The organism is Paenibacillus oryziterrae (genome assembly GCF_042610485.1).
Taxonomy (GTDB): domain Bacteria; phylum Bacillota; class Bacilli; order Paenibacillales; family Paenibacillaceae; genus Paenibacillus_AQ.
This window is the reverse complement of sequence record NZ_JBGJZO010000016.1, coordinates 1-100,814: the sequence shown is the minus strand read 5'-3', so window position 1 is coordinate 100,814 and position 100,814 is coordinate 1. Positions and strand designations below refer to the sequence as shown.

At 49.4% G+C, this 100,814-nt stretch carries 85 protein-coding genes, 1 pseudogene and 1 other annotated feature; of the genes and pseudogenes, 13 read left to right on the top strand and 73 right to left on the bottom strand.

The window, feature by feature from the left end:
• The 5 genes from ACAN55_RS16730 to ACAN55_RS16710 all read right to left on the bottom strand — a co-directional run.
• On the bottom strand, positions 1 to 1,267 hold a 1,267-nt coding region (locus ACAN55_RS16730), incomplete at its 3' end, for an AAA family ATPase (protein WP_379135161.1).
• The gene (locus ACAN55_RS16725) at positions 1,268 to 2,449 is read right to left on the bottom strand and encodes an exonuclease SbcCD subunit D (RefSeq protein WP_379135157.1); all 1,182 of its coding nucleotides are present in this window, start codon (positions 2,447 to 2,449) and stop codon (positions 1,268 to 1,270) included.
• 96 nt (positions 2,450 to 2,545) lie between these two features.
• Positions 2,546 to 6,763, bottom strand: coding sequence for a UvrD-helicase domain-containing protein (locus ACAN55_RS16720; protein ID WP_379135155.1), 4,218 nt, complete (start codon positions 6,761 to 6,763; stop codon positions 2,546 to 2,548).
• Entirely contained in the window at positions 6,760 to 10,257 is a 3,498-nt protein-coding gene (gene addB / locus ACAN55_RS16715; RefSeq protein WP_379135152.1) for a helicase-exonuclease AddAB subunit AddB, read from the bottom strand. The genes ACAN55_RS16720 and addB overlap by 4 nt, the downstream gene beginning before the upstream one ends.
• Before the next feature lie 190 nt (positions 10,258 to 10,447).
• Complete coding sequence (locus tag ACAN55_RS16710; protein WP_379135149.1) at positions 10,448 to 11,845, bottom strand: class I SAM-dependent rRNA methyltransferase; 1,398 nt, start codon at positions 11,843 to 11,845, stop codon at positions 10,448 to 10,450.
• A 100-nt stretch (positions 11,846 to 11,945) separates the two neighbouring features.
• On the opposite strand from ACAN55_RS16710, the gene ACAN55_RS16705 reads away from it, so the two are divergent.
• Entirely contained in the window at positions 11,946 to 12,929 is a 984-nt protein-coding gene (locus tag ACAN55_RS16705) for a Na/Pi cotransporter family protein (RefSeq protein WP_379135145.1), read from the top strand.
• Between the two features lie 147 nt (positions 12,930 to 13,076).
• On the opposite strand, the gene ACAN55_RS16700 is transcribed toward ACAN55_RS16705, so the two are convergent.
• The 15 genes from ACAN55_RS16700 to ACAN55_RS16630 form a co-directional block, all read right to left on the bottom strand.
• Positions 13,077 to 15,299: an Ig-like domain-containing protein gene (locus tag ACAN55_RS16700; protein WP_379135142.1), complete on the bottom strand. Its 2,223-nt coding sequence runs from the start codon at positions 15,297 to 15,299 to the stop codon at positions 13,077 to 13,079.
• 146 nt (positions 15,300 to 15,445) lie between these two features.
• On the bottom strand, positions 15,446 to 15,880 hold the full coding sequence (locus ACAN55_RS16695) for an NUDIX hydrolase (protein ID WP_379135139.1): 435 nt from the start codon (positions 15,878 to 15,880) through the stop codon (positions 15,446 to 15,448).
• Positions 15,881 to 15,970: 90 nt separating this feature from the next.
• The gene (gene mtaB, locus ACAN55_RS16690; protein WP_379135136.1) at positions 15,971 to 17,320 is read right to left on the bottom strand and encodes a tRNA (N(6)-L-threonylcarbamoyladenosine(37)-C(2))-methylthiotransferase MtaB; all 1,350 of its coding nucleotides are present in this window, start codon (positions 17,318 to 17,320) and stop codon (positions 15,971 to 15,973) included.
• 3 nt (positions 17,321 to 17,323) lie between these two features.
• On the bottom strand, positions 17,324 to 18,088 hold the full coding sequence (locus ACAN55_RS16685; protein WP_379135132.1) for an RsmE family RNA methyltransferase: 765 nt from the start codon (positions 18,086 to 18,088) through the stop codon (positions 17,324 to 17,326).
• A gap of 123 nt (positions 18,089 to 18,211) precedes the next feature.
• The gene (locus ACAN55_RS16680; protein WP_379135129.1) at positions 18,212 to 18,892 is read right to left on the bottom strand and encodes a site-2 protease family protein; all 681 of its coding nucleotides are present in this window, start codon (positions 18,890 to 18,892) and stop codon (positions 18,212 to 18,214) included.
• Between the two features lie 2 nt (positions 18,893 to 18,894).
• Positions 18,895 to 19,953 carry a 50S ribosomal protein L11 methyltransferase gene (gene prmA, locus ACAN55_RS16675; protein ID WP_379135126.1) on the bottom strand — a complete coding sequence of 353 codons (1,059 nt, stop codon included), beginning with the start codon at positions 19,951 to 19,953 and terminating at the stop codon, positions 18,895 to 18,897.
• A gap of 36 nt (positions 19,954 to 19,989) precedes the next feature.
• Positions 19,990 to 20,559, bottom strand: a complete 570-nt coding sequence (locus tag ACAN55_RS16670; protein ID WP_379135123.1) for a DNA-3-methyladenine glycosylase I — start codon at positions 20,557 to 20,559, stop codon at positions 19,990 to 19,992.
• 582 nt (positions 20,560 to 21,141) lie between these two features.
• Positions 21,142 to 22,302, bottom strand: coding sequence for a sn-glycerol-1-phosphate dehydrogenase (locus tag ACAN55_RS16665; protein WP_379135120.1), 1,161 nt, complete (start codon positions 22,300 to 22,302; stop codon positions 21,142 to 21,144).
• 96 nt (positions 22,303 to 22,398) lie between these two features.
• A complete protein-coding gene (gene araA / locus ACAN55_RS16660) occupies positions 22,399 to 23,889 on the bottom strand; it encodes an L-arabinose isomerase (RefSeq protein WP_379135118.1) in 1,491 nt (496 codons plus the stop codon).
• Positions 23,890 to 23,940: 51 nt separating this feature from the next.
• Positions 23,941 to 25,614: a ribulokinase gene (locus ACAN55_RS16655; RefSeq protein WP_379135115.1), complete on the bottom strand. Its 1,674-nt coding sequence runs from the start codon at positions 25,612 to 25,614 to the stop codon at positions 23,941 to 23,943.
• Positions 25,615 to 25,641: 27 nt separating this feature from the next.
• Complete coding sequence (araD, locus tag ACAN55_RS16650) at positions 25,642 to 26,331, bottom strand: L-ribulose-5-phosphate 4-epimerase (RefSeq protein ID WP_379135113.1); 690 nt, start codon at positions 26,329 to 26,331, stop codon at positions 25,642 to 25,644.
• A 251-nt stretch (positions 26,332 to 26,582) separates the two neighbouring features.
• The gene (locus ACAN55_RS16645; protein ID WP_379135111.1) at positions 26,583 to 27,680 is read right to left on the bottom strand and encodes a GntR family transcriptional regulator; all 1,098 of its coding nucleotides are present in this window, start codon (positions 27,678 to 27,680) and stop codon (positions 26,583 to 26,585) included.
• A gap of 139 nt (positions 27,681 to 27,819) precedes the next feature.
• Positions 27,820 to 28,200, bottom strand: coding sequence for a hypothetical protein (locus tag ACAN55_RS16640; RefSeq protein WP_379135108.1), 381 nt, complete (start codon positions 28,198 to 28,200; stop codon positions 27,820 to 27,822).
• A 182-nt stretch (positions 28,201 to 28,382) separates the two neighbouring features.
• The gene (locus tag ACAN55_RS16635; RefSeq protein WP_379135106.1) at positions 28,383 to 28,574 is read right to left on the bottom strand and encodes a YfhD family protein; all 192 of its coding nucleotides are present in this window, start codon (positions 28,572 to 28,574) and stop codon (positions 28,383 to 28,385) included.
• A 38-nt stretch (positions 28,575 to 28,612) separates the two neighbouring features.
• On the bottom strand, positions 28,613 to 28,984 hold the full coding sequence (locus tag ACAN55_RS16630; RefSeq protein WP_379135104.1) for a hypothetical protein: 372 nt from the start codon (positions 28,982 to 28,984) through the stop codon (positions 28,613 to 28,615).
• 90 nt (positions 28,985 to 29,074) lie between these two features.
• Here ACAN55_RS16630 and ACAN55_RS16625 point away from each other — a divergent pair, with 90 nt between their 5' ends.
• Entirely contained in the window at positions 29,075 to 29,260 is a 186-nt protein-coding gene (locus ACAN55_RS16625) for a hypothetical protein (RefSeq protein ID WP_379135101.1), read from the top strand.
• A gap of 35 nt (positions 29,261 to 29,295) precedes the next feature.
• Here ACAN55_RS16625 and ACAN55_RS16620 read toward each other — a convergent pair whose 3' ends face one another.
• The 12 genes from ACAN55_RS16620 to gpr form a co-directional block, all read right to left on the bottom strand.
• On the bottom strand, positions 29,296 to 29,589 hold the full coding sequence (locus ACAN55_RS16620; RefSeq protein WP_379135099.1) for a hypothetical protein: 294 nt from the start codon (positions 29,587 to 29,589) through the stop codon (positions 29,296 to 29,298).
• Positions 29,590 to 29,719: 130 nt separating this feature from the next.
• A complete protein-coding gene (dnaJ, locus tag ACAN55_RS16615; protein WP_379135096.1) occupies positions 29,720 to 30,841 on the bottom strand; it encodes a molecular chaperone DnaJ in 1,122 nt (373 codons plus the stop codon).
• A gap of 210 nt (positions 30,842 to 31,051) precedes the next feature.
• Positions 31,052 to 32,896, bottom strand: coding sequence for a molecular chaperone DnaK (dnaK, locus tag ACAN55_RS16610; protein ID WP_379135093.1), 1,845 nt, complete (start codon positions 32,894 to 32,896; stop codon positions 31,052 to 31,054).
• Positions 32,897 to 33,069: 173 nt separating this feature from the next.
• On the bottom strand, positions 33,070 to 33,660 hold the full coding sequence (gene grpE / locus ACAN55_RS16605) for a nucleotide exchange factor GrpE (RefSeq protein ID WP_379135089.1): 591 nt from the start codon (positions 33,658 to 33,660) through the stop codon (positions 33,070 to 33,072).
• 39 nt (positions 33,661 to 33,699) lie between these two features.
• Complete coding sequence (hrcA, locus tag ACAN55_RS16600) at positions 33,700 to 34,731, bottom strand: heat-inducible transcriptional repressor HrcA (RefSeq protein ID WP_379135086.1); 1,032 nt, start codon at positions 34,729 to 34,731, stop codon at positions 33,700 to 33,702.
• A 170-nt stretch (positions 34,732 to 34,901) separates the two neighbouring features.
• Complete coding sequence (locus ACAN55_RS16595) at positions 34,902 to 36,077, bottom strand: acyltransferase family protein (protein ID WP_379135083.1); 1,176 nt, start codon at positions 36,075 to 36,077, stop codon at positions 34,902 to 34,904.
• A 148-nt stretch (positions 36,078 to 36,225) separates the two neighbouring features.
• The gene (locus tag ACAN55_RS16590; protein WP_379135171.1) at positions 36,226 to 36,717 is read right to left on the bottom strand and encodes an N-acetyltransferase; all 492 of its coding nucleotides are present in this window, start codon (positions 36,715 to 36,717) and stop codon (positions 36,226 to 36,228) included.
• A gap of 92 nt (positions 36,718 to 36,809) precedes the next feature.
• Complete coding sequence (gene hemW, locus ACAN55_RS16585) at positions 36,810 to 37,985, bottom strand: radical SAM family heme chaperone HemW (RefSeq protein ID WP_379135080.1); 1,176 nt, start codon at positions 37,983 to 37,985, stop codon at positions 36,810 to 36,812.
• Positions 37,986 to 38,080: 95 nt separating this feature from the next.
• Positions 38,081 to 39,895, bottom strand: coding sequence for a translation elongation factor 4 (lepA, locus tag ACAN55_RS16580; protein ID WP_379135076.1), 1,815 nt, complete (start codon positions 39,893 to 39,895; stop codon positions 38,081 to 38,083).
• Between the two features lie 166 nt (positions 39,896 to 40,061).
• Positions 40,062 to 40,580: a hypothetical protein gene (locus ACAN55_RS16575; protein WP_379135073.1), complete on the bottom strand. Its 519-nt coding sequence runs from the start codon at positions 40,578 to 40,580 to the stop codon at positions 40,062 to 40,064.
• A 29-nt stretch (positions 40,581 to 40,609) separates the two neighbouring features.
• Positions 40,610 to 41,953 carry a stage II sporulation protein P gene (locus tag ACAN55_RS16570; protein ID WP_379135071.1) on the bottom strand — a complete coding sequence of 448 codons (1,344 nt, stop codon included), beginning with the start codon at positions 41,951 to 41,953 and terminating at the stop codon, positions 40,610 to 40,612.
• A 224-nt stretch (positions 41,954 to 42,177) separates the two neighbouring features.
• On the bottom strand, positions 42,178 to 43,179 hold the full coding sequence (gpr, locus tag ACAN55_RS16565; protein WP_379135069.1) for a GPR endopeptidase: 1,002 nt from the start codon (positions 43,177 to 43,179) through the stop codon (positions 42,178 to 42,180).
• 184 nt (positions 43,180 to 43,363) lie between these two features.
• Between gpr and rpsT the strand changes: the two genes are divergently transcribed.
• A complete protein-coding gene (gene rpsT / locus ACAN55_RS16560; RefSeq protein WP_379135067.1) occupies positions 43,364 to 43,636 on the top strand; it encodes a 30S ribosomal protein S20 in 273 nt (90 codons plus the stop codon).
• Positions 43,637 to 44,089: 453 nt separating this feature from the next.
• On the opposite strand, the gene holA is transcribed toward rpsT, so the two are convergent.
• The 4 genes from holA to ACAN55_RS16540 all read right to left on the bottom strand — a co-directional run bounded on the left by holA (position 44,090) and on the right by ACAN55_RS16540 (position 48,087).
• On the bottom strand, positions 44,090 to 45,109 hold the full coding sequence (holA, locus tag ACAN55_RS16555; RefSeq protein WP_379135064.1) for a DNA polymerase III subunit delta: 1,020 nt from the start codon (positions 45,107 to 45,109) through the stop codon (positions 44,090 to 44,092).
• A 271-nt stretch (positions 45,110 to 45,380) separates the two neighbouring features.
• A complete protein-coding gene (locus tag ACAN55_RS16550; RefSeq protein WP_379135061.1) occupies positions 45,381 to 46,547 on the bottom strand; it encodes an anti-sigma factor family protein in 1,167 nt (388 codons plus the stop codon).
• A complete protein-coding gene (locus ACAN55_RS16545) occupies positions 46,544 to 47,092 on the bottom strand; it encodes an RNA polymerase sigma factor (protein ID WP_379135058.1) in 549 nt (182 codons plus the stop codon). Before ACAN55_RS16545 ends, ACAN55_RS16550 begins: the two co-directional genes overlap by 4 nt.
• A 350-nt stretch (positions 47,093 to 47,442) precedes the next feature.
• Complete coding sequence (locus ACAN55_RS16540; RefSeq protein WP_379135056.1) at positions 47,443 to 48,087, bottom strand: bifunctional 2-keto-4-hydroxyglutarate aldolase/2-keto-3-deoxy-6-phosphogluconate aldolase; 645 nt, start codon at positions 48,085 to 48,087, stop codon at positions 47,443 to 47,445.
• Positions 48,088 to 48,483: 396 nt separating this feature from the next.
• Here ACAN55_RS16540 and ACAN55_RS16535 point away from each other — a divergent pair, with 396 nt between their 5' ends.
• Positions 48,484 to 49,434, top strand: coding sequence for a sugar kinase (locus ACAN55_RS16535; RefSeq protein WP_379135053.1), 951 nt, complete (start codon positions 48,484 to 48,486; stop codon positions 49,432 to 49,434).
• A gap of 386 nt (positions 49,435 to 49,820) precedes the next feature.
• Here ACAN55_RS16535 and ACAN55_RS16530 read toward each other — a convergent pair whose 3' ends face one another.
• The 4 genes from ACAN55_RS16530 to ACAN55_RS16515 all read right to left on the bottom strand — a co-directional run bounded on the left by ACAN55_RS16530 (position 49,821) and on the right by ACAN55_RS16515 (position 55,179).
• Positions 49,821 to 50,837 carry a LacI family DNA-binding transcriptional regulator gene (locus ACAN55_RS16530; protein WP_379135050.1) on the bottom strand — a complete coding sequence of 339 codons (1,017 nt, stop codon included), beginning with the start codon at positions 50,835 to 50,837 and terminating at the stop codon, positions 49,821 to 49,823.
• Between the two features lie 197 nt (positions 50,838 to 51,034).
• Positions 51,035 to 53,830 (bottom strand): DNA internalization-related competence protein ComEC/Rec2, encoded by a 2,796-nt coding sequence (locus tag ACAN55_RS16525; RefSeq protein WP_379135047.1) that lies wholly within the window; start codon positions 53,828 to 53,830, stop codon positions 51,035 to 51,037.
• Between the two features lie 152 nt (positions 53,831 to 53,982).
• Positions 53,983 to 54,513 carry a deoxycytidylate deaminase gene (locus ACAN55_RS16520; RefSeq protein WP_379135169.1) on the bottom strand — a complete coding sequence of 177 codons (531 nt, stop codon included), beginning with the start codon at positions 54,511 to 54,513 and terminating at the stop codon, positions 53,983 to 53,985.
• Positions 54,514 to 54,552: 39 nt separating this feature from the next.
• A complete protein-coding gene (locus ACAN55_RS16515) occupies positions 54,553 to 55,179 on the bottom strand; it encodes a ComEA family DNA-binding protein (protein ID WP_379135045.1) in 627 nt (208 codons plus the stop codon).
• 132 nt (positions 55,180 to 55,311) lie between these two features.
• Here ACAN55_RS16515 and comER point away from each other — a divergent pair, with 132 nt between their 5' ends.
• Positions 55,312 to 56,163 (top strand): late competence protein ComER, encoded by an 852-nt coding sequence (comER, locus tag ACAN55_RS16510; protein WP_379135041.1) that lies wholly within the window; start codon positions 55,312 to 55,314, stop codon positions 56,161 to 56,163.
• Between the two features lie 114 nt (positions 56,164 to 56,277).
• Here comER and leuS read toward each other — a convergent pair whose 3' ends face one another.
• The 7 genes from leuS to ACAN55_RS16475 form a co-directional block, all read right to left on the bottom strand.
• The gene (gene leuS, locus ACAN55_RS16505; protein WP_379135038.1) at positions 56,278 to 58,725 is read right to left on the bottom strand and encodes a leucine--tRNA ligase; all 2,448 of its coding nucleotides are present in this window, start codon (positions 58,723 to 58,725) and stop codon (positions 56,278 to 56,280) included.
• A gap of 201 nt (positions 58,726 to 58,926) precedes the next feature.
• Positions 58,927 to 59,191, bottom strand: a binding site (T-box leader).
• A 71-nt stretch (positions 59,192 to 59,262) separates the two neighbouring features.
• The gene (locus ACAN55_RS16500; protein WP_379135035.1) at positions 59,263 to 60,330 is read right to left on the bottom strand and encodes an AI-2E family transporter; all 1,068 of its coding nucleotides are present in this window, start codon (positions 60,328 to 60,330) and stop codon (positions 59,263 to 59,265) included.
• A 175-nt stretch (positions 60,331 to 60,505) separates the two neighbouring features.
• The gene (locus tag ACAN55_RS16495; RefSeq protein WP_379135033.1) at positions 60,506 to 60,715 is read right to left on the bottom strand and encodes a hypothetical protein; all 210 of its coding nucleotides are present in this window, start codon (positions 60,713 to 60,715) and stop codon (positions 60,506 to 60,508) included.
• A gap of 14 nt (positions 60,716 to 60,729) precedes the next feature.
• Positions 60,730 to 61,251 (bottom strand): PRC-barrel domain-containing protein, encoded by a 522-nt coding sequence (locus ACAN55_RS16490; RefSeq protein ID WP_379135031.1) that lies wholly within the window; start codon positions 61,249 to 61,251, stop codon positions 60,730 to 60,732.
• A gap of 31 nt (positions 61,252 to 61,282) precedes the next feature.
• Positions 61,283 to 62,434 carry a cysteine desulfurase family protein gene (locus ACAN55_RS16485; protein ID WP_379135027.1) on the bottom strand — a complete coding sequence of 384 codons (1,152 nt, stop codon included), beginning with the start codon at positions 62,432 to 62,434 and terminating at the stop codon, positions 61,283 to 61,285.
• A gap of 167 nt (positions 62,435 to 62,601) precedes the next feature.
• Positions 62,602 to 62,793 carry a hypothetical protein gene (locus ACAN55_RS16480; RefSeq protein ID WP_379135166.1) on the bottom strand — a complete coding sequence of 64 codons (192 nt, stop codon included), beginning with the start codon at positions 62,791 to 62,793 and terminating at the stop codon, positions 62,602 to 62,604.
• A 72-nt stretch (positions 62,794 to 62,865) separates the two neighbouring features.
• Positions 62,866 to 63,438: a histidine phosphatase family protein gene (locus ACAN55_RS16475; RefSeq protein ID WP_379135024.1), complete on the bottom strand. Its 573-nt coding sequence runs from the start codon at positions 63,436 to 63,438 to the stop codon at positions 62,866 to 62,868.
• A 234-nt stretch (positions 63,439 to 63,672) separates the two neighbouring features.
• Here ACAN55_RS16475 and ACAN55_RS16470 point away from each other — a divergent pair, with 234 nt between their 5' ends.
• Complete coding sequence (locus ACAN55_RS16470) at positions 63,673 to 63,828, top strand: glycine zipper domain-containing protein (protein WP_379135021.1); 156 nt, start codon at positions 63,673 to 63,675, stop codon at positions 63,826 to 63,828.
• Between the two features lie 388 nt (positions 63,829 to 64,216).
• Here the strand turns inward: ACAN55_RS16470 and ACAN55_RS16465 are convergent, their stop codons facing one another.
• A complete protein-coding gene (locus tag ACAN55_RS16465; protein ID WP_379135018.1) occupies positions 64,217 to 64,591 on the bottom strand; it encodes a hypothetical protein in 375 nt (124 codons plus the stop codon).
• Between the two features lie 227 nt (positions 64,592 to 64,818).
• Here ACAN55_RS16465 and ACAN55_RS16460 point away from each other — a divergent pair, with 227 nt between their 5' ends.
• Complete coding sequence (locus ACAN55_RS16460) at positions 64,819 to 65,004, top strand: hypothetical protein (protein ID WP_379135015.1); 186 nt, start codon at positions 64,819 to 64,821, stop codon at positions 65,002 to 65,004.
• 699 nt (positions 65,005 to 65,703) lie between these two features.
• A pseudogene (locus ACAN55_RS16455) lies at positions 65,704 to 66,237 on the top strand (tyrosine-type recombinase/integrase); the annotation flags it as partial.
• Here ACAN55_RS16455 and cymR read toward each other — a convergent pair.
• Entirely contained in the window at positions 66,188 to 66,607 is a 420-nt protein-coding gene (gene cymR, locus ACAN55_RS16450) for a cysteine metabolism transcriptional regulator CymR (protein ID WP_379135012.1), read from the bottom strand. The pseudogene ACAN55_RS16455 and the gene cymR overlap by 50 nt on opposite strands.
• 291 nt (positions 66,608 to 66,898) lie before the next feature.
• Between cymR and mnmA the strand changes: the two genes are divergently transcribed.
• Positions 66,899 to 68,017 (top strand): tRNA 2-thiouridine(34) synthase MnmA, encoded by a 1,119-nt coding sequence (gene mnmA, locus ACAN55_RS16445; RefSeq protein WP_379135010.1) that lies wholly within the window; start codon positions 66,899 to 66,901, stop codon positions 68,015 to 68,017.
• Between the two features lie 85 nt (positions 68,018 to 68,102).
• Here the strand turns inward: mnmA and ACAN55_RS16440 are convergent, their stop codons facing one another.
• The 17 genes from ACAN55_RS16440 to ACAN55_RS16360 form a co-directional block, all read right to left on the bottom strand.
• Positions 68,103 to 69,947, bottom strand: a complete 1,845-nt coding sequence (locus ACAN55_RS16440) for an oligopeptide ABC transporter substrate-binding protein (protein ID WP_379135008.1) — start codon at positions 69,945 to 69,947, stop codon at positions 68,103 to 68,105.
• 19 nt (positions 69,948 to 69,966) lie between these two features.
• Positions 69,967 to 70,869 (bottom strand): ABC transporter permease, encoded by a 903-nt coding sequence (locus ACAN55_RS16435; RefSeq protein WP_379135006.1) that lies wholly within the window; start codon positions 70,867 to 70,869, stop codon positions 69,967 to 69,969.
• 23 nt (positions 70,870 to 70,892) lie between these two features.
• The gene (gene opp4B / locus ACAN55_RS16430) at positions 70,893 to 71,855 is read right to left on the bottom strand and encodes an oligopeptide ABC transporter permease (RefSeq protein ID WP_379135004.1); all 963 of its coding nucleotides are present in this window, start codon (positions 71,853 to 71,855) and stop codon (positions 70,893 to 70,895) included.
• A gap of 4 nt (positions 71,856 to 71,859) precedes the next feature.
• Entirely contained in the window at positions 71,860 to 72,795 is a 936-nt protein-coding gene (locus tag ACAN55_RS16425; RefSeq protein WP_379135001.1) for an ABC transporter ATP-binding protein, read from the bottom strand.
• Positions 72,782 to 73,798 carry an ABC transporter ATP-binding protein gene (locus tag ACAN55_RS16420; protein WP_379135164.1) on the bottom strand — a complete coding sequence of 339 codons (1,017 nt, stop codon included), beginning with the start codon at positions 73,796 to 73,798 and terminating at the stop codon, positions 72,782 to 72,784. Before ACAN55_RS16420 ends, ACAN55_RS16425 begins: the two co-directional genes overlap by 14 nt.
• Positions 73,799 to 74,154: 356 nt before the next feature.
• Positions 74,155 to 75,459 carry a replication-associated recombination protein A gene (locus tag ACAN55_RS16415; RefSeq protein ID WP_379134998.1) on the bottom strand — a complete coding sequence of 435 codons (1,305 nt, stop codon included), beginning with the start codon at positions 75,457 to 75,459 and terminating at the stop codon, positions 74,155 to 74,157.
• 155 nt (positions 75,460 to 75,614) lie between these two features.
• Entirely contained in the window at positions 75,615 to 75,896 is a 282-nt protein-coding gene (locus tag ACAN55_RS16410; protein ID WP_379134995.1) for a CD3324 family protein, read from the bottom strand.
• 380 nt (positions 75,897 to 76,276) lie between these two features.
• A complete protein-coding gene (locus tag ACAN55_RS16405; protein WP_379134992.1) occupies positions 76,277 to 78,448 on the bottom strand; it encodes a HelD family protein in 2,172 nt (723 codons plus the stop codon).
• A 119-nt stretch (positions 78,449 to 78,567) separates the two neighbouring features.
• The gene (locus ACAN55_RS16400; protein WP_379134989.1) at positions 78,568 to 79,869 is read right to left on the bottom strand and encodes an NCS2 family permease; all 1,302 of its coding nucleotides are present in this window, start codon (positions 79,867 to 79,869) and stop codon (positions 78,568 to 78,570) included.
• Positions 79,870 to 80,092: 223 nt separating this feature from the next.
• Positions 80,093 to 80,848, bottom strand: coding sequence for a tRNA threonylcarbamoyladenosine dehydratase (locus tag ACAN55_RS16395; RefSeq protein ID WP_379134986.1), 756 nt, complete (start codon positions 80,846 to 80,848; stop codon positions 80,093 to 80,095).
• A 61-nt stretch (positions 80,849 to 80,909) separates the two neighbouring features.
• Positions 80,910 to 82,688, bottom strand: a complete 1,779-nt coding sequence (gene aspS / locus ACAN55_RS16390; RefSeq protein WP_379134983.1) for an aspartate--tRNA ligase — start codon at positions 82,686 to 82,688, stop codon at positions 80,910 to 80,912.
• Between the two features lie 54 nt (positions 82,689 to 82,742).
• Positions 82,743 to 83,996 (bottom strand): histidine--tRNA ligase, encoded by a 1,254-nt coding sequence (gene hisS, locus ACAN55_RS16385; RefSeq protein WP_379134980.1) that lies wholly within the window; start codon positions 83,994 to 83,996, stop codon positions 82,743 to 82,745.
• 146 nt (positions 83,997 to 84,142) lie between these two features.
• Positions 84,143 to 84,274 carry a hypothetical protein gene (locus ACAN55_RS16380; protein WP_379134977.1) on the bottom strand — a complete coding sequence of 44 codons (132 nt, stop codon included), beginning with the start codon at positions 84,272 to 84,274 and terminating at the stop codon, positions 84,143 to 84,145.
• A gap of 335 nt (positions 84,275 to 84,609) precedes the next feature.
• A complete protein-coding gene (locus ACAN55_RS16375) occupies positions 84,610 to 85,017 on the bottom strand; it encodes a hypothetical protein (protein ID WP_379134974.1) in 408 nt (135 codons plus the stop codon).
• 102 nt (positions 85,018 to 85,119) lie between these two features.
• Complete coding sequence (locus ACAN55_RS16370) at positions 85,120 to 85,275, bottom strand: hypothetical protein (RefSeq protein ID WP_379134971.1); 156 nt, start codon at positions 85,273 to 85,275, stop codon at positions 85,120 to 85,122.
• Between the two features lie 175 nt (positions 85,276 to 85,450).
• Positions 85,451 to 85,894: a D-aminoacyl-tRNA deacylase gene (gene dtd, locus ACAN55_RS16365; RefSeq protein WP_379134969.1), complete on the bottom strand. Its 444-nt coding sequence runs from the start codon at positions 85,892 to 85,894 to the stop codon at positions 85,451 to 85,453.
• A gap of 24 nt (positions 85,895 to 85,918) precedes the next feature.
• Complete coding sequence (locus ACAN55_RS16360; protein WP_379134966.1) at positions 85,919 to 88,099, bottom strand: RelA/SpoT family protein; 2,181 nt, start codon at positions 88,097 to 88,099, stop codon at positions 85,919 to 85,921.
• 307 nt (positions 88,100 to 88,406) lie between these two features.
• On the opposite strand from ACAN55_RS16360, the gene uraA reads away from it, so the two are divergent.
• Complete coding sequence (gene uraA / locus ACAN55_RS16355) at positions 88,407 to 89,711, top strand: uracil permease (protein ID WP_379134963.1); 1,305 nt, start codon at positions 88,407 to 88,409, stop codon at positions 89,709 to 89,711.
• A 101-nt stretch (positions 89,712 to 89,812) separates the two neighbouring features.
• Here uraA and ACAN55_RS16350 read toward each other — a convergent pair whose 3' ends face one another.
• From ACAN55_RS16350 to ACAN55_RS16325, 6 genes are all read right to left on the bottom strand, one after another.
• A complete protein-coding gene (locus ACAN55_RS16350; protein ID WP_379134960.1) occupies positions 89,813 to 90,331 on the bottom strand; it encodes an adenine phosphoribosyltransferase in 519 nt (172 codons plus the stop codon).
• Between the two features lie 40 nt (positions 90,332 to 90,371).
• Entirely contained in the window at positions 90,372 to 92,774 is a 2,403-nt protein-coding gene (gene recJ, locus ACAN55_RS16345; RefSeq protein WP_379134957.1) for a single-stranded-DNA-specific exonuclease RecJ, read from the bottom strand.
• A 29-nt stretch (positions 92,775 to 92,803) separates the two neighbouring features.
• Complete coding sequence (locus tag ACAN55_RS16340; RefSeq protein WP_379134954.1) at positions 92,804 to 93,766, bottom strand: cation diffusion facilitator family transporter; 963 nt, start codon at positions 93,764 to 93,766, stop codon at positions 92,804 to 92,806.
• A gap of 197 nt (positions 93,767 to 93,963) precedes the next feature.
• Positions 93,964 to 94,863, bottom strand: coding sequence for a protein translocase subunit SecF (secF, locus tag ACAN55_RS16335; RefSeq protein WP_379134951.1), 900 nt, complete (start codon positions 94,861 to 94,863; stop codon positions 93,964 to 93,966).
• Positions 94,853 to 96,103: a protein translocase subunit SecD gene (gene secD / locus ACAN55_RS16330; protein ID WP_379134948.1), complete on the bottom strand. Its 1,251-nt coding sequence runs from the start codon at positions 96,101 to 96,103 to the stop codon at positions 94,853 to 94,855. The genes secF and secD overlap by 11 nt, the downstream gene beginning before the upstream one ends.
• Positions 96,104 to 96,344: 241 nt before the next feature.
• Positions 96,345 to 96,596 (bottom strand): post-transcriptional regulator, encoded by a 252-nt coding sequence (locus ACAN55_RS16325; protein ID WP_379134945.1) that lies wholly within the window; start codon positions 96,594 to 96,596, stop codon positions 96,345 to 96,347.
• Between the two features lie 194 nt (positions 96,597 to 96,790).
• Here ACAN55_RS16325 and spoVB point away from each other — a divergent pair, with 194 nt between their 5' ends.
• Positions 96,791 to 98,383, top strand: coding sequence for a stage V sporulation protein B (spoVB, locus tag ACAN55_RS16320; protein WP_379134942.1), 1,593 nt, complete (start codon positions 96,791 to 96,793; stop codon positions 98,381 to 98,383).
• 2 nt (positions 98,384 to 98,385) lie between these two features.
• On the opposite strand, the gene ACAN55_RS16315 is transcribed toward spoVB, so the two are convergent.
• Positions 98,386 to 99,150 carry a YetF domain-containing protein gene (locus tag ACAN55_RS16315; protein ID WP_379134939.1) on the bottom strand — a complete coding sequence of 255 codons (765 nt, stop codon included), beginning with the start codon at positions 99,148 to 99,150 and terminating at the stop codon, positions 98,386 to 98,388.
• Between the two features lie 207 nt (positions 99,151 to 99,357).
• Here ACAN55_RS16315 and ACAN55_RS16310 point away from each other — a divergent pair, with 207 nt between their 5' ends.
• Together ACAN55_RS16310 and ACAN55_RS16305 are read left to right on the top strand one after the other, a co-directional pair.
• Positions 99,358 to 99,750, top strand: a complete 393-nt coding sequence (locus tag ACAN55_RS16310) for a TIGR04086 family membrane protein (protein ID WP_379134936.1) — start codon at positions 99,358 to 99,360, stop codon at positions 99,748 to 99,750.
• 110 nt (positions 99,751 to 99,860) lie between these two features.
• The gene (locus tag ACAN55_RS16305; RefSeq protein ID WP_379134933.1) at positions 99,861 to 100,685 is read left to right on the top strand and encodes a phosphatase PAP2 family protein; all 825 of its coding nucleotides are present in this window, start codon (positions 99,861 to 99,863) and stop codon (positions 100,683 to 100,685) included.
• Positions 100,686 to 100,814: the final 129 nt, after the last annotated feature.

Genomic DNA, 100,814 nt, shown 5'->3' with positions numbered 1-100,814 from the left:
GGTCCTGGGAGCGGACGGCCAGCGGCAGGAGCTGCGCCTGCAGCTCCTGCTGCCGCTTTTGGCCCTTGGCCAAAAGCTCCCGCTCCCGGGCCATGCCCTCCCGCAGGGCTTCCAGCCTGCGGGTGGCCCCGCCGCGGCGCTCGCTAAGCGAAGCCAGCTCGCGCCGGAGCAGGGCGAGCTCGGCTTCCAGCTCGAGCGCGCGGCGGTAGCTGTCGGCCCCCTCGCGGAGGGCCGGTTCTTCCGCCGCAAGGGCAGACAGCGCCGCGGTTTCAGCGGCAGCTGCCCGCGCGGCCTCGCCGGCAGAAGCGGCTGCCTGCGACTCAAGCGCCTCGGCGCGGGCCAAGCAGCCGCGCCAAGCGTTCTCAGCTTCCCGCCAGGCCTTCAGCGCGGGAAGGAGCTTCTCGGCCTCGTCGGCTTGGCCGAGCCTGTTCTCCAGCAGGAGAATGTCATTCTCCTGCAATAGCAGACTCTGACGCTGCAGCTCACGGCGTTCCCGCTCCTCCTGCAGCTCACGGATTCTGGCGTGCTTCTCGTACGCCTTGACCGCAAGCTCAAGTCTGCGGCGGCATTCCGCTGCATGCCGCACCGCTTCCTCCAGGCGTTCTTCCGCCGCCTTCACATCCTGTTCGCCCGCATTTCCCAGCCCTTGTTGTTCAGCTTCAAGTGCGCGGAGAGCCGCTTCGTTCTCCTTCACTCTGCGGCTAAGCTTAATGGCCAGATGGTCGCCGTACTGCTCCAGATGGAACAGCCGCTGAAGCATTTGCCGCCGGTCAACGCCGCGCAGCGAAAGGAACTCGGCGAATTTCCCCTGCGGGAGCACGACCGCCCGGGTGAAGTCATCCATTTTCAGTCCGATCTTATCCTCTACACAGCGGGTTACATCCGCCAGCTTATCTGCGAGGACCTGTTCGCCGCCGGCTGTCACTTCCACAAATCGGCTGATTGTATTGCTGACGGATTGTTCTCCGGTACGTTTGAACCTCCGCTCGACACGGTAACGGTGGGCACCTTCGGAAGAGGTTAACTCAAAGGTGAAGGATACGCTGAGCGAATCCTCGGAGTGGTTCATAATGCCTTGTGTTCCGTTAACCGCACGTTCCACCTTGCCGTACATGGCCAGCGTAATCGCATCCAGCAGACTTGATTTCCCGCTTCCTGTCGGCCCGAATATACCGAATAGCCCGGTTTCGCACAGACTCTCAAAATCAATCTCCTGCTGCTCCCGGTAGCTCTGCAGTCCGGCTACTTTCAATAGTATCGGCTTCACCTAATTCTCCTCCCCTTCGCCCAGCTCACGCGGATCTTCCTCTGCAAGCTGAAGAAACAGTTCTACCAGACTATCATCCGGCTCTGCTCCGCCACTTTGCCTCTGATAGAATTTACGGAATAATTCCTGAATCGGCATCCTTGATCGCTGGGAACTCTCCAATTCCCCTTCCATTTGGGGATACACCGGCCGGATATGTATTATCCCTTCCCGCGACTTACGCAGCCGCTGGATATCGTTCATTGACATGGCTTCCGTCAGGCGGATCTCCAGATCGATAAAAGCCGCTTCATCCCTTCCTTCATCCAGCCAGCGGTAGACCTCCTCTAGCCCGCCTGCCGCATTCCATCTGACGAGCGGACGCCCGCAGCGAAGATAGATTTCCTCAAATACCGGTTCGCCGCCAGGCACAATCTCAACCATAGTCACTGATTTAGCCTGACCCGCTTCAGAGAAGCTGTAGGCAAGCGGCGATCCACTATAGCGGATCATGCCGTCTCCTTTGACCCGCTGAGCGCGGTGCAGATGCCCAAGCGCCGTATATTGCGCGCCTGAATAAAGGGCCGAAGGATCTACCGTGTAGGCGCCCCCTACCTGAATCGGCCGCTCGGAATCGCTCTCGACGCCGCCGAGCACATAGATATGGCTCATCGCCAGATTTACCGTCTGCGGAGTAAACTCCCTGCCCAGCAGCTGCATCAACCTGCCGACACGCGCGCTATAAGCCAGCCTAAGCTGAGTTTCATCACCGTCACCGGCCAGCAGCTCACCTAGACGGGCTTCCGAAGGATAGGGAAGTGCGGCAATTTTGGCAATCTCTCCAGTACGCACGGCCTGCACCGTTACCGGCTCTGTCGTAGGTAATCCTACCAACGTAATTCCCTGTCTTGATACCAGCGGGGATACCGAAGAGACCCGCTCCGGCTGGTCATGATTGCCCGCGATGACTACAAGCGGCCTGCCGCCTGTGGTCAATCTCGCAGCAGCCTCGTAGAACAGCTGCTCTGCCGCTGCCGGAGGATTGACAGAATCATAGACATCACCGGCCATCAGGATTACATCCGCCTGTTCTTCATCCGCTATCCGGACGAGCTCATCGATGAACTCCTCCTGTTCTTTCATCCGGCTTCTTCCTTCGAGCGTCCGGCCCAAATGCCAATCGCCCGTATGCAGTATCCGCATTCTGTTCCTCTTTCCCCGCTGATCAAGCGATCTAGTTAATCTTTCTTTAATTCTCTTTTTGCTCAAAGCAACGAATCTGGTCATTCAAATCCTATACTATACACGCACAGCATGACCGCCGTCCAAAAAGTACAGCCAGGTCTCACTAATCTCTTCACCTAAAATATCATGCAACGCCTTGCCGTACAGCTCCAGCTGGAAGCTGTACTTTTGTGTTAGGGCTTCCAGCCCCCCTCTGTGCTCCAGTACCGTATCCGTCTTGTAATCCAGCAAAATCAGCCGTTCTCCTTCACGGAACAGACAATCGATGACACCCTGAATCAACACGCCCTGCGGTTTATTGCCCGAGTGATCCTGCGGAGACAGTCCCTGAACAGCCTCATCCAGGAAATCAAGCCCGCGGTATGCTTCTACCGCCGGAACCATATAGCTGAAAGGCAGCTCTCTTCTCTTCCATGTGGAGGCGATCAGCCTCGTACCTAGCTCACTTTGGCAAAAATCCAATATCGCAGAAGAGTTCACCGCATTCGCCTGCTCGTCCGTTAGTATGCCGGTACGGACAAGCCGTGCCAGCGTTTCCTCCACGGTTACGCCATCTACACTACCATCCAACGGAATATGCTGCATCAACGTGTGATGAACAGTCCCCCGCTCTGCCGGCGTCATGCTCCGTTTCTCCATGAATTTCGGACGTCTCAGATGTAAATGGTCTGCACCTGACTTTGGCCTCATCTCAGCAGTATTTCTATTACGGTATTCCTCCTCGGCTTCGAGCCGGTCAAAGGATGGCTGTTCCTGCATTGACAGCAGCGCCTTCAACTCCGTAACCGAGGTTTTGGCAGGAATCACCGCACCTGCCGCGAAGGAATACGCCCACTCCAGTCTTCCGGCAGCTTCGGCTGCGAACTGTTTGGACTGCGATGGAAGAGATGTACCCTTACGGAGCGCTTCAAGGGCCGCATTGCGTTTCTCTTGATCACTCTCTTCTCCATCAGTTGCGACTAGGGAGCCGGCGCTCAGACTCGCCGCATCGGTTACGCTGATGCTCCAGTTGGAGACATCGCCATGCAGTACTGTCGATACCGCACCTTCCCTCGCGGCAAGCTTACGGAGGATCGCCGCTCCGGGATGCCTGATCAGCGCCGGACCGACCCAGTCCAGATAACTGCGCCCCCGGGCAAGCAGATGATCCGCCAGCATTAACTCCTCTCGGTCCTGCAAAGAAGCCCAATTGGCCAACTTGCGCGGAAGGTCGCGGAGTGTACCTACCAGAATCATTTTGTCTCTCGGCCGGGTCAGCCCGACATAAAGTACCCGCATTTCTTCCGCGAGCAGCTCCAGCCGTGAACGACGGGTAATGGCCAGATAAGGGAGCGTCGGATAGCTGACACGGGTCTCCCGGTCGACAAACCGGGGGCCGAAGCCAAGTTCTTTATGCATCAGGAAAGCAGCGTGCAAGTCCTGCCGGTTAAACGCCTTGGCCATTCCAGCCAAAAAAACGACGGGGAATTCAAGCCCCTTGCTTTTATGGATGGTCATGATCTGAACACCGCTGCCTTCTTCGCCGCTTCCCCCGGCAATGCCAAGATCGCCCCCGTTCTCACGAAGACGGTTAATAAAGACGAGAAAGCGGAATAATCCTCTCGCCGAAGTGTCCTTCTCGAACTGGACCGCCCGTTCATATAAAGCCTTCAGGTTATTCTGGCGCTGCGCTCCTCCGGGCAGACCGCCAACCCATTCCAAATAACCGCTTTCGGCATAAATACGCCAAATCAGGTTACTCAGACTGCCCTGACGCGCTTCGTCCCTCCAGCTTTCGAGCTGCTTCACAAAACCTTTCAGCCGGGAACGCAGCCGACCTGTTAACTGCGGAATCTCCCTGTCCGCTGAAGAAGGATCAGCAACTGTTATTACAGTTGGCACACTGTCCGTTATCCCAGCAAGAGTACCAATCCTATCGGTGTGATCAATTTCCAATGTTTCGATAGCTGTACTGTCCGTTCCACTAGAATCCTCGATCGCAGTCCCGTCAGTAGCACCCCCAATTTCAGGTGAATCAGGCCCCTGTTCCCCGGCAGATATTTCCTGACCAGAATGATCACCCTTCGCCGCTTGAAGTGCTTCATAGAACGAACCTCCGCTTTGTAGCCGGACGATGGCCAGATCTTCTTCGCTCAGACCGACAACCGGAGAACGAAGCACTCCGGCCAGCGGGATGTCCTGCCGTGGATTATCCACGATTTTAAGCAGGGACAGCGCGATCTCGACTTCCGTCGCCTGGAAATAACCCTTGTTCTGATCGCCGAAAGCCGGAATCCCTTGCAGCCGGAGCTCCTCTATCATCAGCGGAGTCCACATCCGGGCAGACCGGAGCAGAATGACCATATCGCCGTATACGACCGGACGCATCACCTTCTGACTCTTGTCATACACAAGCAGTGGAGAGCTGCCGGTCATCCCGGTCATCTGCATGATGCGGCGGGCAATAGCCCTCGCTTCGAGCTGGGCAGTTTCACTTTCGGCAGCTTCATTATCGCCCTGCGGCGCTTCATCGTCTTCCGCGGTTTCTTCCGGTTTCCCTGCTCCCGTAGCCCCTCGGTCAATCAGCAGAAGTTCCGGCGCAAAAGATACATCCGGCCCATTCTCGGCAGCACCCGGAAAATTCGCACCATATACCAGCTCCGCCCGCTTGTCATAGCCGATTTCCGCTACTGTTTCATTCATAATCTGCCGGAACAGCATATTAACAGCGTTCACTACCTCAAGACGACTGCGGAAATTCTTAGCCAGATCAATAACCTTTCCGCCAGGAAGGCTATTCTTAAGCTGTAGCTTGACTTCTTCTGAAGGAAGTTCTGCAGTATTCGCCTCCGGGGACCGGGCAGCCGCAATCTCATTCAATGCTTCGCCGTTCTGGCCAAAGCTGCGGTATTTCTCCAGGAACAGCCCCGGCTCCGCGAGCCGGAACCTGTAAATGCTCTGCTTCATGTCGCCAACCATAAAACGGTTACCCGGGTCTTCTCTGGAGATCAGCCTCACGATCTCTTCCTGCACACTATTGGTATCCTGATATTCGTCCAGCAATACCTCGTCAAATTGGGCACGGTATTCCATGGCCGCATCAGACGGCTGCGGATGGCCGGGGAGTGAATCGGGATGCCGCAGAATTTGCAGGCAGTAATGCTCCAAGTCACTGAAATCCACCATCCCTTTGCCAGCCTTCTCCTTCTGATAACGCTCGCCAAATTCGATTACGGTGGCAGAGAGCTCCTCCATAAGCGGAGCAGCCTGATGCATTTCAGCCAGGAAATTCTCAGCTGTACGTCCGAAGAGGGCGTTCTGCAGCTCATCAATCGCTTTCTTGACTCCGTCCCGGAGTTCCTTGACATTCGATTGCAGTACCGGATCTGTAGCATCCTTTTTGCAAGGCTTCAGCTTTCCGAATGATGCTCCGCGGAAGATCTCATAGAGCTCTGACCAGGGCTGATGAATTACGGCATCACGCAGGCCAAGTACCATTTCCAGATCTGCAGCCAGATTCTCGGCATATGGCGCCGGACCTCCCGGCTGGAGCGCAATATCATGTCCTTGGCGCAGCTGGCTGACCGCCCCATCCAGCGTAAGCATGGCTTCTTCCAGAATACTCTGTACCCAACGGGTGCGCCCCAATTGCTCCGTATCATGTACCGAGAACGCAGCAGCCATATCCTTCAGCCAGTTTGCCGGCCAGGGATGGCTGCGGGCAAAGTCATGCAGCCGTTGTACCAGTGCATGCATGGCATCATCGGTACGTTCTCCGCTGAACCAGTCGACCAGCGTTACAAACACGCCGTCCTCTCCGGCTTCACCATACTTTTCTTCGAACAGCTCCTCCAGCAGCTCCTGGCGCATCATCTCTGCTTCATGCTCGTTCAAGATGCGGAATCCCGGATCAATCGGAATCTGCTGATAATATCTCCTGATCACCTCAAGGCAGAATGAATGCAGCGTCGTAATGGACGCTTTGCCCAGCAGGGCAAGCTGACGCCGCAGATGGTCATTCCCGGAATCCTTCTCTAGCTCCCGGTCCAGCGCTTCACGGATACGCTGGCGCATCTCGGAGGCGGCTGCCTTCGTAAAGGTGGCTACCAGCAGCTTGTCTACACTGAAACCGCTGTTCTCATCGCTTATTTTGCGGATAATTCGTTCTACCAGAACCGCAGTTTTACCTGAGCCTGCTGCCGCCGCAACCAGAATATCATCGCCGCTCTCCGCAATGGCCCTCCATTGGTCGTCACTCCATATGCTTCCTTCCGGCTTTGCTGCTATGTTCACGGCTTGATTCCTCCTTCATTACGGGACAACATATCCCAGATCGCTTCTTTCCCCGGCTTACCGAGATTGTGATACCTGTTGCCCTCCACCGCCTCATCGAACTGGCACACCGGCCGGAATGAACAGAAGGTGCAGGCGGTCTCCTGCTGGATGCGGTAAGGCTCGATGGCAACATCTCCCTCCGTAATCCTTGTACCGATCTCCGTGATTGTTCCTCTGACCGAGGTCAGAAGCTGGTTCCATTGTTCTGGTGTAGCGACGGAGGCGCTGCTGTAGAACGTCCCGTCGCTCTTCAGTGCCACCGGAACAATGGAGGAATGGCCTTTGTCGAGGGTCGTGTCCATCAAGGAAACAACTTCCCGGTCCGCAGTCAGCAGACCTTTCATTTTGAACCGCTTCAGAAGCTCCATTTCCGCCTGCTCCCTGTTCATTCCGTTCGAGGCTGAGAGCAGCGGATCATGTACATGGAAATATAGTGTTCCCGCCGGTAGCGCAGGACGCCCCAGCCACTGCTCCGCGTAGGTAAGCAGCACTTCAAGGTAAGTCAGCATCTGCAGCGACAATCCATAATACACCTCATGCAGCTTCAGATCCTTTTGACTCGATTTATAGTCAATGACCCGCAGCAGCACACCACCTTCTCCTTCAGCCATATCCACACGGTCTATGCGGCCGACAATCTCCATTACACAGCCGTTCGGAAGTGTAATACGCAGTGGCGGAAGCGGCTTGCCCGGTCCGAAATCAAGCTCCAGCCCGACCGGCTCGAAGCTCCCGCGGCGGGCATGCTCGCCCAGAATGACTGAAGCCCGACCGACTATGCTCTTCAGCTTGCGGGAGATGTATCCGTAACGCTTGGAACTGAGCAGAATTTCACCTTGCAGGAGCGGGGACAGACGGTCTACGGTCTCGCCAGCCTCACGGCGGCATTCCTCAGGCGACATGCTGCCCCAGCCGCGTCCTTCCTGCTGCAGTTTCGACGCCATTTCACTGAGCGCCGAATGGAACAGCTGACCGATATCCGGCGCCTGCAGCTTATACAGCTGACGCTCCTTCAGCTTCAACCCGTACGAAGCATAGTGGGCGAACGAACAGGATACGAACTTCTCCATTCGTGAAACACTCCCGCGCAATGTGGAACCCCCATAAAGATGCAGACTTGTTCCGCGTTTCAGCGGAATGCCGTCATTCCGGTAAAATAAAGATTTCAGCAGCTTGTGCAGTTGCGGACCCCATTCTTTGCTCTGTACGAACCAGTTGTACACATCCCACCATAGCTCCGGGATCTCCTCGCCCTGGCGCCATAACCTAAGCTGCAGAATAAGCATGCGGAGCGTCGCTTTCGGCTCACCGACATACTCCATATGTTCTTCCGGAGGACGGCCGGACAGCGGCGTGCCTGGAAGCGGATGTGTAGAGGTCTTGAACATGATCTGCAAATGACGAATCACTTCCGAAGGCAAAAGCGCCTTCCCCTCATCGTCGGCGGCAGCATAGCTGATCCAAAGCTTGCTCCCGGCAGTTGTCAGTGCGTTATAGATCAGGAATCTTTCATCCAGCAGCTTACGTGAAGACCCGGGAGCTAACTCCATCCCGGAACCTTCCAGATAGAAACGTTCACCCTCGGAGAGAACCCCGTCTTCCTGAAATTGTGCCGGTACGATTCCCTCATTAAATCCGAGCAAAAAGGCAAATTTCACACCAGAGGGACGGGTACGGTCCATATTCCCGACCAGTACCTGATCGAGGGCAGGGGGAACAAGCCCCATCCGAAGCTCAGCCAGTCCTGTCTCAAGCACCCCCGCAAAGATGTCAAAAGACATTTTCTCTTCACCCATCATCTCAACGATCTGATCCAGCAGATCAAGTACGGCCCCCCACAGCTGGTGATGTTCACGCGCATCTTCGGGACGGGAGGCAGAAAGCGCCTTAGTAGCCATCCGCTCCAGCATGCCTGCCGCCTCCGTATCCACCAGCAGCTCATATACAGCAGTACAGAATTCCCGTGCAGATATATTACGTTTCACCCGCTTCTCAAAAGCAGACAGCGGCAGCGTCACCGCTGCACGGCATTTCTCCATAAGTGCAAGATGATCCTGATCAATCGCTCTGTCGCCTTCAAGAGTGAGGCTTGGAATCCCTCTCCATGATTTCCCGTCAGTCCAGCGGTACCCCTGGATGCCGCAGGCCAGCACATAATTCTCCAGACTGTCCATGTCAGTTCTGGTCACGCTTTGATCGGCAGGCAGCAGGAAATCGGTCTTCACACAGCGGAACACATCTTCATATCGCCAATTGCGGCGCACCACATCCATTGAAGCACGGATAAATTCCACGAGCGGGTGATGCTGCTCGCTTGCCTTTTGATCGAGAAAAAACGGTATGCCGTAATCACGGAACAGAGGGGTCACCAAGGATTCGTAATCTCCAAGATTGCGCATAAATACAGCCATTTCGCTGTACTGTGCTCCTTCCTCCCGGGCCAGTCTCCGAATTTCACGCAGCACACCTTCCACTTCCACACTGCGTGATGGAGCGGAGAATAAGCACAGACCCTCCTCCGCCAACTCTTGTCCATCCCAGTGCTTGCGCCGGTCAAAACCTTTCTCTAGATGAGCAAGTACGGGTTGGTCCGCAAAACGAGGCAGTACCGGGGGAGATAATACTTCATCCCAAATCTCTGTCCCTGTCTCCTCGGCAATTCCGCGCAGCTTAATATAGGTCACCGCTGTAGGATGGAACATCTCCAATTCATGCGGGACCATCCCGTTCAAGTATGGCTTATCCAGGGTCAGCGAAATGGTCACACTCGACGCATACAGCATCAACTGGCGCATTACCATAAACTCCTGTGGAGTAAATCCGTGAAACCCGTCTACCCATATATCTGCTCCGCGCACAAAAGTGGAATCCTGAATATGCTCCGCCAGTTCGGCCAGACTGTCTTCCTGGTCGAAATACAGCTGCGACATTTCCTTCTCTAAATCTCCGAACACCAGCCGTAAATCATGCAGCTTACTCTGTAGAATAGGGTTCTTTCCCGTAGACTCCGCAAGCTTAGACAACTGCTGTTCCAGCTCGGCCGATCCCACACAGCAGCGTTTCATCTCGGTATGCAAAGTGTTCAGGCGCTCAACAAATCCTGGCCGGTCTGCCGAAGCTCCGAACAACTCAAGCTCCTCCTTATGCCGGCTGAGAATCTTGTAGATCAGCATCTTTTTGCCCTCTTCACTGATCGGAACACGTCCATTGCCTCCAGTCTCCTGCTTAACACGATAGGCGAGACGGGAAAAACTAAGTGTATGGGCCCGAATGCTTCCCTGAGTATTCGCTGTAGTCAGCAGCCCGCGCTCAGCACTGAATGACCCTTGTTCCGGAACAAGCAGAATCATCGGTGCACCCAACGGCTCCTGCTCCATGGCGGTAGACATGTCTTTCCATATTTTCGTAGTCTTTCCGCTCCCTGAGCGTCCTATTAAAAAGGTTACCGACATCCTGACAGACTCCTCCCACGAAAAAATATATAGTAGTGATTATACCATACTGCTCTCAAACAAGACAGAACGTACGTTCCGAAATCATTGGAATACACTTAGAAAAATTTGCAAAAAAACAGGAGTACTCTGCGATTGGAACTTTTGTCCCCCCACAGAGTAACCCCTGTCCGGCTTAAATTTGATGTTATTAATTCTTGCTGCGTACTTCGAAAATAGCAAATTTCAGATAGTGTCCTTCGTCCACCCCGAGAATTTGCGGATGGTCCTTACCTGCGGCCCGCCATTCCACAAGTCTTAGAATCTTGCCGGCATCTCTGGCTGCTTCACCGATCGTGGAGAGAAACAGATCCGGCTGCATATGATAAGAACAGCTCGCGGTTACCAGATAACCGCCCTCATTCACCAGCTTCATCCCATGGAGATTAATATCTTTGTACCCACGGCATGCGCCAGCCACTGCGCTTTTGGTTTTAGCGAAGGCTGGGGGATCCAGAATAACAACATCCCAGGTGCGTCCGCCGCCTGCGGTCATCGGCTTCGAGGTATCTGTTTTGGCTGACGGTTTGGCACCATGAGCGGTTCCAGCAGCGGTTGCCCGCTCGGAGCGTTCCTCCAGACCTTTGACCTGATTGCGGAGATATTGGAACGCATCATCAACCACAAATTCCACTCTGTCGCTGAAGCCGTTCAGCTCCACGTTCGCCTTGGCGCTCTCTATCGCATGCGCGGACACATCTAGGCAAGTTACCTTCTTGGCGCCATATTTGCAGGCATGCAGGGTAAAGCTACCTGTGTGGGAGAAGCATTCCAGTACAGTCGCACCATCCCAGTAAGGGAAGGTTACGACCTTACCGTTATTATTGACCGGTAAAATCTGCAGCGTACCATCCTCACCTTCGGTTTCCTTGAGTGCGATGCCGCTGCGGCCTCCCCAGCCCTTCATAAGCGGAGCAATGGAAGCTCTGTTCTCCCGCTGGTCAAAGAAATATCCCGTCTTCTGCCCTTGTTCGATATCAACAATGAGCTTCAGTTCATTCTCAGATACGGTAACATGGCGAGGGCATTCCCCGTACAATACGCCAGTCGTCTGCTCCAGTCCTTCCAGCTCACGTACGCTGACATCACTCCGCTCATAAATTCCGCGAGGTGCCATAACTTCTACCAGCGCTGCCACGATCTCCGAGCGGTGCTTGTCCATACCTAGTGTCAAAATCTGCACGACTAAAATATCCCCGAAACGGTCAACGATCAGGCCCGGCAGGAAATCCGCTTCACCATACACCAGCCGGTAAGCATCCGCTCCCGGCAGGAAACGGTTTCTGTGCTGAAGACAGCTTGTGAACCGCTCCTTGAAGAAAGCCTGATCCATACGGGCAAGCGGCGTCTGCGATACTATCCGTACTCGGATTTGTGAAGCCGGATTATAATATCCGACGGCCAGAAACCGCCCTTGATGGTTAAGTACATCAACCAGACCGCCGTTCTCCGGTTCTCCTTCTACCGAAGCTACTTCTCCTGCATATACCCATGGGTGTGCAAGCTCCAGTCTTTTTTTGCGATTGCGTTCCAAACGAACTGATGCCAATCCCTTCAACTCCCTGTTCATAAAAATATATTTTTATTCATGTCCACTTCGAGGCATTCATATATTGGTGTACAACCTCCGTCCAAAGGAGCATGTCCCTATGATCCGTGATCTGCTGTTCCCTGTTATATATGGTCTGGTCATTTTTCTGGCCGGCATGAAACTGATGGAGGCGGCAATGTCCAAGCTTGCCGGTCCTATGCTGACCCGTGCTTTACATCAGGCAACGTCTACGCCTTTCAAAGGCATGATTGCCAGTAGCCTGCTCTCCGCCCTGCTGCAGAGCAGCACCGCTGTTACAGTAATTACAATAGGCATGGTTAACGCCGGATTACTCACCTATGCCCGCACACTCGGTATCATCCTTGGCAGCAACATCGGCACGTGCCTGACCACGGAGCTTATCGGCCTGCAGATCAGTGCCTATGCCGGATACCTGCTTGCCGGTTCACTTGTCCTCTGGGGAGCCACTGTCATCGCCTTAGAGCTTAATCCCAACCGGATACGTGCATCCTTCCAGAGTGCGGCACTTCATCTCCAATTTATCAGTCTGGCCACCGCCGGGTTCGCACTAGTGTTATGGGGTATTTCGGTTATGCAGTCGATCGGCCCTGCGCTTCAGACCAGCGGGTTGTTCACCTGGTTCCTGAACCATGCGGCAACAAGCGCGTTATGGGGTCTTGCAGCTGGCGCAGTCTTAACCGCAATGCTACACAGCAGCGCGGCGGTCATCGCCATGGCCATGGGCGTCGCAGCATCAGGAGCCCTGCCCCCTGAACTGGGAATCGCTATTGTGCTAGGCGCCAACATCGGAACCTGCGTCACCGCAGTTATCGCTTCGATCGGCGGAACACCCTCGGGCGTGTTTGTTGCCTGGTCGCATGTTGCGCTCAATGTCGGCGGTTCTCTGCTGTTCTTCCCCTTTATCGGCCAGCTCCAAAGCTTATCTGCCTGGATTGGCGGCGGACCGGCATCACAAATCGCCCATTCACAGACGATATTCAATGTGGTCTGCTCGCTTCTGGCACTGCCGCTGTGCTACCTGCCCGTCTGGTCCAGACTGGAAAAGAAACTGGAGACATAACCCGCTGTCTTGTACAGTATACCCTGAGGCTTTCGCTGTACCATTATACTTCAATTGGTTCACCAGTTCTAACTAAAAAAGATCTGCAAAGCCCCGAAAAGAAGGCTTGGCAGATCTTTTATACTTCTGCATACCGGGATTATTGTATTATTTCACCGTTACAGAGACCGTTACGGTTTTGGAGCCCAGTTTTCCTTTGATAGAAGCCGTACCTTTAGCAACCGCTGTAATGACACCAGTCGGAGATACTGTCGCTACGGAAGGCTTCGAGCTTGTCCAAATCGTGCTGCCCGTAACCACGGAGGTATTACCGGTATCATACGATGCTTTTACAACAACAGCCTGTGCTGCACCAGGAGCCAAAGTGAGACGGGTTTCATCCACTGTCAGCTTCATCAGCTTAGGCACTACGGTAATTTTGACACTGACAGCAATTCCTTGGTAGGAGCCTTTCAGAGTCACAGTTCCCTCTGCCAAAGCCTTAACGGTACTGCCTTTAACGGAAACAATAGCATTATCAGAGGATTCCCAGTTCATCGAAGTAGAGAATACTGCTGATTTACCAGTAGAGAAGAACCCAGTTACTTTAATCGATTTAGAGCCTTTGATATTAAGCTCAAGGGTATTCGGTTCAACTACCAGTTTAACTACCTTCTGCTCGATCTTCACCGGAACCGAAAGTGTCTTGTTGCCGTAGGTTCCTTTAAGCGTCGCACTGCCCTTCACAAGCCCTTTGATTACTTTGCCTTTTGCGGTCTGTTTGATGACTGCATTAGATCCGCTTAGGGTCCATTCAATCTCGTCTGTTACGTCCTTTTCTTCACCGCTCTCCATCACGGCATTCACTTCAGGGAGCGATTGTTCCTCACCAATCACCAGGCCAAAAGCATCCTCTGGTCCAACCAGCACCAGAACTTTATCCTTAACCGTAACCTTCACTGCAACTGTTTCTTTACGGATAGGGGATTCGGAAGAAACATTATCTATTCCCTTAAACTTGCCGGTGATCGTAACCGTACCCGGGGATCCGGCGACGATTTTACCGTCTTTCACTTTAGCTACCTCTTCATCACCAGAAGTCCACTCTATTTCGCCGCTCATGTCAACAGTAGTTTCATCCAGCTTAGTTCCATTAACCTTTGGCAGCGCTACGGAATCCGATGTGTATAACACCAGTTCAGTTTTATCTGCGGCAATCTTGGTCAAAGTAGGGTAAACCGTAAGCTTAATGGACTTACTTAGGCCCAGGTATTCCACTTTTAGAGTTGTGGTGCCCACAGCTTTTGCAGTAACCGATTTATAGTTCTCGGCATCAACTGCTGCTGCGATCGTTGCCGTGAGTGGATTACTGGAAGTCCAGGTCGCAGACTGCGTAACCGGTTCCGGTTCTGGTTCATTAGCTGTACTTCTGACGGTGGCCTTTACTTTAAGGCTCTCATTCATAAACAACGCCTGGTCAGAAGTCGGCGCAAGAATTAGTGCCTCATGAGGCGAGCGGACATACACATCAACAGCTGAGGTTACACCCATATAAGTTGCTGTAATCGTTGTTTTTCCCGTGGACAGTACTTTCAGAGCACCCTTATCCACTGTGGCTACCGCAGTATTGGACGATGACCACGATGCCTGTGTAGTAGCTTCGCCTTTAGCCCCACTGGAGATTTCCTTGGTTTCAGCCAATAACTTTGGTGTATCACCAACAATGAGCTCCAGGTCCTGTACCGCTATTCCTTTAGCATCTGTAATGGTTATCGATGAATAAGGGAGTGTAACCGTTGCTTTAAAAGAAGCCGTCAACCCTTTGAACTTAGCGGTAACGGTAGCTGTACCATCCCCGACAAGTGTCATTTTACCTTTGGAGACGGTCAATACACCGCTGTCAGAGCTAATCCATTCTGCCGATTCAGTTACATCTGTTTCCGTTGTTACGGACTTCCCGCCCGTAGCCGTTGCAGTAATCATAAGATTAGCGGCACTCTCATTCAGCTTATATTTAACATCAGCTGATGGGTCAAGTGTTAGTTTCGTATAAGGCTGACTAACCCCAACCTCAATCGTTGTTACTGCACCGTTATATGTAGCTGTAATACTTGCAGAACCATAGTTCAATGGAGTGAGCAGACCACTCGAAACCTTAACTACACTTGTATCCGAGTTGCTCCAAACTACCGAAGCTGTAACATCTCTTTTGGTCGATGAACCTTCAATGGTGGCAAGCACCTTCAACTGTTTAGGGGTCTGGCCCACAGTAAGTTCTACCTTAGTTGAGCTGTCAAAATCAATGGAGACGGTATCGCCTGTAGCCGCGAACGCTCCAGCCGGGAAAATAGCAGTTGTCAATAATACGAAAATGAGGAGCAATTTCATCATGTTCCTGTTCACAGTCTCAGTCATCATTTCTCTCCTTAGCTGTATTTGTAGGCCGTAAATGTTTCCACACTCTTCCACTTATATCGACAATTCCGGTCCAAGTGTTTACCTTATTTCTGGGATTGTCAGATTTCAGGACTTTCTGCCTATTCAACAGTGATCCCAAGAGCAGTCATCGCCTTGCGTAGAATCGCTACATTATTGGCATATGCTTTATGAGCAGCCCTATCCCAGGCCGCAGCCGGTTCATGCCACTCCACCGCCGTAATCTCTTCGATCTGCGCCTTCGTCACACCACCTACCGCTTCGACCAGATAATAATGGACCTCCTTGTCCACCTTGCCATGAAGATGATGCTGATACGTATATTTGATGATATCAAGCAGCGCTCTTGTCTCGCCGATAATACCCGTTTCTTCTCTGATTTCACGCAGTGCTGTCTGTTCGACCGTCTCCCCGGCTTCCATCTTGCCTTTAGGCAGCGATATCTTGCCATACCGGTCCACGATCAATTGAATTTCTAGACCCCGGCTTCCCGGACGGTACACTACGCCTCCCGCCGAAATTTCTTTGCGAGTCATAGGTATGCTCCTTTCAAAAAAATACGGGCAAGGACTTCATCCTTGAATACTGGGATGAAGTCCTTGTCCGCAGACATTCTGTAAATTTTTTTAGCGGATGACTTCCGCCTGTCTCATTTCGGAGTTCTCCGTACTCACTAGCTCACCGCGGCATTCATTGACTCCGGCCTCAGTGATCTTCACTTGGCATAATTGTCCCTGCAGCTCATCACTGCCTGCAAAAAACACCTGCAGGTAGTTGTCAGTGAATCCATGCTGTGTATCCCGGGCAGGTGCATCCTTGGCTGATCTTTCAGGAATGACAGTCAGCGTCTGACCGACAAAGCTGGACGCATAAGCCAGCTGCATCTCCTCGGACAAGTCAATAAGCTCCTGTACACGGGCATTTTTGACGTCCTCGTCCACCTGGTTATCCATACGTGCAGCAGGGGTACCGGTACGTTTAGAATACGGGAATACATGCATCTCGGAGAAATTGATTGCTTTCATGAACTCATAACCAGCCCGGAACATTTCGTCCGTTTCACCCGGGAAGCCAACAATTACATCCGTTGTGATGCCCACATCCGGCATAGCCTGGCGGATCAGCTGAATCTTGGCGAAATATTCCTCAGTCGTATATTTCCGGCGCATCCCTTTAAGTACATCATTATGACCAGCCTGCAGCGGAATATGCAGATGACGGCACATTTTGGAGGAGCGGTTCAGCACATCAAGCAGCTTCTCATCGATTTGGCTGGCTTCAATGGAGCTGATGCGGACCCGTTCCAGGCCTTCTACTTTATCCAGCTCCCATAGAAGATCAGACAAACGGTAATTCTCCAGATCATCGCCGTATCCGCCGGTATGAATACCGGTCAGAACAAATTCTTTATAGCCCGCTTCCACCAGTTGGTGAGCCTGGGCCACGATGGATTTAGGATCACGGCTACGGGACAGTCCGCGCGACCAAGGGATAATGCAGAAGGTGCAGAAGTTATTGCAGCCATCCTGAATTTTCAGGAATGCCCGCGTCTTGTCCGCAAAGCCGGGTACATCCAGCTCTTCGAATTCGCGGGTCTTCATAATATTGCGGACAGCATTGACTGGCTGGCGCGATTCCTGAATGTTCTTCACATGCATCATGATCTGATCCCGATCCTGGTTACCGATGACAAGGTCGACGCCGGGGATATCCAGGATCTCGCCCGGTGACGTCTGAGCATAGCAGCCGGTTACCGCTACAATGGCTTCCGGATTGCGCCGGACAGCGCGGCGGATCATTTGACGGCTTTTTTTATCGCCGGTATTGGTTACCGTACACGTATTGATCAAATACACATCGGCGGGTCCCTCGAAATCTACCTGCTCGTAACCTTCATTTTTGAACAGCTGCCAGATGGCTTCGGTATCGTAAAAGTTCACTTTACATCCCAAAGTATAAAATGCTACGGATGACATCTCTTAGGCTCCTCCCATTTCTCCAGATTCATATAAAATACAGGCGGCAGCAACCATGCCTGCCGTCTCGCAGCGCAAAATGCGCCGCCCCAGTCCAACGGAAACTGCTCCAGCTTCTTCCGCTTCACGGCATTCGCCCTCGCTAAATCCGCCTTCAGGTCCAACAACGACAAGAACGGAGTGCTCAGACTCTGTGGTCAACGCCGCTGTCCACGGGGCAACCGCACTTCTCAGCTGCAATCCTTCTTCCTTCTCATAGCAAAAATAGACGGCACCGTAATCCTTGAACGATTGCAGCAGCTTCTTCCAGGATAACGGTGAATGGACAGCCGGAACCCTGTTCCGGTGGGCCTGCTCCGCTGCTTCCTTGGATATTTTGCGCCACCGTTCCAGACGTTTGCTCTCCTTGCGTTCGTCGTACTGCACAATGGTGCGTTCCGACAGAAAAGGGACAAAGGCAACCGCACCGATCTCCGTGCATTTCTGAATGACCGTCTCCATTTTATCGCCCTTCGGCAAACTCTGAGCCACGGTAACTTTTACAGTTGCCTCGTGGGTCATCTCCAAAGGCTCCAGTACGGTAGCCGTGATCTCACCTATTTCAATACGGGCAATCTCTACTAACGCCTCACGGGCAACCCCGTCGCTGACGATGAGCTTGTCCCCTTCCTTACCGCGCATAACCTTGGCTATATGACGGGCATCCTCGCCGTCGATTCTTACTGTATCACCGCTAAACTGCTCGGGGGCAACGAAATACCGCTGCATAATTATCAACACCTTGTTGTTTATTCAGTCAAATAGGCGGCATTCCAGACCCTCAGGTCCACTGCCGCCATGTTTATTTTATTTTACAACGATTATCCTTAACTGGGTAGTACCGCTTCAGGCTCAGGTAAACAGCTGGTAGAAAAAATTCACCGAATCAATATACATATGGAAAGCCCAATTATACAGAGGGGCAATTGTATTCGCCTGCAGCACCGGAATAAACAGAATCAGCAGAAAGAGGAATATAGACCATTGCTCAAACTGCTGCAGCCGGGCTCTAATCGGCCGGGGCGCGATATCCTCAACAATCCGGTAACCGTCCAAAGGCGGCAGCGGAATCAAATTAAAGAAGAACAGGAAGTAATTCAGAGAAATGAACGTGTAGAAGAAGATCTGCCCGGCCTCCTGAATACGGCTTTCAGCAATCGGACTCAGGACTCCAGATGCAATCAGCGCCGCATAGATCAGGGAACCCAGAATACCTAGGAGCAGATTGCTAATCGGACCCACTGCAGAGACAATAACCCCCATTAGACGCGGGCGGCTGAAATTCTCACGGTTAACAGGAACAGGCCGCGCCCAGCCGAAGCCGGCAATAATCAGCAGGATAATCCCGAAAAAATCGAAATGTACAGCAGGATTGAGGGTCATTCTTCCCAACAGTCTTGCTGTCGGATCCCCGAATTTATTGGCAAAATAAGCATGCGCAAATTCGTGAACGGTAAAAGCTATCAATATACTAAGCAGCAGAAACGGCAGCTGATCCAACGGTACTCTAATAAATCTATCCAAAGAATCCATCTTTACCTCTTTCCGGCTGTGAACGCCACCCAGTCATCTTCACGTGTTACTTCAATGATCTCAAAGCCCGATTTCGTTAAAGCCTGTTCGACCAAACCTTCCTTATCCTTGTAAATACCGGAGGTAATGTACAGGCCACCCGACTGCAGCGCACGATAGACATCATCGGTGAACAGTACAATAATCTCTGCTAAAATGTTGGCTACTACAATCTTCACAGGCAGTGTAACTCCTAGATTGTCGCTTTTTGCTGCCACGATTCCATCTGCAGATTCAGACAGTGTATGGCCAGGCCTGGCCGAAGGCCACATGTCCCCAGCCGCCGAGTCCGACGCGCCTTCACCGCCGAGCAGCGACAGAAGGTCGCTTTCTTTTACGATAATACGCTCCTGCATACGGTTGAGCTCCACATTCTCACGAGCGCTCTCCACTGCAACAGGATCCAGATCCAGAGCGAGTAAGGATTTGGCACCAAGCAGCATTGCACCAACTGCCAGAATTCCCGAGCCTGTGCCGACGTCAATGACTTCCTCGCCTCCGGCGATATTTTTCTCTAATGCACGCAGGCACAAAGCGGTAGTTGGATGTGTGCCCGTACCAAACGCCATGCCGGGATCGATCTCAATAATCTTTTCATCGGGGCTTGCCGGAGTATATTCCTCCCAAGTCGGCTTGATGGTCAGACGTTCCGAGACACGCAGCGGCTTGAAATACTGCTTCCACGCATGTGCCCACTCATCCTCATCCACCGTCTTCCAGGAGATCAGTGCTTTGCCGGGATCAATCCCGAACTCTCGCAGCTCTTCAACCCGTGGAGCCACCTCAGCGATGACTTCCTCCATGGATACAGATTCGGAATAGTAGCCTTTAATTACTGCCTCCCCTGCGGGGATATCGTTGAGCGGCTCATCATATAGTTCTCCGTAGCGCGTATTCCTTACTTTATCCAGCGTACCGGATTCCTCAATGGAAACACCGCCAGCGCCAGCCTCATAAAAGAAATTGGAGATCATCTCCTGCGCTTCTTCAGTTGTATGTATCGTCAATTCATGCCATAACATCGTTTTTATGATCCTCCTTAAAATTGTGACCGTTAACTAGTATAACATTTTGTTCCGGCAAAAGCAGTCCTCGGTATGGTCATTCACCATGCCCGATGCTTGCATATAGGCATAGCAGATCGTCGATCCCACGAATTTCATGCCTTTCTTCTTCAGCGCCTTGCTCATCGCATCAGACTGCGGGGTAACTGCCGGGACATCGGCTTTGTTCTTCCAGTGGTTCGTCACGGGGGCGCCACCTGCAAAGCTCCAGACGTAGTCCGCAAAGCTGCCCTCTTCCTCGCAGATGCGCCGATATACACCAGCATTATGAATTATCGCGTTAATCTTCAGACGGTTGCGGATAATTCCCGGATCATTCATCAGCGCTGCAATCTTATTTTCATCATATAGGACAATTTTCTCCGGATCAAATCCGTCAAAGACGGTTCGGTAATGTTCTCTTTTCTGCAAAACCGTATACCAGCTCAACCCGGCCTGCATTCCTTCCAGCATCAGCAGCTCAAACAGCTTCCGGTCATCATACAGGGGCTGGCCCCATTCCTCATCATGGTAGGAAATATAAAGCGGGTCATCGTTGACCCAGGCGCATCGGGTTATAGTCATGGGGTTGTTCCTTTCTGGAATCTCAGGTGGACTTTAATCTAACAGAAGCCTATGTGTTATTACGGTACTTACAGCCGAAATGTTTCTGCTTTAATAGAGCCTAATCAATCCTATCTTTCAAAAAGGCCCGGAAGATTGCGCATCACACGCGTTCTTCTAGGCAGGCTGACGTATCTCTACATATTCATTAATTTACAGAATTCTCTCTTCTTTACCAGAAAATCATCGTACGTGACCTGCGTAGCACACTTCTTCCTGAATTCAACGGTATTTATACCGTTAATCTCACTGGAATGGTTCGTCTACGCCGATTTAACGGTACTTTTATCTTTAATTTCTCTAGCTCTCTCCCTTCCTTCTTATGCACAGTAAAAAACCACTCCATCTCGGTAATTTCCCCGTTGAGATGAAGTGTCTATACGTGTAAGCTGGCATCGTCTTATCATCTATCTTGGAGTTTTCCGATCCATCATAGAGTTTATCCTGGAGTCTATCTTACATAGAGTCTTATTTATCCCCGACCACTGTCAATCGCCGAGTTCAATTGATCTTGATCTGATTAGAATTTACATGAACGCCCTACTACAGCTTCCCCTCATTCCGCGCCCGCAGCAGCGTATGGCGGTTCATCCGGATGAAATGTGCTTCTGCCAGACTTCGGCTGAGCAACTCCTGATCCACTCCCAGTTCTTCAATCGTGGATGGCCCGTGAACGGTGCGCAGCAAGCCGCGAATGGCATCCGGCCCCGGGAGCTTTCCGATTTCCTGAACCACTTGATCCCGGATATCGCCTCCATGCAGCACCAGCGCTTCCGCCAGCTCATGGTACAAGGTAGCGATTTCTGCGCAAGCCACACCTACCTTAGCCCCGTGCAGCAATTGTCTTCTGCCAGTGCGGATATACTCCATCTCCCAGTAATGCGACAGATGATGCTCTGCCCCCGATGCGGAATGGGATTGCCCGAACAGCAGTATGGCAAGTCCGGATTCGATCAGCGCTTCGGTCAACACGGCTATTCCCTGCTCTGTGCGACCACCAATGGCTTCCGCATGTTCCACACAGGCCAGCAGTGCCCGTTCAGTAATCCCCGCTACGACTTCAGAATACGGTTCATCCGCGGTCAGACGTCCAAATTTCCAATCGAACAAAGAAGTGTATTTGCCCAGCATGTCCCCAAACCCGGCGGCAACCATGGCAGCAGGCGCTTCTCGCAAAATATCCGTATCCGCATAGATCGCCACGGGACCCGCCGCAGGGATCGTAACTTTATTTCCGCGGATGATTAGGGGGGAGCCATTTGAAGTGAAGCCGTCCACGGATGGTGCGGTAGGTACGGATACAAACGGAATACCTGCGCTATACGACGCATATCTGGCGATATCATGGAGTGTGCCAGAACCGACCACGATCATAGAGTCGCACTGGTGCTTCTGCACTTCCAATAGTACCTGGACTACCGATGCCTCATCCGCGATAACATCCCCTGCATCGTTTGGCAGAACCAACACCCGCTGAAGTCCAATTCCTGCATTCTCACATTCCAGCGATATGTTCTTCCCTGCCACCTGAAACGTTATATCATCCGCTACGAGCAGTGGTGCTCTCCATCCGTTCTCCACGATGAATGGGGCTACCTTCTCCAGCGCACCCGGCGCCACAATGATAACTTGCGGCAGAGCTGAAGCTATTCCTCCCTCAAGACCTGCCGCTGTTGCCCGTATTCTCTCTAATAATTCCGCCATCCCCAATCCCTTCTTTCCCCAAGATTTGCGCAAAAAACGGCTGACCGTCCCTAGAATCAAGGACAGCCACCGTTTCTTCCGAAGAAATATATACTGCTATTGCAGCTTCCAGGCGATATCGTTCAGACGCAGCTCATTGCGGAAGCTTCGCGTATTCGTGTCATTATCGATAACCACACATTCAATACCAACCATTTCGGCAAAATCCAGTAACTGCTCTGTGGTCACAACATACGAGAATCCGGTATGATGGGCGCCGCCGGCCAGAATCCAGGCTTCCACGCCTGCTTTCAGGCTTGGCTGCACTTTCCAAAGCACGCGGGCTACCGGTAGGTTCGGCATAGCTTCCTGCGGTTCTACACCTTCCACTTCGTTCACCAGCAGGCGGAACCGGTTGCCCATGTCGATAATCGAAGCATTGAGTGCTGGACCGGAGCGTCCGTTGAACACCATGCGGGCAGGGTCTTCTTTGCCGCCGATACCGAGCGGATGCACTTCGAGTCTTGGACGGTCAACAGCAATCGTCGGGCAGATCTCCAGCATATGCGAGCCGAGCACCAGTTCATTTTCCGGGTCCAGATGATAAGTGTAATCTTCCATAAAGGAAGTTCCCTTATTTCCTGCGATGATCTTCATCAGGCGCACGAGTGCTGCAGTCTTCCAGTCACCCTCACCCGCGAAGCCGTAGCCTTGCTCCATCAGACGCTGTACCGCAAGACCCGGGAGCTGCTTCAGCCCGTGCAGATCTTCAAACGTTGTAATGAAGGCTGTGTAGCCTCCTTCTTCCAGGAAGGATTTCAATCCTAGTTCGATGCGGGCCTGATAGCGGATGGAATCCCGGACAGAACCTTCATTTTCTCCACCTTGAGCAAAATCATAGCTTTCTGCATACTCCACCATCAGTGCATCAATCTGTTCTTCCGTCACAGCATCCACACGCTCCACGAGGTCGCCGACGCCATAGCCGTCCACGGTCCAGCCGAGCTTGATCTGCGCTTCCACTTTATCGCCTTCGGTTACGGCCACGGAACGCATGTTATCGCCGAATCTCGCTACTTTCAGGGTGTGGCTTTCATTAAAAGCTGCCGCTACATTCATCCAGCTGCCGACACGCCCTCTAACCTCAGGATCTTCCCAGTAGCCAACGACTACCTTACGAGCGATTCCCATACGGGCGCCGATGAAACCGTACTCGCGGTCACCGTGAGCGGATTGGTTCGTATTCATAAAATCCATATCAATGGTATCCCATGGGATGTCGCGGTTGAACTGGGTAGCCAAGTGAAGAAGCGGTTTGCGCAGCTGCGACAGGCCGGCGATCCACATTTTTGCCGGAGAGAAGGTATGCATCCAGGTGATGATCCCCGCACAAGCTTCATCGGTGTTGGCGGCAATCGCCATTTTACGGATTTCATCTGCAGTCGTCAGAACAGGCTTGAAAATAATCTCAAACGGGATCGATTCATCGGCATTCAATCCTGCTGTAATCACTTTGGAATGCTCATTCACTTCCTCAATCGTCTCCGGGCCATACAAGTGCTGACTTCCTGTCACAAACCAGAATTGATACGGTTTAATCGTTAACATATATGAATTCCTCCTAAATAGTTAGATAGAATAGATGCTGCACTTCGCTGATTAATGGGATGCTTCTTCTTTGATCGCCTTCAGATGTTTCATAACATCGTTCTCACCGCGGCCAAAATAATCATGCAGCCGTGAATATTCCTGGAACAGCTTCTCGTATACCGCAACATTTTCCGGAATCGGCAGATATGATTCTTCCCGGACCCGGGCCATTTTAGCCGCAGCATCCATGATGGAGTCATATCCGCCTTTCTCTGCGCCTGCAGCCACCGCACCGAACATCGCCGCACCAAGCGCCGGAGTTTGTTTAGAAGCAGCTACCTTGATCTCACGGTTCGTAACGTCAGCGTAGATCTGCATGAGCAGACGGTTCTTTTGCGGAAGTCCGCCGCAGGCGTACAGTACATCGACAGCCACACCGTTCGAATGGAACGCATCCACGATTTTACGGGTGCCGAATGCCGTAGCTTCCAGCAGGGTACGATAGATTTCCTCAGGCTTAGTCAAAAGTGTACAGCCGAGCAGCAGACCCGTGAGGTTCGTGTCCACCAGTGTAGAACGGTTGCCGTTCCACCAATCCAGTGCCAGTAGTCCGGTTTGCCCTGGCTTATAAGCAGCAGCCCGTTTCTCCAGCAACTCATGCACATTCACGCCTTCTTCAGCCGCAGCCTTAGTCACGTACGAAGGTACCGCTTCCTCTACATACCATTCAAAAATATCACCAACCGCCGATTGCCCCGCCTCATAACCGAACAATCCCGGAATGATGCCGTCCTCGACCACGCCGCACATGCCTTCCACTTCGCGCTCAGTCTCGCCAAGCAGCATATGGCAGATCGAAGTGCCCATCGCCATTACCAGCTTGCCTGGTGTAACAACGCCTACCGCAGGCACTGCCGCATGCGCATCCACGTTACCGACAGCTACTGCCGTACCCGCTGCAAGCCCCATCATTTCGGCCATCTCCGGCGTAAGCTCACCCGCTTTGGTTCCTAGAGGAACAATGTCACCGCGCAGCTTCGTCTCCGTTAAATTCTCCAGCCTTGGATCAAGCGCCTTGAAAAATTCCTTATCCGGATATCCGTCCACTTTATGCCAAATGGCTTTATAGCCTGCCGTGCAGCTATTTCGGGTAATATTGCCCGTCATTTGCGAGATCACCCAGTCCGTAGCTTCAAGGAACTGATCAGTTGCCTCATAAATCTCCGGGGATTCATCAAGAATCTGCCATACTTTAGCCATCATCCACTCCGAGGAAATTTTACCACCGTAACGCGGCAGCCATTTCTCCCCGCGCTCAGCGGCGATCCGGTTGATTTCATTCGCCTCATCCTGTGCCGCGTGATGCTTCCACAGCTTCGTCCAACTATGCGGATTCTCCTGATATTCCGGCAGCAGGCACAGCGGAACTCCTTTGTCGTTCACCGGAAGCATCGTACAAGCCGTAAAATCAATGCCGAGTCCCACAACATCCGCAGGATCGATACCAGACACCCGCAGCACCTCTGGCACCGAACGCTTCAATACCTCGATGTAGTCAGCCGGATGCTGCAGCGCCCAGTCATACTCCAGTTTTTTGCCGGTACCAGGCAGAGTCTCGTCGATCACATGATGCGGATAAGGGGTTACGTGATCAGCGACTTCTGTCCCATCTGCCAGATCAACCAGCACAGCGCGTCCCGATTGCGTTCCATAGTCGACACCGATAGCATATTTTTTACTCATCTGAGATTTCTCCTTTATATAAAAGATTCAGCTTTGTCCGTAGTAGGCATTTGCTCCATGCTTGCGCAGGAAATGGCGGTCCAGCAGCTGCTGGCTCATCGGCTTCAGATCAGGGTTCAACTGGTAGCTCTGCGATGCCATCTTGGCGACCTCTTCCAGAACAACTGCGTTGTGCACAGCATTATGTGCATCCTTACCCCAGTTAAACGGAGCATGACAGTGAACAAGCACGCCTGGAATCATATCCGGATTGAGTTCTGCAAAAGTCTCAACAATCACATTCCCCGTCTCCAGCTCGTACGCTCCCTGAATCTCATCTTCAGTCATCGGTCTGGTACATGGCACCTCTCCGTAGTAATAATCGGCATGTGTCGTACCCAGTGCGGGAATGCCCCGTCCGGCTTGCGCCCAGCCCGTCGCCCAAGGCGAATGAGTGTGCACGATTCCCCCGATATTCGGAAAAGCCTTGTACAGCACCAGGTGGGTGGCCGTATCTGATGAAGGCTTGTAACGGCCCTCGATAATGTTCCCTTCCAAATCCACTACGACCATATCGTCACGGGTCAGCTTGTCGTACTCCACACCGCTCGGCTTAATGACAACCAGTCCCGACTCCCGGTCAATACCGCTGACATTCCCCCATGTAAACGTTACCAAATTATAGCGGGGCAGGTCCAAATTCGCTTCCAGTACTTCCTGTTTCAACTGCTCTAACATCCTTGAATCCTCCTTATGGCTAAGGTATGATTGCTGATTCCTTCTCATCTGCATTATACACTTGTACGTACAATTAATCTACATTTTTTTATTTTCCTTGAGTATTGTACATACAATAAGCATTATCCGCATAAAAAAAGCCCGCAGAATCGTTCTGCGGACTTTTTACCTTCTCTATTCGCCTGACTCGGCTGTATCATCTACTATTGCTTTTGCTGCTCTCATTGATTTAGGAGGGTGAGGTAAGACCTCTACATCTGCATCAATGCTTTGGTTGAGCCCCGCACTACAATCTCCGGTTTGTAAATAACATCTTTTGGCGTATCGGATGAACGGTTCTCCATCATCTCAATTAGTAAATTGGCTGCTTGTACACCCATCTCCTGTTTAGGATGGCTGATCGAGGTCAGCTTAACCTCCGTTGCCGTTGCCAGCGAGGAATCATCAAAGCCGATTATAGACAGATCATCCGGCACGCTGAGTCCCGTCTGCCTTGCCGCTTCGAGCAGCAGTACCGCCAGCTCATCATTGTAGCAGACAAAAGCCGTTGGCCGCTTAGGCTGCCGGAGCATCGCGAGTGCTGCCATATAAGGCAGCGTCTGCTTCTGCTCGGTGGTGTAATGCGTAATCGTCTCAGGCCCGAGGGGCAGGCGGTGTTTATGAAAAGCACGGATAAAGCCCTTCAGCCGATTGGCTCCCTGCAGATCATCCGTTTTAAAGAAGCCCGCAATCTCCCGGTGGCCCAGCTCAATCAGGTGCTCAGCTGCCATGAACCCTCCCGCCTCATCGTCCAACTTAAGACAGGGGCAATGTAGCTCCGGATACCGTTCGTTAATCATAATAAAAGGAATACGGTGTATCTCAAGCGACAGGTAGAGCGGCAGATTCGGGTTGCCCTGTGCGCTTTTGGTTGGCTCGATAATCAAGCCTTTGAACGGCTGGCCCAGCAGCAGCTCCAAATTCTCACGTTCCTTATCCTTGTCATTATCCGTGCTGGACAGCATCATGCTGTAACCGCCGCTGCGCAGCCGGGCTTCCGCTCCCCGTACAATATGGGGAAAGATATAATCCGAGATATGTGTCGTCATCATCCCGACCATGCTACTCTGCTGCAAGGGGCGTGTATCCTGACGGGCAACAAAAGTGCCTTTACCCTGCAATCGGTACAGCCAGCCTTCCTTCTCCAGCTCACCCAACGCCTGGCGAACCGTTTGTCTGCTCATTCCGAACTGAGCGGCAATCTCATGCTCCGAAGGCGTCTGATCGTCCGGCTTCAGCACGCCATTTTGAATCCAGGACAGCAATTCCAGCTTCAACTGCATATATTTAGGTTTCTTTTTCTCTGTCATACTGCACCCCAGGCTATGTAATAAAATAATACAAGTTATTATAACATAAGCAACTTGTATGTACATGTTATTCTTTTTACCAAAACAAAGAGCCCACTCACAGCTGACAAGCCAGAATGAGGGACTCCCGAAAAGGTTATTACTTTTGCTTTCTGGGACCATAATCGCCTATTTTCATTCCCCAAACACTATCCTTGATATGTGCAGCCGCCTCCTGCAGATCAGGCAGTCTGGGATCCTGCGGATAATGCCGCTCTAAATACATCACAAAAGCGCTCCGTAAGCTGATTTCATAGTCAAGTTTGTTAAACTCATTCGGATGCTTCTCAAGCTCAGTAAGACCCGCCTCCCACTCGGTCAGTTGTTCCGGTGTAGACTGGTCGCTTCGGACGCTCTCCGATAGCGTTCTCAGCGAACGGTAAGCCTGCTTCACCTTAGAGGAATACAATTGCTTCTGATTCAAAAATGTAAGCGCGATAATGACTACCGCGAGACCAATCCATAATATCATCGTTTCCATAATGTCACCCCCGCTTGGCATATCAGCTTAATTATACATGCGCATGGATAAAAAAGCCCACAAAAAAACTCCTATCCGGAGTCTGATCGAAGATGTAGTTCATTCTAATGATACCTATAAAAAACTGAACCCTGCCTTCATCCTGAAGTGCGCGGGTTCAGTTTCTTTTTTCAATCATGTTGTTATGGTATTTCCTCCTCTTCGTCCTGCAACAGCTCCTGAAGCTGCCGCTTGTCCGCTTTCAGTCCGCGTTCCTGAGCTTCAATATCATCCAGATCCGCTTCCGCTGCCGAGAACTCAACATCCTCCGCCTTAGCTCCGTACAGCAGCTTCATTTTCTCCGTTTGGGTGTGTACCTTTGAGGACCTAACCATTTCATCTTCTCCTTTCGTCTACTGGTAAAAATAAACTTTCAGATCATCCCTCCGGCTTCTTCAACAATTCGGAGCGCCTGATCAAATGACTCCGAATCGACAACTACCGTGAGCAGGATATTTCTTCCCGTTGGGCCTCCATCTCCTCCATGACTCATTCCGCTTGCACTGGTATCGGTAGAAGCCAGAATACCCGCAGAGCGGCTTTCAATGGAAGCATTCAGTGTCATTGTAGCGAGACTCTGAATGTCTCCCGTAAGCGGATTATTGCCCGAATACGAGCTGTTTCCCGGGTATTTCCCGAAAGTATCGATAGACATATCGATCACTCTCAGTGCCTGCAGCTTGCGGGAAACGGCCTCGGCCTCCTCCGGGCTTTTAAAATACGCCAATATATTTTTTTCAGACAAGTGTATCCCTGCTCTCTTTGTAAATCGGCACCGCCTTGAGCGCACCTGCAGTTAGTATGCCGGCTGGATTCCATCTTTATGCAAGGGACAATGATGGCGAAGGATCCAGAAATCTTTGTTTCTGAGGAAGAAAGAGCATCTATTGTATTTTGTGCAACAGAATCAGGTCAAATCCGCCTATATTTAAATTCTGTTGCATTTAGTGCAGCAGAATTAATTAAATATCGTTTCTTACAGAAATCAGATGCACAAAATGCAACAGATCACCAAAATTAGCCTCTAATGAGCAAATCAATTGCACTAAATGCAACCTACTGTTTCGGAGGGGAGGAATGTCTTCCGGCGGCAGCATCATGCAGCAGGAATGCCATTCCGGCGGCAGCATCATGTAGCAGGAATGCCATTCCGGCGGCAGCATCATGCAGCAGGAATGCCATTCCGGCGGCAGCATCATGCAGCAGGAATGCCATTCCGGCGAAAGCACCATGCAGGCAGGAATCCCACTCCGGCGGCAGCACCATGCAGGCAGGAATGCCACTCCGGCGAAAGCACCATGCAGGCAGGAATGCCACTCCGGCGGCAGCACCATTCCCGCGAATCGCCATTACAGCTTGCCTGCTTATGCGCAGTATAGAGAGTACTCATGCCCACGCAGCAAAAAAGCAGGCCGGGAATAGGTCCCAGCCTGCTCTAACAACTATCTTTCAATGCATGCTAATCAACGTGCCTTAGCTTTTAGTCTCCGCGAAACGCCCGTTTCATGCGGTCAAAGAACGATTGCTCCTGCTCATGCGTATGTTCTCCGTCAAAGGAAGAGAATTGACGCAGCAGTTCCTTTTGTTCTTCGCTCAGCTTGCTTGGCGTAACCACGATAACTCTGACGTGCTGGTCACCCTGGCCGGAGCCGCGGAGCCGAGGAACCCCTTTACCCTTCAAGCGGAAGAATGTGCCGGTCTGTGTTCCCGCAGGCACCTTCAGCTTCACCTTTTCGGTCAGGGTCGGGATTTCGATCTCATCCCCGAGAGCAGCCTGCGCAAAAGTAATCGGCACTTCACAGATAATATCATCATTCTCACGGACGAAGAAATCATGCGACTTCACCCGGATAATAATATACAGGTCACCGGATGGTCCGCCGCGATGGCCGCCTTCCCCTTCGCCTGTCATACGCATTTGTGCGCCATCATCTACGCCTGCAGGTATCCGAACATGGAGTTTGCGCTGTTTCTTCACCTTGCCATTGCCGCTGCAAGTATGGCATTTCTCCTTGATGATCTTCCCTGCGCCATTACAATGAGAGCATGTCCGGCGATTCCGCATTTGGCCAAGCGGCGTATTCTGGACGAACTCCTGCTGTCCACTGCCCTTACATACGGAACAGGTATCCGGCTTCGTTCCCGGTTTGGCCCCTGACCCGAAGCACGTGTCACAAGTTTCTGTCCGAGGAATTGTAATATCGGTTTCTTTACCGAATACAGCTTCCTTAAATTCGATGGTCATGTTGTACTGCAGGTCAGCTCCACGCTGCGGTGCATTCGGATCACGACGTCCGCCGCCCCCGAAGAACATGTCAAAGATATCACCAAGTCCTCCACCGAAATCACCGCCGCCGCCAAAGCCGCCCATACCCTGGTTAGGGTCAATATGTCCATATTGGTCATAACGTGCACGCTGCTGCCCGTCGCTAAGGACGTCATAAGCTTCTTTTACTTCCTTAAATTTCGCTTCCGCGTCACTGGCTTTATTCACGTCCGGATGGTATTGGCGCGCCAGCTTACGGTACGCTTTTTTAACCTCATCCTCCGACGCGTCTTTACCTACGCCGAGCACTTCATAATAATCCCGTTTCTCTGCCAACGCGTTCACCTCCGCACATCTAAACCTTCTGCTCTATACGTAACAAGAAACGGCTTCTCCGTCCTTCTGGGGACGGAATCCGTTTCCCGATAAAATATAAGGATATTCTATGGCAAGTAACCTATAGATGCTTATATTTTCATAAAGAAAGTCAAAACACGGGATGCTCCGGTTTTGACCTTCCCCTAATAGCATTGGTATCTGTTTAGGTTACCCTTGATTCTTCTCGTCGTCAACAACCTCGTAATCGGCGTCAACCACATTGTCCTTCTTGAAGTTGCCATCTGCAGCGCCTTGACCGCCTTCGGCACCTTGCTCTGCCGCAGCCTGCTCATAGAGCTTCACAGACAACGCCTGAACGATCTCAGTCAGCGCTTCGGTTGCAGCATTAATTTCTTCCAGGTTCTCGGTTTGCAGTGCAGCTTTAACTTTGTCCATAGCTGCATTGGCTTTCTCTACATCTGCTGCGTCTGCTTTATCGCCAAGATCTTTGATGACCTTCTCAGTGGAATATACCAGCTGATCAGCACCATTCTTCGCTTCTACCAGTTCCTTACGTTTGCGGTCTTCTTCGGCATGAAGCTCGGCATCCTTCATCATTTGCTCAACTTCGGCATCGCTCAGGCCGCTGGAAGAGGTAATGGTGATCTTTTGACTCTTGTTCGTACCTTTATCTGTTGCAGACACGTTAACGATACCGTTCGCATCAATATCGAAGGTAACTTCGATTTGTGGAACACCGCGTGGTGCCGGCGGGATCTCATTCAACATAAAGCGTCCCAGTGTTTTGTTGCCGTTCGCCATTTGGCGTTCGCCTTGCAATACGTGAATTTCCACGCTTGGCTGGTTGTCGGCAAAAGTGGAGAACACTTGGGATTTGCTTGTAGGGATCGTTGTATTACGCTCAATCATCTTAGTGAACACGCCGCCTGCAGTTTCAATACCAAGGGACAGCGGGGTTACGTCGAGCAATACAACATCTTTAACGTCACCTGTCAGTACGCCGGCTTGAACAGCAGCGCCCAGGGCAACAACTTCATCCGGGTTAACGCCTTTATGAGGCTCTTTGCCGGTTAGTTTCTTGATCGCTTCCTGAACCGCAGGAATACGGGTGGAACCGCCTACGAGTACGATTTTGTGCAGGTCCGCAGGAGTCATGCCAGCATCGCTAAGCGCTTGGCGGGTTGGTCCCAAAGTACGTTCTACCAGGCTAGCTGTAAGTTCATCGAACTTAGCACGTGTCAGGTTGATCTCCAAATGCTGAGGTACGCCGTCAGCAACAGTAATAAACGGCAGGGATACTGTAGTAGTCAGGACGCCGGAGAGTTCTTTCTTGGCTTTCTCTGCTGCGTCTTTCAGACGTTGCACAGCTGCTTTATCCTTGCTGAGGTCGATGCCTTGCTCTTTTTTGAATTCGGCTACCAGGTAATCCATAACTACTTGGTCAAAATCATCACCGCCAAGACGGTTGTCGCCGCTTGTCGCTTTAACTTCGAAGAATCCGTCGCCCAGTTCAAGAATGGATACGTCAAACGTACCGCCGCCGAGGTCATAGACCAGGATGGTTTGGTCTTCGGATTTCTCCAGACCGTAAGCCAAAGCAGCAGCAGTTGGCTCATTCACAATACGCAGTACTTCCAGACCGGCGATTTTACCCGCATCTTTGGTAGCTTGACGCTGGCTGTCATTGAAATAAGCAGGAACGGTAATAACCGCTTGCGTTACTGTTTGACCAAGGTAAGCTTCCGCGTCAGCTTTCAACTTTTGCAGAATCATTGCTGAGATTTCTTGAGGAGAATAATCCTTACCGTCAATGTTCTCCTTGTGGTTCGTACCCATGTAGCGTTTGATCGAGCTGATAGTACGGTCCGGATTAGTGATGGCTTGGCGTTTTGCAGTTTCCCCTGCTACACGCTCACCGTCTTTCTTGAAGCCCACTACCGATGGAGTTGTACGTGCGCCCTCAGGGTTAGGAATAACTACGGCTTCGCCGCCTTCCATGACTGCAACGCAAGAGTTGGTGGTTCCTAAGTCGATACCGATAACTTTACTCACTGTATTTTGCCTCCTTGAATTTTTATGGGAGCATCAGCTTCCCGGGAATGACCCTGTTGATATGATTATAATTAATTATGTTTTGGCGCATAGGAATACCCACCGGATCTTCTTCCGGCGATTATGCTGCCGTCTAACTGCAGGCCTGAAGGCCCGGCTATTATATGGACAGACTACATGCTGACTTTAACCATGGCGGGACGAAGCACCTTATCTTTCAACAGATAGCCCTTTTGGACTTCTTCTGTCACGATACCTTCTTCGTGCTCTTCGCTCTCCACTTGCATGATAGCCTGATGATATTCAGGGTTAAAGGGCTGACCTACCGTTTCCATAGCTGTTAATCCCTGATTCTTTAATACCCCTTCAAGCTGGCGGAAAATCATATTCACGCCTTTCGTGAAAGCTTCGAATTCAGGAGAGGCCGGGGCCGTAGCCAACGCACGTTCGAAATTATCCATAACCGGAAGCAATTCCGTCACCAGCTTCGAGGTAGCATATTGCGCCAGTTCTTCTTTCTCTTTCAATGTACGGCGGCGGAAGTTATCAAAGTCAGCCTGTACACGTAGCGCCCGTCCTTGAAATTCATCAGCAAGACCTTGCAAGCGTGTAAGCTCACTATCTCCTTCAGAAATCACTTCAGCGGCTTCCTCTGCTCCGAAGCCCTCCGTCTCAGAGACGGTCTCAGTGTCATCGGCTGCATTATTATCACTTATGACTTCGTCTTTCATTTCACTGGAATCTTGAACCTGTTCCTCTTTCAAGTTGTCTTCACCTCCTTAAAATAATCATGAGCTTTATGTTCACTTATACCAGTGGGCCAGCATCGCTGTCAAATCTCGGGACAAAATGCCCAGAATCCCCATTACTCTGGCGTAATCCATACGGGTCGGACCCAGAATGCCGATGCTTCCCAGTGCCTGACCATCAAGAGAATAAGAAGCTGTAATCAGACTGCAGTTAGCAAATGCCTCGTGGTTATTCTCCGTACCAATGCGTACTTGTATCCCTGTATCCCCAGAAGCCGGTGACAGCATTTTGAGAAGCGTTGGCGTCTCTTCCAGAAGATCAAGAATGTTCTTCACTTTGTCTACATCTTTAAAATCCGGCTGGGTCAGTATATTGGTCGCCCCGCTAAGATAGATGCGTTGCTCCTGATCACTTTCCAGCGCCTGATCCAGCATCTGCATCAGTTCCTCGTAATGGGAAATATGACGCTGCATCTCTTGACCAAGCTCAGAATAAAGGCAGCTCTTGAGCTTATAAAGAGGTACATTTACCAGCTTGCTATTCAGCAGATTAACCACTTTCTCTATATCAGAAACGGAGATTTCAGGCGGGATACTAACCGTACGGTTCTCCACCTGTCCCGTGCTGGTAACTATAATTGCAACAGCTGTACTCTCATTAAGCGGCAGCAATTGAAAATGCCGAAGTGAAGTGTGAAAAACCTCCGGTCCCAGAAGGATGGAAGTATAATTCGTCATATTGGAAAGGATCATGGCTGCGTGCTGATTGACCTGTTCCATAGCACTTAGCTTTTCGGCAAAAAAAGCCCGGATAGCTCCTACCTCAGGTGATCCTGCAGAATTCCACGGTACCAAGTGATCCACATAATAACGGTACCCTTTGTGCGAAGGAATCCGGCCTGCCGATGTATGAGGCTGTTCCAGATAACCTAATTCCTCCAAATCAGCCATTTCATTGCGGATCGTTGCCGGGCTGTACCCAACATCTCCCCGCTTGGAGATACTGCGTGAGCCTACAGGTTCGGCTGAAGAAATATAATCATCCACGATCGCATTCAATATCATTCTTTGGCGTTCGGTTAACATGTTATTCCCTCCTAACAGCTGTGGCTCTGAATCGTTAGCACTCTACTCAGATGAGTGCTAACCGCTAATACAAAAATACCAAACCGACATTGACATTGTCAAGTCGGTTCAGTATCTTGGCTTACGTGTATTTGCACGGATAACAAGAGTCATCCGGCTGGCCCCCTCATTCAGGAAGCCGAATATCTCTTTTCGGTAAGTTGAGGATCGGCTTTACGGCGATTTGTGGTCAGGAATCTGCCCAAGACGATTGAAGGTCCCTCCACCATACGATGCATAATGGCTGCGCACAGCAAAGACAGCGGCAAAGAAAGAACCAAGATCGCCCAAAGCGGCAGTGCAGTACCTAAGGTATGGACAAGAGCAATCATCACAATAAGATGATAAAGGTACAGACTATAGGATATCCTTCCGGTAAAATGTATCGGACCGATCATCAGTATCCGGCTGATGCGGCTAGAGTTCAGTGCGAAAACGATAAAGATGCACGCGCCCATGGCAATAGCCCAATCGTCAATAATAAACAGATGCGGCAGTGCGCTGTCTGGGAGCATAAGCCAGTTATACATATACAGACCTAATCCCGCACACAGCAACCCTACTTTTCGCCGTACCCCCAGCTTGCTGTACAATCCGCTCCAATACTTCCTGTGCTTGGCCAGAATGCCGCCCAGAATAAAAAAAGCCATATAATGGGGTGTTAGAAGAAATGAACTATCGCCCTTAAACATGGTAATATCAAAGCCGGTCGCTTTTAAGATGATATAATAACCTGCAAAAAGCAATACCGGTATAGCCAAGGCAAATAGAATACTTTTCAACATGCTGCTTCTGTGCAATATATATACGATTAAAGGAAAAACCAACGATATCCGCATCTCATGGATAAGCGACCACAGAACAGGGTTGATCTTCATCGTATCCGTTTCATTAATCAGAAAGATATGATTAAGGATCTCTATGCCTGAAACATGCGAAGTCCAAATGCTGTTCCCCCATTCGCTGATCGTGGGAATTTCATGAGGTGAGAGCAGTTGCATCAGCAATAAGGCGATTATAATGGATACGATACTGGGTATCATGATTCTGCAAATCCGCTTAATAACGTAATCCAAATAAGGTACATTTTTATTAATGAAATAGGGAAGCGACAAGACATATCCGCTCAGAATAAAAAAAAGTATCACCGATTCATGACCCAGCCAAAAAAAATGCACTGGGGTATGATTGAGCCGCTCCAGAAAATCTGTTGAAGGGAGGATGATTGAAATATGGGCGAAGACTACGGAGACAGCTGCCAACCCCCGCATTGAGTCCAGTTCCTCCAGCCGTTTATGTATTCCCAAAATTGCCCCTCCTATGTTCTTTATAAAGAATTAAGTTCTTTATAAAGAATATACCAAATTATAGAGAATAACAATTCTAAAATACAAAAAAAACCACTGTTCATAGTCCGGCTTTAACCGGCGCTAGGACAGTGGGGGATATGAGCTATTAATCCAGCATCTTCAGCACGGCAATCTCGTCGCAGGCATGCTGCTTCTTACAGTTCACGCAGTCCGTCCATACCTTCTCGGGGAATATTTCCTTCTCCACGACAGTAAATCCATTCTTAAGGAAGAAATCAACCGCATAAGTCAGAGCCATAATCTTGGGAATCTTCTGACGTCTGGCTTCCTCTGTCAGCTTAGCAAGGATCATCGACCCTACGCCTTTGCCCTTACCCTCATCGCGAAGACCAATGGAACGAACCTCTACGAGGTCATTCCCCAGTCTGAACAACGAGCCGCAGCCGACAAATCTGCCATTGATTTCAGCAATCACAAATTGATCGATCTGGCGGGTCAGTGCTTGCCTTGAACGGGGAAGCATAATACCACGCTGTGCATATTCCTCTATCATTAAATATAGTGGCTCCACATCCTCCACCGTGGCATTTCTGCAAATTACTTTAGGGTCTCCCTTAGGAGCCGTATAGCGGAACATTTCCGTTTTGACAAGCACTTAGACTCACCCCTCGTTGTTAATATGAATAAATATACAACAAGGTGAATTACAATTCAAGAGGTATTTTAAAATTAAACTTCTGTCAACGATCCGACAAATTCACCAAACACATCGTTACCGAACAAGATGCCTTGCTTACTGAGACGATAGACTCCACTTTCGTGCTCAAGCAGTCCGGCAGACAACATTTTATGCAGCGGTTTACCGAATACTTCCTCCATGGATTGGCCGAATTGCGCCTGGAAAGCTGAATCCGTTACTCCGTCCCGCATCCGCAGTCCCACCATCATAAAGTCCTCCATCGCCTCTTCTCTGGTAATGCTGTAGGTGTCGAGACGCGGAAGGCCCTTTCGGGATGCTTCAATATAAGGATTGACTCCTTTGATATTCACATGACGCTGGCGTTTGGCATAACCATGAGCTCCGGCACCTAATCCATAGTAGTCTTCATTACGCCAATAGGTGATGTTATGGCGGCTTTCCTGTCCCGGCTTGGCAAAATTACTGATCTCATACTGCCGGTATCCTGCCGCTTCCATGGAAGACATCAGGAGCAGATACATCTGCAGCTCATCCTCCTCATTCGGGAGGGGAAGTTTGTTCTTATTAAACAAGGTATGAAAAAGAGTATTCTCCTCCACCTTGAGACTGTAGATGGAGTAATGCGGCAGATCAAGCTCGAGCGCCTTCTTAATGCTCTCACCCAGCATTTCAACCGTCTGATTCGGCAGGCCGAACATCAAGTCCACAGAGAGATTATTTAGTCCCACTGCCCGGGCATTCTCCAGGCTGCGGTAGACGTCGTCCACATTATGAATGCGTCCGATACCGCTCAGCAGCTCATTCTGAAATGCCTGGACCCCGAAGCTTACCCGGTTAACACCGCCGTCTTTCATGACTTGCAGCTTGTCCTTGTCGGTTGTACCCGGATTGGCTTCCATAGAGAACTCAATATCCGGACTAAAGTTCGGAAAATGTCTGCGGATGGACTTCAGGAAATACTCCATTTCATCCGGTTTAAGCACGGTTGGGGTTCCGCCGCCTACGAAGATACTTTTGATCATACCGGGGGGATTCTCTCTGACCGTAAGCTCCATCTCCCGGTCCAGCGCATGGAGATAATCCATCACCGGCTGGTCTTTCAGGACATAGGAATTGAAATCACAATAGAAGCACTTATTCGTGCAAAACGGAATATGAATGTATACCGCCTCAGGGGGACGGCTATTATTAACAGGCTGTGTCATTCGCTGCCTCCTTGTGTGTAAGCATAGCTTGCATAAAAATTCAGAAAGGGAAGCCAAGACGGCTTCCCTTGTAAGATATAGTCTTCGAAATGGGTCTACTCGTCGATCTTCAGTACTGCCATGAACGCTTCCTGCGGCACCTCAACGCTGCCGACCTGCTTCATGCGTTTCTTACCTTCCTTCTGCTTCTCGAGGAGCTTCCGCTTCCGCGAGATGTCACCGCCATAACATTTGGCGAGTACGTTCTTGCGCATGGCCTTTACGGTCTCACGTGCTACAACCTTGGTACCAACGGATGCCTGAATCGGCACCTCAAACATCTGGCGCGGAATAATTCCGCGGAGTTTCTCACAGATGATGCGTCCGCGGTTATAGGCGCGGTCACGGTGAACGATGAATGACAAGGCATCAACCTGCTCGTTATTGAGCAAGATATCCATCTTCACGAGGTTCGACTGACGGTAACCGGATATTTCATAGTCAAAGGAAGCATATCCCTTGGTTCCCGATTTCAACTGATCAAAGAAATCATAGACGATCTCAGACAGTGGAATCTGGTACGTGATTGTAACACGGTTCGTATCCAGATACTCCATGTTGACGAACTCGCCGCGTTTGTTCTGGCATAGCTCCATTACCGTTCCGACGTAATCATTCGGCACGATAACCCCTGCCTTCACATATGGCTCCTCGACATAGTCGATTTTGCCGACCTCCGGATAGTTGGACGGGTTGTCGATCTGGATCATTTCCCCGTTGGTCAGCATAATCCGGTAAATAACGCTCGGTGCAGTCGTGATCAGCGGCAGATTGAATTCGCGTTCAATCCGCTCTTGGATAATCTCCATATGCAGCAACCCAAGGAAGCCGCAACGGAAACCAAAGCCCAGCGCGCTGGACGATTCCGGTTCGAAGCTGAGGGAAGCGTCATTCAACTGCAGCTTCTCCAGTGCTTCGCGCAAATCGTTGTAATCAGAGGTCTCGATCGGATACAGACCGCAATATACCATCGGGTTGATCTTACGGTAGCCGGGCAGTGGTTCAAGAGTCGGGTTCTTGTCATCTGTAACGGTATCACCGACACGGGTATCGCCAACCGATTTGATGCCTGCCACGATAAAGCCGACATCTCCCACATTAAGTTCATTTACAATCGTCATCCGCGGCATGAATGCCCCGACCTCGATAACCTCAAATGATTTGCCAGTAGCCATCATCTTGATCTTTGAGCCGGCGCGGATACTGCCGTCAACGACACGGACATAGACGATAACGCCTTTGTATGGATCATAATGAGAGTCAAAAATCAATGCCTTGAGCGGATCTGCCGAATTGCCTGTCGGCGCCGGAACCTGCTTCACGACCTGTTCCAGAATCTCTTTGATGCCGATACCGGATTTCGCAGAAGCAAGTACGGCTTCGCTGGCATCCAGACCGATAACATCCTCGATTTCCTGCTTGACCCGCTCAGGATCAGCACTCGGAAGATCGATTTTGTTGATTACCGGGAGAATCTCCAGATTATTATCCAGTGCTAGATAAACGTTAGCCAGCGTCTGGGCTTCAATCCCTTGAGCGGCATCCACCACGAGCAGAGCGCCTTCACAAGCTGCCAGGCTTCGTGATACTTCATAAGTGAAGTCGACGTGCCCCGGTGTATCAATCAGGTTCAGCAAATATTCTTCACCGTCATCGGCACGATAAGAAAGCCGAACGGCCTGAAGCTTAATGGTTATCCCGCGTTCCCGTTCCAGATCCATCTGGTCCAGTACCTGTTCCTGCATTTCACGGGAGCTTAATGCGCCGGTATACTCCAAGATCCGGTCAGCCAGCGTCGATTTACCATGGTCTATATGTGCAATAATCGAGAAATTGCGGATTTGTTGTTGTCTTTTCTGTACGTCAGTCATTCCTTACCCCCACAAACAGCCTGTTGTTAATCCATCTATTATAACAGTACAAGCTCTGACCATCAATCCCGCCCCGTACTTTCCTACATTTCATAAGAGAAATACTTTTTTGCATTCCAAAAAAACTATCCTGCCTGTCCGGCAGGATAGCAATATAGAATAGACGTCAATTTCCGTTCTCTGTTGAGGCAAAAAGTGAAACTACCCAGCGGATGCCTTTCTGGGAGGCCCGCTGCAGCAATCCGGCGGTCTTATCAGCCAACACATCCACAGTAGGTTTCTGTTCTTCAGGAACCAGAATCTGCCCGGGAGTCAGCGTGCTATACTCCCCGACCTCTTGCTGCGGGAGACCGGATCCGGAGTTATCCCCCGAAATCTGTGTTGGCAGTGCCTTGTACGTGCCTGTAGCCGGATCAATGGCTACTGGAACGTATACGTAGGTCTTGGAACCCGAAGTGGCATTCCCCAGCTGGCTTGGGGACACAGGGTACTGATTCCCCTGAGCCTGTCCCACAGTGGTCTGACCGGCAGTATTCTGACTGTTCCCGGCAGCTTCGGATATCACACTCCAGCCGGGAAGCGGGGAGTTTGTCGTTCCTCCGCTCCCGCCAAACTGCATGCCGACCCAAATACCCACGCCCGCCCAGATCCCGAATATAATCAGTTTTTTACCGACTCGTGACATTTCGCTGCCCCTTTCTTCCCGGCTACATGTTATGAAGCTCCTTCCGAGCCTTTAGCATCCTTCTGGACCGCAGAGTCCGAACCCGATTGACCCGCATCAGCATTTGCTTTCTCCGCCTCATGGCTGCTCCAATACACATCAGCAATCGCGTCTCCCAGTATTTCCGCCGTACGTTTCAGTTCTTCAGCTGTGCTGTCAATGCCGCCTACTTCGATAAGGACACTATTCGGGGACAAGGATTGGTTGTACTCCCCATTGTTGCCCTTATTAGCAGCTTTCCCCCAGATTCCACGTGAGATTCCGGGATACTTGGTCTCCAGCAGCTGATGGATCTGATTCGCAAACGCTTCGTTCTTCTTCCAATTTGTATTCGCATGTCCGAGGATAAAATACACCTGGGCATAACTTTCTCCATTTATGACGGTTGTAGTTTTAGCATGTCCCTGTGAGTCCCGGTGGATATCGATCATTTCGTTCATACTCTCATTTTGGGTAAAAGCCGCTTTTATCGTCTGCCGGGAATATTTATAGGAAAAGTTCCAGTTGTAGTCTTCCATCTTCGTTGCATAATCCTCCTGCGAATGTACCGTACCGATGCCGCGTTTCTCCAGCCGATCCGCCAGATAACGCCCGACGAGCATTACATTCTTGGAAGGTAGCGCAGAGCTTGGATTCTCGCTGTCCGAGCCCAGCAGCGGATTATACGCCTCACGGGGATGAGAGTGGTAGACTAGTATTTTTTTTACGGCCAGATCCTGAGCATTGCTATTACCTGGATTCTCCTGAGCACCGTTTGTGCCTGCTCCAGCACTGTCAGGCTCCGGTGTTGCCTCCGGCTGCTGCACAGTTTCGGTCGCCTGGGGATCATCCGCCACCTGATTACTGTTGTCCGGGTTGTTCTCGTCGTCCAGAGCAAGCTCGTCCGTTCCGGGGTGATAATCTGCGGGTGCATCCCCGCTTCCTCCAGAGGCATTTCTCAGCAGCACCGGATCATCGGCAGCCAGCCCCGGAACTTCACGGGACAACAGACTTTTTGGATCATGCGGATTGACGCTGGTCAACAGTTGGAATACGAAGGAGGTTACCTTCTCACCTGACAATGCACTGAACTTCTCGCCCTGAGGAAGGTGTGGCATCTCCATGCCCAGAATCTCCATAAAAAAACCGCTCGACAGAGAAGTAGCCAGCCCTTTCATGGAAGGAATCGGCGAGGAATTGAGCTGCTGTCCAGCCATCCCCCCTGCACCAAGCAATATGAAAAATACAAGGGACCCTCCGGCAAGCAGCAGCATTGTTTTTCCCAGCGACAGCACATCCAGCAGCTTGGCCCGCAACCGTCCGATGTTCCATAGCCGAAACCAACTTTTGTTCATAATAATGTGTCCTCCTCCAGCCCTCTGTAATCTCTTATACTTCAAATCTATGAGGGGTAGAGCATTACTAGAACCTCAAAATGGAAGATGAACCCATAGATTTCATTCTATTTAATAGAGCAGCCTAAGGTTAGTAGAGGAGGGAGGGATTCTTTAATTTGAAAAAAAGCGCCGCCCGTGCGATTACCTGTTACGGTACTCAACGGACTGCGCTAAAGAATAGATCAATGGGTATAAGCTCCGACATTTCCGGGATCAACAGCATCATGAAGCGCCGCATTAAGTCCACTGGCTACAATATTGGCAATATTCTCAATAAACTCATCGATTTCCTTCGGTGTGACGATTAGATCATGCCCCAGCGGCTCAAGCACTTCCTTGACCAAGGCCAGACGCTCATTTTCAGAGATATCATCAAGCATGCCCATGATTTCTCTGGTATGGGAGTTCCCCTTCCCGAAATGATTCTTCATCATCTCAAGTACGTTGTTCACTATAGTTGAAGCATAGCATACTGTAGGTACCCCAATGGCGATACAAGGTACTCCTAGAATCTCCTGAGTCAGGCCCCGCCGCTTGTTGCCGATTCCCGAACCGGGATGAATGCCGATGTCTGCAATTTGAATGGTCGTATTGATACGTTCGAGCGAACGTGAAGCAAGCGCGTCAATCGCAATAATAACGTCAGGCTTAGTACGGTCCACAATCCCCTGGACTACTTCACTGGATTCAATGCCGGTCAGTCCCAGTACGCCGGGTGCTATTGCACTTACTTTGCGGTATCCCGGAGAGACCTGGTCTGGAACCAGTTCATAAAATTGCCGGGTGATCAGAGTATTCTCTACAACGAGCGGCCCCAAGGAATCCGGGGTAACATTCCAGTTGCCTAAACCGACAATTAATGCCGAGGCATCCTTGCCAATACCGATACGTGTCATGAAATTCTCAAATTCATGTGCAAAGGCTTCAGCCACCTTTTGCTGTAATCCGGTATCCCCGCCTCGAAGCTCCGGCACCTCCAAAGTCACATAATTCCCGATCGTCCGCCCAATGGCCTGAGAACCGGCAGGTGTACTTACCTCTAGTCGGGTAACCTTGATTCCCCCTTCTTCCACAACCTCTTCATTCACACCGGGGATGGGATTCCTTTGCGGTCCTTCGGCGAGTTCCTTCGATTCCAGAGCCAAATCGGTGCGCACAGAATACAGCTGAAGATCCAGTTCCATGGTAAGTTCAGCCTCCTTTTGCTTTTTGTTGATAGTGTGCGAGAGATGGCTGCCGTTTATACAGAGCATAAAGGTTAAATTTGAAGGCTTTAAGTAGTTGCATTTTACTATGACACATGCTAAACTATTTTAAGTTGTGAATCATTTGATAATGATTTCGAATGTCTTACAGGAGGTGAATGCAATGCCAAACATTAAATCCGCAGTTAAACGCGTAAAGACTACTGAAAAACGCCATGCACTGAATATTTCCCAAAAATCCGCGCTTCGTACAGCAGTTAAAGCCGCTGACAACGCGTTGGCAGGTACGGAAGTTGAAACTGCTCAAGCTGCTTTCTTAGCTGCTTCCAAAAAGCTGGACAAGGCCGTTTCTAAAGGTCTGGTTCATAAAAATGCGGCTTCCCGCAAAAAATCCCGCTTGGCTAAGAAATTGAACGCTCTTACTGCGCAAGCGTAAGACGTATTCATAATGAGCACTTGAAGAACCTGACCGCTATGCTGCATACGGTTAGGTTTTTTTGTTGTTTTCGAAGCTAATGAAGTTTGAACTTATGATTTACTCATTTGGGAGTGTCGCCGTAACTACGGTGAATGTTTGGACTTCCGGCCGCTGTTGTCTCCAGATTTCTTGATTTTAACCGCATTCGCGGTTGAAATCCGGAGACAAAGGCGGACGCTACCGCTCCTACAGCTCCAAAAATCCCCCTTCGTTACTTTGCCATTTTGGTAAATCTTAAGTTCAACTTACATGAATCTGACTTTTCTGCAGTTTTCGGGCAGATATTGCCGCTTCTACAGTTCCCAAATTCCCTCCCGTCACTTCAGCCTTATTTTCCTAAAAAAACTTAAAGCAGTGAAAAAGCCTATCCCCTGCATCTGCAGAAGGATAGGCTTTTGGTTGTCTATGAGTTCACGCGCCTAACCGTAGCATAAAAAGCTCCAGCCCCAGCACCTTATCGATGGCTCCGGTCTTCATCTGGTAATCCAGATCTGCTACAGCGCTTAAAATCTGCCGCAGCCGCCCGCTTTCAAACTTCCTCGCCTGCTCACCTGCCAGCTTGACCGCATAAGGATGAAGCCCTAGCTGTGAGGCAATCTGCCCTTGTGAATAGCTTTGACCGGACAGATCCTTGACCTGAAGAATCATCCGGAACTGCCGGGCGATCAGGGCCGCGATCTTGATCGGCTCCTCACGCTGCTTGAGCAGCTCATGCAGAGCATCCAGCGCTTTGTCCAGCCGCAGATTAGCGATATCCTCCACCAAGGTAAATACCGTTTGTTCCGTCCCGCGGTGGACCAGACTTGCAACTGCCGCTGCATCAACCGTACCGCCGCTGCCAGCGAACAGACACAGCTTATCAATCTCACCAGACAAGCCCTGCAGCCCTGTACCGGCGTTAACGATTAGCGCTTCAGCCATACCTGGTCCTGCTGTGCAGCCCCGCTCCTTGACCGCTTTCTCAACCCAGCGCAGCAGTTCCTCCGCCCCTAGCGGATTAAACGCAAGCACCGTCCCTGCAGACTTTACAGCCTTGACGATTTTTTTTCGCTCATCTAGCTTGTCGTTGTTGACCATGAATACAATAACGCTGAAATCAACCGGACGCTGTATATATTCAGTCAAGGCTTCGAGATTATGCTCCAGTTTGGCATTCTCTTTGCCTGCTGTGAACAACGCCGCATCACGTACCAGCAGCAGCTTGCGCGGCACCATAAACGGAACCGTCTCGGCCTCCTCAATGACTGACTGTACAGGAGTCTCGGAAAGATCAAAAGGAATTACGGCAAAATCCCGGTCCTCCTTGGCTATCAGTTCCTTCTCCAGTAATGCAGCGAACTCATTCATGCGAAACTTCTCACTTCCGTACAGGACGTACAGCGGGGAAATCTTCCCTTGTCTGATCTCTTTTGCCGCCGCTTTGACATCCATTATGCCACTTTCCTTTCCCATCAGCTCATTCGTCTTTCAACTTATTTCGAATTTTCATTGTAACATATTCAGACGCAAAAACGGAGAAACTCCGGCTGCTAAGGCCAAAGTTCCTCCGTTCCAGCGGCGCATCTATATAAACGACGGTATGGGGGGCTCTAGAAACCTCCCAGCCGGCGGTCATACTGATGTTCTCCCAATCTTGTGCTGAATGATTAACATCTCTTACTATAATCTATTCAAGATTTCCGAAAAAAGTTCCATTTCGAAACTATTTTATAGACGGAGTTTCCGATGGAGTATCGGAACCCGTTGCAGCAGGGCTTCCAGAGGGTAATGGAGTAGAAGAAGTGTCTACCTGGGGAATGGTGAACACATTCTTAACCTCAATACCGTCCTTCTGCGTTACGTAGTTAAACTGTAAATTGTCGGCAAGCCATTCTCCCGATACCCATTTTCCTTCGAGAGGAACAGTTGTCAACAACGCTTTGTCAGCTTTGTTCGCAGAGATGTTGTAAATAGCAAGCTTCTCGCCTTCAACCACGGCCATATGTCGGCCGTCGGCGGAAGTCCAGGATAATGCTCCCGGCTCCGTAGTAGGAGCAATCAACGTCATGTACACATCTTTTTCGGGACTTTGAACGGGTGAAGCAGTGGCAGTGGCAGCACCAGCACTTCCCGGCTGTTCTTGTCCACTGTCACCCAACTTTCTTTGCCCTGGGGATGAAGCAGACGGTGTGACTAAAGAACTCACACTTTCTTTTTTCGAGATTCGGGGTGCTGTACTTTCGCTAGCCACATCGCTGTTCATGTCTCCTGAATTCTGCGAACTTGTATCTGCTCCGCCTGCTACAGCAGAACTATACATATCGGCTGTATCTTCGTTCATTCCTGCTGCACTCGCAGGGGTATTTTGTGCTGCACCACTATCTGCCATATCGGCATTGCTGGCCTCCATCGACCGTTCGGCACTGCTATTATCTGCTTTGCTACTTGCGCTATCTTGTGACAGCATCGTCTCCACTTGTGCACCCGGCATCTGCTCCGGCATATTAAATATGGCGATTCCCAGTATAATTGCCGCTGCGGCTGCGCCGATTCCAGTCCTTCTGGCCAGGGCAGAGCCCTTACGCCGTTTGTCTTGTGAAGCTGAACGGGTGAATGGAACAACAACATCTCCTGCGGCATCTTTCTTGCCGGCTTCCAGGCGTTGGCGGTCCAATTCATCCAGCTGAGGCATAATGGAATCTACCAGACTGAAAGGAGCCTTCACATCAGGCAGCTGCTCCAATTGCCGGGAGAGTGTGGTGAGCCGGTCAAAGACATCCGCGCAGGAAGGACAAGCATCAATATGACGATACATCTCGGTTATTTCCTCATGGCTTAAATCATGATCCAAATAACGGTGCATCCATTCAATCACCTCCGCGCATTTCATCCCGATACACCACCTTTCTGATACTCCTGAAGTCTATTTTGCAGCTGCTGCCTTGCCCGGAACAGATAAGATTTCACCGTGTTCAGAGGCAAGTCCAGACAGTCTGCAATCTCGTTGTATGATAAATCCTGTAAATAACGCAGTACGATAACCGTTCGGTGATGTTCAGGCAGCTGGTCAATGGCTTCCCGTATATCCTGTGCCAGATAACCGGACATGACCTCCCGCTCGACATCTTGTTTATCCTGGAACACCATTTCGTGTTCATCCATAGAAATCGTCGGTTTGGTTCTTCTGAATTTATCAATGCAAATATTAGTTACGATCCGCTGAACCCATGTTTTGAACTGGGCTTTCTCCTCGTAAGAGCCGATCTTTGTATACACCCTGATCAGCGCCTCCTGAGAGGCATCAAGCGCATCCTGCTCATTATGCAAAATGTAGAAGGCCGTCTTGTACACATGTCCTTCAATTTCTCGCAATAGGGTGATTAGAGCGTCGCGATCGCCCGCTTGAGCGGCTCTGATGAGTCCCTGCTCCACCACGAAGGTTCCCCCTCTCTATGCAATCTTACTGACGCGCAAGATTGCCGAATTGTTGCATGCTTTTGTCATTATTTTTAGAATACCAAACATTACCTGAAACGTCATTTCCAAAGGGGATTATTCCCTGCTGCATCAATCATTACACGACTCATTAAGCCTTATTAATCATACAGGGGAAGAGTCTATCATTCAAATCCTCTTTTATCTATCTTTGTTACAAAAATGACATTCCTTCTTCTGTAGCAAAATAAAACAGGCAGTTCCCGTTATGGAAACCACCCGTTGTCCGCATCTGCCACTGCATTCCTACTATACTTTGCGTGCAGCGCTTCTATTATATAGCTCCGTTATTATTTATTACCCTTAATCTCTTGAAACTTCGCCACATACTTCGCAGCAAGCTCAGTAATCTGATCATAACGGCCGTCTTTGGCCGGTGCCGTCAGGTTGCCGCCGATGCCCACAGCGATGCAGCCATTAGCAATCCATTTGTCCATATTGTTCAGATCCACGCCGCCTGTCGGCATGATGTTCACATGAGGCATTGGACCTTTTACCGCTTTGACATAATCCGGTCCGAAGGCGCTGCCCGGGAATAGCTTAAGCACATCCACCCCAAGTTTCAATGCTTCCTTCATTTCACTCAGCGTCATGCAGCCGGGCATATAAGGAATGCCGTACAGATTGCACATTTTAGCCGTTTCTTCTTCAAAAGAAGGACTGACCACAAATTCTGCACCGGCGAGAATTGCAATTCTTGCCGTAAGTGGGTCGAGTACGGTACCTGCTCCAATCACCGCGCGGTCACCATACTCTGCTGCCAGCTTCTTGATAGCCACATCCGCATCCGGTGTTGTAAAAGTTACTTCAATATTGTTAAGACCGCCTTCGATACAGGCGACTGACATTTTAACCGCATCCTCTGCATTATCTGCACGAATGACTGCCACCACACCTACTGATGCTACATTTTGCAGCACTTTAATCTTTTTCATCATAAACTCCCTCTCATTATCGGATCAAAGGATAATCCTTGTTTTATTCATTTAATAAATTAGTTTATCATTTTTACTAATAGATCCTAAATATCTACTAAGAAAATAGTAATAACATTCACACTAACAGTCAATCTATTTTTTGTGTGAAGTTGATGACTTTTTCGAAGAATAATATAAACCCTATGTATATAAAGGTTTTTACGTCTATTTAATTTGACTTTCCTTTAAATTATTAAGAAGAAAAAGTTATGAGTTATTGTACAAAACCGATTTATGTGATAATTTCAAATTATAAACGAAGAACTTGAGAATGAAGCATCCAAGTAACATTCTGAAGTTCGTTCTATACAAATCTATATACAGGGATACTTATTCCCTGAGGAGGAACTATTAATGAGCAAACAACTGGACGTAGTCACTTTCGGTGAGCCGATGGCTATGTTTTATGCCAATGAGCCCGGCCCGCTGGCCGATGTATTTTCATTTTCCAAGGCGTTGGCGGGGGCTGAGAGTAATGTTGCTACAGGATTATCCCGTTTGGAGCATCACACCGGCTATGTTACTAAACTCGGCAAGGACAATTTCGGTGAATTTATTGCCAAAACTATGAGCAGTGAACATATTAATATTGATAGCATTAGCTACACTTCAGAGTATTCCACCGGAATGCTGATTAAATCCAAGGTGCTTGAAGGCGATCCTAAGGTCGAGTATTTCCGTAAAAATTCGGCGGCCTCCAAGCTTAGTCTTGCTGATTTCGATAACGCGTATTTCGCATCTGCCGGACATTTGCATGTAACCAGCATTTCTTCCGCCATTTCGAAGACCTGCCATGAGTTCTCGCTGCATGCTATGGAATTTATGAAGAGCGAAGGCAAAACGATATCCCTGGACCCGAACCTTCGTCCATCCTTGTGGCCTGATACCGAAACAATGGTGAACACCATTAACGACTTGGCTACCCGCTGCGACTGGTTCCTGCCTGGCCTTAGTGAAGGCAAGACTCTTACCAGCCTCAATACACCTGAAGAGATTGCCGCTTACTACCTGGAGCGCGGTGTCTCTCTAGTCGTGATCAAACTGGGACCGGAAGGAGCCTATTATAAAACGTCCGGACAAGAAGGTTATGTACAGGGCTTTAAGGTAGAGGAAGTTGTAGACACCGTTGGCGCCGGAGACGGCTTTGCTGTAGGCGTTATCAGTGCCATGCTGGAAAAACTAACCGTTGAAGAAGCAGTACGCCGCGGCAACGCCATCGGTGCCCTGGCTGTCATGTCGCCTGGCGATATGGACGGTCTGCCGACCCGCGATAGCCTGGCTGCGTTCATGAATCAGACAGCGTAAGGAAGCTAGTAATTAGCCTAACGAATCAGTAGGAGGGGTGAAACATCCTTTATGATCAATAGTCTTGGAATGAACGCCCAAATACCTTTATGATCCGTAGGCTTAGGGGTGAAACATCTAAGTAACTTAATGATCATTAGACTTGGAGATTTGGCTCAGACTACTAAAAAAGATGCAGACCATGAATAGGTCTGCATCTTTTTTCGCTTCTTAATCTAATCTTCTGACACTGCTTCCCACTGATGTTTCATTCTCAAGAATTTAGCAGTAAAAACTCCAGTTAATTGTCCAAAGTTCATGCTACATGCTAAATTAACAGTAGAATTTCCAGTTAAATGCACCCACAAGTTGCAACATGCTAAATAAACTTCGCCTTGATCCCGCTCCTACTTGATCACTTTCACCGAATGGCCCTGCTGTAAGGATGGCTGAAACCGGTAGGTAATGGGAACGGAGAAGTCCTTGTCCTCAATACACGAGAGTATAATTTTGGCGGCCTGCATGCCCATCTCGTACGCCGGCTGACGTATGGTGGTGATCACAGGGTTATAGATATGTGCAAATTCCACATCATCTATACCAATTACCGACAGCTGCTCCGGAATGGAAATGGAATTGCGGTTGGCATATTTCAGAATTTCCGCCAGGGCAATGTCATTAGCAGCCAGAAGTGCTGTAGGCGGTTGCTTCAGCGACATCAAACGTTTGATTTCAGCAGCAATTTCCTCCCGGGGCACGCTGCAAATATACTCCTCACGCAGTGGAAGTCCCGCTTCCTCCATGGCTTTCTTATAGCCGCTCATCCGCTCCTTCCGGGGAGTTATAGCCATTTCGCCAAGCGGAAGCGATACGATGGCAATTCGTTCATGTCCGCTGCGCACCAGCTCGCTTATCCCCGTCTTTACAGCCATCTCGTTATCCAGAAGAAGACTTTGCGTCGTTACTCCTTCCACCAGCCGGTCCATAAACACTAGCGGATATTCCGCTTCAATCAAGCGGGTATAGGCCTCGGGATTGTTCCCGGTAGGGAACATAATCAGACCGTCCACCTGGCGGGCCACTAGCGTTTCTACGTACTTATTTTCCTTCTCCGCATTTTCGTCCGCATTGCAGATAATCACCTGTATACCACGCTGCTGGAGTTCACTTTCAATCGCCCGGATACACTGTATGGATAAGGAATAATCGATATTGGCGACAATAACACCAACCATAAAGGTGCGGTTCTGTTTCAAGCTGCGCGCGAGGCCATTGGGCTGATAATTCAGCTCCTCAATCACGGCGGCGATCCGCTGACGGGTCGCTTCACTCATATACTTAAACCGTTTATTCAAAAATTGCGAAACTGTGCTTTTAGACACGCCTGCCTGCCTGGCCACATCGTCAATGGTTAGCTTTCTCATCACTTTACGCTCCACTCTTCACTTACGGAAGTAATACTTTAGCAAAATTATAGCTTTTTTTTAGTAAATTATCTACTGAATAAATTAACCTAAGATCCACCAGTTGGCGGGTTCGCACCTTCGGTGATGCTTGGGATTTTTCGGAATTTTTCAGGATTTATTGGGCTTGCCGGCCGCAGTTGTCCCCTGAAGCTTGTCTACTCCAGCATATGGCGCACCTGTATCACTCCACCATCCACACGGACTTGTATTTCTCCCTGCTGATCTGTTCGCCATATCCCAATATCGTCCGCATTCAACCGCTCCAGCACCTGCTGATTCGGATGACCGTAGAGGTTGTTGACCCCTGCCGATATAACGGCCGAGGTGGGCTTCCAGTAATCAAGCCAGCTTTGGCCTGTTGAGGTTTTACTCCCATGATGAGCCACCTTCAGCATGTCAATCCTGTTGTTCTGAGCAATTCCACTTTCCAGACTCTTCCGGGTAATCTCCTCTTCAGCCGCAAGATCCATATCCCCGGTGAATAAAAAGCTCCCGCCATCCATATCCAGACGGAATACTACCGACTCATGATTCTGTTCCTTTACTATAGGTGGAAGAACCTGAGTCATAGTCATAGTCCCGGTTAGCGTCGTCTCGCCGGTTACAGGATTCTTTACTGCAGGCTGCTCATTTATGAGAGTCTCTGCGGCATCACTTTGCATATCTCGGAAAGCTACATCAGTATCTATACCGGGAGCATTCTCCTCCGGCCAAAGAAAGGTTAATATAGTATCTTCATCTGGTGCTACTGCCATTCCCTGATGTACACCATATAACTTGACGTTATGATCGAGCGCCGTCCGCATAAGCGTGGCATAGGTTTCACTGTCAACCATCGTTCCGTTGAACAACAGTGCCGAAACAGGAAGTCCCTCCAATACAGCTTGGAGACCGCCTGCGTGATCCTGATCGCCATGCGTTAAAATAACAGCATCCAGGCGATGGATGCCACGCTTTTTCAATAGGGGTAGCAATACCTTCTCTCCAATCTCAAAGGGACTCCGACGGATTTGCCACTCTTCTTTTGACCCGAAATCTACCGTACCGCCCCCATCTACCAGAATGTTCGCACCGCCCGGTGTCGTGATAAGAATGCTGTCTCCCTGGCCTACATCCAGATAACTGATCGTCCCCACCCCACGAGGATTCTCCGGACGATACCCGGCCAAGAGCAGAAAGATGAAACACATCCCCAGAAGAAAGACCGTCCACCGGCTGCACCACAATGGAAGGCTGAACCGGTTGACGTAAGCAGAACTACGGGTTTTGGATGGTATCCGTCCTCCCGGCAAACTATACTGAATCTCGTCCAACGGGCGGGTTTCATCATCCATATACAGCGGCATGTTCCTTGCTGAGTGTCGTCTGTGCAATACATAGAATAGCCCATACAAAAGAATATAATAGGCTGAAATCCACACCAGCGAAGGAGAGCGCCATATCAACACTCCCGCGGTCCAACCGTTCATCCACTCTACTGCCGCAAAAGTAATATGATTGAGCCATTCCGTAGCTTTTACAAGTATATTGGCTGCCCCGTCCCACAGCCGTCCAACCAGTAGCGCGCCTGTCCCAAGCGGAAGAACGACGAAGGTAATCAAAGGGACCAGTACAAAGTTAGCTGCAAAGGACAACAGTGAAAACTGGTTGAAATAATAAATCGTCATGGGAAAGGAAATAAGCTGCGCAACCAATGTCACAGCGATTGTACTTCCCAGCCAACGTGGGCAAGAAGACAGAAGTGGCGCAGCCAAAGGTACATAAACCATTAGCCCCGCTGTGACCAGGAAAGATAACTGAAAGCTCACGCTGAGTAAAAAATACGGATTCCACACCAGCATCAGAAGAGCAGAAGCGCTTAAAATATTCAAGCCATCCTTCAGGATTCCCTGGCGCGCCGCATACAAAGCGATCATCGCCATAATCCCTGCCCGGATTACCGAAGGCCCCGCACCAGAGAGCAGCACGTATACCGGTACAAGGAAGAGGACCACAGTCAAAGCTGTTTCCTTTGTCATACGCAAGCGCAGCATGATAAATAACAAGACGCCAACGAATACGGCTACATGCATCCCGGAAATCGCCAGAATATGCGTGAGTCCAAGCTGCGAGAATTGTTTATAAGTATCCGGGTCCAAATCATCCTGCATTCCGATCACAAGTCCCTTAAGATAACCTGCATCGGGCTCAGCGAACAACCTATCCAGCTCTGCCCCCATACTTAGTCTCGCCCTGTCATTCCACCGTAAGACCGCAGCAGGAATCCATCCAGATGAGGTCTTAGCATGGACTTGCCCGGTTCCATCAACCTTGAGCAGCCAGTGAATCTTGTTCGTCAGCAAATACGCGCGGTAATCAAAGCCCCCAAAGTTCCTCGCTTCCGAAGGCTGTACCAGTTCACCATTCAACTCCACCGTATCTCCACGACTCCAGTCGGCAGCTTCAGCAATCTCCGTCTCTGCCTGGAGTTTAACCTGCACCTGTATTTTTTCTCCGTGAATGGTATCCGCTTCCGTCCCTTCGGTTTCTTTATTATCTGCATCTTCTCCAATATCGTCATTCTGCTGCTCCATAGAGTCCGTCTGAGAGACATCTATTAGCCTAACTGTAAAATCCACTCGATCCCCATCCCTCTCCACCGGGGATATTATTACGCCTTCAGCTTGAACAGGGATTCTCTCTTCCGTAAGCACTGTATGCAGCGATAAAGCCTGCGGAAGAGCACTTACATTACGCCCTTCATTCCATTCCCAGTAAGCCCCTGCAAGCGTCAATGCTATCCCAAATACCGCACAAGCCTTCCAGCTTAATCCGCCGAATAGTACCAGTGCTGTAAGCAACAGCATTAGTCCGGTCCATACCAGCACCAAAGAATATCCGGATAACATACTGGCGCAGGCGCTCCCGGCTACCCAGCTTACAGTAAACCAAAGCAGTGGTCTTCCTCTCAAACCTGATCTCCTCCCTCTAATACAGTTACTGCCACGCCGCCTCAATCCCTTTTAGCGCAAAAAGAACCCCTGTCGTTGCAGCACGCTGCAAGAGCAGAGGTTCTTCCTCAGGCCATACATATTTGGATAAATAGAATACTGCGTTCCTAAACTTATTCTTTGATGTTCATCATCGTCTCTGAAGGTGGTTCATAGCTCTCCAGCTGACGGAACACAATACCTTTCGAAGCCATCATCGAACGGACTTTCTCCATATCCTTGCGGTAAGGGCGGTAATATACGATCTCCACAATGCCGCTGTTCGCCAGCATATTCGCGCAGGTCCAGCAGGGCTCGTCTGTCACATACACCGTACTTCCTTCCCGGTCGCTGCGGTCCGTGAACAAGAGCAGATTCTGCTCGGCATGGATCGTCCGGATACAACGCTGCTTCTTAACCATCATCTGTTCGCCGTTCACCAGCTCCATCTCATACTGTTCAGACACCATGCAGCCTGCTTCAGAGCAATCCGGAACGCCCATAGGCGCGCCATTGTAGGCGGTCCCCAGCAGCTTCTTCCCCTGTACAAGCACAGCCCCGACATGACGGCGCGGACAGCGTGAGCGAGTCGAAACCATACAGGCAATGTCCATGAAATATGTATCCCAATTCTTACGGTAGGCAACTGTCATTCGTATCACCATTTTCTCCAAAATAAGTTGTTAACTATTGTAACACCCCATTCAGAACAAAACCATGGGTTTCAGCTTTTCCAGCAACTTCGGACCAATCCCTTTTACCTTACCCAGCTCCGTCAGACTGGCAAAAGGACCCTGGCTGCTGCGGTAATCCATAATCGCCCGGGCCTTGGCATCGCCTATTCCCGGCAATTCCTTCAGTTGTTCCAGCGTCGCGGTGTTTACGTTGATTTTCCCCTCTGCCCCCGCAGGCTGGTTCTGTGGCTGTGACTCGATGGGATTGACCGCTGCATCCGAGGAAGATCCAGGTGGATGATTCACAGGTGTAGTCACAGAAGTTGCCGACCCCTTAGTAGGCAGTGTTGCAGCAGCATCCCCTTCATGGATGACTGTGCCTGCAGTTTTCGAACCGCTCTCTGCTGATTTCTCAGTCGTTGAGGTGTCACTATTGGCAGTCTTATCCTTTCTATCTGCATTTCCTCCTTCTATGCCTCCCTGACTACTGGTCTGCTCACTACTGGTCTGCCCGCTCCCGGCAAGCGCCGTCTCTACTCCGACATTCATCGTCTCCCACCCGGCAATCCCGCTTGAACGCCCTTCGTTCCCGTACCACAGCAGACCGATTCCTGCCAGCGCTGCAGCAATACCGCCGATTATTGCTAATCTCTTCATTGAAGCTTCCTCCCTCTGGAAAAGATTTCATCTTTTTAACGTGATCCTGTCATCAGTCCAAGTTCAACCTGCATACATTTAACGAAGAGTAATCCTGTCAATATGAGAAGCAAGAAAGGAGGGGACCACAGGATGAAGGTGGGATTTATCGGAACAGGCAGTATGGGCAGCCTGCTTATCGACGCCTTTCTTTCTTCCAAGGCACTGCGTCCCCAGGATGTGCTTGCCAGCAACCGCAGCGCTCACAGACTGGTTCAGCTTGCAGAACGCCATCCTGGTATCTTGCTGTGCGGAAGTAATAGCGAAACCGCGGCAGGGAGCGATATCGTCTTTCTGTGCGTCAAACCTATGGAGTTCAAAGCACTAACCGATGAAATCGGCTCCCTACTTCGCAAGGAGCAGATTGTCATCTCTATAACAAGTCCTGTCCAGCTCCATCATCTAGAGTCTGTCCTGCCTTCCAAAATCGCCAAAGTCATCCCCAGTATCACCCACTGCGTGAAAGCGGGCACTTCACTTTGCATATTTGGCGAACGGTTAAATAAAGAAGACCGGCTTCTGCTTATTCATCTTCTATCCTTTATTGGCGTTCCTGTAGAGATCAGTGAGAATCATACCCGGGTGGCTTCAGATTTCACGAGCTGCGGACCGGCATTCTTAAGTTATTTCATCGAACGGTGGATCAAGGCGGCAGTGGAAGCGACAGGCATCGATGAAACACTGCTGAGCACACTGACAGGCGAGATGTTGCTGGGTACGGGCCGTCTGCTGACAGAAGGTAATTTCACACCTCAGGAGCTGCAAGAACGTGTTGCTGTTCCGGGCGGGATTACAGCGGAGGCGCTGAACCATCTGCGTTATAGTCTGGAAGGGGTCTTCGAGCGACTGATTACGACTACCCATGACAAATATGATGAAGATGTCGCCAAGCTGAATATTCTCTTCAGACATAGCGGTATTCCCCAAAGTCCGCTTGACCGCTAAGTTTGCACGTTCCAAGACGGATTCTGGTCTGGCCTATCCTGAATGCCCCGAAAGAACATAAAAACCCGCAGCACGGACCTTATCCGTTGCTGCGGGCAATCATGCGTTCTTCGCTTAACCCACTACGATATTTACAAGTTTGCCAGGGACGGCAATAATTTTACGTACGGTCTTGCCCTCAACGGCTGCACTCACGTTCGGGAGTGCAAGAGCATGCGCCTGCATTTCTTCCTGAGCCATTCCCTGAGGAATCAGCGCGCGCTGTACAATTTTACCGTTAACCTGGACTACGATTTCCACCTCTGCGTCAACGGTCATAGCCTCATCGTAAGACGGCCAGGCTACATAGCTGATGCCACCCTCATGTCCGAGCAGCTGCCACAGCTCTTCAGCAATATGCGGTGCCAGCGGAGACAGCATTTGCACGAAGTTCTCCATAGCGGCATGCGAAAGTGTATCCTGCTTATAGGCATCATTGGTGAAGATCATGAGCTGGCTGATCGCTGTATTGAAGCGCAGATTATCGAAATCCTCTGTCACTTTCTTCAGCGTCTTATGCCAAGTCCGTTTGAATTCCTCGCTGCCGCCGTCTTTCTTAATCTTGGCATTCAGCGTGCCATCCTCATTCACGAACAAACGCCATACGCGGGAGAGGAAGCGGTGTACGCCTTCCGTGCCGTTCTCGCTCCAAGGTTTGGTCGCCTCCAGCGGTCCCATAAACATTTCATAGATACGAAGGGTATCCGCTCCATATTCAGCCACAATCTCATCCGGATTAATGACGTTACCGCGGGATTTACTCATTTTCTCATTGTTCGTTCCGAGAATCATACCTTGGTTGACCAGCTTGTGGAACGGTTCTTTGGTATCAACCACACCGAGATCATACAGCACTTTGTGCCAGAAACGGGCATACAGCAGGTGAAGCACCGCGTGCTCAGCCCCGCCGATATACAAATCTACCGGCAGCCACTGCTGCTGTTTATCCTTCGAGCACAGCTCGCTGTCATTCTTCGGATCGATAAACCGCAGGTAGTACCAGCAGCTGCCTGCCCATTGCGGCATCGTATTCGTCTCACGGCGCGCCTTCATACCAGTCTCCGGATCAACCGTTTCTACCCATTCCGTAACATTCGCAAGCGGGGATTCCCCTGTGCCGGAAGGCTTAATCTGATCCACATCCGGCAGCAGCAGCGGAAGCTGGTCTTCCGGTACGGTCTTCATGCTTCCGTCTTCCAGGTGCAGAATTGGAATCGGCTCACCCCAGTAGCGTTGACGGCTGAACAGCCAGTCGCGCAGGCGGTAAGTAACCTTGCCTTTACCGCTTCCATCAGCTTCAAGCCAAGAGATCATTTTAGCAATAGCCTCGGCATTATCCAGTCCGTTTAGGAAGTCTGAATTCACGTGTGGTCCGTCGCCGGCATAAGCCTCTTCGGCAATATTTCCGCCTTGTACAACCTCAAGAATGTCCAGCCCGAACTGCTTCGCAAACTCCCAGTCGCGTGTATCATGACCAGGAACGGCCATAATCGCACCCGTGCCGTATCCTGCCAGCACATAATCCGCAATCCAGATCGGCACTTGTGCACCGTTTACCGGGTTAATCGCATACGCGCCGGTGAATACACCGGTTTTATCCTTGGCCAAATCCGTACGTTCCAGATCACTCTTGTGGGAAGCTTTCTCCTGATATTCCTTCACTGCAGCAAGCTGGCTCTCTGTTGTAATCAGCTCTACCAGTTCATGTTCCGGCGCCAGCACGCAATAGCTCGCTCCGAACAAGGTATCCGGACGAGTCGTAAAGACCACCAGGTTCTTATCATATCCATCGATCTTGAAGGTAACTTCTGCCCCGGTGGATTTGCCGATCCAGTTGCGCTGCATATCCTTGATGCTCTCGGACCAGTCCAGCTCCTCCAGATCCTCCAGCAGACGTTCAGCGTATTCGGTAATTCTCAGAATCCACTGGCGCATCGGCTTGCGGATAACCGGATGGCCGCCGCGTTCGCTTTTGCCATCGATGACTTCTTCATTAGCGAGTACGGTTCCCAGAGCGGGACACCAGTTCACCGGCACTTCAGCCACATAAGCCAAACCACGTTTGTAGAGCTGGATAAAAATCCACTGCGTCCATTTGTAGTATGCAGGGTCCGTAGTACTGATCTCGCGCTCCCAATCATAGGAGAAGCCTAGTGATTTAATCTGGCGGCGGAAATTATCAATATTCTTAAAGGTAATCTCACGGGGATGCTGTCCGGTATCCAGCGCATGCTGCTCAGCCGGAAGACCGAATGCATCCCAGCCCATCGGGTGCAGCACGTTGTAGCCGCGCATCCGTTTGTAGCGGGATACGATATCCGTTGCTGTATATCCTTCCGGATGGCCTACATGCAGCCCTGCGCCAGAAGGATACGGGAACATATCCAGTGCGTAAAATTTCGGCTTCGCCGGATCTTCAGTGGTGCGGAACGTGTGGTTCTCGTCCCAGTACTGCTGCCATTTCGGCTCAATTGTCTGGGCACGGTAGCCCGGTCCAGCTGTCTTGGTCATATTTTCACTCATCGTTTAGAACCTCCTTGGTTTCTCGAAGACATATAGGACAACTTCTAGATCAATATCCGGGGCTTCCTATATGTTAAGAAGAAACGGCTCTGCCGTCCTAACTAAGACGGACCGTTTCTCGTAAAAATACAAGGATAAAGTATAGTGTACAACTTATACTTTCTTGTATTTTAAAAAAACCTCCCATCCCTAGCGTTAGACGCTAGGGACGAGAGGTCTGAATTCCCGTGGTACCACCCTAGTTAGCAGCAAGGATATGCTTTATCCTGCTACTCACTTTACACCCTGTAACGGGGGCAAACCGACGGCGTTCGCTTCTGTGCTCCCGGCTAAGAACCATGGATACAACGAAATTGCGCCGTTTCTCCGAGGTGAGTTCATTCCGCTTAGTCATCCGGCTTCCACCCGTGCACCGGCTCTCTGTAATAACATTTGCGAAATTAATACTCCTCATCAACGATAGATGTATACAAGTAAATCGTAATATTCCCCAATATTATATACAAAGCCGGTGCTACAGTCAACGTTATTCCGCGATTATACAGGCTTTCTCTTCATATAATAGGTCAAAAAATGATGCAGCACCACTTTTCCGGCCGCAAAAATAGGAACCGCAAGAATCAGACCGAGCATGCCGGCAATCTCTCCGCCCACCAGCAGAGCAAAAATAATCAGCAGTGGATGCAGATGAAGCTTGCGTCCCACCACCTGCGGCGAAATGACATTGCTCTCGAGCATCTGACATATCGTATTGACCACTGCCACCATCAGCACCAGCTTGAAGGAAATTGTGGATGCCATCACAATGGCCGGAGCTGCTCCGAGAAACGGCCCCAAATACGGAACAATGTTAAACATGGCAACAACGCTTGCGAAGAGCAGCGCGTAAGGCATGCCAATCAGCGCATAACCAATGTAAGCAAGAACCCCGATGATGAGGCAGACGATAAACTGACCGCGAATATAGTTGCCAAGCGCGGCATCGATATCTTTTAACAGTGTGACAATAGCCTTGCGCCGGGAGCGGGGAAGACAGGACACCACCGTCCGTTCGAACACATCGAAATCTTTAAGGATATAGAAGACCAGAAAGGGGACGATGAACGCATTAAACAGCACATTGATCGTTGATCCTATGTTATCGAGAAAATGAGAGATCCCGGTGGCCAGGCGGCTTTCCAGCTTAAAAAACCAATTGTTCATTCCCATCTCAACACCCGGCGGAATTAGGCGCGTATTCATTGTTCGCATCAGCCCCTGTGCCCTGAGCGTCATTTCAGGCAGATGCTCATTGAGTTCCTCCAGCTGTTCGATCAGCATGGGGATCAGATTGATGGCGATCACGGCAATCGCTGTGAGAAATACGGCATATATCAGAAGAACGGCGATGCTGCGCGGCATTTTGCGGGCGGCCAGCATACTTACTACAGGGTTCAGCACATAGGAAATAATCATTGCAGCCAGAAAGGGTGCCAAGATTGCCTTCAGGAACACAAAAACCTGGTGCAGCATGGGGCGCAGCAGCCAGACAAAATACAGGATAATCAGAATTAGCAGCACACCGAGCATCCAGCGTAACCATTTGTTTTGAGACCATTGCTCCATTGCCTTACCTCCTGCGGCTGAACTGGACTGGCTTTGTAACTAAGTATATGTAAGGCCACAGCAAAATAACCAATATAATTGCCGCACAAAAAAACGCCTAACCCTTTTCTGCGGCAGCAGAAAAAAGATTAGACGCTAATTGTATGTATCCACATCTATACATCGGAAACGGACATCAGGAAGTCGCGTGGATATGAGGGAAATCCTGGGAGTATTCCTCTCCGGAAAATAAATCATCAAGCGAACTAAGCGTGCCGTCTTCCTCAACCTGATAAACCGACATTTTCTCGCCGTTTACCGTAAGTTCGATGAAACAGCCCCAGCAATAGAACTGGTGTGAGCCAATTTTGCCGATATCCTTGGAGTTGCAGTTTGGACACTTCATATCATACATTCCACCTATCCGTTAACAATATTAATGGCTTTTTGTAGCCGTTCTTCGCTCATTGCCGGAACCAGCACAGCATCCTCACCAATGGACATTCCTTCAGAACAAGGCAGCCATTTGCGGCCTTCGATTAAATCAGTCACAAGCCCATCACTGATTTCCAGCGCTACTATTGTGTTTCCCATCTTTTGGTCAAAATAAACATCGGATATGCGTCCAATAATCGTCCCTGTGGCAGTAACAACCTGCAAATCCTTCAATTTATGCTTCCCCAAAAGAAAAGTATGGGGTATGTGGTCGGCATCTGCCTTTTGAATTGACTCTTTACTCGCAATCATAACTGCATCTTCGCCATAGGCGACAATATCTTCCCATGCCACAAATTTCACATGACTAGAGAAAAATGTTTTGCTTTCCAGTTCAATACCCATAATGGTCAAGTTTGAATCGATACTACAGTCTACAATTTTGCCGATTTCTTGACCTTCCTCGACACCGAATACAGCCAGTCCAATCATATCCTGAAGTTTCATGTCGGCTTAGTCCCTTCGCAAACTAATGGCCTTAATGTCTATTACGCAGCCGCTTCAGAATAGTTTCAACTTTCTGGGCAACGTATTCCATTTCTTCACTAGTATTACCCAAACCGGTACTAAATCGAATCGCCGATTCCAAAAGTTTCGGGGGAAGATCCATGGCTCTCAGCACATGAGATATTTCCAGTGATCCAGAGGTGCAAGCCGAGCCGCTGGAAGCAGAAATGTGCTCCATATCCAGGTTCATCAGCATCACATCTGTCCGGATCTCGGGAAAGCTCAGATTAAGAATGTTCGGCAGGCCGTACTCTGTATTTCCATTAATAGTATAGCTCTCCCGTCCAATCCGAACGTCAAGCTCCTCCAGCAGTTTGCTCCGTAAAGCAACGGAATGCAAATGGCGTTCAGGCAATCCGTGAACAGCCAGCTCTACAGCTTTTGCAAATCCTGCCGCACCCGCCAGATTCTCCGTTCCCGCCCGGCGTCCGCGCTCTTGCAGGCCTCCATGCAGCATAGACTCCAGCGGTGCACCCTTACGTACATACAAACCGCCGATCCCTTGAGGACCGTTAATCTTATGGGCGCTGAAGCTCATATAATCAACCGGAAGATCCTTCAATACAATAGGGATGGATCCCAAAGCCTGGACAGCATCCACATGGAACAGAATCCCGTTCTCCGCGGCCAGTTCCCCGATTTCCCTAATGGGCTGGATGGTTCCTACTTCATTATTAACATACATCACGCTGATGAGCACCGTGTCCTCACGCAAGGCGGCTTTAACATCCTGGATCTGGACAAGTCCGGTGGAATCCACCGGCAGGTAGGTGACTTCATAGCCCTCCTTCTCTAAGGCTTTGCAGGCATGAAGAACAGCGTGATGCTCAAAGCTGGTCGTAATCAGATGTTTCCCTTTAGCAGATGAAGCAACTGCAGCTCCAAAAAGCGCGAGATTATCGCTCTCCGTGCCTCCGCTGGTGAACACCCATTCCGTAGGCGAACAACCTAAAGAGGCGGCAATGAAATCGCGCGCCCCATTAATAATCTTCTTAGCTGAACGGCCCACCGCATGTACGCTGGATGCATTGCCGAACTGTTCTGTCATTATAGTAAGCATGGCACCAGCCACTTCCGGATGCACCGGGGTTGAGGCGGCATGGTCCAAATAAATGGGTTTCATGGTGGTTAACTCCGCTTCTTTAAATATAGGGCAATTTATTTCTTATAGCTGCATACTAAACGTGAGGTCTCCTTTATATCATACCTTGTGAAGAGTTTCAACAAGTGTTTATCATTCCGAGCGTATTAGTCATCTTTAGACATTTCACGATACATACAGAGTCAGCATTAAACAGCATACGCAATTTTTGCCGGTCTCCAGGCCAGAATATTCTCAACCCGGAATACGCGGGGAGCATTAGTAGCCAAACAGGTTGCTCGGATAACGCCATCCTTTATTTCCCTGATTCTGATATTGCGCTGGGTGATCTTCCCATGCTTATCCAGATAGACAATTTCCACGATTTGATCCCGGTTCATTTTCAAGCCACCCACCTCCAATAAGAACGTTTGTTTGTATTATATCAGAACAAACGTTCGATATTCAAGGTGTTATTCTTGCCACATCCGGATGACTTCTTCAAGCTCCAGGTCATGGAATATCATGCGATAGATGTCAGGTTTTCGGGTGCGGATCAAGAATTCGAAAGCGTATTGTGAATCAAAATAATTCATCATCGAAGCCATTACATATCCGTGGGTTCCGACAGCAATTTTCTTTCCTTTATACTGTATTAAAATATTTCTCAGCGCCTCTACGGATCTGCTCTGACAGGCGGCTCCAGACTCTCCTCCCGGCAATGCGTAATGAGGCTCATCAAATGACTTTTTAACGATACGCATTAAATCTTCATTAGATATACTCTCGCCATTACCTGAAAAATGCCTTTCCCTGAGATCTTCAATCGTTTGAATGTCCACTCCCAGTTCTGCGGCGAGACCCTCAAGCGTTAATACCGCCCGGGCATAGGGACTGGATATGATATGAGTTATTCCTTCATCCTTCAAAATTTCTGTGATTACTTCAGCATCCATTTTACCTTTTAAGGTGAGTCCCCTGGTTCTTTCATCGCCATCTGTGTAGGATGACTCTGCATGCCTTACCATATAAATGATCGTCCTCATATACCTCTAATTGACCTCCTTATCACCCTCAAATCATTGAGAACAAGGCTTATATCCGGCTCATGCCCATCTTAAACAGAGGACAGCCTCCTTTAAAGAGAAATTAAATGCGGTTTATTTCCTGTTTTAGGGGTGGATTGAAAGCAATAACGTAGATAAGAATCCAAATGAAAGGGGCATTTGAAACGAATTCCTCCGAGACAGCGTAATTAATTAAAAAGCGGAGGTGCGGTCATGGAGAATAAAGGTTCCGGCTTGGCCTTGGGTATATGTTTCGGAGTAGCGTTTGGGGTTCTTTTTCACAATTTGGCACTGGGCATCGCTCTGGGAGTGGCGTTTGGCGCTGCATTTACCTATCAGGGTAAGAAGAAAAAACCGCCGAAAGAATAGGGGCAGCCGCCGAATAAGTAACCGTTCACTCCGCTTGAGTCGATCAAACACTAATCGACATTGGCGAGCGGCCTAAGCACCTGGAGCGAAGGATAGAACGAGGAACTGGACCAAATCCGGTATGCTGCGGAGTCCAGTGTTATTAGCTGAGTATCGGGTAAATCCTGAAGATCTTGAGAACTATCGAACAGTAGCGGGTTTTGCGAATTGGCTTATTGATCAAAACCGAAAATACCGTGTATTCGACCATGATCTATTAACAATCGCTCTATCCAGAAGTATATCAACAGTACCCTACTAATATATAACCAACAGACAAATTATTAGGATGTTCCTTGTAAGAAAAAACACCCCGCCGACCAGTTAAGGTTGACGGGGCTTTAAAAATTTATGTTTCATATTCATTAAGAAAAATTTGTTGCATATCTAATTCTATTTTTATACTTTCAATGACATTCTTCAAACCTGGCACCCAAAGTAAAGTATCTTGTTGGATATAGTTCATTACTAGCTCATAACTACGCTCAAACTTTTGAATATTTGGGCTATTGTCATTTTTCAGTACTGTGCGTACTCTTTCTGCTAATTCCATGTAGTCATCATGAATGTGTTCTTGTTTAATGCATTCTGCCGGTTTTAATTCTGACCACGCATAGGCTCCACCAATTACTACTTTTTCTGATCCTTCTACATATTCAATGCTTGAGTCGTCATTTATAAAAGCATTGATCCGTTCTTCAAGCCCCTTAAAAGCTTGTACCAAATTAAGTACTCTTTCGAAAAAAAACACCTCCCAATAGATAAGAAGATGTGATTTGAACTCGCCCAAAATCCTAGCTGGTAATCACAACTTTATGTGAAACCAGTATATTACGTTTTGAAATAAATAAAAGCATTATTTTTCACACATTAGTATTAAGTCAGGCGGACTGTGTTAGTATGAATACCATAGGAGGCAATGGTAGTTATTGCCAAAGGAAGAGGTACGATATGCAAAGACAAGAAATACAGAAAATCATAATCGAAAATAAACAATTTAAAGTCCATCTCATTAGCGGAGAAACCTATATTGGAAGATGTGAGCTTAAGGGAGCGGCGGAGGATTTAAGTTTATTGACTGAAACAGAGGAAAAATTTATTCCTTTTTGGGTTATAAAACGAATTCTAATTTTCTGAAGATTTTCTGTTGCCGAATGCTACGCCAAAACCATTCTAAATTCAAATTCACTCTTCGATAATAGGCATACGCTATTTACACGCTTTCCGGACTCCATTTCCGAACTAACCCACCATAATTAACTATACAGCCGGCCAGATCACCACGGCGTTCAAATACGGTAACACGTGTCTGGCTTAAGGCTGTAGCAAAAAAAACACATCTGTTTTTAATACTTTATATACGTCTATACTATCTCCTCCCAAAAAGCAGGGTAACTCTGATGGAACAGTATATATGAGCTCTAGATGAAGTGCCACTTAGATATGTTCAATCGGATAAAATTATACCCTTTCAACATAAAATCCTCATCAATACTGCCAGTAATCCAGATCTCCGGGCTCGTTGCTCCGCTGTGGCGGATGCGCATCTACCTGAGACCTCTTTATTCGACTTGACTGTCTCTTACCAGCCCTCGATAATAACTGCTGTCTCAATGGGCATCTCAGGATTCCATTCAATGTAATTATGTTCCACCAACTGCAGCATCCCCACTTTGATTGGTCTTGGTAATTGTCTACTTAATCTTAAGCTGAAGGCGGAGGGGAAAAGCCGTAGCTTACAACGATCCACACTGTCGCCTCTCTTATGTTCGAGCATGCAAAACGCAACGGGCTAAAAAGGAGAGAAAAAAACAAGTCCTCCCCAAATTTCTTGAGAAGGACGAGCTCAAAGCTTATCTTCAGTTGTGTCGATTTATGCTCACCACGAATATGTGGGCCATGTTCGTGGTGTTGGCTTACACCGGACTTCGGATCAGCGAAGCATCAGGCTTGCAATGGGAAGACATCGACTTAAATAGAAGTACCATCGATGTTAACAAACAGCTATATGGTTCAAGTGTCCGTAACTACTCCTTCATACCACCAAAAAATGACCAAAGTGAGAGTATCCCAAGTTTTGGGGATACCGTCGCTAAAGCTCCGGTACTGCTAAAAGAATGGCAACACGAAAAACGTCTTACTGCTAAAATCCACAAAAGCAATTCAAAAGTAACAGAGCAGATCTATCTCCACGTCACAAAGCAGCGGCAATTCCAAATTGCCACTGCTTTGAATGGGCCATCAATCAAAAAAAATGTGGGTAATTTGTGGGTAACGATTTTCAAAAATCCCTTTGAAATCAATGGAATCCTGGTTCCTTCTAAATATAAAACATATAATTATCGATCTGGCTATCTTCTTTGTAATTAATCAGGTCATACAAGGTGGTGGAATCCAGCACATCAGCGATGCTGTCGCGGATACGCAGCCAGAGGTCGCGTTTGGCAGGGTCATCCTCTTCCGTGAAATCTACGGGGGAGATAGGGCCCTCGAGCACGCGGATAATATCGCCAGCAGTAATCTGTGCGGTCTCGCGGGACAGGATGTAGCCGCCGTAAGCGCCGCGGATGCTTTTAACCAGACCAGCATTGCGTAGAGGAGCGATCAGCTGCTCCAGGTAATGCTCGGACAAGCCATTTTTCTCGGCAATGCTCTTCAGTGATGTAGGACCTTCACCGTATTTAATTGCCAGTTCCATCATAATCGTCAGCCCGTAACGGCCTTTAGTGGATATTTTCAAAGGGGCACCTCTTTCAGTGATATTACGATTCATGTTATAATTAATGTTTGCTTGACATAAACGGGTTTCTAAATCTGTGTATTCCGATGTTCACTATGTGTTTATGTTATCATATTCGCGCTTACATGTGGAATACAAAAGTCAACTTTTTGCGATTTTGTTCTCCCCCGGTGGACTAATTTGAAACTTTGCTCAAGTTCTTGTCACTTTTTACCCCGGAAGAAGCGGTTTTTGAGTAGTCGTTATGTTATAATACTAAAGCTTTATATTTTAAGGAAAATGGTGATTACGATGACAAAAGCAATTGAAAACACCCGTGTCGTCGTCGGTATGTCGGGAGGGGTCGACTCTTCTGTTACAGCGCTTCTGCTTAAACAGCAGGGCTACGACGTCATCGGCATATTTATGAAAAACTGGGATGACACCGACGAATTCGGTGTATGTACGGCAGAGACTGATGCGGAAGATGTGCGCCGTGTATGCGAGCAGATCGATATCCCTTACTATACCGTAAATTTCGAGAAGGAGTACTTCGATAAAGTATTTTCCTATTTCCTCGATGAATATAAAGCCGGCCGGACGCCGAATCCGGATGTGATGTGCAACCGCGAGATCAAGTTCGGTGAATTCCTGAACAAGGCGCTGCAGCTCGGCGCGGACTACGTGGCTACGGGTCATTACGCTCGCGTTGTCGAAGAAGATGGAGTGTACCAACTGCTGCGCGGTGTGGACAACAACAAAGATCAGACGTATTTCCTGAACGCCCTGAATCAAAACCAGCTCTCCAAAGCCATGTTCCCGATCGGCCATTTGCCGAAGCCGGAAGTACGCAGAATTGCTGAAGAAGCTGGACTTTATACCGCGAAGAAAAAAGACAGCACAGGTGTCTGCTTCATCGGAGAACGCAACTTCCGCGAGTTCCTGAGCCAGTACCTTCCTGCGCAGTCCGGCGATATGGTCGATATTGCGACTGGTGAGGTTAAAGGACGCCATGACGGTCTGATGTACTACACTTTAGGACAACGACAAGGTCTTGGTATCGGCGGATCCGGCACTGGCGAACCATGGTTTGTAGCCGAAAAAGATTTGAAGCGCAATATCCTCTACGTCGTACAAGGCGATAAGCACCACAGCCTGTACTCCACCAGCCTCATTGCCTCTGGTGTCAATTGGATTGACGGCGCAGAGTTGGGTACTGAGCCGCTTCGCTGCACTGCCAAATTCCGCTACCGCCAGCCGGACCAAGGTGTAACCTTGACTGCTCGTGAAGACGGAACCGTGCATGTAGCGTTCGATGTGAATCAAAAAGCGATTACTCCCGGCCAAGCCGTTGTCTTCTACCTCGGAGAACAATGCCTGGGCGGCGGCACGATCGAAAAGGCTGAGAAGCTGGTGCCGATGGCGCTGTAAAGTTCAACTATTTAAAAAACCGCAGATCTCCAGAAACGGAGAACTGCGGTTTTTTGACGTTTTACCCTATTATTTATTCATTCCATTATTCCGCCACGACCGGTTTATCTGCGGATACAGCCAACTGGTACAAATAAATATCACTGCCCTGCGCGATGGTATAATTCAGCACCCGATTATTGACCGGGACAACAACAGCACGGTACAGGGTTGGGAATACCGGAATTTCTTTAACCATTAACTCTTGCCATTGTTTATAAATATCTTTGCGTACGGCTACATCAAAAGCTTTTTCCGATAACCCTTCAGCGATCAGACGATCATTCTCTTCGCTGGCATAACGCGGGAAGTTGTAAATCGCATCACGGCCATAGAGGCCGCCTGGATCCACATCATTACCAACACCCCATGCTCCTTGATATACGTCGACCGTTGGATCATCTTCACCATTGGCGCCTACACGGTCATAGAAGGTATTAAATTCAACCATTTCCAAAGACACATCCAGGCCAATAGCTTTCCAGGATTGAACATAATATTGGGCTAATGGTTCCGCGATGTCTCCGCCTGTCATGGAGATGAAATTAATCTTCAATTCACTGCCGTCCGGTTTAGTTCTGAATTCACCATTCAGCTTATACCCGGCATCGTCCAGAATTTTCTTGGCTGCTTCCGGATCGTAAGCAACACCTGGATTATCATTATCGTGATATTCCGGATGAGATGGAGGGATCAGTGTAGTCGCGTTCCATCTCAGACCGTTATAGAATTTTTTACCGACAGCATCATTATCAACCGCTGCCCACATCGCTTTACGCAGATTCACATCAGCCATTTTGGCATTCGGATCTGGAGCTACAACCTTTTTAGTTGCATCCCACTTACCCAGCTTAAAGCCAATATAGGTGTAAGCCATATCAGTCGTACCCAGGAACTCCACGTTGGACATTTTAGCATTATCCGGATACTGGTCTACCGGGAATGAATCCACAAGGTCAACTCCGCCGGATTTCAGCTCCTGCACAATAGTCGTCGGATTGATAACCTTCAGAATAACTTTATCCAAGGCAGGCGTACCGCGCCAGTAGTCATCATTTCTTACGAACACCACGGACTCGCCGGGAACAATGCTCTCGACTTTAAAAGGTCCAAAACCGATCGGTTTTTGGCGCACTTCAGGTGAAGCGGAAATTTTAGCTACATCCATACCGCCAAAGATATGCTTGGCTAACGGATAGATCCAGATACTTCCTGTTAGCAGAGACGGCGTAGATTTCTTATAAGTAATCTGAAGTTTCTTCTCACTCAGCACTTTAATACCTGAGATGGTCTTTGCCTTGCCTGCATGGTATTCATCCATACCTTCGATGTTTGTAAAATCAGATCCGTACCGCGGACCATCATAAGCCGGATTTCCAATCACTTCATGAGCGAACAGCCAATCTTCAGCAGTCACGGGCTTCCCGTCCTGCCAATTCACATTATCGCGGATGGTGAAAGTGAACGTGCGTCCGTCTTCCGCTACCTCATACGTAGCCGCACCATCATTTGTATATACATAATTGGCATCCCAAGTTAGGAGGCCTTCGTCAAACCAGCCCAATACATTGGCATCAGGTTGACCGGAATAGAAATTCCAGTTCAGCGTGCCTTCAAAAGGAGTATCGGACACAAGGCCGTAAGTAACGGTTCCGCCCTTAATGGCTTCACCTTGATTGGTCTTGCTGTCTTTGAAATCTTCGATGGAATAAAGGCCGTCTTCCGGTTCTGGTGCTGCGGTGGCTTCAGCCGTTTCCTCTGTTGCAGTTGGGGACGCGGAAGGCTCAGTAGCTTCATTGTTGTTATTGCCGGAGCTGCAGGCTGAAACCACAAGCAACATCACGAGCATCAGCGATAGGAGCAGAGACTTGGTACGAAATGGTTTTCTCATTGAACAATTTCCTCCCTTATTATCCTTTTCTTTGTCTTGCGTCCGTCGCACGTTTCAGCGCTTGACCGACATTATTTATACTCAACATCATCACCAGAATCAGCAAAGATGCGGGTAACCATATCCACCATCTGAATTCCAGAGTCTGCGGGTTTCTGGCATAGCTGACCAGGGTACCCAGGCTCGGAGTGCTTTCGGGAAATCCGAAGCCCAGGAACGAAAGGCCCGACTCCAGCCCGATATTCGCAGCCAAATTGAGTGTCATCGTTACGATAATAATGGAACTGAGATTAGGTAATACCTGAGTGAACATAATCTTCAGATTGGAGGAGCCCAGAGTCCGTGAAGCCTGAACATATTCCAATTCTTTCTCCTGCAGTGTCTTAGACCTGATCAGTCTCGCGATCCCCATCCATAGAAATGCCGTCATAATCAACGAGAAAGATAACGTATTATATTTAGGAACTGCGGTTACAAAGGCGATGACAATCATCAGCATTGGCAGAATCATAAAGAAATCCACCAAACGCATGAAGATATTGTCAATGGCTCCGCCATAGTATCCGGAGATTAAACCAATAAGAATGCCGATGATACCAGTAAACACCGTTACGATAATACCGATGCTCAGGGAGTTCCGGGTTCCGATAATCAATTGACCGAACACATCCCGTCCCCCGTAATCCGTTCCAAGCAGGAATTTAGCGGAAGGCTTCTCATATAAAGCGAAGAGGTCTACCGTGACGATCTCCTTCTGATCCAGAAACAATGAAACGCCGAATACTCCTGCTACCACCAATGCCAGAAAGATCAACGAAATAAGAGCAAGCTTATCCCGGACGAGCTCCCGCCACATAATTCTCCAGCCTGAAGGACTTTTGTCGCTTACTACCAGCGCCGGATCTGCCATAGTCTTTGCCATAATTGTTCACCCCAAATGTTCGTCTATTTGATCCGGATGCGAGGATCCACAATGCTTAAAATAATATCGGAGAGCAGTGCCCCCAGAATGGAAGCAATTCCGTACAGAAGCACGATAGCAGTCACAACAGCAAAATCCCGAATGCTGATAGAACTCAGGAACAGCATCCCCATACCCGGGTAGCTGAATATGCTCTCCACGAACACACTGCCCCCGATCAGTCCGGTAATTTCATATCCGAAGAATGCAGCTATCGGCAGCAGGGAGTTACGCAGAACGTGATGGTTATAAACCCGTGATTCCGAAGCGCCTTTCGCTCTGGCTGTCACGATAAAATCCTTCTGCTTCGTGTCGATAATTTCATTTCTCAAATACTGCACGGTGGATACGGTAGCAATAAGTGCCATAGATAAGGCTGGCAGCAGCAGATGATAAAATTTGCTCATAAAATAGCTGAAGGTACCCGGAACCTCACCGGGACTGACGCTGCCTCCGGTCGGGAACCAGTGGAAGTGAAACCCGAATACCCAGAGCATGATCAGGGCGAAGATAAACAGCGGCGCAGCAAAACCGATATAGGTATAACCCGTAATCAGGCGGTCTCCCCAGGTATCGTTATACCGTCCGCTCGTAATTCCAAGCGGAATCGCAATGAGGTAGGTTAAGACGAGTGTGGTCAGGGACAGCCAGACCGAATTCATCAGTCTTTGACCGATAAGCTCCGATGCCGGCATTTTGAAGCGGAAGGACTGGCCAAAATCCCCATGCAGGGCTTTGGTAATCCAGTCCCAATACTGTATGTACCATGGATCGTTCAGTCCAAGCTTCTCTCTCATCTCAGCAATAGCTGCAGGGTCGATGCTGGGATCAAGCAGTCCTGTAAGAGCGTCCCCCGGCATTGCCTTGGCCATAAGAAAAACAAGAATACTTAACAGAAAAATTTGCGGGATCATAATAAATAGTCTGCGTACAATTATTTTCCACATATTCTCAACCTTTCCCGGGCAGTGCCACCATATGAGTCTCGGAGATCGCTTTTAATGAATAGGCCAATCCCTCTTCATCAAAATAATTCCGGTAAGCTTGTTCATACTCCATGTTCACGGACTTACGGAATAATGCCTGTTTCTCGCGTTGCAACGGGTCAATATCCGGAATCGCTGCAATCAGTCGTTTGGTATAAATATGCTGTGGATTGTTAAAAATATCATTAGCGGTCCCCTGCTCCACATGCCGCCCTTTATACATAATCCCGATATGATCGCACATATGTCTGATGATGCCGAGATCGTGACTGACGAACAGATACGTAAGATTAAGCTCCTTCTGAATATCCTGCATGAAATTCAGCACCTGAGCCTGAACGGATACATCGAGCGCCGACACCGGTTCATCCGCAATAATAAGCTTGGGCTTAAGCGCAATCGCTCTGGCAATCCCAATGCGTTGACGTTGTCCTCCCGAGAATTCATGAGGGTACTTGTGAATATTGTCCGGACTAAGTCCGACCTGAAGCAGCAGCTCCTGCACCCTGCGTTTCTCTTCCCCTGCTGACAATCGCTCGAAATTCCGCAGAGGTTCGGCAATAATGTCCAGGACACGCTTCTTGGGATTTAACGAAGAATAGGGATCCTGAAAGATCATCTGGATATCCTTGCGGATACTTCGCTGCTTGCGCACATGTTTCAATGCCAGATCCTGTCCCTCAAAAATAATGCTGCCTGCCGTGATATTATTCAAGCCGATAATGGCCCGGCCGGTCGTTGTTTTCCCGGAACCGGATTCCCCGACAAGTCCATAAGTCTGCCCCGGCTCGATCGTGAAGCTCACATCATCTACCGCTTTGACCTCACTAACTTCCCTGCGGAACACCCCTCCGCGAACAGGAAAATATACTTTCAGGTTTTTGACTTCAAGTAGTCCCATCTATGAGCACCTCCTCCTTGGATTCAGGAAAGTGAAAATTCCTGTAGCAAGTGCAGCGGACAAAATGCCCAGGGGCAATCTCATGCAACTGCGGATTCTCTTCATGCTCCGCTTCATCAATCCATGGTGTCCGGGCCGCGAACCGGCAGCCATGGCGGGGAAGGTGCTGAAGTGAAGGTACAATACCCTGAATAACATGCAGCCTTGATTTCTCCTGCTTAGCCGTCGGAATGGAGTTGAGGAGTGACCTTGTATAGGGATGCTTGGCATTTGAAGTCAGCGTAAAAATATCGGCAATTTCGACAATTTGCCCGGCGTACATGACGGCAACACGGTCTGCCATTTCGCTTACAACACCTAAATCATGGGTAATAAGAATAATGCCTGCTTCAAATTCGTTTTTCAGCCGTTTGATCAGCTCGAGAATCTGCAACTGAATGGTGACATCCAGCGCCGTAGTCGGCTCATCGGCAATTAATAGCTTGGGTTCGTTGGCAATCGCGATAGCAATGACGACTCTTTGTCTCATTCCACCGGATAATTCATGGGGGTACTGCTGATATGTATGTTCGGGACGGGGGATTCCAACCTTGGTTAGCAGATCGATAACCTTAGCTTTCCTCTGCTTCTTGGACAGCTTCGTATCATGAAGAATCATAACCTCTTCAATCTGGGAACCGATAATCATTAACGGGTTTAGTGCTGAGAGCGGGTCTTGAAAGATCATCGACATTTCCTGGCCGCGCAGCTTGTTCAGCCCCGCAGGCGTAAGATTGACGATATCCGTGCCTTTGTAATTGATATGCCCTTCAATCCTGGCCCTGGTGTGAAGGCCCATGATCGAGAAGGCAAGCGCACTCTTACCGGAACCGGATTCGCCGACAATGGCCAAAATCTCATTCTTGTTCACAGTCAGGGTAACATCATCGACAGCGGCATAATAATGGTCCGCAATCCGGAACGATGTGGTTAAATTTTTGATTTCCAGCAGCTCTTCGCTCAAATTCATCACCCTTACGACAGAAATTTCAAAACCCGGGATCATCCGACGAATTTTGATAAGTTTCAATCCTAATTCCGCATAAATGGCAGAATTAACTAGTTAATGTCATGAATATTAACACTTAAGTATTCTTATTGGAATTTGATACTTTAACGATTGTTTTATATTGTAGTTCATTTTAATTAACATATGGTAAAATATCAATGATTTTCTAAAGAAAATTTTTTAAGGTGTTATTATATGTGACGCAAAATAAAAAACGCCCCGTTGGGAGCGCTTCCTTTATTTTGAAATTGCACTGGATATTAAATCATTCCGTGGAATCAGTTATTCAAATTAACTTCTCTTAAAGCGATTTACAGTTCCCTGCGGAGCGCCTGGTTATGACGAATTTTACTCTCGTTCCCCTGCTCTGTTGCCTGGTAAAATACGCGCCGCGAGATGTTCTTTGGCAAATAATCCTGCTTCACATAATGTCCGGGGAAGTCGTGAGGATACTGATAACCGGCATGTCCAAGAGCGGCAGCACCCTTATAGTGCGTATCTCTAAGGTGGTGGGGAACCTCTGCCGATTTAATCTCATCCATGGCAGCCGTAGCACGGGAGATTGCACTGACAACCGCATTCGATTTCGGGCTTTCCACGGCAAAAAGAATCGCCTGAGCAATATTTAGCTTGGCTTCCGGCCAGCCATTATTCCGGTATGCGTCAAGTGCACTGACGGCCTGAACCATGGCCTGCGGATTCGCAAGGCCGATATCCTCACTGCTGGCAGCAATTAAGCGCCGGATGAAGGTCATCGGATCCATGCCAAGCTTCTCCACCGCATACAGGAACCAGAAAAGCGCGGCATCACTGGACCCTCTAATACTTTTGTGAAAAGCGGACAGTACGTCGTATTGCGTCGATTCATCCGCTTTGACAATTGGACGGCGAATGGATTCCCCCGCTACTTCCAGAGTAATATGCACACTGCCGTCATTTAAAGGTGCCGTCGTAAGAGCAGCCAGCTCCAGAGCATTCAGCGCCCGGCGGATGTCCCCGTTCGCCATCGCCGCGATATGGGCCAAGGCATCTTCGTCGGCCTGCAGCTTCATGAAGCCCAATCCCTTCTCCTCATCTGCCAAGGCCCGCCGCATGGCAAGCAGGCTGTGCTCGCTCGTCAGAGACTCCAGCTGGAACAGGGTGGAACGGCTCATTAAGGCTCCGTTCACATAGTGGAACGGATTCTCCGTTGTTGCACCAATGAATGTTATGATCCCTTTCTCAACAGCAGGAAGCAGCGCATCCTGACGCGAGCTGTTGAACCTGTGGACCTCGTCCAGAAAAAGGATCGTCTTGGAGCCATATAGCGCTTTATTGCTCTGAGCCCGCTCGATAACCTCACGTACATCCTTGACGGAAGCCTCCACGGCGTTCAGCCGCACAAATTCCGCTTTCGTGTGATGCGATATGATATGGGCCAAGGTTGTTTTGCCGCAGCCCGGAGGGCCATAGAGCAGAATCGATGACACCTGATCCGCCTCAATCGCCCGGCGCAGCAGCTTCCCCCGCCCGATAATATGCTCCTGTCCGATATATTCATCCAGATTGACCGGACGCATCCGGTCAGCAAGCAGCCTTCCGCCCTCTGCCTCTTCTCCAAAAGAGAATAAATCCATCTGTCCACTTCCTTGCTTTTTTCTTATGTATCTTAATTATACTTCGAAGTAAGTTTGAAGAACAGGCGTACGCAGTTTGCCCTTACCTAATTTACGTTAAAAAGAGCATGGCCCCGTCAAACCGACGGTTTCCATGCTCTTTGTCAAAATAAAAGTTAACGACTAACCGCCAACCGCATTTTGGATATAATTTTGCGGAGGCTCTCCTCCGACAAATGGTATTGATTCTGGAGCTCCGTCAGTGAACTGCCACTACGGTGAGAGCTGTAAATCTCTTCATTGCGGCTGGCAATCTCCTGCCTTGTACCGCTGTTCTCGCCCCACCTTACTCTCTGCTCCATCTTCCTTGGAATGTATAATAATTCACCCTGGATGTATCCCTGAAGCTCTTCCAAAAGGCTCGGGGGAAGCACATCCTTTCCGTTTACATAACTCAATTACTGTGTCCTCCTTCAACAGGTGTGTTCCGATGTGTCTCTTCGCATCGTTTATCATTAACATGTCACCTGCCTCCTTTCACCGTTCATATTTTGGTAACGCTATAATTTCATTATATTAAACCCTTGGATTAGCGTCTATATTCATTTTTGGAAAATATTATCTCTTTAACGTTAAGTTATTTGAAAGGAGGAGGCCTTTCGGCCTCCTCGGTTTAAGCGGATATCCGTCTTAGACGGATACCACCTCGTATACTGAAATCATCTTCAATCAGCCTCCTTCCAGAAAGTGTTCTCGCCCGGCCGGACACTTATTATTAAGCCATAAGGACGGGGGAGACACAAGATCAAGAACAGTTATAACTGTTCTTCACCACTGGTTAAGCCGTCTCAGAAGCATTCTCCGCCGCGTCTGACGCGGCCTTTAGATAAGCTGGCAGCTTGCCTCCATACATGAGCCACAGCTCGTGCAGAGCCCGGGTACATCCGACGTACATCAGCTTCGCATCCCAGGCGGTCTCCCCGTAATGGTCCAGGTCGGTATCGGCCACAATAACCGCATCGAACTCCAACCCTTTGGACAAATAGAGGGGCAGCACTGACAGTCCGCCCTTATACTCCGTCATACTGCCGTCGATTAGATGGATCTCTTCGAACTCCTCCGAAAGCCATGCGTGAAGCTCCTTGGCTTCCTTGAGACTTCGGGTCAACACAGCTACTGTGCGGTATTCCTTACCCGAAAGTTCGGTTAACGCCGAACCGATATCACTGAGACGTCCTTCCGGCTGCTCACCGGAGTAGGGAATCAGACGAACGGGATTTCCGCTGCGGAACACCGGTACAGCGAGCAGAGAGCTTCCGACTCCCGCCGCAAGAATCCCATTGGCAAAGTCGATAATCTCCATCGTGGACCGGTAGCTTCGGGTCAGTGAATGGTAGGAGGTATGTTCAGGTGCGAACAGTGATTGCATCTCTTCCCAGCCATGCACTCCCTTATAGGCGTGAATCCCTTGCGACAGATCACCGAGAATCGTGAAGGAATGCCCTTTTACATAGAGATCTAATATCGCAATCTGGAACGGCGAGAAATCCTGAGCCTCATCGATGACGATATGATCGAACCGGCTAATGCCCTCATCCCCGTTCAGCAAGTAATGAATATACAGCAGCGGGGGAAGATCAGCTTCCCGCAAATTGCCTTTTTTCAGCTCACTGCGGCTCTCTTTCAGGACGTTCGCGGGGATGATCTCCGGCGGGTTCTGAGGCCAGTTCTCCGGCGTTTTAATTGCATGGAACATTTGCTTATATATGGTGAGCGGATCGTATTTAGGCCATTTACCGCCGTAGGCCTTTTCACGTTGTGCTCCTTTTTTCTTTCGATCTTTCAAAAGAGCAGCAGAAGGGCATTTCTTCAGCTCCATTTCAATCCAGCGGTGAATCCTCGCCATCACCCGTTCCTTCCGTTTGGCGGGCGGATAGGGGGCATATTCTTCGTTGTGCCAGCGAAGAATGGTCGAACGCCGGAGTACCGCGCCTTCCCAAGGGATAAAATCTCCCTCTGGCACCGCATTTTCCTCTAACAGCTTCACACTTTCTTCGATAACTGCCATCAGCGCAGTGGAGCCCTTGAACCGTTCAGGGGTCTCCGGGAGAATCTCAGGCAACGCGCCAGAAGCCTCAAACCAGCGGTTCAGGTTGTCAGCAGCTTCCTGCTCAGCGAGCGTAATTCCCAGCACATTTGCCGCCCAATCCGGGAACGTGCTCTGGGCGATGTTGCCCACCCCAAGCTCCGGCAGCACATCGGAAATATAATCAAGGAACATCCGGTTTGGTGCAAAAATAACCATACGTTCCGCCAAGACCTGCTCCTTGTACTGATACAATAAAAAAGCCAGCCTGTGCAGTGCAACGGTTGTCTTGCCGCTGCCCGCCACGCCCTGAATAATAAGTGCCGTATTCTTGGCTGCGCGGATAATCTTGTCCTGCTCTTCCTGGATCGTTGAGACAATGTCCCGCAGACGGTTATCCTTGTTCTCTCCCAGCCGGTAGACCAGGAATTCATCCGACACAGCCGGACCGTCACTTTCCCTGTTAAAGGTATCCGCTACCCGCTCAAGAATCTGTTTGCGGATCACCACATTTCGCTTCAGGTAGACCAGCCCTTCGATCAAACCATCCGGGGCCTCGTAGGAAGCCGGCTCTGTTCCGCCGGTGAACGAATAGAACAGGCTGGCAACCGGTGCCCGCCAGTCAATGACGAGCGGCTTGTCGCTTACCTCTTCGCGGTCTACACCGATTTTACCGATGTACAGCGGCTTTCGTTCCGCCTCATCCGACCCTTGGAAATCAAGCCTTCCGAAATAAGGCTCCTGCCGCAGCTTGGCCAAATCCTTGCGCTTTTGATCCCGGGAAGCCTCCAGTGCCTGCTCTGTGTACTCATGTCCGGTATACACCGGGATGGCACGCAGTCTTTCCAGCACCTGGTCGATCTCCGTCAGCGCGCTCTTTAGCCTCTCATCTTCCTCTTGATAGGCACTTTGAAAATCATCCAATTTCAGTTACCTCCTAAAAGTTGCATTGCTTAGTGAAGCAATGGCATATTATTCCTTATCCTCGCGGCAAAAAGGATACTCATTGTAGCACAGGCGACGGGCAAAAAGCGAATAAAACCTTACAGCATGGCATGCAGTATAAAGTTAGCCAGGAACAGACCGGCAATCACATAGAGTGCGTGAGGAACATCTTCTCCCCGTTTCGTCGCCAGCTTGACCACCGGATACGTAATAAATCCGAAAGCCATTCCATCGACGATGCTGTAGGTGAACGGAATCATGACCATGACAAGGAAAGCAGGGAACACCTCAGTCATATCGTTGAAGTCCATCTCCCGCACGCTCTGCACCATTAGACCTCCGATAACGATCAGGATAGGCGCTATAGCACTGTCAGGCACATAAGCCAGCAGCGGGATGAACAGGAAGGTAGCAGCGAACAACAGGCCCGTCACGAGCGAGGTCAAGCCCGAGCGGCCACCGGCCGCTATCCCGGCATTAGACTCCGCAGCGGCGACTACAGGACTGCTTCCGAACAAGCCAGCCGCGATATTGGCAATAGACAAAGCGCGCAGGCTGCTCTTGAACCGCTCCGGGCGGTTGGCAAGGAGCGTCTGCGAGGCGATGAGTCCGATATTTTCAAATACAACAATCAGTAACAGCAGGAATACAGCAATCCAGAACACCAGACTAACGACGCTGTCCCAACTCATATTCACAAATACTTGCCGGTAACCTGCAAATACATGCCCTGAACCCAATGACTCTGGAGCATGGCCTGCGCCAAGCAAGTAAGCTAATCCTGTCCCTACCATCATACTGATCAGCAGGCCGCCGCGGGTCCCACGGATGAACAGTACGAGTGCCAGCAGCAGCGTTACGCAGGAGGTAATAACCGCCGGATCGCTGAAGTGACCAATAGCCACAAAGGTGGTGCGGTGGGCGATAACGATTCCGCTCTTTTGCAGGCCGATAAAGGTCAGGAATAACCCGATCCCTACTGTTATCGCATGCTGAAGGTTCGGCGGTATGGCATCGCTAAGTATACGGTACAGTGAAGTGAACGCGACAACAGCGAACAGAACCCCGGTTACCACGACAACCGCCAACGCCTCACGCCAATCCAGTTTCATGGAATGAACAAGCGTATATGTGAAAAAGGCGTTGATCCCCATTCCGGGAACCACGATAATCGGTGTTTTGCCGCCAAAGGCCATAAGCAGACAGCCTGTGATGGCGGTGAGCAGTGTAGCTACCATCCCCGCCCGCAGCGGCATACCCGCATCATGCAGAATGGCTGCATTGACCATTACGATATATACGGAAGCAAAATAGCTCAGAATTCCTGCCGCCCATTCCCGCTTCCAATCATCTTCCGGCTCCAAGCCAAGGCTTTTGCGCCAAAAATTAGCTTTCAACATTAAGAAAAACCCCCATAAATAATAAGTTCCGCCCGCGGTTATTACCCCTTAGTTCACCTGGCTAATCAGTGCTTGATGCACTTTGGCTATTATGCCATTAATCAGTCCGCGACTTGCGGCAAGTGCTTAAATAATGACAACAAAAGGGCTGAAGCATCCGGAGTCCGGCTGCCAGCCCTTTTATCCTGTTCTTAGAGTACTACTATGTTGTCTAACAAAGTAATTACAGACTAACGCCACCGGCTTCAAGCAAATCGCGGACGGCTGCACTGACCATAATCAGGCCTGCTACCGGAGGCACGAACGAGTTGCTTGCAGGCGGCTGCTTCGCCTTACGACGGTCCGGCGCATCTTCAGGAACGATTTTGTCTGTAACGTCCTGGCGCGGCTTCATTGGTGCTTCCGTGGAGAAGACCACCTTCACACCTTTCTTGATACCTTCCTTGCGCAGCTTCTGGCGGATGACTCTTGCAATCGGATCCATCGTTGTCTTCGAAATATCGGCTATTTGGAAGCGGGTAGGATCAAACTTGTTAGCGGCTCCCATGCTCGAAATCATCGGAATCCCCCGGGCCAGACATTCTTTAATTAAATGAACCTTATAAATAATCGTATCGGAAGCATCAAGAACATAATCCGGCTTCAGCTTGAACAGCTCTTCATAGGTTTCTTCCGTGTAAAACATATTAAGCGCAATTGCTTCACATTCCGGATTGATCAGCTTGATCCGATCCACCATAAGATCAGCCTTCTTCTGCCCGACTGTCGTGGTGAGTGCATGGATCTGGCGGTTGATGTTAGTGATATCCACCGCATCCTTGTCAATCAGAATGATGCGCCCGATACCGGTGCGTGCCAGGGCTTCAACTGCCATCCCGCCAACGCCTCCGATACCAAGCACTGCCACCGTGCTGTTCTTCATAATCTCCAGACCTTCCGGTCCGAACGCCAGCTCCGTACGTGAGAACTGATGCAGCATGGGGTGCCGCCTCCTTTTAAAAGCCCGCGGAGCAGGGAATTGCTCGCGGGCGTAAAGTATGTTATTTCTTTTCTTTTTCGGGCTTCACAGCCAGCTTGATGTGTAATTGCTCCAATTGCGAGCTTTCAACAGGGGATGGTGCATCCATCAGCAGATCCGTAGCGCTTGCCGTTTTAGGGAAGGCAATGGTTTCACGCAGGTTCGTGCGACCGGACAGCAGCATCACGAGACGGTCAAAACCAAAAGCGATCCCGCCGTGCGGAGGCGTTCCGTATTCGAACGCATCCAGCAGGTATCCGAATTTCTCATAAGCGAGCTCCGGTGACAAGCCAAGTGCATTGAACATTTTCTCTTGCACATCACGTTTGTAAATCCGCTGGGAGCCGCCGCCTACTTCATAACCGTTAAGCACGATATCATAAGCTTGTGCGCGGATCGCACCCGGATCTGTATCGAACAAATGCAGATCCTCATCCTTCGGACGAGTGAACGGATGGTGTTCTGCAACATACCGTTTTTGCTCTTCGTCGTAGCCGAGCAGCGGGAAGTCTGTCACCCAAGCGAACTTGAACACATTATCATCGATCAGACCAAGCTGGCGTCCGATTTTCACGCGAAGCGCACCCAGAACATCAGCCACTACTTTTTTGGTATCCGCGGAGAAGAGCAGAAGGTCTCCCTCTTCAGCACCGGTACGCTCTTTCACGGCTGCAATTTCTTCCTCGGAGAAGAATTTAACGATTGGTCCCTTGAATTCTCCGTCTTTCACTTGAATCCATGCGAGTCCTTTCGCGCCGTAACGTGCAGCATAAGGTCCGAGATCATCAATTTCTTTGCGGGTCCAAGTGCCACAGCCTTTGGCGTTAAGACACTTCACTTCGCCGCCTTTCTCGATGACAGAGGCGAATACTTTTACACCGCTGGTTGCAACAATATCATTCATCTCTACAAGCTCCAGGCCAAAACGAAGATCCGGTTTATCAGAACCGTATTTACCCATAGCTTCGGCATAGGTCAAGCGTTGGAAAGGCAGAGAAAGTTCGGCACCAACCGTTTCCTTGAACAGGCGCTGCATCAACTTCTCCATCATGCCAAGTAGATCGTCTTGGGACATGAAGGAAGTTTCAATGTCGACCTGGGTGAATTCCGGCTGGCGGTCAGCACGAAGGTCTTCATCGCGGAAGCAGCGGGCGATTTGATAATAACGTTCTACGCCGCCCACCATAAGCAGCTGTTTGTAGATTTGCGGGGATTGTGGAAGCGCGAAGAACTCGCCTTCATGCACCCGGCTTGGCACCAGGTAATCCCGTGCGCCTTCAGGAGAGCTTTTAGTCAGGATCGGCGTTTCCACATCGATAAAACCTTCGCTGTCCAGGAAATCACGGAAAATCTTCGCCGCTTTGGAACGGAGCAGCAATGTCTTTTGCATTTCCGGACGACGCAGATCCAGATAACGGTATTTAAGGCGAAGCGACTCATCTACTTCTACTCCGTCTTCAACGAAGAACGGTGGAGTTTTGGCAGCATTCAGCACTTCAATATCAGTAATTTGCACTTCAATCTCGCCGGTAGGAAGGTTCGGATTGACCGTTTCGGCGTCGCGTTTAACCACTTTACCTTTAACGGCAATTACATACTCGCTGCGCACTTTATCGGCAATTTGCTGAGATTCCCCGGAATAGTCCGGATTGAACACGATTTGTACAATTCCACTCCGGTCACGAAGATCGATGAACAATACGCCACCAAGGTCACGGCGGGTTTGAACCCACCCGTTCAAGGTTACGGTCTGTCCGATTTGTTCCGGCGTTAATTGTCCACAGTGATGGCTTCTTTGCATAATTTATCATACCCTTTCAAGGTTAAAATATCTCTTTAGTCCTACTCACTTCTTCTATACGATTGACGCACCCAGATCTTCAAGCTTCACCGTACGCTGTTCACCGGTAGCCATAGATTTCAACGCGATGACGCCGTTCTTCAGCTCATCTTCGCCAAGAATCGCCGTATAGCGCGCAGACATGCGGTCGGCTGACTTCATTTGCGCTTTCATCTTGCGGCCCAGGTAGTCTCGTTCAGCGGAGAATCCAAGGCTGCGGAGAATGAACAGCTGTTTGGTGATTTCGAGGTCAGCTTCTTCGCCGAGAGCCACAAAATACACATCCAGCGGTTTCACCGCATCCAGTTCCACTTTTTGATTCTCCAGAATCAGCAGAATGCGCTCTAGACCGATTCCAAATCCGATCCCAGGTTGGTCAGGTCCTCCGACCTCTTCTACCAAACCGTTGTATCGGCCGCCGCCGCCTACCGTATCAATCGATCCGATACCGGCTGCTTTATATTCAAACGCGGTGTGCGTGTAATAATCGAGTCCGCGTACAAGGCGGGTATTGACGGTATACTCAACGCCCATGACATCGAGATGTTCTCTAACCTTTGCAAAATGAACTGTACACTCCTCATCCAGACTGTCCAGAATAGAAGGTGCATCGGTAAATTTATCCTGATCCACCTTGCAATCCAGCACACGAAGCGGATTACGCTCCATGCGGCGCTGGCAATCGCTGCACAGCTGATCCTTCATCGGTCTAAGGAAGCCTAGGAGCTTCTCCCGGTAAGCCGCGCGGCTTGGCGCGTTCCCGACCGAGTTAATCTCCACCCGCACTCCGTTAAGACCCAGATCTTTGTAGAACTGATAACCAAGCGATATTACCTCAGCATCAATTGCCGGATCCACGGCTCCAAATGCCTCAATCCCGAATTGATGGAACTGGCGGTATCTTCCCGCCTGCGGACGCTCATAACGGAACATCGGTCCGATGTAGTACAGCTTGCTGACATCCGGTTCCCCGAATAGCTTGTTTTGAACATAAGCCCGTACAACTCCGGCAGTACCTTCCGGGCGGAGCGCCAGATCACGGTCTCCTTTATCTTTAAAGGTGTACATTTCACCTTCAACGATATCTGTGGTTTCGCCTACTCCTCTTTCAAATAACCCGGTATGCTCGAATATCGGCGTACGGATCTCCTTATAATTAAACCGTTGGCACACTTCTCTGGCTTTTCTCTCTAGAACCTGCCATTTCTCTACCGCACCTGGAAGCACATCCTGTGTGCCGGTCGGTTTCTCGAATCTTTCTTTAGCCACATCTATCCCTCCTATACTCAAAAAAAACAAAAAATCCCCCGCCCTGTTCATTACAAACAGGGACGAGGGATTATCTTAGCCGATAATTCACCCGTGGTACCACCCACATTCCGGTCCAATACTGCATACTGGAGCCGCTCAAGCGGTTAACGCCCGCCTACGCGCAGTCGGCTACTGGAAGCATAATGCTTATTTCGCCGTGCGTTCTCGGGGAGGTCATTCATCCGGTCATCAGGCAGAATCCTTGCAGCCATGCAGAAACGGCGGGTATTCTTCACTAGAATATTACCGGTTCAGCGGGATTCCTCTCTGAGGCTGTGGGGCCGAATTACTTGTTCCCGTCATCAAAACACTATAATTTAACGTATTACGTTAGATTTTACTGAACCACTGTCCTAAAGTCAAGGAATGAAATCAGATTTACTGTCGAAATTCTGAATATTGAATTCAAATAAAAAAATGACCTGCAGCCGATTGCTACAGGTCCATCATCATATATTATTAAAAAGGGGGTCATGCCATTATTATAAACATGCTATATTAAGGAATCATGAATGTAATATTACGGTTATATTACAGAAAAGAAAGCGTTTTAATTATAAACAGTTTCTTCTCAATCGAATACCTCAACAAAAGCATGTTTACCCCGTAATATATGGACAACCTCATTGTAATGCTCTTCCGGTGCTTTGAGTTCCATTACATAGTGAAGATTCTTCAGGTCACCATCGCGGACATCCGAGCTTTCCCGGATTTCTCCATCTGGTGCGCGGTGATCTCGATCATCAAACACTTCAGAGCTAGTAAACCCTGGCACAATCGCAGCTGCAGGTGGTGAACCTGAGCCTCCTGTAGTCCCCACAGCAGTCCCTGCCATGGCTGTTGTGTTGAAGCGGCCCTGATCCAGGGGATCCGTCAGAGGCCATACATCAAGGCCTTCCACGTTGTACGCAATCAGTGCTGTTTTTGCACCCTCCGCCTCGTCTTCTGTTCTGAAATACGCTTGAATTCGTCTGGTCATTGATATTCCCTCCTCTTATGATTACTTGCTTCTTGACATTTATTTACCCTCTCTCATGCTTTTTACACGTGTTGACGAAAAAAAGGCTGCACCTTCCGCACTCTAAGTACGCGGCAGAAGATTGCGGCCTTTTCCCTTCAGATTCAATATTTCTCCTTCTGTCTCCATACTCTTTGCTGACGCCCAGGCTTCAGTTGAACTTCCGACCGCAAGCGGAGGGATATTTCTCCATATCCAGGCTTTTGGTGAGTGCCTCATAACCTTACCCCTTGCTAACTGTATTAAGAACTGTTAATTCCAGTTTAACCAGCGCACAGAAGCTCTATCCACCCAGATTACACCAAAACAAAAACGGATGGAGCAGGTCCCTATGGAAGGTACGTGCTTCATCCGTAATTCTGTTCACATTATCATTTCAGCCTATTTCAGAATCTCATGCCTTGCTGTCGAGGATCAGAGTAACCGGTCCCCAGTTTATCAGCGACACATCCATCATGGCTCCGAAAATTCCAGTCTCTACTCGAAGACCGGCTCCAGCAAGTTCACGATTGAAATAATCATACAACTGAGCAGCCTCACCTGGCGCAGCTGCCGCCATGAAATTCGGCCTTCTGCCTTTACGGCAATCACCATATAAGGTGAACTGCGAGACGGACAATATAGCTCCGCCAACATCAATGACGCTAAAATTCATCTTTCCTTCAGCATCCTCGAATATCCGCAGATTGGCTACCTTATCCGCCAAGAATTTGGCATCCTTCTCTGTATCTCCATGGGTCACACCGACAAGCAGCATTAGGCCAACGCCAATTTCACCAGTTACAGCTCCATCTACAGTAACCTGAGCCTGCTTGCAGCGCTGCACGACTACTCTCATTGCAGCCTTTCAACTCCCTCGAACTTATTGCATTATGCGATGCACGGTATAGACATCCTTCACCCTTTTGAGCCGGTCCACAACCGATTGCAGATGGTCTGTATTGCGGATCAGGATCGTCATATGAATCATCGCCATCTTATTCTTATCCGAACGTCCGGTAACTGCTGAAATGTTGGTTTTGCTCTCCGAGACTGCCTGAAGCACCTCGTTCAGCAAGCCGTTGCGGTCATGGCCGGTAACCTCGATATCCACGCTGTAGTTAGCCTCCATGCTGCCTTCCCATTCCACTTCGATGACCCGTGCTGCTTCTTCTCCGTCACCATCCGTCGGAATGTTCGGACAATCCTCACGGTGAACGGATACGCCGCGTCCGCGGGTGACATAACCGATAATATCGTCGCCGGGCACAGGATTACAACATCGTGCAAAACGTACGAGCAGGTTGTCAATCCCTTTTACACGAACGCCATTGGTTGGTTGAGTCCGTTTCTCACCGGAAGATTTGATCTCCTTCATCTCCGAGCTCAGCTCCAGATGATTGGCAGCTTCCTCCTGCTCTTTCCGGAGCTTCTCCGTCAGGCGGGAAGCGATCTGTGCTGCTGTTATTCCGCCAAAGCCCACTGCGGACAGCATATCCTCCACATCGTTAAAAGCAAACTTCTTCGCCGCTTCCATCAATTTATCATCCGAGATCCATTCCGAGACCTCAACGCCCAAGCGTTTCAGCTCTCGTTCGATGGACTCACGGCCTTTTTCGACATTTTCCTCACGTTTTTCCTTCTTGAACCACTGCTTAATCTTGCTGCGGGCATGAGAAGATTGAGCAATCTTGAGCCAGTCACGGCTCGGACCGTAAGAATGCTTCGAGGTCAGAATCTCTACAATATCCCCTGTCTTCAGCTTGTGGTCCAGCGGAACGATACGCCCGTTCACCTTAGCGCCAATCGTACGGTTCCCAACCTCTGTATGAATCCGGAAAGCAAAATCCAGCGGCACCGATCCTACTGGCAGCTCAATGACTTCACCTTTAGGCGTAAATACAAAGACGAGGTCGGAGAAAAAGTCCATTTTGAGGGATTCCACGAATTCGGATGCATCCTTGGCCTCATGCTGAAGCTCCAATATTTCGCGGAAAAACGGCATGCGGTTCTCCGGATTAGCGGTATTGGTACTCCCTTCCTTATAGGCCCAGTGAGCGGCAATCCCGAATTCAGCCGTACGATGCATTTCCCAGGTGCGGATCTGAACTTCGGTCGGCTCACCGCCGGGCCCTACCACTGTGGTATGTAAAGACTGATACATATTGGCTTTAGGCATAGCAATATAATCCTTGAAACGGCCTGGCATCGGCTTCCAAAGCGTATGAATAATACCGAGAGTGGCATAACAATCTTTGATGTTGTCAACGATAATACGAATCGCTAGTAAATCATAAATTTCGTTAAATTGCTTATTTTTGGTGCTCATTTTGTTATAAACGCTGTAAATATGCTTCGGACGTCCGGAAAGATCGCCTTCGATACCCATTTCGTCCAGCTTGGCACGGATGCGCCCAATAACGCTGTCGATAAACTGCTCGCGTTCCGCCCGTTTCTTGTGCATGAGATTGGCAATTCGGTAATATTGCTGCGGATTCAGATACCGTAGAGCAATATCCTCCATCTCCCATTTGATCGCCGAGATACCCAGACGGTCCGCGATAGGGCAGAAGATCTCCAGAGTCTCATACGAAATGCGGCGCTGGCTTTCTTCCGACTGGTATTTCAAAGTCCGCATATTATGCAGGCGGTCTGCCAGCTTGATCACAATGACACGGATATCCTGCGCCATGGCAATAAACATTTTACGGTAATTCTCATTCTGCTGCTCTTCCTTCGAGCGGAAGCGAATCCGCTCCAGCTTGGTCAAGCCGTCTACAAGCATTGCACAGGTATCGCCAAATTTCGCCCGGATCTGATCCAGTGAAACCGTCGTATCCTCTACAACATCATGCAAAAGAGCTGCAATAACGGAGATTACATCCATCTGCATATTCACGACAATATCTGCTACCGCCAGCGGATGCAGAATATAGGGCTCCCCCGATTTGCGCACCTGCCCATGGTGAGCCTGATCCGCAAATTCATAGGCGTCCCGGATACGGAGAAGATCTTTTTCTTTTATATAGGTGCCGGCCTTATCAATTAATCGCTCTATGCCCATTCTCGTGGTTTCCGTTTCCTTTCTATAATAAAATGAACCCGTCAGGTTTGCGTCTTCTGCAGGTTCGTCACTTAAGGTTTAAGACAGTTATTCCAGTATGAAAGATTTCTATTAATTATGACGCTTACGACGCTTTACGTCAACACTTCCCATACCATGGCATTATTGTCAGCTATAAGTACAAGTTTGGACAAATTCGTGGCAGCCTATAAAAATGTGTTGTAAAAATGCCTCGTTCTATTTAATCTAGTAAAGGCGGTTTGCCACAAGAACCATCACACATGACAAGAAAGAGATGTGAACTTCATTGCAACGCGAAATTCAAGTTAACGAGAGGCTCCCCCTCGCACCGGGATTTTTACTGAGCCTGCAGCATTTGTTTGCCATGTTTGGAAGTACGGTGCTTGTTCCGAACCTGTTCGGGGTTGACCCCGGCATGATCTTGCTGATGAACGGTATTGGTACGCTGCTGTATATCCTGATTTGTAAGGGGAAGATTCCCGCTTATCTGGGTTCCAGTTTCGCCTTTATCTCTCCGGTAATGGCCGTGCTCACCGATCATGCAGATGATCATCAAAAAGGATTTTCTCTTGCACTCGGTGCCTTTATTGTCACCGGCGTTATTTTCGTTCTGGTAGCCCTGATTATCCGTTATGCGGGAACGGGCTGGATCGATGTCGTCTTTCCTCCGGCGGTTATGGGTGCCATCGTAGCAACCATCGGGCTTGAACTTGTTCCGGTCGCAGCGCAAATGGCTGGATTGATCGCTCCTTCCGGGGCAACTGACTGGACACCTGACAGCAGTGCCATCACATTATCAATGGTCACCCTTGGCGTGACAGTTATTGGCGCAGTACTCTTCCGCGGTTTTCCAAAAATCATTCACATTCTCATCGGTATTGTGACCGGTTACGGTCTAGCCTACATTATGGGTAAAGTTGATACTGCTGCTATCAGCAACGCACACTTTTTCGCAGCTCCCACAATTACTACTCCCTCCTTTGAATGGTCGGTTATCCTGACCATAATTCCTGTCTCTCTCGTTGTTATTGTTGAACACATCGGCCATCTGCTGGTAACCAGTAATATTGTTGGTAAAGACTTGGCCAAAGATCCTGGACTGGACCGCTCACTTTTCAGTAACGGTATCTCGACAATCTTGTCCGGCTTTGTTGGATCAACACCTAATACAACGTATGGTGAAAATATCGGGGTTATGGCTTTAACGAAGGTGTACTCTGTATTCGTAATCGGCGGTGCGGCAATAATCGCCATTCTGCTGTCCTTCTCAGGTACATTCTCCTCTGTCATTGCAAACATTCCTACACCGGTAATGGGCGGCGTATCCCTGCTGCTGTTCGGCGTTATCGCTGCTTCCGGTCTGCGTATTTTCGTGGAGCAAAAGGTTGATTTCTCCAAAGCAACAAATATGATTCTCGCTACTCTCGTACTTGTTGTGGGTATCAGTGGAACAACTCTTACTGTTGGAGGCGTACAGCTTAAAGGTATGGCTCTTGCCACAATCGTAGGTATGGTTCTCTCCTTGCTCTTCAAGCTAATCGAAGTACTTGGCCTGTCGAATGAAGACAGCGGCGAGAAATCGGCTCATTAATTAGTTCTGAATAGTCAATATTACAAAAAAGGTATCCTGGCTGCCATTTACATGGCAGCCAGGATACCTTTTTCTATTACAGCATCGAACTTCAGTTCGAATTAGTCTTCGTAAGTAAGAAGAGACATAATCTCGATATCTGGAAGCTTGTTGCGTCCAGCGAGCTCCACAAGTTCGATCAGGAAGGCAGCACCGACTACGTTACCGCCGAGTTGCTGAACCAGATTAACCGAAGTGGAAATCGTTCCTCCTGTTGCGAGCAAGTCATCGGCAATCAGCACATTTTGACCTGGTTTGATCGCATCCGTGTGCATCGCAAGACGGTCTTTTCCGTACTCCAGATCGTAACCGACTTCAATAGTTTCATAAGGAAGCTTACCGCTTTTACGGATCGGCACGAAACCGACTCCTAGAGCATATGCCAAAGGTGCGCCAACTACAAATCCGCGAGCCTCCGGACCGGCGATGATATCGATCTTCAAATGAGAAACCATATCTTTAAGTTCATTGATAGCTTGGCGGTACAATTCTCCGTCTTTCAGCAGAGTAGTGATATCCTTGAAACTGATTCCCGGTTGAGGGAAGTCAGGAATTACGCGAATACTGTTCTTTAAATCCAAAATAATCATCTCCTGGTTATGTTGTGAATCTATTATCTATCTAGGATACTCCAAGGTAGGTAGCCATCATCCAATCCTGAAGTTCCGATGGGCTGCTCTCCATGAAATACCGCTCCATTTCAGCGAGCTGGCCCAGTCTAACATAATGTTCCGAAGCTGACAAGCTTTTCGCCGCAGGTGATGTCACAAACGAAATAAATCCCTGTTTCCGTTCAATAAAATCAAGTTCCTCGAAGACATCAAGCATCATGGTCAGCATCCGTATGCTCAATGATGACTGACGGTTCAACCGCAGCAGCACTTCATGCTCCGGAACAGAACTTGCCGCTATGGATGCCAGCAATTTATATAACGTTGAAAAATGTTCCCGTGTCGGAATCTGCAATCGTTCTCTGCCTTCCTTTACAGGATGCAGCAGCGCAATGTTGTCGGCTTTGGAAACTGCGGCGGCTACGGCCTGCAGCTGTTCCGGCGACTCCGGCATATCCAATAGACATAGCAGGGAAATGCGTTCTCCTTCAACTGCTGTTTCTTCCCCAGCGGCGGGTAAGATTCCAGCTTCCTTATCATATACCCAAAGAGATATGCCTTTCAATTGATCAAAGGACGGATGCATCTCTTTACGGAGAACCGCTGCAGCCTGATAAGGAATATTACCACTATAAGGATGCAGAACATCCCGGATTTGCTGGGCCTGCCGCATGGCGTCAGCCGAACCCCGCATGTCGAACAACTGGACATCCGGCACTGCCAGATCCTGAAGCATCAGCTGCGGCTTCCTTACCCCGTTCCATTCATTAACCGACAATTCAGCCAGAACATCTATAACCGTCCCGGAAGGAAGTACAGCCGCCAGATCACCTTTTCCAAAAGCGACCGCCTCAATCGTATCATTCCCTTGGCGCAATACCAGCTTCAGATGCTTATTGCCCTGTCCCATGGTACGTGTCTCTTTAACAATAGCTCCACTTACGATAAAGCGAGGCATTGGATTAGCCATTCCATAAGGGGCCAGCTTGTCCATTTCAACTGCACTCTGCAGTGTCAAGTCAGCTATAGCTACCTCTGCATCGGCAGTCAAGACCGGCACTAAGTGTTCCGGCGTCAGCACAGCTGAAGCATAAGCTTCCATTCCAGCTGCGAAGGCGTTCAAGTCATCCCGGTGCAGACTCATTCCGGCTGCAGCAGGATGGCCCCCGAAATGATCCAGCATTTCACTGCAGGAAGTGAGCGCAGCGTGGATATCAAGACCTGGAATAGAACGGGCCGATCCTTTACACATTCCAGTCTCTGGGTGAATGTCCAGAATGATAACCGGACGGTAATACCTTTCGAGCAGTTTAGAAGCAACAATTCCCACTACCCCGACATTCCAGCCTTCCTCCGCAAGAACAATAACGGAGGGAACCGGTCCTTCTCCTATTCGCTGTTCAAGCTTTAGTATCGCCTCTGTTACAATTCTCTCTACAACGAATTGGCGTTCTTTATTTAATAAATCAAGTTCACCGGCAAGCAACGTGGCTTCTTCAGGCTGATCCGTAGTAAGCAATGCTACCGCACGTCCGGCATGATCCAGACGACCGCTTGCATTAATGCGTGGAGCCATACCAAAGGCAATATTCACCGCATTTACAGTACTCATATTCACTCCGCTGGTATCAAGCAGCGCTCGGATCCCAGGGAATCCGGACGATTTCATGCTGCCCAGTCCGCTCCGGACCAGTTCTCTATTCTCTCCCAGAAGGGGCATAAGATCAGCCACTGTTCCGATAGCTACAATCTCACGCCACTCTGGAGGGACTTCAGCCCCTAGCATAGCCTGTGCCAGCTTGTAAGCAACACCCACGCCTGCGAGCCCCTTAAAGGGATAAGGACAATCCGGCAGCTTCGGATTGATCAGCGCATACGCTTGCGGAAGTAGTTCCGGCGGTTCATGATGATCTGTAACAATAACATCCATGCCAAGGCTATTTGCATATTCAATTTGTGAATACGCACTAATCCCGGTATCTACTGTAATGACCAGGGATACACCCTGCTGAAGCGCCCAGTCCAAAGCGTGATTATGCAATCCATAACCTTCATTGGATCTGTGTGGGATATAAATATCGAAAGAAGCACCCATATGACGCAGTAAAAAAATCATTAAAGCCGTACTGGATACACCATCTGCATCATAGTCACCGTAGACCAGTATATGCTCTCCATCCTGAATCGCACGTCGAATCCGCGGAACCGCTTCTGACATTCCCTTCAACAGGAATGGATCATGAAGCTGATCTCCGTCGCCACTCATGAAAGCTAATGCTTTCTCTGGCGTCGATATTCCCCGGGTAATAAGTAAAGAGGACACTACCGTAGAAATAGAAAGGCTCCGGGCCAATTCCTTTATTGCCTCGGAATCAGCGGCCGGAGAGTGCCACTTTGTTTTAGGATGAAGCAATAGAACTCACCTTTCTCTCACCATAAACACTACTGCAGTAGCGTAGGAACCTCGTCATTATCTGCAAGCTCATGGTTGCTTTTATAAGGATAACCCGGATCATAAGGTACTACATCCATATGAACATCACCCACATGTACAAAACGATGCATTAGCAGTTTTTTGGCACACTCGGAAATATCCTGGGCCTCCATAATGGAAATACGGGGATTAACACTGATTTTAACCTGAAGATTCACATAACGGCCTTTCTCGAGCGCTTTCAGGTGTTCGACACGAATGACCCCGCGTACACGTTGAACAGTCTCAATGAAATTGGCCGCATCCTCATGTGGAAGCTCCAATACTCCTTTGCCATATAAGGAACTGGCAATCATCACATACCCTTTCCGTACAATCAGACACGCTGTCAGAAGTCCGGCGATGGGGTCCATATAGAGCAAGGGATGCCAGCCCATCGTACCTCCTGCCCAGGATAGAAAGATTCCGATCAAGACAATAAGCGATGTATACAGGCTGAACCGGTGACTGTCTGCATAAGCAGCATGACTGCCGTCACCAAGCTTTTTGAAGTAGCGGTACTGATATTGAAACACAGCTTCCTTAAGCAGCATAGACAAGAGAACGGTTATGAGTGACAGTTCTCCAGGAGATGACAAATGCCCTCTCGTTAAATCACGAATGGCTGAGAAGGCGATTTGCAGACCGCCCATTAGAATTAAGACAGAAAAGATGATAGCTGCAATTGGAGCTTTATTGCCCCACTCTTCTGAACGTGAGGAGGCTCTGCCCTTATGGCCAGATTCAGTGCGCCAAGGAAGTACTTCCGCCAACTTGGCAGCAGCGTCAGCACCTGAATACAAAGCATCACCCATTAACGCCTTGCTGCCGGAAACGTATCCGACACCTCCCTTAGCAATCGCTAAGGTAACATCGCTAATGATCCCTGTCCAGGTCACCGTTTCTTTCTGAGGCGAACGATTGTCATGCATTTGAACCCCTCCTTACCCTTAACAAGTAGTCTCATGGTGAACTGTATATCGCATCATTTAAAAGAAGCAGATGTACCACTTTTTGTGGTGGTAACACCCTTTTCTCAAAAATATAAGTGACAGTATAGATGAATATACTCTCTTATAGTTCCAGAAAGCCGCGTCGCCTTTGACGCGGCTTTCTGGAAAATGATGTTTTATACCTTAGCTGTGTTGCTCTTGACACTTGTTTTCTGGCGTTTCTTAAGGACCAGCCAGAGCGGACTTGCGATAAAGATTGAGGAATATGCACCGAAGAGCAATCCGATTACCATCGCAAGCGAGAACATTTTAATGGATGCCCCGCCCATAATTAGTAGGAAGAACGCAGCAATGAACACCGTAAATGCGGTATATAGTGACCGCATAAGCGTCTGTGACACACTTTTGTTCACCAGAGCCTTCATATCAGCATAGGTCTTTTGCTTGCCAAACCGCAAATTCTCACGAATCCGGTCAAAGATTACGATGGTATCATTAATCGAGTAACCGATGATGGTCAGTACTGCGACGATAAAGGTCAAATCTACCTCTAGTCGGAAGATCGAGAAGACCGCCACTACCATAAATGCATCATGGATCAGAGCGACGATGGCTGCAAGAGCAAACCGCCATTCAAACCGGATACTGACATAAAGGATAATCCCGATACAAGAGAGAAGCACGGAATAAATTGCATTGCGGGCCAGCTCTTTAGCCATTTCGGTATCAACGGTATTGATCTCGAAAGACGCCTTGTCATCCAGCTTCAGGATAGCTTCTTTAATTGCAGTGTCCTGTTTCTCATCCAGTTCTGTGTCATAGCGGATGTTAAGCCGCTGGTTGCCTTGCGTAATTTCAGGCTCACTGCTGCCAATATCTTTGATGGCAGGGAGAACTTGATCTGTCGTGATGCTTTTGGATAAAGCAACATCGACATTGGAACCCGCCTTGAAATCAACACTGTAATTCAAACCGAATAGGAGCAGGAATACGAGCCCCATTAATGTCAGAACGGTGGAGAAAATATAGAAAAATTTGCTTAAATGTATAAAATCGAATTCTTTCTTAAAGCGCACTGATTTCACTCTCCTTTACCCCGAATTGCTTAGGCTTGTTCAGCTTGCCTGCTTTAACCAGCAGGTTCAGCAGCCAGCGGGAGAAATAAAGGTTGGTGGCGATACTGAGCACAATTTCCACGATCAAGATCAGCGCGAAACCTTTAACTGCGCCGGTACCGAATGCGAACATTACAGCTGCAACGATGATGGTCGTTACGTTGGAATCAATAACGGTACGGAAGGAAGATTTGCTGCCCGCTTTAACCGAAGACAGGATACTCTTTCCGCTGCGCATTTCTTCACGAATCCGTTCGTTCGTAATGATATTGGCGTCAACCGCCATCCCGATCCCTAGAATAAATGCCGCAATACCTGGCAGTGTCAGGGTGAAATCGGCAATAACGAATACAAGAATAAGCAGCCATGTATGCAGGATCAAGGCAAAGCTTGCCAAAAGGCCCGGCAGACGGTACATCCCCATCATAAAGATCAGGATGAAGAGCGAGCCGATAAGGCCTGCTTGAATGGTTTGATCAAGAGATTGCTTACCCAGTGTAGCGCCAACGCTTTGCGAATATTTCTCGGTAAGCTTCAATGGCAATGCACCTAAATTGATTGTATCAGCCAAAGCACGGGCTTCATCAATCGTATAGTTGCCGGAAATAGTAGCACTGCCGTCTGTAAGCTCAGCGCGAACTACCGGATCCGAAAGCTTGACTTCATCAAGGTAGATTGCAAGATTCTGGCCAAGAAGACGTTTAGTCAGCTCAGCGAACTTGGACTTGTCCTTAACTTTAATATTGATCGTCGGCTGATTCAGATTATCCCGGCCGACTTCAGCAGCATTTTCCACAAAGTCACTGCCGACGAGTTCAATCTTGCTGTATTTACCAGCAGCATCCTCGGGAGCAGCACTTCTGAAGGTCAGAACCGCTGGTTCTTTCATCTTCTCGCGGACTGCTTTCTCATCCGTTACACCAGCAATCTTCAGGCGAATGCGGTCTGTCCCTTCGGTTGTAACCTCCGGTTCGCTTGTTCCAAGCGCATTAGCGCGCTTCTCTAGGCTCTCCGCTGTTTTTAGCAGTGAAGCCTTGGTGACGGCCTGTCCTTCTTCCATAGGTGCCGCCTGATACAGAATCTCAAATCCGCCTTTCAGGTCGAGGCCGAGCCGGACACTGTCCAATAATCCGGGAGTCGTAAATACCATGACGCCGATTAAGACCGCCACAGTAACAATGAAGCTCACAAGTCTTTTCATGCTCTTGCTAGTTCCCCTTTCATTAACTCAATATTCCTATTATAGCCACGTGCGAAAAGACCGTCAATTCAAGGGGACATTGACAAATTCTATTTTCCCATAGCTGGCTACACTCACAAAAAGAAACGGCCAGCTCAGCATTTTGCAAGCAAGCCATCCGTTTTTACAGGATATGTGAGATTGTTACACTCCTACTTTACGCCACTGTGTAGACGTTTGCAAAAGAAATTCATTCCTTTTATCAGTTTTGGCCCCGATATGCGGCAATTGTTAAATAGTTCATATAACTATTTACCTTTAAGGAGTAAATATCATTTACCATCTTGTGTAGGGGTGGTGTGCCTTCTTTGGCATAATTCCGGCTAATACAGTCCCAAATATCTTTGCCGGTCACATACTCATAGCCGAGGAGCCTGAATTCCTCCGCCTTGCTGGTACACATGGCTTCGATTTCTCCACTCAGCTTGTCATATTCCCTGTGTTCCGATTCCACGTGTTGACACCTCCAAGCACATCGTATGTTGATCTGCACTTTCTAATAAATTCGACTATCAAGTGTCCATTCCTTCTTACCCACATAAAATGTTACTCCACAAAGAAAAGCATGATAATGGACAGGACCTGCATATCCATAATTAATGACAAGTTCAAACCTGTCCATTCCATGTTGGGAAGAAGGTGTGCCCTTTGAGGAAACAAAGCTTTATTCAAGGAACATTGATCCTGCTGGCCGCAGGAATCCTGAACCGCGTACTGGGATTTATTCCACGTATTGCGCTGCCACGCATCATTGGTGCAGAGGGGGTGGGGATTTACCAACTCGGCTATCCCTTTTTTCTGGTACTGGTCACAATAATAACAGGAGGCATCCCGCTTGCGATTGCCAAAATGGTAGCAGAGGCTGAAGGGGAGCAGCGGCCAGAAAAGTCCCGCCAGATCCTCCGGACCGGTCTCGGACTGAGCCTGGGTCTGGGAATTGTATTTACAATCCTCGCGCTACTTGGCGCTCCATGGGTTTCAGAGAAGATTCTGACGGATAGCCGTGTCTACTATACTTTTATCGGAATGACACCAATGATTGGCATCGTAGCGGTTTCTGCGGTTTACCGGGGTTACTTTCAGGGGAAGCAGAATATGATTCCATCGGCTTTATCCTCAGTCCTGGAAACGGTAATCCGCATATGTTTCATGCTATGGTTCTCATGGCTGCTGCTTCCCAGAGGGATAGGTTATGCTGCTGCGGGTGCAATGCTTGGGGTAACGGTCGGGGAGATCGCCGGGATGTTTGCGCTGCTCTGGCAGTATTATTCCGGGATAAGAAAAGATAAAAAGGAGCTTCAATCGAACAATCCGCTGGTCGGGGTATTGATAGATCCTGCTCAGGCACCTTATCCTCCGGAACACAATGGCGTGTTGCGCCGGCTGCTCAACATCTCCATTCCAGTTACTACCGGAAGATTGGTCGGCTCCTTCTCTTATCTGCTGGAGTCGATTATTACAGCACGAAGCCTGGCTTTTGCCGGTATAGTCACCGCTGTTGCCACAGCCCAATATGGAGCTCTGCAGGGTATGGTTATCCCACTCCTTCTGCTTCCGGGAGCACTGACCTCTTCACTTGCAGTCTCTCTTGTTCCATCACTTTCGGAAGCAGCAGCAAGAAAAGATTTACCAACCATCCATAAACGAATGCATCAGGCTCTTCGACTTGCACTTGTAACGGGAGCACCTTTTTCTGTTTTCATGTACATATTGGCTGATCCACTCTGTACACTTCTATACGGCAATGCGGAGACCGCTCCCATGCTCAGGATGATGGCTCCCTTTGCGCTTTTCCTCTACGTTCAGGCACCCCTTCAGGCAGCGCTACAAGCCATGGAACGCCCTGGCCGTGCCTTGTTTAACACTTTAATCGGTGCAGTAGTCAAAATTATACTTATCATTGTTCTTGCCTCACGCCCTGAGTATGGAATCTACGGTGCAATTATTGCCATTATCGTCAACAGTATATTGGTCACGCTGCTGCACGGGTATAGTGTTATTTCACTCATCTCTCTATCTGTACGGTTCATGGATTTATTCAAAACCGGGACAGCCATGATCATTATGGGTGCAGGGCTGCAATACACCTATATTTCCATCCTTATCACAGACACACAATGGCTACAGTTTCTTTTCGCAGCTATGATTGGCAGCATCATTTACCTGATTGTAAGCTTTACATCGGGACTCATTTCTATAAGAGATCTCCGGCGATTCCCTATTTTTAACCGCTGGCTGTAGCCTTAGTCAGAATCCTTGGGGTCTACATAAATCTGACCTTTATGATCTATGGAGCATAGAAAAACCTCACGGAAATCCTGTACACCCTTCTGGCGGATTTGGCTTCTCAGCCAAAAGAGGTTTTTATCGATCATCTCCAGGTTAGCATCCTGCACTTTACCGTCCATAATCAGTGGAATCGGAAGACCCTCATATCTGATTTTGCTATGTGGAAGTTTGTAGCCTTCGTTTTGCTGCTTCCTGGAGCCGTCTTCATCCCCTGTGTTCACATTGACGTTGCTGTTACCGGACTGATTGGAGGAGGAGACATCCTTTGACTTTTCAATGACAGTAAGCTGCCCGCTAGTCTCCAGAATCGCGAACTCCACATCTGCCGGGCTATCGATATTCTGACCCCGCAGCTGCAGCAGGAGATCATCAATATTGTATCGTTGTCTCCACATCTCTTTCTGGTCCAGCTTGCCGTCTGAGATTAGAACACTGGGTCTTCCGTCAATGAACAGCCGTAGCTTTCTGCTCTTAAGGCTCAGCCAGGCTATTAACACTTGAATCAGAACCAATGTAGCCATGGGTACTACGCCATCGTATATAGGCCGTTCAATATCCTCGATGACAAACACGGCGATTTCGGCAATCATAATGGAAATGGTCAGGTCAAACACTGAAAGCTTCCCGATTTCACGCTTGCCCATAATGCGCATACTCAGGAAAATGAAGAAATACATCAGCACGGTGAGGAAAATGTGTGTGGTAATATGCTGGAACATATTGCTCCGCCCTCCTTCTGTAGAGCCTCTCGCCAATTTCCGGCGGGTCTGACAATGTAGTTCTAGTCTGACCGCCATGTGCGGGGAACATTCGGAACCTGCCTTATTAATTACTGGTAAAATTGCTTCTGCAGGTCTTGTACTATTGGGGCAAGCCGACCCATAGAATGAATAGTAACCTGTTTATTATTAAAAGGAGGCTGTACCATGTCCATCATCCGGCGCCTGTTCTCTTGGAAAATAACTAACCCTGTATTATCCGGCATCTGCCGGTCATTCCTCTGGATGCTGCTGGGAGCCCTTGTGCTTTCTCTGCTACTTTGGGGCAGCGGGCTTCAGGAGAAGGATCTTTCCATTTATACTTACATCATTCATGGTTTGGCTGTTACACTAGGCGGACTTACAGCCGGACAAAGAGCAGGCCACAAAGGCTGGTACCAGGGCGGGCTTACGGGCGTCATTTATGGAATCATTATTCTTGTGGTGGGCTTTCTGGCCCTCGATAGCGCTTTTAGCGGGACAGGGATGCTTTGGGTTCTTGCAGCAGCAATGTTAGGCGCACTTGGCGGGATGTTCGGAGTAAATCTGCAGAAGGCATAATAAATTAATTTTTGGTAAAACAAAACGGTCTCTCCGAAAATATGATAAAATGTGTTCAGCATATTTACTTAGGAATCAAGGAGGCCTTGAATGTTTTGCTTTACCAATCTATGAATCACATATCGCTTTTCACTGCTGTCATTGTTGTGTTACTGATTTGGATAACCACGCGTCGCAATCCCTTAACCGTTTTGGTTGCAATTGGGAAAGAGATGCTACGGTCCTATAAATTTGTTCTGCTGTTTGCCGGTATGTTCGGTGTGCTAGCCTTGAATAAATACGAACTCCAGATCGAGAAAAAGATGCACCTGGCTTCCGACTTTACCGGGTTCGTTTTTGGGATGGAAGGTCATTTTGTTCAAGGAGTACAGCAGCTATTTTATAGTCCATGGCTTACGCCAATCATCGTCTTCTTCTATATCTTCATGCTTCAATCAGTAATCGCCGCCTCCATTGGCGTATATGCCATGGATAACAATAAGCTGATGTTATATGCGACTTGCTATGCAATTATTTTAAACTATGCGATTGCTATACCATTCTATCTTTACTTACCCGTTAATGAGGTTTGGTCGTATCCGCAGGCGGGTGTCAGATTCGTTATGCTGGATGTATTCCCTAGGTTTGAACAAGAATACCGTGCATTGTCCGGGCTAGACAACTGTTTCCCGAGCCTGCACACCTCCATCTCCGTAACCATGGCACTACTTGCACTCCGTTCTGGCAATCGGCGGTGGATGGTAATTACCGGTATTTCAGCGGTCGTTATCGTATTCGGCATTTTCTATCTTGGTATTCATTGGCTGACGGATATGCTGGGAGGTACGATGCTGGCCATTCTCGCTTCCTCTCTTGGGGTTCAGTTGTCAAAGCTGACTCTGCGCAGTGGAGAGGACGCACTTGCCTTGCGCAGCCGTGCTTCAGATATAAGATAAACAGAGTTCTATACCACGTTAAAAAGGGTGTTCCTGTAGCAATCTGAACTGCACCCCGTCAAGTAGACAGTACAAAAAATAAAAGATAGCTAAGCGGTCTTGGTCCTGAATTCAATGGGACTGAGGCCG

What these genes read in the sequence shown, in the direction of transcription:
- ACAN55_RS16590 (WP_379135171.1), bottom strand. Translation starts at nt 36,717, where the DNA reads ATGTTCCGCTATACGGCTCCTAAGGGAGACCCTAAAGTAATTTGCAGA.
- addB (WP_379135152.1), bottom strand. Translation starts at nt 10,257, where the DNA reads ATGTCGGTAACCTTTTTAATAGGACGCTCAGGGAGCGGAAAGACTACG.
- dtd (WP_379134969.1), bottom strand. Translation starts at nt 85,894, where the DNA reads ATGAGAGTAGTCGTGCAGCGCTGCAAGCAGGCTCAGGTTACTGTAGAT.
- prmA (WP_379135126.1), bottom strand. Translation starts at nt 19,953, where the DNA reads ATGTTATGGCATGAATTGACGATACATACAACTGAAGAAGCGCAGGAG.
- ACAN55_RS16635 (WP_379135106.1), bottom strand. Translation starts at nt 28,574, where the DNA reads ATGGTTAGGTCCTCAAAGGTACACACCCAAACGGAGAAAATGAAGCTG.
- opp4B (WP_379135004.1), bottom strand. Translation starts at nt 71,855, where the DNA reads ATGTGGAAAATAATTGTACGCAGACTATTTATTATGATCCCGCAAATT.
- aspS (WP_379134983.1), bottom strand. Translation starts at nt 82,688, where the DNA reads ATGCAAAGAAGCCATCACTGTGGACAATTAACGCCGGAACAAATCGGA.
- ACAN55_RS16470 (WP_379135021.1), top strand. Translation starts at nt 63,673, where the DNA reads ATGGAGAATAAAGGTTCCGGCTTGGCCTTGGGTATATGTTTCGGAGTA.
- ACAN55_RS16620 (WP_379135099.1), bottom strand. Translation starts at nt 29,589, where the DNA reads ATGGCGATTCGCGGGAATGGTGCTGCCGCCGGAGTGGCATTCCTGCCT.
- ACAN55_RS16375 (WP_379134974.1), bottom strand. Translation starts at nt 85,017, where the DNA reads ATGACCAGACGAATTCAAGCGTATTTCAGAACAGAAGACGAGGCGGAG.
- ACAN55_RS16500 (WP_379135035.1), bottom strand. Translation starts at nt 60,330, where the DNA reads ATGGAGCAATGGTCTCAAAACAAATGGTTACGCTGGATGCTCGGTGTG.
- ACAN55_RS16310 (WP_379134936.1), top strand. Translation starts at nt 99,358, where the DNA reads ATGTCCATCATCCGGCGCCTGTTCTCTTGGAAAATAACTAACCCTGTA.
- ACAN55_RS16495 (WP_379135033.1), bottom strand. Translation starts at nt 60,715, where the DNA reads ATGAAGTGTCCAAACTGCAACTCCAAGGATATCGGCAAAATTGGCTCA.
- mtaB (WP_379135136.1), bottom strand. Translation starts at nt 17,320, where the DNA reads ATGTCATCCGTAGCATTTTATACTTTGGGATGTAAAGTGAACTTTTAC.
- hrcA (WP_379135086.1), bottom strand. Translation starts at nt 34,731, where the DNA reads ATGTTAACCGAACGCCAAAGAATGATATTGAATGCGATCGTGGATGAT.
- mnmA (WP_379135010.1), top strand. Translation starts at nt 66,899, where the DNA reads ATGACAAAAGCAATTGAAAACACCCGTGTCGTCGTCGGTATGTCGGGA.
- ACAN55_RS16425 (WP_379135001.1), bottom strand. Translation starts at nt 72,795, where the DNA reads ATGGGACTACTTGAAGTCAAAAACCTGAAAGTATATTTTCCTGTTCGC.
- ACAN55_RS16315 (WP_379134939.1), bottom strand. Translation starts at nt 99,150, where the DNA reads ATGTTCCAGCATATTACCACACACATTTTCCTCACCGTGCTGATGTAT.
- ACAN55_RS16700 (WP_379135142.1), bottom strand. Translation starts at nt 15,299, where the DNA reads ATGATGAAATTGCTCCTCATTTTCGTATTATTGACAACTGCTATTTTC.
- araA (WP_379135118.1), bottom strand. Translation starts at nt 23,889, where the DNA reads ATGTTAACGATTAAACCGTATCAATTCTGGTTTGTGACAGGAAGTCAG.
- ACAN55_RS16475 (WP_379135024.1), bottom strand. Translation starts at nt 63,438, where the DNA reads ATGAGGACGATCATTTATATGGTAAGGCATGCAGAGTCATCCTACACA.
- ACAN55_RS16360 (WP_379134966.1), bottom strand. Translation starts at nt 88,099, where the DNA reads ATGGGCATAGAGCGATTAATTGATAAGGCCGGCACCTATATAAAAGAA.
- ACAN55_RS16415 (WP_379134998.1), bottom strand. Translation starts at nt 75,459, where the DNA reads ATGGATTTATTCTCTTTTGGAGAAGAGGCAGAGGGCGGAAGGCTGCTT.
- ACAN55_RS16655 (WP_379135115.1), bottom strand. Translation starts at nt 25,614, where the DNA reads ATGAGTAAAAAATATGCTATCGGTGTCGACTATGGAACGCAATCGGGA.
- ACAN55_RS16515 (WP_379135045.1), bottom strand. Translation starts at nt 55,179, where the DNA reads ATGAAGAGATTAGCAATAATCGGCGGTATTGCTGCAGCGCTGGCAGGA.
- ACAN55_RS16665 (WP_379135120.1), bottom strand. Translation starts at nt 22,302, where the DNA reads ATGGCGGAATTATTAGAGAGAATACGGGCAACAGCGGCAGGTCTTGAG.
- comER (WP_379135041.1), top strand. Translation starts at nt 55,312, where the DNA reads ATGAAGGTGGGATTTATCGGAACAGGCAGTATGGGCAGCCTGCTTATC.
- ACAN55_RS16490 (WP_379135031.1), bottom strand. Translation starts at nt 61,251, where the DNA reads ATGAAACTTCAGGATATGATTGGACTGGCTGTATTCGGTGTCGAGGAA.
- araD (WP_379135113.1), bottom strand. Translation starts at nt 26,331, where the DNA reads ATGTTAGAGCAGTTGAAACAGGAAGTACTGGAAGCGAATTTGGACCTG.
- ACAN55_RS16695 (WP_379135139.1), bottom strand. Translation starts at nt 15,880, where the DNA reads ATGACTCGCAAAGAAATTTCGGCGGGAGGCGTAGTGTACCGTCCGGGA.
- ACAN55_RS16640 (WP_379135108.1), bottom strand. Translation starts at nt 28,200, where the DNA reads ATGGAAACGATGATATTATGGATTGGTCTCGCGGTAGTCATTATCGCG.
- lepA (WP_379135076.1), bottom strand. Translation starts at nt 39,895, where the DNA reads ATGACTGACGTACAGAAAAGACAACAACAAATCCGCAATTTCTCGATT.
- leuS (WP_379135038.1), bottom strand. Translation starts at nt 58,725, where the DNA reads ATGAGTGAAAATATGACCAAGACAGCTGGACCGGGCTACCGTGCCCAG.
- ACAN55_RS16625 (WP_379135101.1), top strand. Translation starts at nt 29,075, where the DNA reads ATGATGGCGAAGGATCCAGAAATCTTTGTTTCTGAGGAAGAAAGAGCA.
- ACAN55_RS16305 (WP_379134933.1), top strand. Translation starts at nt 99,861, where the DNA reads ATGAATCACATATCGCTTTTCACTGCTGTCATTGTTGTGTTACTGATT.
- ACAN55_RS16395 (WP_379134986.1), bottom strand. Translation starts at nt 80,848, where the DNA reads ATGCTGCATCAGTTCTCACGTACGGAGCTGGCGTTCGGACCGGAAGGT.
- rpsT (WP_379135067.1), top strand. Translation starts at nt 43,364, where the DNA reads ATGCCAAACATTAAATCCGCAGTTAAACGCGTAAAGACTACTGAAAAA.
- ACAN55_RS16485 (WP_379135027.1), bottom strand. Translation starts at nt 62,434, where the DNA reads ATGAAACCCATTTATTTGGACCATGCCGCCTCAACCCCGGTGCATCCG.
- ACAN55_RS16670 (WP_379135123.1), bottom strand. Translation starts at nt 20,559, where the DNA reads ATGACTATAACCCGATGCGCCTGGGTCAACGATGACCCGCTTTATATT.
- ACAN55_RS16535 (WP_379135053.1), top strand. Translation starts at nt 48,484, where the DNA reads ATGAGCAAACAACTGGACGTAGTCACTTTCGGTGAGCCGATGGCTATG.
- ACAN55_RS16685 (WP_379135132.1), bottom strand. Translation starts at nt 18,088, where the DNA reads ATGCAGCGGTATTTCGTTGCCCCCGAGCAGTTTAGCGGTGATACAGTA.
- ACAN55_RS16370 (WP_379134971.1), bottom strand. Translation starts at nt 85,275, where the DNA reads ATGAGGCACTCACCAAAAGCCTGGATATGGAGAAATATCCCTCCGCTT.
- ACAN55_RS16680 (WP_379135129.1), bottom strand. Translation starts at nt 18,892, where the DNA reads ATGGATTCTTTGGATAGATTTATTAGAGTACCGTTGGATCAGCTGCCG.
- gpr (WP_379135069.1), bottom strand. Translation starts at nt 43,179, where the DNA reads ATGGAACTGGATCTTCAGCTGTATTCTGTGCGCACCGATTTGGCTCTG.
- ACAN55_RS16435 (WP_379135006.1), bottom strand. Translation starts at nt 70,869, where the DNA reads ATGGCAAAGACTATGGCAGATCCGGCGCTGGTAGTAAGCGACAAAAGT.
- secD (WP_379134948.1), bottom strand. Translation starts at nt 96,103, where the DNA reads ATGAAAAGACTTGTGAGCTTCATTGTTACTGTGGCGGTCTTAATCGGC.
- ACAN55_RS16725 (WP_379135157.1), bottom strand. Translation starts at nt 2,449, where the DNA reads ATGCGGATACTGCATACGGGCGATTGGCATTTGGGCCGGACGCTCGAA.
- holA (WP_379135064.1), bottom strand. Translation starts at nt 45,109, where the DNA reads ATGGATGTCAAAGCGGCGGCAAAAGAGATCAGACAAGGGAAGATTTCC.
- ACAN55_RS16440 (WP_379135008.1), bottom strand. Translation starts at nt 69,947, where the DNA reads ATGAGAAAACCATTTCGTACCAAGTCTCTGCTCCTATCGCTGATGCTC.
- ACAN55_RS16520 (WP_379135169.1), bottom strand. Translation starts at nt 54,513, where the DNA reads ATGGTGATACGAATGACAGTTGCCTACCGTAAGAATTGGGATACATAT.
- ACAN55_RS16550 (WP_379135061.1), bottom strand. Translation starts at nt 46,547, where the DNA reads ATGAAATGCGCGGAGGTGATTGAATGGATGCACCGTTATTTGGATCAT.
- ACAN55_RS16540 (WP_379135056.1), bottom strand. Translation starts at nt 48,087, where the DNA reads ATGAAAAAGATTAAAGTGCTGCAAAATGTAGCATCAGTAGGTGTGGTG.
- ACAN55_RS16400 (WP_379134989.1), bottom strand. Translation starts at nt 79,869, where the DNA reads ATGTTGAAAGCTAATTTTTGGCGCAAAAGCCTTGGCTTGGAGCCGGAA.
- ACAN55_RS16460 (WP_379135015.1), top strand. Translation starts at nt 64,819, where the DNA reads ATGCAAAGACAAGAAATACAGAAAATCATAATCGAAAATAAACAATTT.
- hemW (WP_379135080.1), bottom strand. Translation starts at nt 37,985, where the DNA reads ATGACACAGCCTGTTAATAATAGCCGTCCCCCTGAGGCGGTATACATT.
- ACAN55_RS16705 (WP_379135145.1), top strand. Translation starts at nt 11,946, where the DNA reads ATGATCCGTGATCTGCTGTTCCCTGTTATATATGGTCTGGTCATTTTT.
- ACAN55_RS16340 (WP_379134954.1), bottom strand. Translation starts at nt 93,766, where the DNA reads ATGCATGACAATCGTTCGCCTCAGAAAGAAACGGTGACCTGGACAGGG.
- ACAN55_RS16645 (WP_379135111.1), bottom strand. Translation starts at nt 27,680, where the DNA reads ATGACAGAGAAAAAGAAACCTAAATATATGCAGTTGAAGCTGGAATTG.
- ACAN55_RS16530 (WP_379135050.1), bottom strand. Translation starts at nt 50,837, where the DNA reads ATGAGAAAGCTAACCATTGACGATGTGGCCAGGCAGGCAGGCGTGTCT.
- ACAN55_RS16480 (WP_379135166.1), bottom strand. Translation starts at nt 62,793, where the DNA reads ATGAACCGGGATCAAATCGTGGAAATTGTCTATCTGGATAAGCATGGG.
- ACAN55_RS16575 (WP_379135073.1), bottom strand. Translation starts at nt 40,580, where the DNA reads ATGTCACGAGTCGGTAAAAAACTGATTATATTCGGGATCTGGGCGGGC.
- ACAN55_RS16570 (WP_379135071.1), bottom strand. Translation starts at nt 41,953, where the DNA reads ATGAACAAAAGTTGGTTTCGGCTATGGAACATCGGACGGTTGCGGGCC.